Annotated in this window: 116 protein-coding genes and 3 pseudogenes (2 of these 119 cut by a window edge); 72 read left to right on the top strand and 47 right to left on the bottom strand. The window is 71.3% G+C overall.

The annotated features are described in order from the left end of the window. Both ABD978_RS09485 and ABD978_RS09490 read right to left on the bottom strand, forming a co-directional pair. Positions 1–785: the 5' portion of an aldo/keto reductase gene (locus ABD978_RS09485; protein WP_345351689.1), read on the bottom strand. The gene continues 235 nt to the left of window position 1, outside the view; the window shows 785 of its 1,020 coding nt (coding positions 1–785); the start codon lies at positions 783–785; its stop codon lies beyond the left edge, outside the window. A gap of 86 nt (positions 786–871) precedes the next feature. Further along, positions 872–1,561, bottom strand: a complete 690-nt coding sequence (locus ABD978_RS09490; protein ID WP_345351692.1) for a TetR/AcrR family transcriptional regulator — start codon at positions 1,559–1,561, stop codon at positions 872–874. A 70-nt stretch (positions 1,562–1,631) separates the two neighbouring features. Here ABD978_RS09490 and ABD978_RS09495 point away from each other — a divergent pair, with 70 nt between their 5' ends. The 3 genes from ABD978_RS09495 (at position 1,632) to ABD978_RS09505 (ending at position 3,939) form a co-directional block, all read left to right on the top strand. Beyond that, entirely contained in the window at positions 1,632–2,078 is a 447-nt protein-coding gene (locus tag ABD978_RS09495) for a VOC family protein (RefSeq protein ID WP_345351695.1), read from the top strand. Continuing rightward, entirely contained in the window at positions 2,075–3,097 is a 1,023-nt protein-coding gene (locus tag ABD978_RS09500; protein ID WP_345351698.1) for an aldo/keto reductase, read from the top strand. Before ABD978_RS09495 ends, ABD978_RS09500 begins: the two co-directional genes overlap by 4 nt. Before the next feature lie 173 nt (positions 3,098–3,270). Further along, positions 3,271–3,939, top strand: a complete 669-nt coding sequence (locus ABD978_RS09505; RefSeq protein WP_345351702.1) for a transglycosylase SLT domain-containing protein — start codon at positions 3,271–3,273, stop codon at positions 3,937–3,939. Between the two features lie 38 nt (positions 3,940–3,977). Here ABD978_RS09505 and ABD978_RS09510 read toward each other — a convergent pair whose 3' ends face one another. The 3 genes from ABD978_RS09510 to ABD978_RS09520 all read right to left on the bottom strand — a co-directional run bounded on the left by ABD978_RS09510 (position 3,978) and on the right by ABD978_RS09520 (position 7,643). Then, the gene (locus ABD978_RS09510) at positions 3,978–4,574 is read right to left on the bottom strand and encodes a hypothetical protein (protein WP_345351705.1); all 597 of its coding nucleotides are present in this window, start codon (positions 4,572–4,574) and stop codon (positions 3,978–3,980) included. 31 nt (positions 4,575–4,605) lie between these two features. Continuing rightward, positions 4,606–5,439, bottom strand: a complete 834-nt coding sequence (locus ABD978_RS09515; RefSeq protein WP_345351708.1) for an alpha/beta fold hydrolase — start codon at positions 5,437–5,439, stop codon at positions 4,606–4,608. Between the two features lie 95 nt (positions 5,440–5,534). Next, entirely contained in the window at positions 5,535–7,643 is a 2,109-nt protein-coding gene (locus tag ABD978_RS09520) for a M6 family metalloprotease domain-containing protein (RefSeq protein WP_345351711.1), read from the bottom strand. 206 nt (positions 7,644–7,849) lie between these two features. Here ABD978_RS09520 and ABD978_RS09525 point away from each other — a divergent pair, with 206 nt between their 5' ends. The 3 genes from ABD978_RS09525 (at position 7,850) to ABD978_RS09535 (ending at position 9,808) form a co-directional block, all read left to right on the top strand. Further along, the gene (locus ABD978_RS09525; protein WP_345351714.1) at positions 7,850–8,212 is read left to right on the top strand and encodes a winged helix-turn-helix transcriptional regulator; all 363 of its coding nucleotides are present in this window, start codon (positions 7,850–7,852) and stop codon (positions 8,210–8,212) included. Positions 8,213–8,280: 68 nt separating this feature from the next. Next, positions 8,281–8,934: an NADPH-dependent F420 reductase gene (locus tag ABD978_RS09530; RefSeq protein ID WP_345351717.1), complete on the top strand. Its 654-nt coding sequence runs from the start codon at positions 8,281–8,283 to the stop codon at positions 8,932–8,934. A gap of 205 nt (positions 8,935–9,139) precedes the next feature. Beyond that, positions 9,140–9,808, top strand: a complete 669-nt coding sequence (locus ABD978_RS09535) for a hypothetical protein (protein WP_345351720.1) — start codon at positions 9,140–9,142, stop codon at positions 9,806–9,808. Between the two features lie 11 nt (positions 9,809–9,819). Here ABD978_RS09535 and ABD978_RS09540 read toward each other — a convergent pair whose 3' ends face one another. The 7 genes from ABD978_RS09540 to ABD978_RS09570 form a co-directional block, all read right to left on the bottom strand. Beyond that, complete coding sequence (locus ABD978_RS09540; protein ID WP_345351723.1) at positions 9,820–10,368, bottom strand: MSMEG_6728 family protein; 549 nt, start codon at positions 10,366–10,368, stop codon at positions 9,820–9,822. Between the two features lie 116 nt (positions 10,369–10,484). Continuing rightward, complete coding sequence (locus tag ABD978_RS09545) at positions 10,485–10,793, bottom strand: HAD domain-containing protein (RefSeq protein ID WP_345351726.1); 309 nt, start codon at positions 10,791–10,793, stop codon at positions 10,485–10,487. 46 nt (positions 10,794–10,839) lie between these two features. Next, a complete protein-coding gene (locus ABD978_RS09550) occupies positions 10,840–11,391 on the bottom strand; it encodes a hypothetical protein (protein WP_345351728.1) in 552 nt (183 codons plus the stop codon). Positions 11,392–11,458: 67 nt separating this feature from the next. Beyond that, entirely contained in the window at positions 11,459–12,256 is a 798-nt protein-coding gene (locus tag ABD978_RS09555; RefSeq protein WP_345351731.1) for a GH25 family lysozyme, read from the bottom strand. A 176-nt stretch (positions 12,257–12,432) separates the two neighbouring features. Continuing rightward, positions 12,433–14,073 (bottom strand): alpha/beta fold hydrolase, encoded by a 1,641-nt coding sequence (locus ABD978_RS09560; protein WP_345351734.1) that lies wholly within the window; start codon positions 14,071–14,073, stop codon positions 12,433–12,435. Between the two features lie 499 nt (positions 14,074–14,572). Further along, the gene (locus tag ABD978_RS09565; RefSeq protein WP_345351737.1) at positions 14,573–14,719 is read right to left on the bottom strand and encodes a hypothetical protein; all 147 of its coding nucleotides are present in this window, start codon (positions 14,717–14,719) and stop codon (positions 14,573–14,575) included. Positions 14,720–15,001: 282 nt separating this feature from the next. After that, positions 15,002–15,790 carry an aminotransferase class IV family protein gene (locus ABD978_RS09570; protein WP_345351740.1) on the bottom strand — a complete coding sequence of 263 codons (789 nt, stop codon included), beginning with the start codon at positions 15,788–15,790 and terminating at the stop codon, positions 15,002–15,004. A gap of 65 nt (positions 15,791–15,855) precedes the next feature. On the opposite strand from ABD978_RS09570, the gene ABD978_RS09575 reads away from it, so the two are divergent. Continuing rightward, positions 15,856–16,914, top strand: coding sequence for a quinone-dependent dihydroorotate dehydrogenase (locus ABD978_RS09575; protein ID WP_345351743.1), 1,059 nt, complete (start codon positions 15,856–15,858; stop codon positions 16,912–16,914). 428 nt (positions 16,915–17,342) lie between these two features. Here the strand turns inward: ABD978_RS09575 and ABD978_RS09580 are convergent, their stop codons facing one another. Together ABD978_RS09580 and ABD978_RS09585 are read right to left on the bottom strand one after the other, a co-directional pair. Further along, positions 17,343–19,805 (bottom strand): VIT domain-containing protein, encoded by a 2,463-nt coding sequence (locus ABD978_RS09580; RefSeq protein ID WP_345351746.1) that lies wholly within the window; start codon positions 19,803–19,805, stop codon positions 17,343–17,345. Then, positions 19,802–20,956 (bottom strand): MerR family transcriptional regulator, encoded by a 1,155-nt coding sequence (locus ABD978_RS09585; RefSeq protein WP_345351750.1) that lies wholly within the window; start codon positions 20,954–20,956, stop codon positions 19,802–19,804. The genes ABD978_RS09580 and ABD978_RS09585 overlap by 4 nt, the downstream gene beginning before the upstream one ends. 139 nt (positions 20,957–21,095) lie before the next feature. Between ABD978_RS09585 and ABD978_RS09590 the strand changes: the two genes are divergently transcribed. The 5 genes from ABD978_RS09590 (at position 21,096) to ABD978_RS09610 (ending at position 27,444) form a co-directional block, all read left to right on the top strand. Beyond that, the gene (locus ABD978_RS09590; protein ID WP_345351753.1) at positions 21,096–21,824 is read left to right on the top strand and encodes a nuclease-related domain-containing protein; all 729 of its coding nucleotides are present in this window, start codon (positions 21,096–21,098) and stop codon (positions 21,822–21,824) included. A gap of 79 nt (positions 21,825–21,903) precedes the next feature. Next, complete coding sequence (locus ABD978_RS09595) at positions 21,904–22,965, top strand: saccharopine dehydrogenase NADP-binding domain-containing protein (protein ID WP_345351755.1); 1,062 nt, start codon at positions 21,904–21,906, stop codon at positions 22,963–22,965. Positions 22,966–23,350: 385 nt separating this feature from the next. Beyond that, the gene (locus ABD978_RS09600) at positions 23,351–25,111 is read left to right on the top strand and encodes a sigma-70 family RNA polymerase sigma factor (protein ID WP_345351758.1); all 1,761 of its coding nucleotides are present in this window, start codon (positions 23,351–23,353) and stop codon (positions 25,109–25,111) included. After that, positions 25,111–25,767 carry a hypothetical protein gene (locus ABD978_RS09605; RefSeq protein WP_345351761.1) on the top strand — a complete coding sequence of 219 codons (657 nt, stop codon included), beginning with the start codon at positions 25,111–25,113 and terminating at the stop codon, positions 25,765–25,767. The genes ABD978_RS09600 and ABD978_RS09605 overlap by 1 nt, the downstream gene beginning before the upstream one ends. 360 nt (positions 25,768–26,127) lie before the next feature. Further along, positions 26,128–27,444: an NlpC/P60 family protein gene (locus ABD978_RS09610; protein ID WP_345351764.1), complete on the top strand. Its 1,317-nt coding sequence runs from the start codon at positions 26,128–26,130 to the stop codon at positions 27,442–27,444. Here ABD978_RS09610 and ABD978_RS09615 read toward each other — a convergent pair. Further along, positions 27,438–27,926 (bottom strand): inorganic diphosphatase, encoded by a 489-nt coding sequence (locus ABD978_RS09615; protein ID WP_345353659.1) that lies wholly within the window; start codon positions 27,924–27,926, stop codon positions 27,438–27,440. The two genes, ABD978_RS09610 and ABD978_RS09615, sit on opposite strands and share 7 nt — an antisense overlap. A gap of 106 nt (positions 27,927–28,032) precedes the next feature. On the opposite strand from ABD978_RS09615, the gene dacB reads away from it, so the two are divergent. The 13 genes from dacB (at position 28,033) to ABD978_RS09680 (ending at position 40,389) form a co-directional block, all read left to right on the top strand. Next, complete coding sequence (gene dacB / locus ABD978_RS09620; RefSeq protein ID WP_345351767.1) at positions 28,033–29,412, top strand: D-alanyl-D-alanine carboxypeptidase/D-alanyl-D-alanine endopeptidase; 1,380 nt, start codon at positions 28,033–28,035, stop codon at positions 29,410–29,412. Between the two features lie 305 nt (positions 29,413–29,717). Continuing rightward, positions 29,718–30,824 (top strand): zinc-dependent metalloprotease, encoded by a 1,107-nt coding sequence (locus ABD978_RS09625; RefSeq protein WP_345353661.1) that lies wholly within the window; start codon positions 29,718–29,720, stop codon positions 30,822–30,824. Positions 30,825–30,911: 87 nt separating this feature from the next. After that, complete coding sequence (gene tilS / locus ABD978_RS09630; RefSeq protein ID WP_345351770.1) at positions 30,912–31,928, top strand: tRNA lysidine(34) synthetase TilS; 1,017 nt, start codon at positions 30,912–30,914, stop codon at positions 31,926–31,928. Between the two features lie 59 nt (positions 31,929–31,987). Beyond that, positions 31,988–32,560, top strand: a complete 573-nt coding sequence (hpt, locus tag ABD978_RS09635; protein WP_345351773.1) for a hypoxanthine phosphoribosyltransferase — start codon at positions 31,988–31,990, stop codon at positions 32,558–32,560. A 192-nt stretch (positions 32,561–32,752) separates the two neighbouring features. After that, a complete protein-coding gene (gene ftsH, locus ABD978_RS09640; RefSeq protein ID WP_345351776.1) occupies positions 32,753–34,765 on the top strand; it encodes an ATP-dependent zinc metalloprotease FtsH in 2,013 nt (670 codons plus the stop codon). Next, entirely contained in the window at positions 34,762–35,358 is a 597-nt protein-coding gene (folE, locus tag ABD978_RS09645) for a GTP cyclohydrolase I FolE (protein ID WP_345351779.1), read from the top strand. The genes ftsH and folE overlap by 4 nt, the downstream gene beginning before the upstream one ends. 228 nt (positions 35,359–35,586) lie before the next feature. After that, positions 35,587–37,329, top strand: coding sequence for a phosphatidylglycerol lysyltransferase domain-containing protein (locus ABD978_RS09650; protein ID WP_345351782.1), 1,743 nt, complete (start codon positions 35,587–35,589; stop codon positions 37,327–37,329). A 26-nt stretch (positions 37,330–37,355) separates the two neighbouring features. Continuing rightward, entirely contained in the window at positions 37,356–38,207 is an 852-nt protein-coding gene (folP, locus tag ABD978_RS09655; RefSeq protein ID WP_486303910.1) for a dihydropteroate synthase, read from the top strand. Further along, positions 38,204–38,635, top strand: coding sequence for a nuclear transport factor 2 family protein (locus ABD978_RS09660; protein WP_345351785.1), 432 nt, complete (start codon positions 38,204–38,206; stop codon positions 38,633–38,635). Before folP ends, ABD978_RS09660 begins: the two co-directional genes overlap by 4 nt. Positions 38,636–38,637: 2 nt before the next feature. Then, positions 38,638–39,003 carry a dihydroneopterin aldolase gene (folB, locus tag ABD978_RS09665; RefSeq protein WP_345353664.1) on the top strand — a complete coding sequence of 122 codons (366 nt, stop codon included), beginning with the start codon at positions 38,638–38,640 and terminating at the stop codon, positions 39,001–39,003. Next, positions 39,000–39,521: a 2-amino-4-hydroxy-6-hydroxymethyldihydropteridine diphosphokinase gene (gene folK / locus ABD978_RS09670; RefSeq protein WP_345351788.1), complete on the top strand. Its 522-nt coding sequence runs from the start codon at positions 39,000–39,002 to the stop codon at positions 39,519–39,521. Before folB ends, folK begins: the two co-directional genes overlap by 4 nt. After that, positions 39,518–39,991 (top strand): DUF3180 domain-containing protein, encoded by a 474-nt coding sequence (locus ABD978_RS09675; RefSeq protein WP_345351791.1) that lies wholly within the window; start codon positions 39,518–39,520, stop codon positions 39,989–39,991. The genes folK and ABD978_RS09675 overlap by 4 nt, the downstream gene beginning before the upstream one ends. Positions 39,992–40,047: 56 nt before the next feature. Next, positions 40,048–40,389 carry an MmcQ/YjbR family DNA-binding protein gene (locus ABD978_RS09680; RefSeq protein WP_345351793.1) on the top strand — a complete coding sequence of 114 codons (342 nt, stop codon included), beginning with the start codon at positions 40,048–40,050 and terminating at the stop codon, positions 40,387–40,389. 29 nt (positions 40,390–40,418) lie between these two features. Here ABD978_RS09680 and ABD978_RS09685 read toward each other — a convergent pair whose 3' ends face one another. Then, the gene (locus ABD978_RS09685) at positions 40,419–40,745 is read right to left on the bottom strand and encodes a hypothetical protein (protein ID WP_345351796.1); all 327 of its coding nucleotides are present in this window, start codon (positions 40,743–40,745) and stop codon (positions 40,419–40,421) included. Between the two features lie 29 nt (positions 40,746–40,774). On the opposite strand from ABD978_RS09685, the gene ABD978_RS09690 reads away from it, so the two are divergent. Together ABD978_RS09690 and ABD978_RS09695 are read left to right on the top strand one after the other, a co-directional pair. After that, positions 40,775–41,245, top strand: coding sequence for a MarR family winged helix-turn-helix transcriptional regulator (locus tag ABD978_RS09690; RefSeq protein WP_345351799.1), 471 nt, complete (start codon positions 40,775–40,777; stop codon positions 41,243–41,245). 1 nt (position 41,246) lies between these two features. Continuing rightward, positions 41,247–42,107, top strand: a complete 861-nt coding sequence (locus ABD978_RS09695) for a haloalkane dehalogenase (protein ID WP_345351802.1) — start codon at positions 41,247–41,249, stop codon at positions 42,105–42,107. On the opposite strand, the gene ABD978_RS09700 is transcribed toward ABD978_RS09695, so the two are convergent. Then, positions 42,104–42,916: an ASCH domain-containing protein gene (locus tag ABD978_RS09700; RefSeq protein WP_345351805.1), complete on the bottom strand. Its 813-nt coding sequence runs from the start codon at positions 42,914–42,916 to the stop codon at positions 42,104–42,106. The two genes, ABD978_RS09695 and ABD978_RS09700, sit on opposite strands and share 4 nt — an antisense overlap. A 276-nt stretch (positions 42,917–43,192) precedes the next feature. On the opposite strand from ABD978_RS09700, the gene ABD978_RS09705 reads away from it, so the two are divergent. From ABD978_RS09705 to ABD978_RS09715, 3 genes and pseudogenes are all read left to right on the top strand, one after another. Next, positions 43,193–43,786, top strand: coding sequence for a PadR family transcriptional regulator (locus ABD978_RS09705; RefSeq protein WP_345351808.1), 594 nt, complete (start codon positions 43,193–43,195; stop codon positions 43,784–43,786). Beyond that, complete coding sequence (locus ABD978_RS09710) at positions 43,783–44,763, top strand: hypothetical protein (protein ID WP_345351811.1); 981 nt, start codon at positions 43,783–43,785, stop codon at positions 44,761–44,763. The genes ABD978_RS09705 and ABD978_RS09710 overlap by 4 nt, the downstream gene beginning before the upstream one ends. A 69-nt stretch (positions 44,764–44,832) precedes the next feature. Next, positions 44,833–45,024, top strand: a pseudogene (locus ABD978_RS09715) (response regulator transcription factor); the annotation flags it as partial. A gap of 59 nt (positions 45,025–45,083) precedes the next feature. Here ABD978_RS09715 and ABD978_RS09720 read toward each other — a convergent pair. Next, the gene (locus tag ABD978_RS09720) at positions 45,084–45,500 is read right to left on the bottom strand and encodes a hypothetical protein (protein WP_345351814.1); all 417 of its coding nucleotides are present in this window, start codon (positions 45,498–45,500) and stop codon (positions 45,084–45,086) included. Between the two features lie 25 nt (positions 45,501–45,525). Then, positions 45,526–46,059 carry a DoxX family protein gene (locus tag ABD978_RS09725; RefSeq protein ID WP_345351817.1) on the bottom strand — a complete coding sequence of 178 codons (534 nt, stop codon included), beginning with the start codon at positions 46,057–46,059 and terminating at the stop codon, positions 45,526–45,528. Positions 46,060–46,142: 83 nt separating this feature from the next. Here ABD978_RS09725 and ABD978_RS09730 point away from each other — a divergent pair, with 83 nt between their 5' ends. Beyond that, positions 46,143–46,790, top strand: coding sequence for a MerR family transcriptional regulator (locus ABD978_RS09730; protein ID WP_345351820.1), 648 nt, complete (start codon positions 46,143–46,145; stop codon positions 46,788–46,790). Positions 46,791–46,847: 57 nt separating this feature from the next. Next, complete coding sequence (locus ABD978_RS09735; protein WP_345351823.1) at positions 46,848–47,021, top strand: hypothetical protein; 174 nt, start codon at positions 46,848–46,850, stop codon at positions 47,019–47,021. A gap of 159 nt (positions 47,022–47,180) precedes the next feature. Here ABD978_RS09735 and ABD978_RS09740 read toward each other — a convergent pair whose 3' ends face one another. Beyond that, positions 47,181–47,564, bottom strand: a complete 384-nt coding sequence (locus ABD978_RS09740) for an ATP-binding protein (RefSeq protein ID WP_345351826.1) — start codon at positions 47,562–47,564, stop codon at positions 47,181–47,183. A gap of 16 nt (positions 47,565–47,580) precedes the next feature. Then, positions 47,581–48,915, bottom strand: coding sequence for an alpha/beta fold hydrolase (locus tag ABD978_RS09745; protein ID WP_345351829.1), 1,335 nt, complete (start codon positions 48,913–48,915; stop codon positions 47,581–47,583). A 70-nt stretch (positions 48,916–48,985) separates the two neighbouring features. Between ABD978_RS09745 and ABD978_RS09750 the strand changes: the two genes are divergently transcribed. The 4 genes from ABD978_RS09750 to ABD978_RS09765 all read left to right on the top strand — a co-directional run bounded on the left by ABD978_RS09750 (position 48,986) and on the right by ABD978_RS09765 (position 53,338). Then, a complete protein-coding gene (locus tag ABD978_RS09750; RefSeq protein WP_345351832.1) occupies positions 48,986–49,609 on the top strand; it encodes a TetR-like C-terminal domain-containing protein in 624 nt (207 codons plus the stop codon). 132 nt (positions 49,610–49,741) lie between these two features. Further along, a complete protein-coding gene (locus ABD978_RS09755; RefSeq protein WP_345351835.1) occupies positions 49,742–51,229 on the top strand; it encodes a hypothetical protein in 1,488 nt (495 codons plus the stop codon). Positions 51,230–51,681: 452 nt separating this feature from the next. Beyond that, positions 51,682–52,653: an AraC-like ligand-binding domain-containing protein gene (locus tag ABD978_RS09760; protein ID WP_345353666.1), complete on the top strand. Its 972-nt coding sequence runs from the start codon at positions 51,682–51,684 to the stop codon at positions 52,651–52,653. Positions 52,654–52,804: 151 nt separating this feature from the next. Beyond that, positions 52,805–53,338, top strand: coding sequence for a hypothetical protein (locus tag ABD978_RS09765; RefSeq protein ID WP_345351838.1), 534 nt, complete (start codon positions 52,805–52,807; stop codon positions 53,336–53,338). Between the two features lies 1 nt (position 53,339). Here the strand turns inward: ABD978_RS09765 and ABD978_RS09770 are convergent, their stop codons facing one another. Further along, positions 53,340–54,566 (bottom strand): efflux RND transporter periplasmic adaptor subunit, encoded by a 1,227-nt coding sequence (locus tag ABD978_RS09770; RefSeq protein ID WP_345351841.1) that lies wholly within the window; start codon positions 54,564–54,566, stop codon positions 53,340–53,342. A gap of 131 nt (positions 54,567–54,697) precedes the next feature. Between ABD978_RS09770 and ABD978_RS09775 the strand changes: the two genes are divergently transcribed. The 7 genes from ABD978_RS09775 (at position 54,698) to ABD978_RS09805 (ending at position 59,947) form a co-directional block, all read left to right on the top strand. Then, positions 54,698–55,912 carry an efflux RND transporter periplasmic adaptor subunit gene (locus ABD978_RS09775; protein ID WP_345351844.1) on the top strand — a complete coding sequence of 405 codons (1,215 nt, stop codon included), beginning with the start codon at positions 54,698–54,700 and terminating at the stop codon, positions 55,910–55,912. Next, positions 55,909–56,655 (top strand): ABC transporter ATP-binding protein, encoded by a 747-nt coding sequence (locus ABD978_RS09780; RefSeq protein WP_345351847.1) that lies wholly within the window; start codon positions 55,909–55,911, stop codon positions 56,653–56,655. The genes ABD978_RS09775 and ABD978_RS09780 overlap by 4 nt, the downstream gene beginning before the upstream one ends. Then, positions 56,652–57,914 (top strand): ABC transporter permease, encoded by a 1,263-nt coding sequence (locus ABD978_RS09785; RefSeq protein WP_345351850.1) that lies wholly within the window; start codon positions 56,652–56,654, stop codon positions 57,912–57,914. The genes ABD978_RS09780 and ABD978_RS09785 overlap by 4 nt, the downstream gene beginning before the upstream one ends. 16 nt (positions 57,915–57,930) lie before the next feature. Beyond that, the gene (locus ABD978_RS09790) at positions 57,931–58,500 is read left to right on the top strand and encodes a DUF5666 domain-containing protein (protein WP_345351853.1); all 570 of its coding nucleotides are present in this window, start codon (positions 57,931–57,933) and stop codon (positions 58,498–58,500) included. Between the two features lie 36 nt (positions 58,501–58,536). Next, positions 58,537–58,968, top strand: coding sequence for a hypothetical protein (locus tag ABD978_RS09795; RefSeq protein ID WP_345351856.1), 432 nt, complete (start codon positions 58,537–58,539; stop codon positions 58,966–58,968). 281 nt (positions 58,969–59,249) lie between these two features. Next, a complete protein-coding gene (locus tag ABD978_RS09800; RefSeq protein ID WP_345351859.1) occupies positions 59,250–59,627 on the top strand; it encodes a type II toxin-antitoxin system RelE/ParE family toxin in 378 nt (125 codons plus the stop codon). Between the two features lie 92 nt (positions 59,628–59,719). After that, the gene (locus tag ABD978_RS09805) at positions 59,720–59,947 is read left to right on the top strand and encodes a helix-turn-helix domain-containing protein (protein ID WP_345353668.1); all 228 of its coding nucleotides are present in this window, start codon (positions 59,720–59,722) and stop codon (positions 59,945–59,947) included. An 8-nt stretch (positions 59,948–59,955) separates the two neighbouring features. Here ABD978_RS09805 and ABD978_RS09810 read toward each other — a convergent pair whose 3' ends face one another. Next, positions 59,956–61,110 (bottom strand): NADH-quinone oxidoreductase subunit D, encoded by a 1,155-nt coding sequence (locus tag ABD978_RS09810; protein WP_425550703.1) that lies wholly within the window; start codon positions 61,108–61,110, stop codon positions 59,956–59,958. 94 nt (positions 61,111–61,204) lie between these two features. On the opposite strand from ABD978_RS09810, the gene ABD978_RS09815 reads away from it, so the two are divergent. From ABD978_RS09815 to ABD978_RS09825, 3 genes are read left to right on the top strand one after another with little or no spacing between them, the layout of a single operon-like run. Next, positions 61,205–61,870: a PH domain-containing protein gene (locus tag ABD978_RS09815; RefSeq protein ID WP_345351862.1), complete on the top strand. Its 666-nt coding sequence runs from the start codon at positions 61,205–61,207 to the stop codon at positions 61,868–61,870. After that, positions 61,867–63,303, top strand: a complete 1,437-nt coding sequence (locus ABD978_RS09820; RefSeq protein WP_345351865.1) for a PH domain-containing protein — start codon at positions 61,867–61,869, stop codon at positions 63,301–63,303. The genes ABD978_RS09815 and ABD978_RS09820 overlap by 4 nt, the downstream gene beginning before the upstream one ends. Beyond that, positions 63,300–64,490 (top strand): cytochrome P450, encoded by a 1,191-nt coding sequence (locus ABD978_RS09825; protein ID WP_345351868.1) that lies wholly within the window; start codon positions 63,300–63,302, stop codon positions 64,488–64,490. The genes ABD978_RS09820 and ABD978_RS09825 overlap by 4 nt, the downstream gene beginning before the upstream one ends. Here the strand turns inward: ABD978_RS09825 and ABD978_RS09830 are convergent. After that, positions 64,475–65,482, bottom strand: a complete 1,008-nt coding sequence (locus tag ABD978_RS09830) for an SAM-dependent methyltransferase (RefSeq protein ID WP_345351871.1) — start codon at positions 65,480–65,482, stop codon at positions 64,475–64,477. The two genes, ABD978_RS09825 and ABD978_RS09830, sit on opposite strands and share 16 nt — an antisense overlap. 89 nt (positions 65,483–65,571) lie before the next feature. Here ABD978_RS09830 and ABD978_RS09835 point away from each other — a divergent pair, with 89 nt between their 5' ends. Together ABD978_RS09835 and ABD978_RS09840 are read left to right on the top strand one after the other, a co-directional pair. Then, the gene (locus tag ABD978_RS09835) at positions 65,572–66,783 is read left to right on the top strand and encodes a sensor histidine kinase (protein ID WP_345351874.1); all 1,212 of its coding nucleotides are present in this window, start codon (positions 65,572–65,574) and stop codon (positions 66,781–66,783) included. Then, positions 66,780–67,463 carry a response regulator gene (locus ABD978_RS09840; protein WP_345351877.1) on the top strand — a complete coding sequence of 228 codons (684 nt, stop codon included), beginning with the start codon at positions 66,780–66,782 and terminating at the stop codon, positions 67,461–67,463. Before ABD978_RS09835 ends, ABD978_RS09840 begins: the two co-directional genes overlap by 4 nt. A 222-nt stretch (positions 67,464–67,685) precedes the next feature. On the opposite strand, the gene ABD978_RS09845 is transcribed toward ABD978_RS09840, so the two are convergent. Both ABD978_RS09845 and ABD978_RS09850 read right to left on the bottom strand, forming a co-directional pair. Next, positions 67,686–67,847, bottom strand: coding sequence for a hypothetical protein (locus ABD978_RS09845; RefSeq protein ID WP_345351880.1), 162 nt, complete (start codon positions 67,845–67,847; stop codon positions 67,686–67,688). Between the two features lie 2 nt (positions 67,848–67,849). Beyond that, positions 67,850–68,266: a hypothetical protein gene (locus ABD978_RS09850; RefSeq protein WP_345351883.1), complete on the bottom strand. Its 417-nt coding sequence runs from the start codon at positions 68,264–68,266 to the stop codon at positions 67,850–67,852. Positions 68,267–68,423: 157 nt separating this feature from the next. Between ABD978_RS09850 and ABD978_RS09855 the strand changes: the two genes are divergently transcribed. Both ABD978_RS09855 and ABD978_RS09860 read left to right on the top strand, forming a co-directional pair. Further along, positions 68,424–68,744, top strand: a complete 321-nt coding sequence (locus ABD978_RS09855) for a TFIIB-type zinc ribbon-containing protein (RefSeq protein WP_345351886.1) — start codon at positions 68,424–68,426, stop codon at positions 68,742–68,744. 6 nt (positions 68,745–68,750) lie between these two features. After that, a complete protein-coding gene (locus ABD978_RS09860) occupies positions 68,751–69,368 on the top strand; it encodes an AAA family ATPase (protein WP_345351889.1) in 618 nt (205 codons plus the stop codon). Positions 69,369–69,514: 146 nt separating this feature from the next. Here ABD978_RS09860 and ABD978_RS09865 read toward each other — a convergent pair whose 3' ends face one another. Continuing rightward, positions 69,515–69,799, bottom strand: a complete 285-nt coding sequence (locus ABD978_RS09865) for a hypothetical protein (protein ID WP_345351892.1) — start codon at positions 69,797–69,799, stop codon at positions 69,515–69,517. After that, positions 69,796–70,230, bottom strand: a complete 435-nt coding sequence (locus tag ABD978_RS09870; RefSeq protein ID WP_345351895.1) for an ATP-binding protein — start codon at positions 70,228–70,230, stop codon at positions 69,796–69,798. Before ABD978_RS09870 ends, ABD978_RS09865 begins: the two co-directional genes overlap by 4 nt. Before the next feature lie 245 nt (positions 70,231–70,475). Here ABD978_RS09870 and ABD978_RS09875 point away from each other — a divergent pair, with 245 nt between their 5' ends. The 6 genes from ABD978_RS09875 to panD all read left to right on the top strand — a co-directional run bounded on the left by ABD978_RS09875 (position 70,476) and on the right by panD (position 76,690). Beyond that, entirely contained in the window at positions 70,476–71,222 is a 747-nt protein-coding gene (locus tag ABD978_RS09875; RefSeq protein ID WP_345351898.1) for an ABC transporter ATP-binding protein, read from the top strand. A 2-nt stretch (positions 71,223–71,224) separates the two neighbouring features. Next, on the top strand, positions 71,225–73,726 hold the full coding sequence (locus tag ABD978_RS09880; RefSeq protein WP_345351901.1) for an ABC transporter permease: 2,502 nt from the start codon (positions 71,225–71,227) through the stop codon (positions 73,724–73,726). Positions 73,727–73,891: 165 nt separating this feature from the next. After that, the gene (locus ABD978_RS09885; protein ID WP_345351904.1) at positions 73,892–74,194 is read left to right on the top strand and encodes a chaplin; all 303 of its coding nucleotides are present in this window, start codon (positions 73,892–73,894) and stop codon (positions 74,192–74,194) included. Positions 74,195–74,475: 281 nt separating this feature from the next. Next, positions 74,476–75,393: a Rossmann-like and DUF2520 domain-containing protein gene (locus ABD978_RS09890; RefSeq protein ID WP_345351907.1), complete on the top strand. Its 918-nt coding sequence runs from the start codon at positions 74,476–74,478 to the stop codon at positions 75,391–75,393. Further along, a complete protein-coding gene (gene panC / locus ABD978_RS09895) occupies positions 75,393–76,259 on the top strand; it encodes a pantoate--beta-alanine ligase (RefSeq protein ID WP_345351910.1) in 867 nt (288 codons plus the stop codon). Before ABD978_RS09890 ends, panC begins: the two co-directional genes overlap by 1 nt. A gap of 5 nt (positions 76,260–76,264) precedes the next feature. Beyond that, positions 76,265–76,690, top strand: a complete 426-nt coding sequence (gene panD / locus ABD978_RS09900; RefSeq protein WP_345351913.1) for an aspartate 1-decarboxylase — start codon at positions 76,265–76,267, stop codon at positions 76,688–76,690. 522 nt (positions 76,691–77,212) lie between these two features. On the opposite strand, the gene ABD978_RS09905 is transcribed toward panD, so the two are convergent. After that, positions 77,213–78,244: a nuclear transport factor 2 family protein gene (locus ABD978_RS09905; RefSeq protein WP_345351916.1), complete on the bottom strand. Its 1,032-nt coding sequence runs from the start codon at positions 78,242–78,244 to the stop codon at positions 77,213–77,215. An 88-nt stretch (positions 78,245–78,332) separates the two neighbouring features. Here ABD978_RS09905 and ABD978_RS09910 point away from each other — a divergent pair, with 88 nt between their 5' ends. Beyond that, positions 78,333–78,926, top strand: coding sequence for a TetR/AcrR family transcriptional regulator (locus tag ABD978_RS09910; protein WP_345351919.1), 594 nt, complete (start codon positions 78,333–78,335; stop codon positions 78,924–78,926). Here ABD978_RS09910 and ABD978_RS09915 read toward each other — a convergent pair. The 4 genes from ABD978_RS09915 to ABD978_RS09930 all read right to left on the bottom strand — a co-directional run bounded on the left by ABD978_RS09915 (position 78,905) and on the right by ABD978_RS09930 (position 82,904). Then, positions 78,905–81,073, bottom strand: coding sequence for an MMPL family transporter (locus tag ABD978_RS09915; RefSeq protein WP_345351922.1), 2,169 nt, complete (start codon positions 81,071–81,073; stop codon positions 78,905–78,907). The genes ABD978_RS09910 and ABD978_RS09915 overlap by 22 nt on opposite strands. A gap of 122 nt (positions 81,074–81,195) precedes the next feature. Continuing rightward, a complete protein-coding gene (locus ABD978_RS09920) occupies positions 81,196–81,468 on the bottom strand; it encodes a hypothetical protein (RefSeq protein ID WP_345351925.1) in 273 nt (90 codons plus the stop codon). Next, entirely contained in the window at positions 81,465–81,788 is a 324-nt protein-coding gene (locus ABD978_RS09925) for an ArsR/SmtB family transcription factor (protein ID WP_345351928.1), read from the bottom strand. Before ABD978_RS09925 ends, ABD978_RS09920 begins: the two co-directional genes overlap by 4 nt. Positions 81,789–81,923: 135 nt before the next feature. After that, the gene (locus ABD978_RS09930; protein WP_345353670.1) at positions 81,924–82,904 is read right to left on the bottom strand and encodes an LLM class flavin-dependent oxidoreductase; all 981 of its coding nucleotides are present in this window, start codon (positions 82,902–82,904) and stop codon (positions 81,924–81,926) included. 188 nt (positions 82,905–83,092) lie between these two features. Here ABD978_RS09930 and ABD978_RS09935 point away from each other — a divergent pair. Together ABD978_RS09935 and ABD978_RS09945 are read left to right on the top strand one after the other, a co-directional pair. Continuing rightward, positions 83,093–85,656 (top strand): annotated as a pseudogene (locus ABD978_RS09935) (L-aspartate oxidase). Beyond that, positions 85,656–86,447, top strand: a complete 792-nt coding sequence (locus tag ABD978_RS09945; protein ID WP_345351937.1) for a type III pantothenate kinase — start codon at positions 85,656–85,658, stop codon at positions 86,445–86,447. The pseudogene ABD978_RS09935 and the gene ABD978_RS09945 overlap by 1 nt, the downstream one beginning before the upstream one ends. Before the next feature lie 42 nt (positions 86,448–86,489). Here the strand turns inward: ABD978_RS09945 and ABD978_RS09950 are convergent, their stop codons facing one another. Next, positions 86,490–86,849: a VOC family protein gene (locus ABD978_RS09950; protein ID WP_345351940.1), complete on the bottom strand. Its 360-nt coding sequence runs from the start codon at positions 86,847–86,849 to the stop codon at positions 86,490–86,492. A gap of 63 nt (positions 86,850–86,912) precedes the next feature. Between ABD978_RS09950 and ABD978_RS09955 the strand changes: the two genes are divergently transcribed. The 3 genes from ABD978_RS09955 (at position 86,913) to ABD978_RS09965 (ending at position 89,584) form a co-directional block, all read left to right on the top strand. Further along, positions 86,913–87,344, top strand: a complete 432-nt coding sequence (locus ABD978_RS09955) for a MarR family winged helix-turn-helix transcriptional regulator (protein ID WP_345351943.1) — start codon at positions 86,913–86,915, stop codon at positions 87,342–87,344. 56 nt (positions 87,345–87,400) lie between these two features. Beyond that, positions 87,401–88,888: a bifunctional lysylphosphatidylglycerol synthetase/lysine--tRNA ligase LysX gene (gene lysX, locus ABD978_RS09960; protein ID WP_425550688.1), complete on the top strand. Its 1,488-nt coding sequence runs from the start codon at positions 87,401–87,403 to the stop codon at positions 88,886–88,888. A 240-nt stretch (positions 88,889–89,128) separates the two neighbouring features. After that, on the top strand, positions 89,129–89,584 hold the full coding sequence (locus tag ABD978_RS09965; protein ID WP_345351946.1) for a DoxX family protein: 456 nt from the start codon (positions 89,129–89,131) through the stop codon (positions 89,582–89,584). Between the two features lie 63 nt (positions 89,585–89,647). Here ABD978_RS09965 and ABD978_RS09970 read toward each other — a convergent pair whose 3' ends face one another. The 3 genes from ABD978_RS09970 to ABD978_RS09980 all read right to left on the bottom strand — a co-directional run bounded on the left by ABD978_RS09970 (position 89,648) and on the right by ABD978_RS09980 (position 91,568). Continuing rightward, the gene (locus ABD978_RS09970; protein ID WP_345351949.1) at positions 89,648–89,977 is read right to left on the bottom strand and encodes a hypothetical protein; all 330 of its coding nucleotides are present in this window, start codon (positions 89,975–89,977) and stop codon (positions 89,648–89,650) included. 73 nt (positions 89,978–90,050) lie between these two features. After that, a complete protein-coding gene (locus tag ABD978_RS09975; RefSeq protein ID WP_425550689.1) occupies positions 90,051–90,899 on the bottom strand; it encodes an SAM-dependent methyltransferase in 849 nt (282 codons plus the stop codon). 69 nt (positions 90,900–90,968) lie between these two features. Next, positions 90,969–91,568 carry a DUF1266 domain-containing protein gene (locus ABD978_RS09980; RefSeq protein WP_345351955.1) on the bottom strand — a complete coding sequence of 200 codons (600 nt, stop codon included), beginning with the start codon at positions 91,566–91,568 and terminating at the stop codon, positions 90,969–90,971. Between the two features lie 260 nt (positions 91,569–91,828). Here ABD978_RS09980 and ABD978_RS09985 point away from each other — a divergent pair, with 260 nt between their 5' ends. Continuing rightward, entirely contained in the window at positions 91,829–92,449 is a 621-nt protein-coding gene (locus tag ABD978_RS09985; RefSeq protein ID WP_345351958.1) for a hypothetical protein, read from the top strand. A gap of 30 nt (positions 92,450–92,479) precedes the next feature. Here ABD978_RS09985 and ABD978_RS43815 read toward each other — a convergent pair whose 3' ends face one another. Beyond that, positions 92,480–93,013, bottom strand: a complete 534-nt coding sequence (locus tag ABD978_RS43815) for a GNAT family N-acetyltransferase (protein WP_425550704.1) — start codon at positions 93,011–93,013, stop codon at positions 92,480–92,482. Between the two features lie 249 nt (positions 93,014–93,262). Beyond that, a pseudogene (locus ABD978_RS43820) lies at positions 93,263–93,772 on the bottom strand (Scr1 family TA system antitoxin-like transcriptional regulator); the annotation flags it as partial. A gap of 68 nt (positions 93,773–93,840) precedes the next feature. Between ABD978_RS43820 and ABD978_RS09995 the strand changes: the two are divergent. Further along, complete coding sequence (locus ABD978_RS09995; RefSeq protein WP_345351964.1) at positions 93,841–94,053, top strand: hypothetical protein; 213 nt, start codon at positions 93,841–93,843, stop codon at positions 94,051–94,053. 188 nt (positions 94,054–94,241) lie between these two features. Continuing rightward, positions 94,242–94,676 carry a hypothetical protein gene (locus ABD978_RS10000; protein ID WP_345351967.1) on the top strand — a complete coding sequence of 145 codons (435 nt, stop codon included), beginning with the start codon at positions 94,242–94,244 and terminating at the stop codon, positions 94,674–94,676. Here the strand turns inward: ABD978_RS10000 and ABD978_RS10005 are convergent. The 3 genes from ABD978_RS10005 to ABD978_RS10015 form a co-directional block, all read right to left on the bottom strand. After that, positions 94,652–94,981 carry a hypothetical protein gene (locus tag ABD978_RS10005; RefSeq protein ID WP_345351970.1) on the bottom strand — a complete coding sequence of 110 codons (330 nt, stop codon included), beginning with the start codon at positions 94,979–94,981 and terminating at the stop codon, positions 94,652–94,654. The two genes, ABD978_RS10000 and ABD978_RS10005, sit on opposite strands and share 25 nt — an antisense overlap. Before the next feature lie 213 nt (positions 94,982–95,194). Continuing rightward, positions 95,195–96,793 carry a hypothetical protein gene (locus tag ABD978_RS10010; RefSeq protein ID WP_345351973.1) on the bottom strand — a complete coding sequence of 533 codons (1,599 nt, stop codon included), beginning with the start codon at positions 96,791–96,793 and terminating at the stop codon, positions 95,195–95,197. Positions 96,794–97,084: 291 nt separating this feature from the next. Then, complete coding sequence (locus ABD978_RS10015) at positions 97,085–98,125, bottom strand: CU044_5270 family protein (protein WP_345351976.1); 1,041 nt, start codon at positions 98,123–98,125, stop codon at positions 97,085–97,087. Between the two features lie 92 nt (positions 98,126–98,217). Between ABD978_RS10015 and ABD978_RS10020 the strand changes: the two genes are divergently transcribed. Next, the gene (locus ABD978_RS10020; RefSeq protein WP_345351979.1) at positions 98,218–99,417 is read left to right on the top strand and encodes an RNA-guided endonuclease InsQ/TnpB family protein; all 1,200 of its coding nucleotides are present in this window, start codon (positions 98,218–98,220) and stop codon (positions 99,415–99,417) included. Positions 99,418–99,463: 46 nt separating this feature from the next. Here the strand turns inward: ABD978_RS10020 and ABD978_RS10025 are convergent, their stop codons facing one another. After that, entirely contained in the window at positions 99,464–100,006 is a 543-nt protein-coding gene (locus ABD978_RS10025; protein WP_345351982.1) for an RNA polymerase sigma factor, read from the bottom strand. Positions 100,007–100,339: 333 nt separating this feature from the next. Between ABD978_RS10025 and rsgA the strand changes: the two genes are divergently transcribed. Then, positions 100,340–101,428: a ribosome small subunit-dependent GTPase A gene (gene rsgA, locus ABD978_RS10030; protein WP_345351985.1), complete on the top strand. Its 1,089-nt coding sequence runs from the start codon at positions 100,340–100,342 to the stop codon at positions 101,426–101,428. A gap of 158 nt (positions 101,429–101,586) precedes the next feature. On the opposite strand, the gene ABD978_RS10035 is transcribed toward rsgA, so the two are convergent. Next, complete coding sequence (locus ABD978_RS10035) at positions 101,587–101,781, bottom strand: DUF5999 family protein (RefSeq protein ID WP_345351988.1); 195 nt, start codon at positions 101,779–101,781, stop codon at positions 101,587–101,589. 148 nt (positions 101,782–101,929) lie between these two features. Further along, entirely contained in the window at positions 101,930–102,697 is a 768-nt protein-coding gene (locus tag ABD978_RS10040; protein ID WP_345351991.1) for an IclR family transcriptional regulator, read from the bottom strand. 157 nt (positions 102,698–102,854) lie between these two features. Here ABD978_RS10040 and ABD978_RS10045 point away from each other — a divergent pair, with 157 nt between their 5' ends. After that, positions 102,855–104,075, top strand: a complete 1,221-nt coding sequence (locus ABD978_RS10045) for an ABC transporter ATP-binding protein (protein ID WP_345351994.1) — start codon at positions 102,855–102,857, stop codon at positions 104,073–104,075. 57 nt (positions 104,076–104,132) lie between these two features. Here ABD978_RS10045 and ABD978_RS10050 read toward each other — a convergent pair whose 3' ends face one another. Beyond that, positions 104,133–105,137 carry a LacI family DNA-binding transcriptional regulator gene (locus ABD978_RS10050; RefSeq protein WP_345351997.1) on the bottom strand — a complete coding sequence of 335 codons (1,005 nt, stop codon included), beginning with the start codon at positions 105,135–105,137 and terminating at the stop codon, positions 104,133–104,135. Between the two features lie 456 nt (positions 105,138–105,593). On the opposite strand from ABD978_RS10050, the gene ABD978_RS10055 reads away from it, so the two are divergent. The 4 genes from ABD978_RS10055 to ABD978_RS10070 are packed head-to-tail and all read left to right on the top strand — an operon-like array spanning position 105,594 to position 107,658. Next, on the top strand, positions 105,594–105,824 hold the full coding sequence (locus ABD978_RS10055; protein ID WP_345352000.1) for a transcriptional regulator: 231 nt from the start codon (positions 105,594–105,596) through the stop codon (positions 105,822–105,824). A 33-nt stretch (positions 105,825–105,857) separates the two neighbouring features. Then, the gene (locus ABD978_RS10060; RefSeq protein ID WP_345352003.1) at positions 105,858–106,373 is read left to right on the top strand and encodes an amino-acid N-acetyltransferase; all 516 of its coding nucleotides are present in this window, start codon (positions 105,858–105,860) and stop codon (positions 106,371–106,373) included. Continuing rightward, the gene (locus ABD978_RS10065) at positions 106,370–107,116 is read left to right on the top strand and encodes an RDD family protein (RefSeq protein WP_345352006.1); all 747 of its coding nucleotides are present in this window, start codon (positions 106,370–106,372) and stop codon (positions 107,114–107,116) included. The genes ABD978_RS10060 and ABD978_RS10065 overlap by 4 nt, the downstream gene beginning before the upstream one ends. Then, positions 107,113–107,658 carry an RDD family protein gene (locus tag ABD978_RS10070; protein WP_345352009.1) on the top strand — a complete coding sequence of 182 codons (546 nt, stop codon included), beginning with the start codon at positions 107,113–107,115 and terminating at the stop codon, positions 107,656–107,658. The genes ABD978_RS10065 and ABD978_RS10070 overlap by 4 nt, the downstream gene beginning before the upstream one ends. On the opposite strand, the gene ABD978_RS10075 is transcribed toward ABD978_RS10070, so the two are convergent. Next, a protein-coding gene (locus ABD978_RS10075) for a UvrD-helicase domain-containing protein (protein WP_345352012.1) crosses the window boundary here: on the bottom strand, positions 107,644–110,641 show its 3' portion. It continues 452 nt past the right edge of the window; the window shows 2,998 of its 3,450 coding nt (coding positions 453–3,450); its start codon lies off the right edge, out of view; the stop codon is at positions 107,644–107,646. The genes ABD978_RS10070 and ABD978_RS10075 overlap by 15 nt on opposite strands.

Genomic DNA, 110,641 nt, shown 5'->3' on the forward strand with positions numbered 1-110,641 from the left:
TCGGCGACCTGGCGGACCGTGTCCACGATCCGCCAGGTCCGCTCCTGCGCGTTGCGCGGCGCGTACGCCTCCATTCCGCGTTCCGGGTCCTCGCCCAGCCGGGTCGCTCCGGTCGGAACCTCGTCCCGCCGGTACTTCCCGGTCAGCCAGCCGCCGGCCAGCGGCGACCACGGCAGGATGCCGACGCCCTCGTTCCGGCAGACGTCCACCAGCTCGAACTCGATGTCCCGGCTGATCAGGTTGTACTGCGGCTGCAGGGTCGCGATCGGCGTGAGGCCGCGGACCTCGGCGAGCGTGGCGGCCTTCTGCAGCTGCCAGCCGACGAAGTTGCTGACCCCGACGTAGCGGATCTTGCCGGCGCGTACGGCGTCGTCGTAGAAGCGCAGGGTCTCCTCGATCGGGGTGAGCGGATCCCACGCGTGCGCCTGGTAGAGGTCGATGGCCTCCACGCCGAGCCGGCGCAGGCTCGCGTCCAGCGCCCGCGTCAGGTACGTACGGCTCAGCCCGAGGTCATTGGGTCCGTCGCCCATCGGGAAGCGTCCCTTGGTGGCGAGCACGACCCGGTCCCGGACGCCCGGCCGAGCCGCGAACCACCGCCCGATGATCTCCTCGGAACGGCCCTGCGAGTAGACGTCCGCGGTGTCGATGAAGTTGCCGCCGCGCTCGACGAACCGGTCGAGCAGCGCGTGGGACGTCTTCTCGTCGCTCTCCTTGCCGAAGGTCATGGCGCCCAGGCACAGCGTGGACACGAGGGTTCCGGTGGGGCCGAGGGGCCGGTGTTCCATCCTTACGCCTTTCGATTCGATCATGCCGTTCGCCAGGCCTGCACGACGACGATGAGGTCACAGCAGTAAACCAGCGAGCCGTCCCGTCACGCACCGCTGTGCGGTTCGTCCACCCGGCCTCGTACGGGCTCTTCCGGGCGGGGCATCGTGACGCCGTAGAGGGCCGAGGTCCAGGCGTTCGTGAGGGTGTCGATGAGGACCTGCTCGTCGTCGAAGGGCGGAACGCCGGCCGCGGCCAGGTAGTAGAGGCGCTCGCCCATCCAGGTCAGCGAGGCGGCCACCGCGCGCACGTCCATCGAGCCGAGCCGTTCGCGAGCGTGCGGATCGTTGTGGATCCGCGCGGCGGCGGCCTCGGTGAACGTGTCCATCTGCTCGAGCCAGAGGTCCCGCAGCCCCTCGTCGGATCCCCAGCTCTCCACGATCGCCATGAGCACGCCCGCGTTCTCACGCCAGAGCCGGGCGCCGTCGCTGACGCCCGCCCGGAGCGCGGCGACCGGGTTCTGCTCCTGGGCGATCCAGGGTTGTGCCGCCTGTTGCCCCTGCGCGACCGCGTCGCGCACCAGCTCGCCGAGCACGGCCTGCTTGCTCGGGAAATAGAAGTAGAAGCTGGCCCGGGAGACCCCGGCGGCGGTCAGGACGTCGGCGACGCTGAGATCGTCGAAGCGACGCCCGCGCAGCAGCTCGCGCGTCGCGGACAGGATGCGTTCGCGCAGCTCCGCGGGGGCCGGCTGGGGCCCGGATCGGCGGGCAGAGGGCGCGGTCCGCTTGGCAGGCATGCCGTCCATCCTAACGAACGCGGACGAAGCGTATGGACTTCATGTCCATACACAGTGTATGGTCCGCCGCATGACTCAGATAGCGATCCACCTTGTCGTCACCGACCCGGACCAGGCCGCCACCTGGTACGCCGACGCCCTGGGCGCACGGGAGACGAGCCGGCTCACCCTGCCCGACGGCCGTACGCTGACGGTCGAGCTCCTGCTCGGGGAGACCGTCCTGGCGGTCGCCGGCGAGCTGCCCGACCTGGGGATGCGCGCCCCCGCCGCTCTCGGCGGCACCTCCGCCGCCATGCACGTACGGGTCCCGGACGCCGACGCGGCCTGGGCGCGGGCGATGGAGTCCGGCGCCACGGTCTTCGAGCCCGTGCACGACGCCTTCTGGGGGGACCGTACGGGCCAGTTGCTGGATCCCTTCGGGCACCGCTGGGCGCTGGACCAGCACGTACGGGACATGCCGCAGGAGGAGATCGCCGCCCGCGCCGCGGAGCTGTTCGACGGCTCGGTGACGGCGTGAGGTACCGCACCCTGGGCGGCAGCGGCCTGCGCGTCCCCGAACTGATCCTCGGCGCGATGACCTTCGGCGAGCAGGGCGGGGTCGGCGCGCCGCTGCCGGAATGCCGCCGGATGCTGGACCTGGACGCCGAGGCCGGCGGCAACATGATCGACACCGCGGTCAACTATCGCGGCGGCGCCAGCGAGGAGTTCCTCGGGGAGCTGCTGCGGGGCAGACGGGAGTCATTCGTGCTGGGCACGAAGTACTCCGTGTCCCGGAATCCCGCCGACCCGAACGCCGCCGGCAACCACCGCAAGAACCTGCGCGCGTCGCTGGAGACCAGCCTGCGCCGGCTGCGCACGGACCACGTCGACGTGTACTGGGTGCACATGTGGGACCGTGACACGCCGATCGAGGAGACCATGCGCGCGCTGGACGACGCGGTCCAGGCGGGCAAGGTGCTGTACGTCGGGATCTCCGACGCCCCCGCCTGGGTGGTCGCCCGCGCGAACACGCTGGCGCAGTGGCACGGCTGGAGCCCGTTCATCGGCCTGCAGGTCCCCTACAGCCTGCTGCAGCGCGACGTCGAACGCGAGCTGCTGCCGATGGCCGAGGCCCTCGGGATCGGCGTGACGGCGTGGAGCCCGCTGGGCGGCGGGGTGCTGTCCGGGAAGTACACCCGCCCGGACGGGACCGCGGCCCGCGGCCGGCTGTCGGCGGACTCGCTCTCGGAGCGGGACCACGCCGTCGCGCGGGTCGTACAGGAGGTCGCCGACGGCCTCGGCACCACGCCCTCCCAGGTGGCCATCGCCTGGGTGATGAGCCGCTCCCGCGCCGTTCACCCCATCGTCGGGGCCCGCGACGTCGACCAGCTCCGCGACAACCTCGCCGCCGCCGACCTCGTCCTGCCCCCGGAGGCCGTCACCCGCCTGGAAGAGGCGACCGGCTTCACGCTCGGATTCCCGGGCGACTTCATCGCCCAGAACTCCCCGTGGGTCTTCGGCTCCGCCCTCGTCGCCCCGGACGCCGCGCCCCGGTAGTCACCCGCCGTCGAGAGCGTCACTCCCGCTCAGACCCCGTCGGTCCTGGCGCGTACCGGTCGCGCTCCGCCCGCAGGCACCGGATCCCGCGGCGTCATTCTCCAGACGGATGGCATCGGCCCGGCCGGCGGCGACACTGGACACATCGGGCCACGCGGCAGGGGAGGAACACAGTGCGAGGGCATCGGGGACGATGGCTGGTCGTGCCGGTCGTGCTCGCCGTGGCGGGCTGGGCGTCGGCGTGCGGCGGAGGGGACTCCGGCGACGCGTCTCCGCACCGGTCCGCGACGCCCGGTGCGACCGCGTCGAAGCGGTCCGGCGCGACCGGCCGGCCCGCCGCGACGCCGACCTCGGCGTACGACCCGGTGCGGTTCGCCGCGCAGGTCCGCAAGCACGCGCGCACGGCGAAGATCTCCCCGCAGCTGCTGATGGCGATCCTGTACAACGAGTCGGACAAGCCGCACGACCCGGCGTTCGAGCGGGCCTGGCAGAAGATCAAGCCGGACGCCGCGTTCGGCATCGCCGACATGCACAGGGCCGCGTTCGACGAGGTCAAGCGCGGTCGCTCCTTCGCCGATCGCCGATGGGACGAGCTGCCGGACGATCCGGACCTCGCCATCACCGCGGCGGCCTGGTACCTCCATGACCTGGCCGTCCGCCTGCCCGCCCGGCGGTCGGGCCACTACACCCGGAACGAACTGCTCGCCCTCGGATACAACGCGGGCCCCGGCAACATGCTGGCGTTCGCCCGAGGTGCCCGACCCGGATCGGTCGCCCAGTCCTACCTCGACCGGCTGCGCCAGAACTGGCCCGTGGCCGAGCGCGCCCTCCACAGCGCGTAGCGACGGTCTCCGCGACATGCCGGTGCGGCGCCCCGCCGTCAAACGGTGTCCGCGGCGGTCTGTACGAACCGGGCGACTTTCACGAGGTCACGGAAGCGGAGATACGCCGCCTGATCATCGCGCCACCGGTCGGGTTCCAGCCGTCGCCGCCGGAGCTCGGCGGTGCACTCGGCGAGCATCCTCCGGTGTTCGTCCGACAGCGGGCCGCCGGACCGGAGTGAGGCGCTGACGCAGGTGCTCAAGTCCTCGGTGACCCGGTCGGGCGGGGTCAGCAGGGCGGGGAGGCGCTTGCGGCACCAGAATTCGAGCGCGTGCAGCGCCGCGCGTCTGGGCGCGCCGTACCAGTGGTCGGGGAAGTGACTCGGGTTCCGGTCCTCCGGCCGAGGGCTGCGCCGGCCGTGGCGCTTCGCCAGTGACCGCGCGGCCGCGTACGCACGAACGTCCGCCTTCCACGCTTCCCGGCTCTCGGTCAGCGCGTCAAGGGCCCGCAGGAGTGCCATCTCATCGCTGCCGAACGGCCCCGCCGATTCCTCCAGGAAGCTCAGGCTCGCGTGGAACCCGATCGGCCGATAGAGCTGAACGCAGGATCGAAGCGCGGATACCCGCCGGCCGTGCGGCTGGGAGGTATCACGCACCTTCCGCGCGTAGACCCCGAAGCTCATCGGGTCAGGCGGCGAGGAAACGCTCGACCGACGCGGCGAACCGCTCGGGAGCGGTGACCCAGGGGAAATGCGCGCCGGGCACTGAGGTGCTCCGCCCCTCGGGGAAGAGCGCGGCGTACGTGGCGGCCTGGTCAGGGGTGGGGGACGGGTCGTTCTCTCCGGAGATCACCAGGACGGGCGCCGGGAGCCGCTTGACGGCCGTACGGGTGGCGTCCGGGTCGAACGCCCCCTCACCGTGGAAGCCCTCGGCCGCCGCGCGTACGGGTGGGAATGATCGGGCGTGTGCCTCGGCCGTCCGGTCCCAGGGACTGTAGAGAAACGGCCGGGCGGCGAGATAGGTCTCCTCGCGCTCATCGCCGGACTCCCACGCTTCCAGCGCGGCGAACGCCTTCTCGTACCACGGCTCGGCCGACCGGCGGCGGATCCCGGCCAGCCATTCCTCGTCGGTCGGCTCCAGACCGACCGCGCGGGGGCTCGGCGTCACCAGGACGAGCCGACGGACGCGGTGCGGATGACGCGCGGCGTAGAGGACGGCGACATCGGCGGCCGCCGAATGGGCGAGCAGGTCGATCGCCGCCAGGCCCAGATGCTCCCGCAGGGCCTCGACGTCGGCGACGAGCCGGTCGGCCCGGTAGCCGCTCGGATCGGCGGGCGCGGCCGAGCCGCCGGTTCCCCGGTTGTCGAGCAGGATCAACCGGCGGGATGTGGTCAGGCCGCCCAGATCGCCGAGGTAGCCCGACGGCCGCCCCGGGCCGCCCGGCAGGCAGATGAGGGGATCACCCTGGCCTGCGAGGTGATACGCCAGAACGGTCCCGTCATGGGAGGAGAAGGTCGGCACGGGCCAAGGCGACCACAGGGACGGCGTGGCAGGCAAGCCGGGTGGCCGCCGGAGGAGGGGCCTTCCTCCTCCGGCGGATCCGCCGGGTGTTCCGGTCAGCCGACGACCGTGCAGGTCGTGGTGGCCTTCTTCGTCGGGTCGCTCTCCGAGGTGGCGGTCAGCCTGACCTGGCCGGCGTGGGCCGCGCCCGCACCGCGCTTCGCGTACACCCGCACCGCCGTACGCTCACCCGCCTTGGCCGTGGCGAGGGCGTTCGGCAGCCAGGCCGTCCAGCCCCGGCCCGCCGTGGTCGCGGACAGGCGGTAGACGTCGGAGTCGCCGTACGGGGCGGTCCCGGCCGTGCCGGTGTTGCGCAGCGGCAGCGTGCACCGGGCCCATCCCCGCTGCGGAGCCGCGACGCCGACGCCCGGCGAGAGGCTCACGCCCCGCCGCTGGGTCCCCGAACCGTCCAGCGACCGGACCGCGACCGTGTACGACAGGATGCCGGTCTTGTCGCGCTTGATGTCGAGCACGTAGAAGTGCAGGCGGTTCCCCTGGTCGACGTACTCGAACTCGCTGCCCGAGTCGGTGCCGGCGTGGAACAGCGCGTCGGAGAGCTGCCGGTAGTCGCCGATCGTCATCTTCTGCGGGGTGCCGTTCGGCAGCACGAAGTCGACCTTGTCGATGTCCTCCGGGTGGGCGTCGATCGTCCAGATGAACGGGGCGGCGTCGCGGTTCTTGGTCTTGGCGAGCAGGACCCCGCTGTCCGGGGTGAACGAGTCGAAGCCCATGCGGTCGACGACCTCGAGGGTGTAGTTGTCGTAACCGCCGCCGTCGCACAGCGGATCGGTCGAGACGTTGCAGGCGGGATCGTGGTCGCCGCCGGTCATCGCCAGGTTGATCCCGGTCAGCCCCCCGGAGCCGGGTTGGACCTCGCGGGCCCGCACCGTGGCCACGACGACACCCGACCCGGTCAGTCCCTCCCGGGAGAGGCTCAGGACGTTGGACGGGTCGACGATGCCGAGCTTCATCTTGTTGCGCAGCATGTGCTGGGCGCCCATCGAACTGCCCGCGGTGCCGGGGATCAGCCAGCGGCTGTGCGGGCCGCCGGGACCGTTGAACGTACCCCGGCTGAGCATCTCCCAGGGGCCGGAGTAGTCGCGGCGGGCCGGAACGGAGTACGGGTTGTTGTAGTTGTCGCCGATGCCGAGGATGTGGCTGAACTCGTGGGCGTAGGTGCCCATCCCGGAGCTCTCCGCCTGGATGGAGCTTCCGGCGGCGGCGTTCGGCCAGATGTTCGCGGAGGCCTGCCAGGACGTCCAGTCGACGTAGCGGGTCTTGTTCCAGTTCGGCAGCGCCGGGTCCGGCGGCCCCCAGTCGTCGGTGACGTCCTGGGGCGTGTTGAACTTCATCTGCCCGAACTCCTGCCAGGTGGACGACTCGTCCTGCCCGGCGCTGAGGAAGAACACGAAGTCGTACTGCGACGCGACCTGCTCACCGACGTCGGCGATCCACGCGGCGCGGGCGTCCTTGCGGAAGTCGCGGTCGCACGTGTCGCCCGCCGGGCAGCCCTGGTCGCCCTGGAAGTCGGACTCGATCCCGTACTCGTGACTCTTGGCGGGCATCCGGTACGGGCCGAACCCCTTCAGATCGATGCCGTACCGGCCGCCGGAGTCCTCCATCCAGTACTCGTGGATGGTGTGCCCGCGGTTGAGCTGCCCCGGCTTGTTGAGGAAGTCCTGGTAGAACTGCGGCACCTGGTCGCGCGGCACGTCGCTCACCGAGGTCGGGTTGCCGTAGATCGTGGAGTTCTTCGGCTGGGAGATGACGAAGGACTGGTTCGGGTAGTCGACGAGGACGAGCGCGCCCTTGAAGTTCTTGATGGAGCCCGTGCGCGTGGGGTCGTTCCAGTGGGTGTCCGGGACGGCCTTGTAGTCGTCCCAGGTCATCGTGTCCGGCAGTTCGTAGTTCTGCGGGTCGATCGGGCGCGGGGCGTTCTGGGCGTACGCGCGCTGTGGCTGCGCCTGCTGCCACGGCTGGGTCCGCGGCCAGTGTCGCATCTGCCAGGGGTTCGGGGTCGGCTTCGGCGGTTTCGCGACCACGGCCGTCGCAGCCGTGCCGGACAGCAGCAGCACCGCCGTGGAGAGCACCGCGCACGCCGCCGTCCAGGCACCGAACACTCTGCGCGGCCGCCTCACGTCGGCGAACCTTGCGGGATCACGCATGACATGTCCTCTTTCGCGGGAAGGGTCCACGTCACCGGTCCGCTCCGGTGGGAGAGGGGGGTCGGGGGCTGGTCGGCGGAGCGGATCGGACGATCGATGATCTCCCGCGATCTTGGTTCGCGCCAGAGACGACGGACGCGGCGGAATGGCGAGATCCGGCCAGGCACACCAGCCGAGGATCCGGCGGATCGGCGTACCATCCGGTCGTGGTCCACTACGACGTCTTCCTCGCCGACTGCCCGGCCCGGACGACTCTGGAACTGGTCTCCGACACCTGGTCGGTGGTCGTCGTGATCGCGCTCGGCCGTGGTCCCGCCCGCTACTCCGAACTCCGCGAGAAGGTCGGCGGCATCAGCAAGAAGATGCTGACGCAGACGCTGCGCCGGCTCGGTGACAACGGACTGGTCGAGCGGCGCGCCCTCGCGACCGCGCCGCCCGGGGCGGAGTACCGCCTCACCGACCTCGGCCGCAGCCTCCTCGAACCGCTGTGCGCGCTGTCCCGCTGGGCCGAGGACAACACCGGGACGCTCCTCGACGCCCGCGCCGCCGGGGCCGTCCGCTCGGCATAGGGAACCGTTCGGTTCCCCACGGCTTCCTACGGTCTCAGGCAGTACTTCGACGTGACAGGAGGACTGCCATGAGAATCGGTGTGCTCGGAGCCGGAAGGATGACCGAGGCGCTCGTGCCCGGCTGGATACGCGCCGGACACGACGTCCTGATCGGCGGCCGTACCCCGGCCAAGGCCGAGGACCTCGCCCAGCGGGTCGGCGCCAAGGCGGGCACCCTGCGGGAGGCGGCCGAGTTCGGTGACGTGCTGCTGCTCGCCGTGCTCCTCGCCGGACTGGAGGAGACGCTGGTGGCGGCGGGCGGCCCCGAGGGGGCGCTGGCCGGTAAGACCATCATCGACTGCGGGAACGCCGTCGACCTCTCGGACTTCTCGCGGATCGCCTTCGAAGGCGGTATGTCGATGGCCGAGGAGGTGGCCCGTCTGGCGCCCGGCGCGCACGTCGTCAAGGCGTTCAACCAGGCGCACGGCGATGTCTGGAAGATGCGGCCGCCGGCCTTCGACGGCCGTCCGTTCGCCGTGCCGATCGCCGGCGACGAGGAGGGCAAGGCCGCGGCGCGCACCCTGATCACCGACCTCGGCGCGGAGTCCCTGGACGCCGGTGACCTGACGCAGGCCCGCCACCTGGAGGCCATGGCGATCATCGTGATCCGCCTGCTCTTCTCGGGCTACGACCCCCTGTCGGTGTTCGCCTTCACCGGCGGCACCGGAGCGACCACCACCTGAGGCGCGGCCCGGCGCGCACCGGCGACGTCCGGTCCGCGCGCCGGTCCGTACGTCCGGTGGCGTACGGGCCGTCGCGCGGGCTGCGCCCGGGACCGTACGGGACGAGGCCGCTCCTGAGGGACGACGCGCCGCGTACCCGCTCGGGAATCTTGGGGGCACTCGGAGAGCGCCGCCCGATCGGCGGCTCGGCAAGGGAGATGCCCTCATGGAGCTCGAACCTGCGGCAGGGCGAGGATGGCGGCCGGCGGGCGTCGGATTCGTCGTGGCGTTCGTGGCCGGTCTGGTGGCGAGCAGTGCGCTGGCCAAGACGTCCCTGTACCTGCCGGACGCGTCCGCCGCGCAGTTGCGGGAGTACTACACCGGCAGCGCCGCCGCCGTCGTGACCGCCGCGGCGCTGCAGGCGGTCGCGGCGGTGTGCCTCGCCTGGTTCGGCGTCGGCCTGGCCCGGACCCTCGATCCCGGGGGACCGGAGGCCGGGCGCGTCCGGTGGGCGGGCGGGGCCGCGGCGGCGGCCTTCGGCGCCTCGGTGGCGTTGTCGCTGCTGCTCGTGGCGATCGCCGACGACGCCGGGGACGGCACGCTGAAGGCGCTCGGCCGGCTCACGTTGGCGTGTGGCGGCGCGTTGCACCTGACCGCGCTGGGGGCCCTGGTCTGGCTCGTCTCCCGGACCGGCCTCCCCGTGGGCTTCCGGCCCCGGTGGGCGCTGCGGTTCGGCCTCGTGCTGGCTCCCCTGCTCGCGGTGTCGCTGGTCTCGATCGTCGTGACGCCCGTCACCCGGCTCGAGCCGCTGTGGCGACTGCTGTCGGCGATCTGGATGATCGCCGTGGCCACCGCCGGACGGAGGCGGGCGGTGGCCACGGCCCCGCAGAGCTGAGCCACCGCTTGCTACGGGTCGCCGGAACGCTCCGCCGTGCCCAGGCGGTCGGCGACAGGCCAGACGTACGGCAGGTCGTCGGGGACGCCGGGGAAGAACCGGGCGTAGTGGTCGGGGTCCTTGCGGAGCAGCGCGGACTGGTGGCTGCGGTGGAAGTCCGGATCGCCCAGCCAGGGCGGCAGGGCGCCGGCCGCGGCCAGCCCGGCCTGGTCGCGGGCGGCGGGGATGAATCTCGCCGTGCGCAGTTCGGTGCGCAGGCCGGCGGCGCAGGTGTCCCGGCGGCCCGCGCTGCACCACTCGCGGCAGATCACCAGGCCGTAGCACGTCAGCGCCTCCTCGTACCCGGTCCACATCCGGACCGCCGGGTGGTGCCGCCAGCCGTAGCCGGGCACGGTCAGCCCGCGCAGCACCTGCAGCGCCTCGACCCGCTGCTTCCCGAGGCGGCGCTGATCGAGGACACGCGCCGTCGCGGCGAAGTCCGCGTAGGGAAGGAAGGTCTGCATCGCGTCCCCCGGATCCGCCGGCAGCGGGGCACCGGCTCGTCCCCGTCCCCTACCCACGCGAGCGCGGCCCGCTCCTCGGCGTACGGAACGCTCGGCGAACGACGCGTCGGCCGGGCGACTCGGGCGCCATGTCCTCGATCTCAACGCCGTTGGCCGAGCGTTCGGTGGCCCGTTCAGCGGTTCGCCCGAGGCCAGGCCAGGAGCCGGTCGACGTGCCGCCGGGTGAGCAACGGGCCCACGTGCACGTTCGCCTCATGCTCCCACGTGGTCGCCCAGACCAGGTCGTACCGGTCCGCGAGCTCCCTGAGCCAGTCCCCGTGCGCCGGGGAGAGGCGGACGGTCAGCCCGCCGATCCGATGTGCCGTGAAGCCCTCGGTGTCCGTGGCCGCCGGGTTGAGCACCCCGTCGATGTCCACGTACAGCAGCGGCCTGGTCGCCGGTCGGCTGCCAGGCCGCGGCACCCCGCCGATGCCCCAAGCCACCGGATCATGATCCCTGACGGGCCGGTCCCGAAGCCAGGACGCCTTCTCAGCGCGCGGACCGCTCCGCCGGGGGAGCGGACGACGGCGGCACTCTGCGGGGGACACCGTGCCAGTAGGCGGCCTGGTCGCTGGTCTGCTTCACCACCGCGTCGGGACGCGGAGCGTCCGGCCAGAACTGGAGGAGATACCGGTCAGGACCCAGGTCATCGCCGTCCGGCGTGTCCAGCTCGGCGCCCGCGTCCATTCCGGTCGCGGAGTAACGGACCCGGTAGGAGACCTGATCGAGCTCCAGCGGATAGGAGTTCGCGCCCCATTCCGCAAGGACGACGTCCGGGCCGACAGGTGTGAACGAGACCTCGACGATGTCCTCCCAGGCGTACTCCGTGGGAGGCGCGCTCTTGTGCAGCTCGACCGTGAAGGCGACGTCCCCGGTGTGCAGGCCGGTGACGAGGAACAGGGAGCCCGGTACCGCGCCGCCGCACAACCCGTTGGACTGGCCGGCGAAGGTGGCGTACATGTCGCCGCCGAAGCCGCCACCGCTCTCGACATAGATTTGGCGGTAGGCCACGAACACCTCGCCGTCGAACAACGTGCGCATCGCCGTCTCCCTCACTGCGGACTTCGAGGCAGTCTGCCGACGGGCGCCGACAGAACGCGTCGCCCGGTCAGCTCGCGAGCAGCTTTCGGTAGACGGTGGCCGACTTGACGTAGTCCTCGTCGCCGTAGACGCCCTTGTCGGTCCACTGCCAGATCGTGTACGAGCTCCACGCCGACGGGACCGGGACCTTGCTCGCGGTGGCCTTGTGGTCGTTCACCCAGAGCCGGTCCGTGGCGGAGAACGCCTTGGAGTTCCCGGTGCAGTCGATCCACCAGTCCTTGAACGTGTTGATGACCGCCCGCCGGCCCGTACGAGCGTGGTACTCCTTCAGGAACGCGCCGATCCAGGCGACCATCTTCGCGTGGCTCAGGCCGTAGCACTTGTTCTTGCCGTACGGGTTGTCCTCGATGTCGAGCACGCCGGGCAGGGTGTGGCCGTCGGCCTTGCCGCCGCCCCCGTGCGCGAGGAAGTAGTCGGCCTGGCGCTTCGCGCTCGAGGTGTTCGGCGTCGCGTAGTGGTAGGCGCCGTGGTCCAGCCCGGCCTTGCGGGCGCCGGCGTACTGCGCCTTGAAGGTGGAGCTGACGTACCGCACGCCCTCGGTCGCCTTGACGTACGCGAACCTGTTCCCCCGCGCCTTGACCGACACCCAGTTGACCTTGGACTGGTAGGCGCTGACGTCGACGCCGGGGATGAGGCCCTTGGGCCGGGACGCCGAGCGTACGCTGCCGTCCTGCGGCTGGACGACGGCGGAGTCCTGGCGCGCGCCGGCCGACCGCGGAGCGTTCGACGAGCATCCGGTCAGCGCGCCGCAGGCGAGGCTCGCGGCCACGGCGAGGCCGAGGGGGACGAGGGGGGTCTTCCGCATGGGACGGTGGCTCCTCAGGACATGATCTTGGCCGGTGGGACGTTACCGCCCGGTTCAGGGCGGATCGACGCTTTTGCCGGAACTTGACCCGGCCGCACGTCGGGCAGCGGCCGCGTCTCGGGCGAGAGCGCGAAAAAGGGGCCCTCGGGTCGAGGGCCCCTTCTCCGTGGAGGGTGTTACTTGACGACCTCGCTGTGGGCGGTCGCCGCGGTCTTCGCGGTGGACGCCGGCGGGGTCGGGTCACCGAGCTGCGAGACGTGCACGGTGTCCTGCTTGGGCAGCGTTCCGTTCAGGAAGTAGGCGTCGAAGTAGGAGTCGACGCCACCCGGGCGCAGGTCGCCGCGGTGCACGATGCAGTGCGTACGGTCGCCGTCCTGGACGACGAGGTGCGAGCCCTTGAGGACCTTGTGCAGCTCCAGCGCGCCGGCGTACGGCGTGGCCGCGTCGTCGGTGGCCTGGAACATCAGGATGTTCTTCGGCAGGTCCTTGGTCTGGCCGACCTTGACCGGCGTGCCGGCCTTGGCGCCCCAGTACAGGCAGGGGGCGTTGAACCAGACGTTGCCCCAGGTCTCGAACGGCGCGGTCTTGTTGACCTTGACGGCGTCGTTGTGCCACTTGCTCCAGTTCAGCGGCCACTGGGTGTCGGTGCACTGGACGGCGTTGTAGACCGCGAACTCGTTGTCGTCGCTGCCGCCGGTCGTCTGGACGCCGTAGGTGCCGACGAACGTCTCGACTTCGCCCGTCTTGTAGGCGGACAGCGCGGCCGCGTACGTGTGCCAGACGGCCTGGCTGCGCCGGTACGCCGCGGTCTGGATGCCGTCGACGAGCTCGTCCGGGCCGACCGCGGAACCCTGGGCGGTCGCGGCCTTCTTGGCCAGCGTGTTCTCGAGCCCGTAGAAGTAGTCGTGCACCTTCTGCTGGGTGTTGCCCAGGTGGTACACGTTGTCGTACTTGGCGATCCAGCCGAAGTAGTACTCGATGTTCTTGTCGAACGCGCGGTCCTGGTCGAGCTGGGCGTCGTACCAGACGTGCTTGGGGTTGACGTTCCCGTCGAGGACCATCCGGCCGACGCGCTTCGGGAAGACCGTCGCGTACACCTGGCCGAGGTAGGTGCCGTACGAGGCGCCGTAGTAGTCCAGCTTCTGGTTGCCCAGCGCCTTGCGGATCGTGTCCATGTCACGAACCGAGTCGATGGTCTTGATGTGGTCGAGCAGGTCCAGCTGGGAGCCCTTGCCCCACTTCTGGGCGCACGCCTGGGCGTAGGCCTTGGTCTTGCTCAGCCAGGCCGCGTCGGTCGCCTTGCCGCCCGTGCCGTAGTTCGGCCGCGGCGCGTTGCTGTAGTTCTCGTCGCAGGTCAGCTTGGGCGTGCTGTACCCGATGCCGCGCGGGTCGAAGCCGATGACGTTGTACGCCTGCTGCATCGCGGCCGAGTTCTGCGCGTACACGCGCGGGCCGAACAGGGCGCCTTCACCGCCCGGACCGCCCGGGTTGACCAGGATGTCGCCCTTGGCGGGGCCCGAGCCCTGGTGCGGGGTACGGGTCACCTCAATGGTGATCTTCTGGCCGTTCGGGTGGGCGTAGTCCAGCGGAACCTGGAGCTCGGCGCACTGGATGATCGTGGACACCTTGACCGGGCCGAGGGCGTCGTACGCCTTGGCTCCGTTCACGATGTCCGCCTGGCAGGCGTGCCAGCTCAGGCTCGCCGGGCGGAAGGTATCGGACGCGTCCGTGGCCGCGGACGCGCTTGTGGCGCCTATCAGGCCGAGCCCGGTCATACCGAGACCGGCCGTCGCGGCGACGACGGCAAGCTTCTTCACGAGACCCCTTTCGGGCCGGGCATGAGGGAGGGGAGCCCGGCCGATGGTGAACCAGGGCAGATTGTCGTTACGGACAATCAGGTACATAAGGTCTAAAGTTAGAAATTTGCCAAAACGTAACACATGACAGCAGATGCTCACGCCAACGCCGAGGCGGGCCGGCTCGTGCGGCGGAGGCGGTGCGTGTGCGGGCCGTCACTCGTCGACGGCCCGGTCGACGGCCGCCGCTGATGATCCTTGAAGGCGGCTCCGGCCACCCGGAACCGTACGACGCGCGATCACGGTTGAAACTCATCCGGAGCGGGGCGTCAGGGCGCCGAATCCGGCGACGGGAAATGCGGCTCAATGGCGAGGAGATGAGGGGGGAACCGCGCTGAGCGGTTCGGTTGTGACGGTCATCGGGGGCGGGGTTCGTGGACCGGTCTTCCTCCTCGGCGTCGAGGAGGAAGACCAAAGAATTCGGTGTTCCGGGCGGCGGAATGGCGCCCGGACCCTGGCGTCACCAGGTGATCAACGGGAGCCGCTCGGTGGCCATGAACAGCCATGTCACCACGATCACCAGAGTGACCAGACGGAACGTGTGGCCCCACGTGCGCAGCGCGAGCCGCACCGTCCTCCCTACTTCCTGGGCGGTGGTTGCTTTCATCGGGTCCCCCCTGAAAAGTAGAAAAGACGCCCATCCGGGCGTCCCATGACCAGCCTTAAAATGGTGCTTTAAGGTGATCGTGGCGGTTATTGCCTTACTGCCTCCCGGCGACAGATCTGGTCTCTGTACTGTCGGCGATCTTGCCGTGGCGTGTCAAGTTTCCTGGGGTAAAGACTCGTCGTTCCTTGAAACGACCGCAGAAACCGCATTAACCGAAATCAGCCCTGATATCCGGTGAATCGCCGCATTGTGCCGTGAGACGCCTCGGGAAGGGCAGCGACGTCAGATCACGTCCCAGGGAACGGACTCATACGCCTCGAAGAGGGTCTTGACCAGCTCCGGATCGATCGAGAGCGGCACGTCATCGACCCGGCCGACCGGTGCCACGCCACCGGAATTGCTGACGAACACCGTGTCGAACGACGGCAGGTCGGCCACCCGGACGGTGCGCCGCCGCGAGGGGAGGCCACGAGCCGCCAGCGCCGGTTCGAGCAGTTGCATCGTGATCCCCGGCAGCAGGGGAGCGTCGGGCCAGACGACCGAGTCGCCGTCGAAGAACCCGATGTTGGCGATCGACGTCTCCGAGATGACGCCGCCGGGCCCGGTCAGCAGCGCGTCGTCGAAGCCTGCGCGCCCGGCCGCCGACCCGTGATAGATCTGCCCGAACGCCCCGACGTGCTTGATGTGCGCGACCGGCCGCTCATAGCGCACCGTCTGAAGGCTCTGCGGCGCGGCGGGCATGTCGTGCGGCGGGCGGACGATCACCAGGATCGAGACGTCCTCCGCCTCGTCGGGACGGAAGACGACGAGCCGAATGGTGGCGTCCGGAAAGTCGTCGCCGAGCGCGTGCCGGATGTGATCGCGGACCCGGTCGCCGTCCAGGCCCGTGCCGAACAACTCCCGGTTCGCCGCGTCCAGCCGCGCGAGGTGCAGCCCCAGGCCGCGGGTGCGCCGGCCGCGGACCTGCATGACGGTCAGGTGCCCGTAGTTCACCAGCGCGAGGTGCCGAAGCCGGTCCGCGGTCGCCGGACCGCCGTCCACCTCGACACGGAGGGAAGCGGCAGGTGCCATGATCACAACATAGCGAGCCGGGCCGCCCGGCGCGGCACCGGCGGACGCTGAGAGAATCGCATCCGATGTATCGACTCGTGTTCTCGCTGATCCTGCGCCGCCTTTCCGCGGAGACCGTCCACCGGATGAGTTTCGCGGCGCTGCGCCTCCTCGGAGCGGTCCCCGGGGCGCTGCCGCTGCTGCGCCGCGCCCTCGGCCCCCGCGACCCGGCGCTGCGCGTCCGCGCCCTCGGCCTGGAGTTCCCCGGGCCGCTCGGGCTCGCCGCCGGTTTCGACAAGGACGCCGAGGCGTACGAGGCGCTCGGCGCGTTCGGCTTCGGATTCGTCGAGATCGGAACGGTCACCGCGCGCCCGCAGCCCGGCAACCCCAAGCCCCGGTTGTTCCGCCTCGTACGGGACCGGGCGATCGTCAACCGGATGGGTTTCAACAACCACGGCGCACGGGCCGCGGCCACCCGCCTCCGGGGGCCACGGAACGTCATCGTCGGGGTGAACATCGGCAAGACCAAGGTCGTGCCGGAGGACGAGGCCGTCGCGGACTACGTCGCGAGCACAGAGGCGCTGGCCGCACTCGCCGACTACCTCGTCGTCAACGTCAGCTCGCCCAACACCCCCGGCCTGCGCAACCTTCAGGCCGTCGAGCACCTTCGGCCGCTGCTCACCGCCGTACGGGAGGCCGCCGACCGGGTGTCGGACCGGCGCGTGCCGCTGCTCGTGAAGATCGCCCCGGACCTCGCCGACGCCGACGTCGACGCGGTCGCCGACCTGGCACTCGAACTCGGCCTCGACGGCATCATCGCCACGAACACGACGATCTCCCGCGACGGACTGGCCACCGACCCAGCCGAGGTCGAGGCGGCGGGCGGCGGCGGCCTGTCCGGGGCACCGCTGAAACGGCGGTCCCTGGAGGTGCTGCGCCGGCTGCGCGACCGGGCCGGCGACCATCTCGTGCTGATCTCCGTCGGCGGCGTCGAGACCGCCGACGACGCCTGGGAGCGCCTCCGCGCCGGGGCGACGCTCGTCCAGGCGTACACCGGTCTCATCTACGGCGGCCCACTCTGGCCGCGCACGCTCAACCGCGGCCTCGCCCGCCGCCTCCGCACCACCACCGCAGCCGACCGCTGACAACAACCCGGCCAACCGCCCCCACCCACAGCACTCACCGAACCAGCACGAATACCGATCGGCGACCTCCCCAACAGTTCCGCCCACCCACCAACCCACGGCGACCGTCGACACAGGGCTGCTGCGAGCGGCTTCCGCCCCGTTTTTCCGCTGCTATGGCAGCGGAAATCCGGGGCGCTGACGCCAAACCGATCGTCTTCCGGCTCACCGGCCTTCCCGGCGGCTTGGCCGGCCTCGAGTCCATGGTGTCGGCGGTCCAGGGCAGCGCGACGCTGGCCATGATCCGGCGGCCCCCCGGGGCCGCCGGATTTGTGCCTGGACGTCGTAGCTCTGGTCGCGGAGCTCGTCCCGTTGCTGTGGGCGGCCGTTATCGCCGAGGATTTTCGCTGCCATAGCGACGGAAATCCTCGGCGATAACGGCGTCCCGGTCAGCGCGGGCGGCGGTGCCAGAACGGTTTGCGCTCGCTCGGCTCCGCGTAGGCGGCGAGTTCGCTGAGCGTGCGGTCCCACAGTTCGTCCAGCGCATGGCCTCGGGGACCGGCCGGGTCGTCGCAGGTACGGAGCGCGGCGGCGAGTTCGGTGAACTCGCCCGGAACCAGCACCTCGAGGCGGCTGCCCAGGTCGGCGAGGACCTGGCGGCGTTCGACCTCCGAGGCGGGCCGGGCCGCGCGCAGCCGCCGCAGCTCCTCCGCGACCTGGCTGCGGGTGTCCACGGCCCGAGCCGGCTCGTGCCTCGGCATGCGTGCCCGGGCGTGGACGAAGCCCCGCGCCGGACCGCCCGGAGCCCCGCCGGCCGGTGGAGCGGCCGGTGCGGGGGGAGCCACGTACCCCGGGGCGGGCTGGGGGCCGTAGGAACCCGGGGCGTCGGGCCGGGCTCCGTATCCGCTCGGGGCGGGTGCGCCGGTGGGTGCCGGGGCTCCGTAGGAGCCAGGAACGGGCGCGGCGCCGGGCGCCGGTGCGGCGGGAGCCGCCTGGCCCGGGGCGGGCGGGGGCCCGTAGGAACCCGGAGCTGCGGGCGGGGCTCCGTATCCGCCTGGGGCGGGTGCCGGGGCGCCGAGCGTGTTCGCGGCCAGGGTCGTGTCCCAGCCGGCGGGTGACTCCACCGGCTGGATCACCTTGTGCGCCGGCGCGCCGTCGGTCACGACGCGGGTGTCGACGGCCACGAACGCGGTGAACCGGCACAGCACGCCGTATCGCAGGGACGTGTCGATGATCCGCTCGACGTCCGGGTGCGCGGCGGCGACGCCTGAGGAGTAACGGTCCTCCAGCTCCCGGAGGTGGGCACGGGCCCAGATGGCGGTGGCCGCCGGGTTCTCGGTCGCCACCGGCTCGAGGCGCTGCTCCCAGGGGGAACCGTCGGCCGCGACGCCGCGCAGGGTCACGGGACCGGGCGCGGTGCACCGGCCCCGGACGACCAGGGGCACACCGGGGAACAGGTCGCCCGGCCGCGCCGGCGCCTGCGAGCCGGGGACGGCCGAGGGCATCTCCAGGGACACGCCGGTCACGGCGGGCGTGGCGATGCGGCGGTGGACGTGGTCCATCACCTCGTCGAGTCGGTCCTCCGACTCGACGAGTTCGCACCGGCCGGCGCCTGCGGCGGCGAGGCGGCCCAGGAATCCGGCGTTCACCGCCTGGTCGATGCCGATCGTGTGGACACGGATCCCGTCCAGCGACAGTCGCCCGAGGATCTGGTCCTCGTTCCCCACCTGGCCATCGGTGACCAGGACGATGATCCGGTCGCGGTCGCCGTCGTCGGACAGGAGCGCGACCGCCTCCTCCAGCGGGCGCAGCATCTCCGTGCCGCCGCGCGCCTCGAGCCGGGCCAGGTGCTCGACGGCGCGGTACCGGGCGCGGTCGGCCGCGGCGGACAGTCCGCCAGGGAGGGCGCGCTCGATCTCGTGGTCGAACGACAGCACGGCGAACCGGTCACCGCCCTCCGCGCCGCCGCGCAGCGTGTCGACGATGCGCGCCGCGGCGCGGCGCGCGGCCACCATCTTCCAGCCCATCATGCTCCCCGACCGGTCGAGCAGGATGACGACGTCCCGGGGGCGGGGCACGGCCGGGCCGGCGGGCGGCAGCACGGTGACGGTGAAGGTCTCGCCGGACACCGCGCACGAGGCCCCGGCGTCATACCGCAGCCGCAGGACGAAGTCCCGGTCGAGCCGCTCGCCCGGCTCCAGCCGCAGGGTCCGGCCGTCGGTGGTCACGGTATGCAGGCTCGACCGTACGCCGTCGAGGGACAGGCCGGCCGGGTCGACGTCCACGGACAGGCTGAGTCGTACCGGGTTCGGAAAGCCGGGCAGCAGTACGGGCGGGCTGATGCGCGAGGCGTCGGGCACGGCGTCGGTGTCGGATTGCGTTCCCGCGCCGACCGGCGGGCCGTCCAGCGGGGTGCCCGGAACGTAGCGGGGCGCGACCACAAGGGGGAACCGCAGCGTCGCCTCGCCGTCCTCGTACGGCAGCGGCTGGCTCAGGGTGAGGCGCACGGTCACGCGCTCGCCGGGCGGGATGTTGCCGACGCTCATCGTGAACACGTCCGGGCGCTCCTCTTCGGCCAGCGCCGCACGCTGCCCGGCCGCGAGTGCCGTCGCGTAGTCCTCGCGTGCCTGCCCGCGCTCCTTCAGCACCCCCTCGACGATGCGGTCGGCGGCCTCCATTCGCATGCCGGTGACGGCGGCGCGGTCCGGCAACGGGAAGACGTACGTCGCCTCGAGCGGCACGTCGAAGGGGTTCTGGAAGCCCTGCGTCATCGTGACGCGGGCGGACAGCCCGGTGACCGCCGCCCGTATGTCGACGGACTCGAGAGGCAGATTGCCGCGCTCGGTGCGCAGGGCGCCCAGCCCGGCGTCCAGCACCGGCTCCACCTCGCCGGACAACGTTTCGATCTTCATCGGAGACCTCTCTCGGTCAGCAGGTCGAGCAGGGGAGCGGCGGCGGCCGCGATGGCGGCGGCGTCCTCCGGGGACGGTGAGGAGTCGAGGAGCAGGGTCACGCCGGGGGCCAGCCGGACCCCGCGGACGAGCACGCCGGGCGCCGACTCCGGGCCCGGCGGGCCGGCTGGGGACACCGGCTCTCGGATCGGTGGGCCGGCTGGGGACATCGGCTCCGGAGTCGGCGGGCCGACTGGGGGCGCCTGCTCTCGGATCGGTGGGCCGGCCGGGGACACCGACTCCGAAGCCGGTGGACCGGCCGGCGACGTCGGCGCTGGGACGGCCGGGCTGGATGGGGGCGTCGGCTCTGGGGCCGGCGGGCCGGATGGGTGAGCCGGTGCTGGGGCAGGCGGACCGGCTGGGGAGGCCGGGCGCTCGGCCCAGAACCGCCGGGCGCCCGGCGCCGGCGGCCGTACGTCGGACTTCCGGATCGACGGCTCTCCGGCGTGCTCCAGCGGCTGCGCGCCGGGATTCGGGGCCGGTGCGCCGGATCCGGGGATCGGCGTGCGGGGCGCCGAGGTCGAGGCGGCTGCGCGGGAATCTGGAGCCGGTGTGCCGGGGGCCGGGGCCGATGCGTCCGGACCCGAGTTCGGTGCGCCGGGAGCCGGGGTGGGTGTGCCGGAAGCCGAAGTAGGCGTGCCCGGACCGGGGGCGGGTGTGCCGGGAGTCGGGGTGGGTGTGTCCGGAGCCGAGGGTGGCGTGCCGGGTGGCGACACCGGTGGCTGGGGACCTGGGGTCTGGGGGGTGTCGTCGGGGTGCGGGGTGGGCTCGCCTGGGGGTGTCGGGTCGCCGGCGGTGGGGTCGAGGCGGGCGATCTGGCGCAGGGTCGCGTCGGTGGCGCCGGTGAGCTCGGCCTGGATGTCGGCGAGGGAGCGGCCCTCCGCCTGGCGGCGCTTGATCGCCACGAGTTGGAGCAGGTGTCGCGGACCGTACACGGCGACGCGGCCGCGCCGGCTCAGTGGTGGGTCGACCAGGCCGATCGTGACGTACCACCGGATGGTGCGCTCGTTGGGCAGGTCGCGGACCCGTCCGCTCGGCCGTGGCGAACGCCCGTCGGCCAGGGCGGCGGCGGCCTTGGTCGTCAGCTCCGGGAGCGTCCATGGTCCGTCCATGCCTCTCACGATGACACTGTAACTATTGCAGTGTCAACGTCCGATGGGTCGGCACTTCGTCAAGCGGCTTGCACAGGCCGTTCAAGTGCCTTGAACGGTCGACGTCCGCGCAGCACCCTGTCCGATGAGGAGGAGTGCCGTGTCCGGACGAGTTGCGTCCATGGCTGGCGCGTCGGCGCAGGCCAGGTACCGCGCCCTGCGCGCGGAACGGCGCCAGGAACGCGCCCTCGCGCGGGTCGTGATCTCCGGGGTCGCCGGGTCGATGACCGCCGGGCTGTTCGGCTGGCCCCCGGGGCTGGCGGTCGGCCTGGGCCTGCTGCTCGCACAACTCCTCTACTTCCGCATCCGGCCGGGCGTGCTCACCGACTGGCGGCGGGGAGCGGCCGCCGAGCGCCGGATGGGCCGCCGGCTGTCCCGGCTCGATCCGGCGTACTTCCACGTACTCCACGACCGGGCGCTCCCCGACGGATTCCGGGAGAACCTCGATCATCTGGTCGTCGGCCACACCGGTGTGTACGCGATCTCTTCGCGGCGGTGGCCGCCGCTCACCCGGCTACGGGTGGACGGGCGGCTGTGGGCCGGGCCGCGGCCGCTGACGCGCCTGCACGCCCGGACGCGCCGGGCCGCCTCGGCGGTCGCGGCCCGCCTGGCCGCCGAGACCGGTCACGAGGTCGAGATCTCACCGGTGATCGCCGTGCACGGGGGACGGCTGCCGCGCGGCGGGATCGTGTACGACGGGGTGCTGCTGCACCGGGCCGACCGGGTGAACCGCCTCATCGAGCGGCAACCCGTGCTGTTCACCACGGCGGAGGTGGCGGCGATCGCCGCCGCGGCGGAACGCATCCTTCCCCCGATGATCGACATATAACGAAAAACCAGCACGCTTGGTGACGGATTAGTACGCTCAGCGCGACAGGCGGATATCTTTTCGCAGCCGGGGAGGTCGCATGGCGGGGCGCATCGTGATCTTCGGCGCTTCCGGCTACACCGGCACGCTGACCGCCCGAGCGCTCATCGACCAAGGAGTACGCCCGGTCCTCGCCGGGCGGAACACCAAGGCCCTCGCCGCGCTCGCCGCCGAACTGGGCGGCCTGGAGACGGCGTACGCGGACGCCGCCTATCCGTGGACGGTCCGTTCCCTCGTCGAACGCGAGGACGTGCTCGTCACCACGGTCGGCCCGTTCTCCCGGCACGGCCACGCGGCCCTCGCCGCGGCGGTCGACGCGGGAGCGCACTACCTCGACACGGCGGGGGAACCGCGGTTCGTACGGGAGGCCTTCGAGGAGTACGGCGTCAAGGCGAGTTCCGCCCTGCTGCCCGCCTTCGGCTACCACCACGTTCCCGGCAACCTCGCGGGCGCCCTCGCCCTCGACCGGGTCGGCGAGGACGCCGTACGGGTCGACGTCGGCTACTTCCTCGGTGGCGGATCGCTCGCGCGCGGGCTTTCCGCCGGCACCTTCGACTCGGCGCCGGGCCTGCTGGCCACGCGGATGTTCACCTACCAGGACGGCGTCGTGGACGAGCCGCGGTCGCGGGTGCGGGACTTCGAGATGGCGGGCCGGTCGCGGGCCGCCATGTCCATGGGGGCGTCCGAGCACTTCACGCTGCCGGCGTCCTATCCCGGGCTGCGCGAGGTGAACGTCCATCTCGGCTGGTTCGGCGCGGCCACGCGGATCGCCGCCCGGCTGCCGCGCGGCCGGGCCGCGTCCGCCGTGATCGGGTTCTGCGGAGGCGGGCTGGCCCGCATCGCGCGCCGCCGGGCCGGCAAGGGCACGCTGACGTCGCGGATCGTGGCCGCCGCCTATGACGCGCAGGGCACACTCCTCACGGAGATACACCTCTCGGGCGGCGATCCGTACGATTTCACGGCCGGAATCGTCGCCTGGGGCGCCCGCCAGGCCGCCAGCGGAATGACGGAAACAGGGGCTTTGGGGCCGGTCGCGGCTTTCGGTCTGTCCGAGCTGGAAGCCGGCTGCGCCATGGCCGGAATATCGCGCGTCACCGGCTGAACCCGTCGCGCGGGAAGTCGCGCATCGCCGGCTCGGGACGTCGCGTGTCACCCGCCGAACCCCTGCGCCGGATACTGCGTGTCATCGGATGAGCCTCGGCGCTGGATGTCGCGTATCACCGGCTGAAGCCCGGTGTCGGAAGTCGCGCGGCACCGGCTGAACCCCGTGGCCGCACCGGTGCCGGCGAGCTCCGTACGGGCCGATCGCGCCGCCGAACCACGGCGAGACGCCTTTCGCCGCACCTTTCCGACGAATCGCTGAAATCCGTCTTTTCCGTCTATTTGTTAGACGCTTGGAGATCATTTATCTGGCGTGGCCAAATTATCTACGCAAGGGTTCCGGGAAACAGTTGAATGCGAGGCGGAAAAGGCTTTACCTTCGCGCCATGGAAGACCGCCTCATGGTCGGTGGCCTGCGGTCGGGCGATCCCGGCGCGATCGGCGCGGTGTACGACGCCTACGCCGATCGTCTCTACGACTACTGCTGGTTCCAGCTGCGCAACCGCGAGGCGGCGAAGCTGACGCTCCGTGACACGCTGCTCGCCGCCGAGGCCCACATCGGCGAGCTGCGGGTCCCCGAGCGGTTCGGGCCATGGCTGTACGCCCTCGCGCGAATCGAGTGCCGCCGCCGGCGGCCGCTCGGGGTGCCGCACCCCGACCTGCCCATCGCCCGCCACGACCAGGACGACGTGGACCTGCGCGTGATCGCCTGGCAGGCGGTCACCGGGCTGCCGGCGCTCAGCCAGGAGCTCCTCGACCTGCACCACCGCCACTCCCTCGAGACGTCCGACCTCGCCGGTGTCGTCGGCCTGCCGGTCCGGGAGGTCACGGACCTGCTCCACCAGGCGGGCGAGCTGCTCGAGGCGGCCGTGATCGCGGAGATCCTCGCCCACGAGGACACGCTCGAGTGCGACGGCCGGGCGGCCATCCTGCGCCACCGCCGTGGCGAGCTCGGCGACGACGTACGCGCGGCTCTCGTGGGTCACGGGATCGAGTGCGACATCTGCGCGGCGCACCTGCCGCGCACGATCTCCACCGCCAAGGTCTGCGCGCTGCTGCCGCACGCCGTCCCGTCCGACTCGCTGCGCCGGCAGGTCACGGGCTGCTTCACCGACCCGCGGCTGGCCGGCTATCGGCTGTTCGCCGCCGCCCGCCTGCGTGCCTTCGGCGCCCGGGGCTTCCCCAGGCAGCAGGGGCCGGGCCGTGCCGACCCGGCCGCCCGCGGGGCACGCTGGCCGCGTGGAGTGATCGCGGCGGCCGGCGCGGTCGTCACGGCGGTCGGTGTCGCGACCGTGTGCCAGTTGATCGGCCGGGACACCCGTCACCTGCCTGTCGTCGCCGGTGGCGGCGCCTCCAGGCCACGTACCCGCGTGCCCAGCCCCGGTCTGATCGGGCCACCCGCGGTCGGGCGGCCGGTGGCCGCGACGTTCGCGCTCGGTCCGCATGACGGGGCGGTGGCGCCGACCGCGCGGCCGGCGCCCCTCGTGCCCGCCGCCGACAACGGATGGGTCTATGCCGTGCCCGGCCGGCTGAGGCTCGGCTCCGGCGGCACGGGCACGGTCGTGCTCCAGGCGGTCGACGGGGCGGTGCAGTGGCATGCCGCGACGACGGGCGCGGTGACCGTCGAACCCTCCGACGGCTCACTCGGTCCGGGAGCGACCGGGAAGACCGTCGTACGGGCACCCGGCGACGGCCCGGGCGAGGCGGTGATCACCTTCTCGCCCGGTGGGATGCGGGTGGTCGTGGACTGGAGCGCGCCGGCCCCGCCGACCCCGCCGTCCGCCCCGCCTCCCGGTTCACCGCAGCCGACTCCGACTCCGTCGCCGTCCTCGCCCTCGCCCTCGCCGACCCAGCCGCAGCCCCCGTCGTCCCCGCCGCCGACCCCGGCCCCGCCACCGTCGGCGACCCCGGCTCCGCCGCCGTCGACGGAGCCGCCGTCCGGCCGCCCGTCGGACTCACCACCGGCCACCACGCGCTCCTCGCAGTCCGGCCCACCGGAGCGGCGTCCCGCTCCCCAGCGACAGACCGACGAGCGACAGGGCGACGAACGTCAGACCGGCGAACGACGCACCGAGCAGTCGGAGATCGGCGAACGGCGCTCCGACCCGGCCCGGAACCCGGCACCGTCCGCCGCGGAGAACACCTAGTGTCGGCCTACACCCTGCGCCCCGGCGACCTGCGCGGTGATCTGGTCGCCCCGCTCGCCGTGCCGCCCCGGCTGGTCGACGTGGTGGAGCGGATCCAGCGGGCGCCGTGGCCGCAGTGGCTGCAGCCCGGCGTCCGAATGCGCCGTGAGGTGGCCGAGCTGTGCCGGCTGCAGTCGGCGCGCGGCCTGACGGTGCTCGCCTGGCTCGCCGAAGGCGACGCCCCGGGCGAGATCGACTGGCTGCTGGACACCCATCGGCTCACGGGCCGGCGCCAGGAACGGATGTACGACGCGGCCGAGCGGCTCGCCGACCCGGTGCGCGAACTGGTCGTCGCCAACTGGACGTGGGTGCTGGCCACCACCCACGGCGGCCGGGTGACCGCCCCGTTCTTCGCCAGCCGCGCCTACCCCGACGACGGCTACGCCGCCGCGCACGCGACCGTGACGCTGCTGCAGCTCTGGGAACGCGTCCCCGAGGTGCGCCAGGCGCTCGCCCTGGCGTGGGCCGCGACCCGTACTCCGGCCGACTGGTGCAAGGCGGCCGAGCTGCGCGCCGGCCACGGCGGCGAGGTCCCGATCTTCACGTATCCCCGGGGGCCGCTGCCGCCCAAGTCGGCCGTACGGCCGTGGATCGGCCGCCTCTTGCGGTGCACCTGACCGGCGGAGGCGTCCGACTGTGCGACTCCTGCGGTGCACTTGGCCGGCGGGGCCCGATTGCGGCGGTTCCTGAGGTGCGCCTGGCCGGCAGGGGCCGACTGTGGCGCGTCCTGAGGTGCCCTGACCCGAGGGGGTCCGACCGGGCGGTTCCTGAGGTGCGCCCGGCCGACAGGGAGGTCGACTGTGGCGGCTCCTGAGACGTGCCTGATCGGCTGGTCGTGCCGGGTGGCCGGTGCGCCGCACGGGTCCCGCTGCGGGCCCTCATGAGCGAATCCGGACTGTGACCGGTGTTTCTGTTGTGACTCCTGGGGCTAACTGAGTGACAGATCGCTCACGCGGAACGGGATCCGAGGGGGCACTTTGTCAGCTGTTGTCCGGCGTCGGCTCGGCGCCGTGGTGTTCGCGACGTGCGCGGTGGCCGGTCCGTCGGCCGGCCCGGCCGGCGCCGACGTCCTTCTCCACGACGCGTCAGGCGTCAGGTTCGCGCCGGATGAGGGCCCCGGGCCCAGCGCCCGTGATCTCGCGCGGGGCAGGGAGCGAGTACGCGCCGAGACCGCCCGGGTCGGGCGCATCAGCACCGAGCTCGCCCAGGCCGACGCGCTGCTCGACGACCTCGGGGGCCAGGCGGAGAGCGCCGTCGAGCAGTACAACGGCGAGCGCGTCAAGCTCGACCAGGCCAAGGCCGCGTACGAGGCGGCGGCGCGGCGATCCGCGCAGGCGCGGCGGCGGCTCGCCCAGGTACGGGACGACGCGGCGAGGCTGGCGGTCGACGCCTATCGCGGCCAGGGCGGCCTGCTGTCCAGGGCCGCCGCTCTGGGTGGGCCCGGCGGACCGGCCGGGTTCCTCGGGCGGGCGACGACGACGCAGGTGCTGACCGAGCGGCAGCACGCCGTGCTCCAGCGGGAGACCGCGGTCAAGACCGTCGCGGACGTCTTCGAACGTCAGGCGCGCGATGCCCTCGCGGCCCGGCAGGAGGCGACGCGGAGCGCCGAGGACGCCTGGCACGTGGCCGTCGCGGCGGTGGCGCGGCAGCAGGAGGCCGTCCAGCTCATCCAGCAGCGGAAGGCCGCCCTCGTCGCCGAGCTGGAGGCGGCCCGGACGAACGTCGCGGCGCTCGAAGAGGCCCGTACCGCGGCCCTCGATCAGGCTCGCGTCGCCACTCCGGGGACCGAGCGGACCGTATCGTCGCACCAGGTCGTCCCCGCCGGAACCCGGCTCGGCTCCGGCGATCGGGCGCTCGTCCGCGCGCTCACCAGAGGCACCGACCTCGGCTCCGTCGCGGCGTCCGCCGCGCTCAAGTGGCTCGGCACGCCGTACTCCTGGGGCGGGGGCAACGAGACCGGGCCGACCCGGGGCATCGCGCAGGGCGCGGGCACCGTGGGGTTCGACTGCTCGGGCCTGGTGACGTACGCCTGGGCGAAGGCCGGGGTCCGGCTGGTCCACTACGCGACCACGCAGTACAACGCCGGACCGCACCCGTCACGCGGCGAGCTGCGCCCGGGGGACCTGGTCTTCTTCGCGCACAGCCCCGCAGACCCGAGCACGATCCACCACGTCGGGATCTACATCGGGAACGGGCAGATGGTCGAGGCGCCGTTCACCGGCGCGCGGGTGCGGATCTCTCCGGCGTTCCGTCCGGATTACGCCGGAGCCACCCGCCCGATCGCCGCTCAGTGACCGTGCTGTGCCGCCCGTTTGATCGACAATTCGATCTCGGCCTCGGCCTCGGCGCGGCCGGTCCAGCTCGCGCCCTCGACGGACTTGCCGGGCTCCAGGTCCTTGTACACCTCGAAGAAGTGCTGGATCTCCAGCCGGTCGAACTCGGGGACGTGGTGGATGTCGCGCAGGTGCTCCGAGCGCGGATCCGTGGCGGGCACGCACAGCACCTTGTCGTCACCGCCCGCCTCGTCCGTCATCCGGAACATCCCGACGGCGCGGCAGCGGATCAGGCAGCCGGGGAACGTCGGCTCCTGCAGCAGGACCAGGGCGTCGAGCGGGTCGCCGTCCTCGCCCAGGGTGTTCTCGACGAAGCCGTAGTCGGCGGGGTACTGGGTCGAGGTGAACAGCATCCGGTCCAGCCGGATCCGGCCGGTCTCGTGGTCCATCTCGTACTTGTTGCGCTGGCCTTTCGGAATCTCGATAGTGACGTCGAATTCCACAATGTCCTCCGCTCCCCGGGGCGGGCCGAGGTTGTTCTGGTTGGATGTTGGCTCATACAAGGATCTCGCACCGTAGCGAGTGCACGACGATGGGGGAGGGGCGCACGTGCCGAGGCCCGAGCGCGTTGTGGCCATGCTCACACTGGCGCTCTTGAACGTCTTCCTCGTCACCGCCGCGCTGGCAGTGGTCAAGCTCACACCTGACCGTTCCCTCGCCCTGCGGCCTCCAACCGTCGCGCAGCGCGCGCTGGTGACGGCGGCGGCGCCGGCGCTGGGCTCGCTGGCCGCGACGGCCCCGGTACCGAGCTCGGGCAGCCTGACCTCGCGCCTGGACGGCCTGATGCGGCATGCCGGGATGGGGGCCAACCTGACCGGCACCGTGATCGACGCGAGCAGCGGCCGGGCGCTGTACGCCAGCAACGCCGACCGGCCGGCCGTCCCCGCCTCGACGACCAAGCTGGTCACCTCGACGGCGGTGCTCGCCGCCGCGGGGCCCGATCACCGGCTGACCACCAAGGTGGTCAAGGGTGGTGGCGGCGTCATCCTCGTCGGCGGCGGCGACTCGCTTCTGACCCGGTCACCGGCCAAGAACGCCTACCCGCGTCCGGCCTCGCTGACCGACCTGGCCAAGCAGACGGCGGCCGCGCTGAAGGCGGCCGGCACCCGGAGTGTGCGCGTCGACTACGACGTGTCCCTGTTCCCGGGGAAGCAGATGGGGCCGAGCTGGAAGCCCAACTACGTCTCCGAGGGCGACGTCTCCCCGGTGTGGGCGCTGGAGGTGGACGAGGGCCGGGTCGCGCCGTCCTCGCACGTGCGCGTGCAGAACCCGCCCCGGATCGCCGCCGACGCGTTCGCCAAGCTGCTGCGCAAACAGGGGGTCTCCGCGACCATCGGCTCCCAGACCACCGCGCCGCAGGGCGCCCAGCAGCTCGGCGCCGTGCAGTCCCCGCCGGTCTCGGCGCTGGTGGAGGAGTTGCTGACCAACAGCGACAACGACATGGCCGAGGCGATGGCCCGCCAGGTGGCCCTCGCCCGCCACCGGCCGGCGTCCTTCGCGGGAGGAGCGGCGGCCGTTCATGAGGTGCTGGCCGGCCTCGGCCTCGCGAACGGCGTCGCGACCGTCGACGGCAGCGGCCTGTCGCCCGACAACCGGATCACGCCGAACGCCCTGGCCCGGATCCTCGTGGCCGCCTCCTCGGGTGCCCACCCGGAGCTGGCCTCGGTGATGTCCGGGATGCCGATCGGTGGCTTCTCCGGCACCCTCGCGGGCCGCTACCGCACCGGCGGCTCCGCCGCCGGGATGGGCCTCGTCCGCGGCAAGACCGGCACGCTGAACGGCGTGAACACCCTCGCCGGCGTGGTGTACGACGCCGACGGCCGGCTGCTGGCGTTCGCCTTCATGGCCAACAACGTCGCGAACCCCAGCGCCGCGCTGGCCGCGCTGGACGGCCTGGCCGGCAGCCTCGCCACCTGCGGCTGCCACTGACCGGCCGGCCGCGGTCTTCGGCGGTCGATTCGGCTGCGAGGGCGTGACCTGCGGCTGCCGCCGGCCGGCCGCGGTCTTCGGCGGTCGACTCGGCTGCGAGGGCGTGACCTGCGGCTGCCGCCGGCCGGCCGCGGTCTTCGGCGGTCGATTCGGCTGCGAGGGCGTGACCTGCGGCTGCCGCCGGCCGGCCGCCGGGAGTCGATCCGGCCCCTTCGCGCGTTGGGCGAATATGGGCATGCCCCCGCGAAGAGCGGGGACGTACGGTAGAGGTGCCCGGCCGGAGAGGTTACGTGATGCCAGCATCCATGATCGACTGGAACGTCGCCGTACAGACGGGGACCCGTCTCGTCCGCTCAGGACCCCAGGTGAGCCCCGCCGAGGCCCACCAGGTCGTCGCCGAGCTCAGGGACCTGTCGCGGATCGCGCAGGGCCACGTCCGTGAGTTCACCGGGATGGACGGCGGACTCGACCCGTCCCCGGCCAAGGTGGTCGACCGCCCAGGATGGATCAAGGCGAACGTCGACGGCTTCCGGGTCGTCCTCGAGCCCCTGATGGAGCAGCTCCAGGAGCGCCGTGGCGGCGGGATGCTCGATGGGCTCGGCGGCGGCGCCGGCGGCGCGGTCATCCAGGCCGTGGGCTCGCGGGTCACCGGCGCCCAGGTCGGCGCCATCCTCGCGTACATGGCCAGCCGCGTGCTCGGCCAGTACGAGCTGTTCCTGCCGCCGGACCCGGCCGGCCGCGCGCCGACGGGGCGCCTGACGCTCGTCGCGCCCAACATCGTGAGTGCCGAGCAGGAGCTGGACGTCAACACCCACGACTTCCGGCTGTGGGTCTGCCTGCACGAGGAGACGCACCGGGCGCAGTTCGCGTCCGTGTCGTGGCTGCGCGCCTACGTCCAGGACCAGATGACGGCCTTCCTGCTCGCCGCCGACCTCGATCCCGGCGCGCTGCTCAACCGGCTGCGCGACGTGGGCGAGGCCGTCGCCGACGCGGTGCGCGGCGGCGAGGGCAACCTCATCGACGCGATCCAGACGCCGGAGCAGCGGGAGATCCTCGACCGCCTCACCGCCGTCATGACGCTGGCCGAGGGGCACGGCGACTATGTGATGGACGCCGTCGGTCCCGAGGTCGTGCCGAGCGTGGCGGAGATCCGCGCCAAGTTCCAGCACCGCCGCGAGGGCGGTTCCGGAGTGGACCGGGTCATGCGCCGCCTGCTCGGCCTCGACCTGAAGATGAAGCAGTACGCCGAGGGCTCCCGGTTCGTCAGGGCCGTCATCGAGCAGGTCGGGATGGAGCAGTTCAACCGCGTCTGGACCTCGCCGAACACCCTGCCGACGCACGCGGAGATCTCCGACCCCGCCCTGTGGGTCAACCGGGTGGTCGGCAAGCCGGAGCTGCCGTCCGCCGAGTGACCCCGCCTGTCCCGGGGACGGGCCCCGCCGGCCGCCCTTTCGCGGGGACCGTCTCCTCGGGCGGCCGCCGCGCTGGAGAATGGGGGCGTGGGACCTGATCCGGCGGTCGCGGCGGTACGCCTGGCGGTCCGCGGCGCCCTCCGCGAGATCGACGCGGGCGATCTGGTGCTCGTCGCGTGCAGCGGTGGTGCCGACTCGCTCGCGCTGGCCGGGGCGCTGGCCTTCGAGGCGACCAGATCCGGCCATCGGGCCGGTGGCGTCACCGTCGACCACGGCCTGCAGGACGGCTCGGCCGAGCGCGCGGCCGAGGTCGTAGGGACGATGACACGGCTCGATCTCGAGCCGGCCGAGGCCGTGCGTGTGACCGTCGGGACGTCCGGCGGCCCCGAGGCCGCCGCCCGCGACGCCCGGTACGCCGCGCTCGCCGACGCCGCCGCGCGCCATCGCGCCACCGCCGTCCTTCTCGGGCACACGCTGGACGACCAGGCCGAGACCGTGCTGCTCGGCCTCGCGCGCGGGTCGGGCGCCCGGTCCCTGGCCGGGATGCCGAGGGCGGCGGGCCGCTACCGCCGGCCGCTGCTCGGCCTCGACCGCGACCTGGTCCGCCGCGCCTGCCTGGCCATGGGCCTGGACCCGTGGGACGACCCGCACAATGGCGACCCGGCCTTCGCCCGGGCGCGGATCCGCCAGGACGTCCTGCCGCTGCTCGAGGAGGAGCTGGGGCCGGGTGTGGCGGGCGCGCTGGCCCGTACGGCGAGGATGCTCCGCGACGACGCCGACGCCCTCGACGCCTGGGCCGACCGCGCGCTCCAGGAGGCGGAGATCGGCGGTGACGCCGGGACCGGCGGTGGTGCCGGGGTGTCCGGTCTTTCCGTCGAGGTGCTGGCCGGGCTGCCGCGGGCGGTGCGGACGCGGGTGCTGCGCCGGGCGGCGATCGCCGCGGGCAGCCCGCCGGGCACTCTGGCGGCCGTCCACGTCGACGCGGTGGACGCCCTCGTCACGGCCTGGCGGGGCCAGTCCCACGTGGACCTACCCGGCCGCGTTCAGGCTCGACGCCGGTATGAAAAGCTGCTCTTCGGACCGTCCGAATCCTCAGAAATCTAGGCAACCTGCAGTTTTCGGACAGGCGTGAAGCGGACGGCATGATCGCGAAAGGCTCTGCGGTGGACGAAACGGACATGCGGGCAGATCTGGAGAAGGTGCTCATCCCCGAGGAGGAGCTCCAGGACAAGATCCGGGAGCTCGCCGCCCAGATCGACGCCGACTATGCGGGCCGGGAGATCCTGCTCGTCGGAGTGCTCAAAGGCGCGGTCATGGTCATGGCGGACCTGGCCCGCGCCCTCCACGCGCCGATCTCGATGGACTGGATGGCCGTCTCCTCGTACGGCTCCGGGACCCAGTCCTCCGGCGTCGTACGGATCCTCAAGGACCTCGACGCGGACATCATGGGCCGCCACGTCCTGATCGTCGAGGACATCATCGACTCGGGGCTCACCCTGCACTGGCTGATGAGCAACCTGGAGTCGCGCGGCCCGGCGTCGCTGGAGGTCTGCACGCTGCTGCGCAAGCCGGACGCCGCCAAGATCGAGGTCGACGTGAAGTACGTCGGGTTCGACATCCCGAACGAGTTCGTGATCGGCTACGGACTCGACTACGACGAGCGCTACCGCAACCTTCCGTTCGTGGGAACACTTGCCCCACACGTCTACGGTGGAAGTGGGGAACAAGAGGGTTAGTTCAGTACGTTGCTACTTGCGAAGTAGGACACCGGTCGTCGTGCTGCGGTCTTCCGTGAGACCGGTGTACCTTCGGTATCCCGGCTGCAATGCGGGGAGCCACACTCGGGAAGGCCGCCTCGTCGCATTACGCGGCGGGGTCTTGGAGACGCTGGTCAGGAGGGACGGGCCCCATCGTGGGGCACCGCATAAATGGATCTGAAGCGCTACTTTCGTGGGCCGTTGCTGTGGATTCTGGCCTTCGGGGCGCTGGTGCTCCTCGTCATGTACGGGATCAATCCCGGCGGCTCGTACGAGAAGGCCGATACCTCGAAGGTCGTCCAGGCCATCCAGAACAACCAGGTCAAGTCCGCCCAGATCATCGACAAGGATCAGCGGATCGAGGTCAAGCTCAACAACGGCAAGCAGCTCCAGGCCAACTGGGTCAGCGGCCAGGGTAACGAGCTGGCCAAGCTGCTGCAGCAGAAGGCCGACCAGGGCCAGCTGAAGAGCTACAACACCTCGGTGCCGAAGCAGAACGTCTTCTTGAGCCTGCTGTTCAGCTTCCTGCCGATCGTCGTCGTCGTGCTGATCTTCCTGTTCATCATGAACCAGATGCAGGGCGGCGGCTCGAGGGTGATGAACTTCGGCAAGTCGCGGGCCAAGCTGGTCACCAAGGACACGCCGAAGACGACCTTCGCGGACGTCGCCGGGGCTGACGAGGCGATCGAGGAGCTGCAGGAGATCAAGGAGTTCCTGCAGAACCCCGCCAAGTTCCAGGCGATCGGGGCGAAGATCCCCAAGGGCGTGCTGCTGTACGGCTCGCCGGGTACCGGTAAGACGCTGCTGGCCCGCGCCGTGGCGGGTGAGGCCGGTGTGCCGTTCTACTCGATCTCCGGTTCGGACTTCGTGGAGATGTTCGTCGGTGTCGGCGCCTCGCGCGTCCGTGACCTGTTCGAGCAGGCCAAGGCGAACGCCCCCTCGATCATCTTCGTCGACGAGATCGACGCGGTCGGCCGGCACCGTGGTGCCGGGCTCGGCGGCGGTCACGACGAGCGCGAGCAGACGCTGAACCAGCTGCTCGTCGAGATGGACGGCTTCGACGTCAAGGGCGGCGTGATCTTGATCGCCGCGACCAACCGGCCGGACATCCTCGACCCGGCGCTGCTGCGCCCGGGCCGCTTCGACCGGCAGATCGTCATCGACCGGCCGGACCTGGAGGGCCGTAAGGGCATCCTGCGGGTGCACGGCCGCGGCAAGCCGTTCGCGCCGGACGTCGACCTGGACACCATCGCCCGCCGTACTCCGGGCTTCACCGGCGCCGACCTCGCCAACGTGATCAACGAGGCGGCCCTGCTGACGGCACGCATGGACCGCAAGCAGATCGACATGAACACCCTCGAAGAGGCGATCGACCGGGTCATGGCCGGGCCGGAGCGCAAGAGCCGGGTCATGTCCGACCGGGAGAAGAAGACGATCGCCTACCACGAGGGCGGTCACGCGCTCGTGGCGCACGCGCTGCCGAACGCCGACCCCGTGCACAAGATCACGATCTTGTCCCGTGGGCAGGCGCTGGGCTACACGATGACGCTGCCGATGGAGGACAAGTTCCTCGCGAGCCGGTCGGAGATGCTCGACCAGCTGGCGATGCTGCTCGGCGGCCGTACCGCCGAGGAGCTGGTCTTCCACGAGCCGACCACCGGCGCGGCCAACGACATCGAGAAGGCCACCTCGATCGCCCGCAAGATGGTCACCGAGTACGGCATGTCCGAGCGCCTCGGCGCCCGCAAGTTCGGCGAGGGCAACGGCGAGCCGTTCCTGGGCCGGGAGATGTCGCACAACCGTGACTACTCCGAGGAGATCGCCTCGGCGATCGACGACGAGGTCCGGCGGCTGATCGAGTCGGCGCACGACATCGCCTGGGAGATCCTGGTCGAGTACCGCGACGTGCTCGACAACCTGGTGCTGCACCTCATGGAGAAGGAGACCCTCTCCAAGCAGCAGGTGCTGGAGATCTTCGAGTCCGTGCAGAAGCGCCCGGCCGCCCCGTCGTACAGCGGCTACGGCAAGCGGCTCCCGTCGGACCGCCCGCCGGTGCTGACGCCGAAGGAGCTGGCGCTGCTCGGCCCGAAGGACGTCCAGGACCTCACTCAGGGCAACGGCAGTGGCTCGTCCCGCCCGGCGCTGGGCGAGCACAAGGACAGCGACACCGAAGGCAAGGCGTGAGCGAGGAGCCCGTTCTTCACGGGCCGCCGGTCGACCAGGCGCGGATCGAGAAGGCGGTACGTGAGATCCTGATCGCGGTCGGGGAGGACCCCGATCGCGACGGGCTGCTCGACACCCCGGCGCGGGTCGCCCGGGCGTACGCCGAGCAGTTCGCGGGGCTGCGGCAGGAGCCCGAGGACGTCCTGACCACGGTCTTCGACGCCGACCACGACGAGATGGTGCTCGTCAAGGACATCGAGGTGTACAGCACCTGCGAGCACCACCTCGTGCCGTTCCACGGGGTCGCGCACGTCGGCTACACGCCGAACGCCCGCGGGCAGATCACCGGGCTGTCCAAGCTGGCCCGGCTTGTCGACATGTACGCGCGGCGGCCGCAGGTGCAGGAGCGCATGACGTCGCAGATCGCCGACGCGCTGATGAACACCCTGAAGCCGCGCGGGGTGATCGTCGTGATCGAGGCCGAGCACCTGTGCATGACCATGCGCGGGGTGCGCAAGCCCGGCGCGCGGACGGTGACGTCGGCGGTGCGGGGCGACTTCCGCGAGTCGCCGAGCACCCGCGCGGAGGCGATGAGCCTCATCCTCGGCCGCTGACACCTGGGCGGCCGACACGTGTGCCGCCGGCCTCGGTCCGGCGGCACCTGCCCTCAAGGTGACGACCTCCTGACCGAGCGGGCAAGTGGCGAACTCCACGCCTTGACCAATCGTCGAACGAGTAGTTCAGCGTTGCGGGAGACTGCTGCGGCCGGATTCCGAGGAATCGATGGCGGTGTTGATGGCGAACCGGGCGAACCCGGGTGACGACGACGCTGTGGGGCCGTGATGGGGGAGACGAAGCAGAACGCGCCGACCCGCCCGGAGCCGGGCGGGCGTGCGCCGGAGCGCCGCCGGCAGCGGCGCTGGGTGCCGGCCGTCGCCGGCTGGCTGTCCTTCCTGATCGGCCTGCACGACGTCGTCGGGGCGCTGCTGCCGGAGTGGCACCGCCGGATGGTGCGGCTCGACGAGTACGTCCCCGGCTCGGTGAACAACGCGGCCCGTACGGCGACGCTCGTCGCCGGGCTGCTCCTGCTCCTGCTGTCCCACGGCCTGCGCCGCCGCAAGCGCCGCGCGTGGCGCGCGGTGGTCGGCCTGCTCGCCTTCACGATCGTCTCCCACGTCGTCAAGGACTTCGCGCTGTCGGCCATCGTCGCGGCGGCGCTGCTGGGGGCGCTGATCTACTTCCGCCAGGAGTTCTACGCGACCGGTGACCCGCGGACCCGGTGGCGGGCGCTGTGGGTCGGGTCGTTCCTGGCCGCGGCCAGCGTCGGGGTCGGCCTGCTGTTCATCGCGGTGAACCGGCACGGGCTCGTCCGCGACTACTCCTTCTCCGAGCGGCTCTGGCACGTGGTCACCGGCCTGTTCGGTGCCTCCGGCCCGGTGACCTTCGTCTCCGACCGCCGAAACGACCTGTTCAGCCTGATCCTGGGCACGCTCGGCCTGTTCACCGCGGGGACGACGGCCTTCTTGTTCCTCCGCCCGGCCGAGCCCGCCCCCTCGATGTCCGCCGAGGACGAGGAGCGGATCCGGGACCTGCTCGCCCGGCAGGGCACCCGTGACTCGCTCGGCTACTTCTCGCTGCGCCGGGACAAGAGCGTGATCTGGTCGCCGACCGGCAAGGCGTGCGTCACGTACCGGGTGGTGTCCGGCGTGATGCTGGCCGGCGGCGACCCGATCGGCGACCCGGAGGCGTGGCCCGGCGCGATCGAGGCGTTCCTGGAGGAGGCGGCCCGGCACGCCTGGGCGCCCGCCGTGATGGGCTGCAGCGAGCTCGCCGCGGAGGTCTGGTGCCGCGACACGGGCCTGTCGGCGCTCGAACTCGGCGACGAGGCGATCGTGGACGCCGCCGAGTTCTCCCTGGAGGGCCGGACGATGCGCAACGTCCGGCAGATGGTGAACCGGGTGGCCCGCCAGGGCTACACCGCCGAGGTGCGCCGTGAGAAGGACTACGCCCCCGAAGAGCTGACGGCGCTGTGGGACCAGGCGGACGCCTGGCGCGGCACCGACACCGAGCGGGGGTTCTCGATGGCGCTGGGCCGCGTGGGCGAGCCCGGCGACGAGGAGTGCGTGGTCGCCACCGCGAAGCAGGACGGCGAGCTGCACGCCATTCTGCACTTCGTACCCTGGGGCGCCGACGGGCTGTCCCTCGACCTCATGCGGCGCGACCGGGCCGCCCAGCCCGGCCTCAACGACTTCCTGATCGTCGAGGCGCTCAAGGCCGCCCCGGACCTCGGCGTCAAGCGGATCTCGCTGAACTTCGCGGTGTTCCGCGCGGCGCTGGCCCGCGGCGAGCGGATCGGCGCCGGTCCCGTCCTCAAGGCGTGGCGCGGCCTGCTGATCTTCCTGTCCCGCTGGTTCCAGATCGAGTCGCTGTACAAGTTCAACGCCAAGTTCCAGCCGGAGTGGCAGCCGAGGTTCTTCGTCTACCCGAGCCTCAACGACGCGCCCCGCATCGCGCTGGCGGCGCTGGAGGCCGAGGCGTTCATCGTCTGGCCGCGCCTGCGCATCCCCGGTCTGAAACGACCATGATCACCGGGACCCTCTAGTCTGGCGATATGACCATGAGCGTCGCCGGCCTGCCCGATCCCGGGCGCTGCCTCGTCATGGGCGTCGTCAACGTCACGCCCGATTCGTTCTCCGACGGCGGCGCCTGGTTCGACCATGACGCCGCGATCCGCCGAGGCCTGGATCTCGTCGCCGAAGGCGCCGACATCGTCGACGTCGGCGGCGAGTCGACCCGGCCCGGCGCCCAGCGGGTGTCCCTGCGCGAGGAGCTGCGCCGGGTCATCCCGGTGATCGAGGCGCTGTCCGCCGAGGGGGTGCCGGTCAGCGTCGACACGATGCGGGCGGAGGTCGCCGAGGCGGCCGTCGCGGCCGGGGCCCGGCTGGTCAACGACGTGAGCGGCGGGCTGGCCGACCCCGCCATGCCGCGCGCGGTCGCGAAGGCGGCCGTCCCGTACGTCGTCATGCACTGGCGCGGGCACAGCCACGACATGGACAAGCGTGCCGTCTACGCCGACGTCGTACGCGAGGTGCGCGACGAGCTGCGTGCCCGCATCGACGCGGTCGTCGACGAGGGCGTCGACCCGTCCCTCCTGGTCGTCGACCCCGGTCTCGGCTTCGCCAAGCGGCCGGAGGACAACCACAACTGGACGCTCCTCGCCCATCTGGACGCCCTGCTGGCCCTGGGCCACCCCATCCTGGTGGCCGCCTCGCGCAAACGGTTCCTGGGCCGGCTGCTCGCCGCCCCCGACGGAACGCCCCGCCCGTTCGACGAGTCCGACGACGCCACGGTCGCGATCACCGCGCTCGCCGCCGCCGCCGGAGCATGGTGCGTCCGCGTGCACGAGGTCCGGCCCAGCGCGGACGCCGTACGCGTCGCCGCCGCCTGGGGAGCCGCCCGGTGACCGAGCTGGACGTACGGGCGATCGAGGGCGTGCACGCCGAGTTCTACGCCGCGTTCGAGTCCGCGGACCTCGACCGGATGGGCGCGGTCTGGGCGGACGGCGCGTACGCCGACGACGTGGTCTGCGTCCATCCGGGCTGGCCGGTGATCCGGGGCCGCGGCGCGGTCCTGCGCTCCTGGGCGTTGATCATGGCCAACACCCCGTACATCCAGTTCGTGCTGACCGACACCCAGATCAAGATCTCCGGCGATCAGGCCGTCGTCAGTTGCGCGGAGAACATCATCACCGCCGCCGAGGAGACCGACATCGGGTTGACCTCCGGGGGAAGCGTGGTGACCACCAACGTGTTCGTACGTACGGAGGCCGGGTGGCGGCTGTGGCTTCACCACGGCTCGCCCGTCCTGGGCAGGGAGGAAGAGACCGAGTGACAGTGAATGGCGACCGGATCGTGCTGCGCGGCCTGCGCGCGTGGGGCCGGCACGGCGTCCTGCCCGCCGAACGCGAACTCGGACAGGAGTTCGTCATCGATGTCACGTTGGGTCTTGACATCCGCCCGGCCGCGGCCGGAGATGATCTATTGCGTACCGTCGACTATGGGGCACTGGCCGACCGGCTCGTGTCCGTGGTCGAAGGCGAACCCGTCAACCTGATCGAGACGCTGGCCGAGCGACTGGCGGCCCGCTGTCTCGACGTGGCACAGGTCGAGAGCGTGGAGATCACCGTGCACAAACCCAACGCCCCTGTGCCCCATCCCTTCACCGACGTGGCCGTGACCATCCACCGGAGCCGCTCATGACGACTTCTGAGCAGAAAAGCCGGACCGTGCTGTCGCTGGGCAGCAACCTCGGCGACCGCCTCGACAATTTGCAGGAGGGCATCGACGCGCTGTTCGACGCACCCGGCCTCGACTTCATCGCGATCTCCCCGGTCTACGAGACCAAACCGGTCGGTGGCCCGGAGCAGGACGACTTCCTCAACGTGGTGATCGTCGCGGACAGCAGCGTGGCGCCGCAGTCGCTGCTCGAACGCGTCCTGAACATCGAGGAGTCGATGGACCGCGTCCGGGACGTCCACTGGGGGCCCCGCACGCTCGACATCGACATCGTCACCGTGAACGACGTGACCTCGGACGCCCCGGAGCTGGTCCTGCCGCACCCGCGCGCCCACGAGCGGGCGTTCGTGCTGGTGCCCTGGGCGGACGTCGACCCGGACGCCTTGCTGCCGGGCCGGGGCCGCGTCGCGGACCTGCTGCCGGCGGTCGCCGGGCAGGAGCTTCGGCGCCGCGACGACCTCTCCCTGCAGCCGCCCGCGTGAAGCCGACCCGGATCGCGGTTCTGGCCGCCGTACTGATCGGCGTCGCCGTCGTGGTGTGGGCGGTGGTGCGCCTGTTCTACACCTCGCTGCCGGTCCTGCCCTGGACGATGGTGCCGTCGCTGCTGCTGCTCACCCTTGGCGAGCTGTACACGGCGTTCTTCACGCGCGCCCGGATCCAGCGCCGGCCCGGCACGAAGCCGATCGAGCCGCTGGTCGCCGCCCGGCTGGCGGCCCTGGCCAAGGCGAGCTCGCACGCCGCCGCCGTGCTGGCCGGCGGCTTCGCCGGGATGGCCGTCTACCTGATCTCGTCACTGGACAAGCCGACGCCCCGGCGTGACTTCTTCGTCAGCGGCGGCACCGCCCTGGCCGGTATCGCGCTGATCGGCGCGGCGCTCTTCCTGGAGTACTCCTGCCGCGTGCCGAAGGGCCCGGAGGACGAGAACGACCATCGGCACGCCTCGCGCATCTGAGTGTCGGTGGCGGCTGCCATGCTTCGTGCGGCGGCTGACCGAGACGGGAGGGGCGTATGGCATCCGCAGAACAGGTGCGTGAGATCGCGCTGGCGCTGCCCGAGGCCGAGGAGCGCGAGACGTGGGGCAGGCCGACCTTCCGGGTCCGCGACCGGATCTTCGCGATGCTGTCGGACGACGGCGCGTTCGCGAGCGTGAAGGCCACGAAGGACGAGCAGACGGCACTGCTCGCCGAGGAGCCGGAGATCTTCTCCTTCCCGGCGTACGTCGGGCGGCACGGCTGGATCGGCGTCGACGTGCCGCGGGTCGACGCCGACCATCTCCGTGAGCTGCTCACCGAAGCCTGGCGCCTCACCGCCCCCAAGCGCCTCGTGCGGGCCCAGGACACGGACCGCTAGCCGAGGCCGGGCCCGAAGGCCGTGGCCCGTTAGGCGAGGTCCGGGTCGAAGGCAGCGGCGGCGATCTTGGCGACGTACAGCGACTCCGAGCCGTCCTTGTTACCGGTCGGGTTGAGCGAGTAGACGAGCACGCGGCTCCGGTCGCGGGTGGCGAAGACCCCGGTGGTGTAGCCCGGCCGGGCGCCGGTCTTCCCCCAGACCGTGACGCCGTTCGGCAGCACGGTCCGGGTCAGGCCGACGCTGAAGCACGCCCGTCCGGGCGGCCGGGTCGAGGGGCGGCAGCGTGCCGGCCGACGCGGTCGGCCCGAGGCCGCCGGCGCTCCGTCGTGCGACCGATGGCGGAGAACAGTAGCCATGTACATAGTATCCATGTATATTGTTTCTCATGAGCGGGACACCGATGGTGCCGACGCCGGGCTACCTCGTCTGGCGGTTGGCGAACAAGTGGCGGGTCGCGGTCGACCGCACGCTGGCGCCGCTGAACCTGACGCACGCGCAGTACGTGCTGCTGGCCTCGCTGTACGGCATCGAGAGTGCCGGGCGGCGGCCCAGCCAGCGTGAGCTGGCCGACCACACCGGCCTGGAGGCGCTGTACGTCTCGAAGCTCGCCCGGACGCTGGAGGCCGACGGCCTCATCGAGCGCACCCGCGACCTCGCCGACACCCGTGCCGTACGTCTCGCCCTCACCGACCAGGGGCGCGAGGTCGTACGGCCGGCCCTGGGCCTGGTCCAGGAGCTGCTCGACCGGCTCCTGACCCCGCTCGGCGGCCAGGACGATCCGCGCGCCGCGGCGTTCGTCCGCGACCTGACCGCCCTCCTGGACGCCCCCCTCGACCTGCCGCGAAAGGACTCCTGACATGCCAGAGATCCGGGTACTCGACTCGACCATGCACTACGAGGACACGGGAGGTGACGGGACGGTCTTCGTCTTCCTGCACGGCAATCCGGGCTCGTCCCACCTGTGGCGCGACGTGATGCGCGCCGTGGGGCCGGGCCGCCTGCTCGCCCCCGACCTGATCGGGATGGGCCGCTCCGGCAAGCCCGACATCCCCTACGCCTTCGCCGACCACGCCCGGTACCTCGACGCCTGGTTCGACGCCCTCGGCCTGGACCGCGTCGTCCTGGTCGGCCACGACTGGGGCGGCGCGCTCGCCTTCGACCGGGCGGCCCGGCATCCCGACCGCGTCCTCGGCCTGGCCTTCTGCGAGACCATCGTCAAGCCGATGGCCTGGGAGGACCTGTCACCGCAGGCCCGCAAGCGCTCCGAGACCATCCGCACCCCCGGGGCCGGCGAGGAGCTGGTCCTCGAGCAGAACCTCTTCGTCCGCCAGGCCTTCACCGGCGGCGTCCTCACCCCGGTCTCCGATGAGGACCTGGCCACCTACCTCGCCCCGTACCCGACCCCGGAGAGCCGCCGCCCGATCCTCGCCTGGGCCCGCCAGATGCCGCTCGGCGGTGAGCCGGCCGAGCTGGTCGCCCGCATCGAGGCGTACGACGAGTGGCTGGCGACCAGCCCGGACGTCCCGAAGCTGCTCATGACCTTCGAGGGCTCGCCGACGCTGCTCATCGGCGACGAGATGGCGGCCTGGTGCGCGGCGAACATCGCCGCCCTGGAGACGGTCGCCTGCGGCAAGTCCGGCCACCACGCCCCGGAGGATCGCCCGGAGGAGATCGCCGCCGCCGTCTCCGACTGGGCGGACCGCCACGGCCTGCGCTAGGAGGCCGGCCGGAAGTGGACGATCACGATCTCGTCGGTCGGCTGGATCTCCGGGTAGTGGTACCGGAGCCGGGCCTGTAGCTCGGGGAGCTCGCGGAAACCGTCCGCGACGGCGTCGGCGTCGGTCAGCTCGGCGACCCGTTTCCCGACGACCTCGGTGATCAGGCCCGGCAGCGTGACCTCCTCGTCCAGTTCGAACACCAGGTTCACCGGCCCGATCGTCCCCGGGTCTCGGAACCGGATCGTGGTGACCTTCGTGCCCGCCCGTACGGCGTCGAGGTAGTCACGGTGGAAGTGCAGGGACGGAACGGCCGAGGGTCCCCGCCCGGCGGCCTCCGCGGGAGAGGCGGGCTCCCGCCCGGCGGCCTCTGCGTCTGAGGCGGGCTCCTGCTCGATGGCCTCCGCGTGGCCCGCCCAGACATAGGCCCAGGGCAGCAGGTCGCCGATGGCGACACTGCGGACGCCCTCGGCCGTGTCGATCAGGACGCGGATGCGCGGGTGGTGGTCGAGCAGGATCTGCCGGTCCTTGCCGCACGGCGCGAGCACGCCGCGCCCCTGCCCGCCGACCGCCACGATCGTGGTGAGCTCACGGGCGCCGGCGGCGCGGGCGTGCCCCAGCGCCACGAGCTCCGCGCAGGGCCCGCCGGTGAAGTGGTACACGTTGATGCCGCCGAACGCCCGTCCCCGCGCGTCCCGCACGGCCGCCCCGACGGTGTGCACCTCGCCGTCACCGTTCTCCTCGACGATCCGCCGGGCGAACTCGATCAGCCGCAGATCTTCTTCTGTAGGGAGCAGGGTGGGGATCTCCATCCGGCAGAAGCTATCGCACCGACGTTGCCGTCACCGTTGCCCGTTTGCCGCCGGTACGTACCTCGGTTCGGGCGAGACGCCGGGTTCGCCGGGGCAATGGCGACGGCGAAGTCCGTCAGCCGGTGCAGAAGACGGCGGAGGCGATGCCAAAGATCTGCTCGGGACTCGGATCTGCGGCCGTCGTCCGCGCGGAAGGAGAAGGGAGGCGGACCGCCGTCCCGGCTGCGGAGAACCACAGGAAGGCATATAGTCGGTTTCTGATATCAGGAGGCGACTATGGCGCGGAGTGTCGACAACCCGTTGGGACTGGCGGTGATGGGGCTGCTGATGGAGCGGCCCATGCATCCGTACGAGATGGCGTCCGTGCTCCGCGATCGCGGCAAGGACGCCAGCGTCCGGATCAATCGCGGATCGCTGTACGACGTGGTGGCCGCAATGGAACGCGAGAGCTGGATCACGCCGCGCGAGCGCGTTCAGGAGGGGAACCGGCCGGCTCGGACGGTGTACGAGCTGACCGAGACGGGCCGTGCCGTCTTCGTCGAGCGGGTCGACGAGCAGATCCGCAACCCGCGGCGAGAGTTCCCCGTCTTCCTCACCGCCGTCGCCTACCTCGGGGCTCTCGGCCCGGACGGGGCCCGCGCGGCATTGCGGGAGCGGGCCGACCGGCTCCGTACCACGATCGCGGACGACGAACGGGCCCTGGCCGACGCGCTGCGGTCGGAGCAGGTGCCACGCCTGTACGTGATCGAGGTCGAATACGCGCTGCACATGGCGCGCAGCGAGCTGGCCTGGGTCGAGGCCACCGCCGAAGAGATCGCCGACGGGGCCCTGCCCTGGCCCGGGCGCCGCGACCACGAAGGAGAACGATGACGAACGCGTCCGACCCTCTGCTGTTCGGGATCTATCCCGGGGGCGCCACGGGTGACGACAGCGGCGGCCTGGCCACCGGCCCGGCGGACGACCCCGAGCGGATCCGGGCGGCTCTCGACCGGCTGCGGCCCGATGGCGGGACGTTCCTGGTGCGGGGGTACGTCTCGTTCGTCGACGCCGACGACCGGCGCGAGGTGACGCAGGCCCCCGAACGGGTCGAGCAGTACGCGGGAGACGGGCGTGTCCTGGATCTGGTCGCCCAATACCAGTCCCACAGCGGAGACGTCGCCGGATATGTCGATTTCGTTCGCGACCTGGTCCTCCGTCACGGCCACCGGACCGCGACCCTGCAGATCACCGAGGAGCCGAACGTCCCCGGGAACCCCACCCTCGACGGCCACTACCCGCGCGTGCGAGAGGCCGTGATCGAAGGGGTGCTCGCCGCCGCCGACGAGGCCGGCCGGCAGGGCTTCGACCATCTCCGGGTGGGTTTCAACACCACGCCGCTGTTCGGGCCCGGCGCCGACTTCATCGCCTCGCTCACCGACCTGGGCGGCAAGGAGTTCATCGACGCCCTCGGCTACGTCGGCCTCGACTTCTTCCCCGACGTCTTCCAGCCCATCGCCCCGGACCGGCTGCACGACGCCATCACCGGCCTGGTCGGGATGCACCGGGCCGAGCGCCTCACGCCCGCCGGCATCGCCCCGGAGGTTCCGATCCACATCACCGAGAACGGCTGGCCCACCGGCCCGGACCGCGCCCCCGAGAGGCAGGCGGAGGTTCTGGAGACGACGGTCCGGGCGATCGCCGAGCGCCGGACCACGCACAACGTCCGCGCCTACACGCACTTCGCCCTGCGCGACGCCGACAGCGCGGCTCCGGGGTTGTTCCATCGCTTCGGCCTGCTGACGGACGACTACCGGCCCAAGCCGGCCTTCGCCGTGTACCAGGAGGTCATCGGGCGGTTCGGCGGGTAGACCCTGCGGTTTTCCGCACCATGGCCGGGCGGCCGCCCGCATTACGCCACGTCCGTACGGTCCCTAGCGTCGTCCCGCGAGCGGGACGTGCTCTCCCACATGGCGCAGGGCCACACGAACGCGTCGATCGCCGCGCGGCTGTACGTCTCCCAGAGCGCGGTCGAGAAGCACGTCAACGCCATCTTCGACAAGCTCCGCCTGTCCAGCGACGGGGGCTACAGCCGCCGGGTCCTCGCGGTATTGCGCTATCTCGGCTCCTGAAGACAAGATCACTGGCGATCACCGCGCCCAATGAGCGGCGACCGCCAGTGATCACCGCGTCAAGCGGTCAGCAGGCCGAGGCCGAGGCTGAGGACGCCCGCCGCGAGGGACAGCGCGCCGATCCACAGCATCCAGACGAATCGGTTGGGCGCGGTGGCGCCTCGACCGGCGGAGGCGGCGAAGAACCCGCCGGACATCAGGATGGCGGCCACCGGTACGCCCAGCCGGGCGGTCCACAGCAGCACACCGGTCAGGCCGGTGGCGTCCGCGTAGAGCAGGCCGATCAGGCTGAGCAGTACGAGGACGCCGGCGTGGCCGTGTCCGGCGCGCGCGAAGGCGCGCTGGAAGTCGGTCATCGGCACGCCGCCGCGCGCGATCCGGGTCATGAACCAGCCGCCGAACTCGATGGTGACGATCGTGAGGAGCACGGCCCCGGCGATCATCCGGGACTCGGTGCTGAGGGCCAGAGTCTGCATGGCGAAGTCCTTGCTGGTGAGGGGGTTATCGGGACACGGAGGCGGGCCTCGCGGGACCGACGCGGAGCCGGCGCGTGAGACGCCGGGCCGCCGCGCCGTCGGACGCCCGGACCACCCAGACGGCGACCGCGACGTAGAGCGCCTGTTCGGGGATCCGCTGCCACAGCGGAGTCGCCTCGCCGCCGTGGAAGGGCACGTGAGCGACGGACGCGTAGATGTTGGCCGGGAGCAGCAGGACGAACAGCGCGGCCAGCCCGATCCCGGCCGCCCACCGCGTGGCGGCGACCACCAGGCCGGCCGCGCCGAGCAGTTCCAGAACGCCCGTCAGGTACACCATCGCGTCGGCGAACGGGACGAACGGCGGCACCATCCGGACCATGTCGCCGTGGTTCGGCATCACGGTCACGCTCGCCGGGACGAAGTGCGCGCTCGCCGTGACGACGAGCATGACCGCCAGCGCGTGCGCCGCGCTGACGGACCAGCTCGCGAACCGTCGCACACCGAGCGCACCAAGGAGACGAAAGCCCAGCAGGGAACCGCCGAGGACTAGGTAGACCACGACCCCTCCGATCAGAGTGGATAGTCACGCTATCCGCTTTATGGGTAGTGATACTATCCATGAAGTCGGAGAGGATGGCAAGGATGCGTATCGGGGAGTTGAGTCGGCGATCGGGCGTCTCGGTGCCGACGATCAAGTTCTACCTGCGGGAGGGCCTGCTGCCGCCCGGCGAGCTGACCAGCCCCAACCAGGCGGACTACGCCGATGGGCACCTGCGCAGGCTTCGGCTGGTCCGGGCCCTCATCGATCTGGCCGGTCTTCCGGTGGCGCGCGTCAAGGAGGTGCTGGAGTCGCTCGACGCCGGCGATGAGGCCCTGCACCACCGAATCGGGGCCGTGCACCGCGCCCTCGCCCCGCCGCGCCAACCGGCCGAGAGCGACGACACCCGCGCCGAGGCCCAGGTCCGTGAGTTGATCGAGAAGAGGGGCTGGGCGATCGAGCCGGACGCGCCCGCCATCGCGACGCTGGCCGAGACCATCGCCGTCCTGCACACGCTCGGCCAGGGCGACCTGGCCGCCGACCTCGACTCCTACGCCGATGCCGTCGAACGACTCGCCGAGCGCGAGGTCGCGGCGGTCGCCTCCCGCCCGGACACCGATCGCATCGCCGAGAGCGTCGTCATCGGGACCATCCTGGGGGAGAGGCTCATCACGGCGCTCCGTCTCCTGGCTCAGGAACACGTCTCGGCCCGGCTTCTAGGCCCCGCGTCGGGTGACCCGCGAGCGGAATAAACAGCTTGATACGGGGGATCTCCTGGCGGCACGAGCGCAGCCGAAGGAGTGAGTGCGATGGGACTGTTCACCCGCTCGAAGCCGAGGGTCCGGATGCATCGTAAGCCGACGTGGCGAGAGCGCCGTGCCGCCGAGCGGACCGCCCAGGCCGAGGCGAGACTGCGGGAGACCGAAAAGAAGATCCACGAGATCGCAGGCGAGGTTCGGGCCGACCTCCACCGATCCGCCTGACCCGGCGGGAGGCTCGTCAGGTGCCTTCGTTCGAGGTGGGGCTCGCGGAACGCTCGGCGGGGTTTCGCCGACCTGGTCCGGCCAACGGGCGTGCGTGCGACTGAAGGCAAGCTTGATCCCTGGCGTGCACTGTCCCCTATAGGCAGTGCGCGCCAGGGATCAAGCGGTCAAGGCGCTCAGCTCCGCCGGCGTCAGCTCGACGCCGGGGGCCGGGATCAGGACGTGCATGGTCTTGCCGTCGGTTTCGTACGTCGTCCAGCGCACTGCCGAGAGGGCGTCCACGATCCCTAATCCCCAGCCGTTGTTCGGCACCGCGCACGGATCGATCGGTCGCGGATCCGGGTCGGTGATGGACCTGCGCATCCATCGAGCGGTCGCCAGGACGCCGATCCGTACTGGCCGGTCCGGGTATGTCCACGCCGCGATCAGGCCGTCCTCGACCAACTTCCGCGCGGCGCGCAGGGCGTTCGTCCAGGTCTTGCCGTTCGGCGTCGGGGCCAGTATCGGCCTCGAAGGCGGCTGAGAGCCCTGCGCGCGAGACATTTTCCTGCTGCGGGGATCATTTGTGAGCCTGGAGGAATGCGGGTATGTCGGCGCGGGTCGGGTAGTTGGGCAAGGGGGCCGGTTCGTTCGCAAGGAATGCGGTGATGACGGCGGCGGCTCGTTCGTTGTTGTCGTCCAGGCCGTTCCACATGTGGTGTCCGACGCCGGGCATGTACTGGGTGCGCTGGATGGCGGGGTCATCGGCGAGGACGGTGGTCTCCCATTCGCGGATTTGCGCGGAGCACTCGGCGATCATGAGCATCGCGGGGGTGTGAGAGCGGCCCAGTTGTGGAGCGATGGAGGGCGAGTCCTTGATCGTCTGATCGACGTGGAGGCTCGCGGCGGCGCTGAAAGAGAAGTTCTCCGCCGTGTCCTCGGTGGGGATGCGGTGCGCGTCCCGTGCGCAGTAGCCGGACGCGGTGTCGCTGCCGAGATCGGCGGCCTTGAAGGCGTTGTCGCCTTCGGCCTGCCCGATCAGGCCGGTGCTGGGGCTGAGGAGCCCGAGTCGCATGAGGCCGAACGCGACGGCGTATCGGGGGACCCGCGTCGATCGTGGTCCGGTCATGGCCGGTGCGAGACCACGCCCGGAAGGCCGCCCCCGCTGCCCGGTGATCCGCGCGGTGGGTCCGTCCATGGGGCCGGGCTCTGCGATGATCGCCCGGTGCACGTGGGCGGCGACGTGCGGGTCGGCGAGCGCCCGGGTGAGCACCACCGCACCTGAGGAGAACCCGAGGACGTCGGCCGGGCCCTTGCCCAGACGGTCGACGAAGGCGCCGAGATCGCGGACCGACCGGGAAATGGTGTACTGCCCCATGGGGAGCAGATGGCTTCGTCCGCCGCCGGCCTGTTCGTAGGTATAGACGTCGTAACCCTGGTGTGCCAGGAGTTGCAGGAACCGGTGGTCGAGCACCGAGATGCCGCGGACGGGTCCGCCGTTGAGGTACACGAGGGGCCGTGGATGCCGGGTGCCGTCCTGGGCGGGCGGATAGTGGTACACCGCGACCCGGCTTCCGGTGGCCAGGCTCCAATACCGCGTCGCCACGAACGGTAGGGCGGTCGGATAACGCCGTTCTCTGGGCGCGGTCGGGACGCAGACCGATGCCGTCAGTGCCGCGACGACGACCACCGGCAGGAGCCGCACCAGACGGGTCGGCCAGGTACGCCGGCGGCTCCGCCACAGCACGACGGCCGCGCCGATGCCGAGCGTCGTCAGCCAGGCGGCGAGTCCCGAGCCCGCCCCGTCCGTCAGGACGATCAGTGCGAGGAACAGGACGACCAGCGCGATGACCGCAACCAGGCTCAGGCCGAGACGACCGGCGAAGCGGACAGGACGGATGAACGGTTTCGGCATCGGCGGTCCTCGCAATAGTTTCCAAACACTGTTTCAAAACAACGTTAGCAGCTTCGCTAAGCTGGTCGTCGTGGGTAGGCCGAGAACGAACGACGACACCGTCAAGGAGCGGCTCGTCGAGTCCGCGACCGAGATGTTCGCCACCCGCCCGCGGGAGTCGATCACCGTGCGCGCCCTTGCCGCCGCCGCCGGGACATCCACCGCGGCCCTGTACTCGCTGTTCGGCGACAAGGACGGGCTGATCGGCGAGGTGCGCGACAGGGCGGTCGCCGGGCTGTTCAAGGACCTGTCGGCGGTGCCCGCCTCCGACGACTCCCTCGCCGACCTTTATGCGCTTGCCGTCGCCTACCGGGGATGGGGGCGCGAGCACCGCCACCTTTACACCGTGTTGTTCGGTGGCGTGCAGTCCTTCGATCCGTCGGGCGCGGTCGGTGCCGCCGACCCGGTACGACCGCTCATCGACGCGATAGGTCGCGCCGTGTCGGCGTCCGTGCTGGCCGGCGACGCGACATCCATCGCCATCTCCATCTGGGTCACCCTGCACGGACTCGTGACTCTCGAACTGGGCGGGGCGCTCGACGCCGCCACGGCCGAGACGGTATTTCGATCGACGATCCTCGCGACACTGCGGGGCTGGACGACCCCGCCGGTGTTCGGCACCCTTCGGCGCGCCGAAGCCGCGCCGTCGTGTTGACGCACCGGCCTACCCGCTGACGCCGATCGCGGCGTGACGGCAGACCTGGCCTCGTTCGGCCAATCGCTGTGTGCGTGATGCCCGGAATGTAAGGTTTGTGATCTTCATTCTGCGGTGTGGCGGAGGGTGGCCATGGGGTTGGGGAGACGCACGCTCATCATCGGGGTGGCCGGTGCTCTTGTCCTCGGCTCGCTGCCCGCGACCGCCTCGGCGACGACCTGGCGGTACCTCACGATCAAGGGGCTGAGCCGCGCCGGGAAGGTGCCCTGGATCACCGCGCAGATCTACGATCCGGCGGCCAAGAAGTCCTGGCCGGTGATGGGCCGCGACAACGCCGTGGCGAAGCTGCCGGACAAGCGGACGTACGAGATCTACGCGACGCTCGCGCGGAACGAGCCGGGGGAGTCGCCCGAGAACACCGTGGTCCTGGCCACGTACAAGCTGTCCAAGGGCCATGATCACGTCACGCTCAGCGCCAAGGGTGGGAAGGCGATCGACCTGTCGGTCGGCGACCCGTCCGTGCAGGGCCGGATCCGGGTGCACGTACGGCACGGGGCGATGGACTTCACCACCGACGACGTTCCCGGACGGCTGTACGCGGTGCCGGTCAAGCGCTCCGGGGTGACGTTCAGCCAGGGCAGCACCTGGACCGGGTCCGGCACACTGTACCGACTCGGAACCTCCTACTCCGCAGGCATCCCCGCCGGCGTCACCCAGCACGTCACCAAGGCCGACCTCGCGGAGGTCAAGGTCACCTACCGGTCCTTCAGTGACGGGATGAAGGTGAACCCGCGCTGCCGGGGCACCGCCTGGGGCGGCGACGACGAGCTGTGGTTCGACGCGCCCACGACCCTCACCGAGTACGTCCAGCCGGGGGCGGCCTGCAAGCGGGAGCTGTGGTACGAGTCGTCGTCCCACCCGCTGTTCGGCAACGTCACCCTGGCCACCCGGACGTACGCCAAGGGCACGGCGCCCGTTGAGACCTGGAACGCCGCGGTGTTCGGGCCCGCCGCACCCGGTGGTTACCGGACGGGCGACCAGTTGCACTACACGCCGGTCAACCTGCTGTCCGACGCTCCCGGCAACTGGGGATTCGACCAGTTCACCATCGCGAACGTGAAGCTCCAGGCCGGCACCAAGGCGCTCGGACTTGACGCGTACGAACCGGACGTCACCCTCGGGAAGTCGGCGACGACCTACCACCTCGACGTGACGGCCACCCGCGACGCTGCCGAGGCGACGCTGTCCGACCGCGTCCAGGTGAGCTGGGTGTTCACATCGGCGCGGACGTCGAAGAAGACGGTGCTGCCGCTCAGCACCGTACGGTTCGCGCCGCGTGGCCTCGACGACCGGAACGCCGCCGCGCCCGGCTCCACCACCGAGATCCCGGTCCGCGTCGTGACCAACCCCGGCGCGACCGCGCACGCGGTCACGACGCTGACGGTCGAGGCGTCCACGGACGGGTCCAAGACCTGGCAGACCCTCCCGGTCGTGAACGGGACGGTGTCCGTGACCAATCCGGCCGAGCCGGGCTATGTCGACCTGCGGGCGACGGCCGTCGACAGCGCGGGGAACCAGGTGACGGAGACCGTCTCGCGCGCCTACCGGGTGGCGGGCTGAGCGCCACGGGCGGTCGCGCCTGCGCGCGGTTCGTTCACCAGTGGTTCGGGCAGGCGTCGCGAGGACGGGTCGACACGACCGAGACGGCCGCTCGATCACCCGCCATGGCGGCACGACGCGGCCCGGCGAACCGCGGGATGTCCGTCCCAACCCGTCCCATCCCCTGAAGGGCCCTGGATCGAGGCCCTGAGGCGACCTGCTCCATCGCCGTCGCCCGGTTCGACGAGCGTCCCAGGCTCATCCCACTTCATGCTCTGACCTGCAACGCGGAGATATCACTCCTTACTGTCGGGGACGGCGGACACGGATGTCGCTCATCCCCTCCGATCGCAGTAAAGGAGAAATCTCGTCGTGCGCGATAGAGACGCCGATTCTCTCCTGCCCGACGCCGGAGCACCCCGGGGCACTGCGCCGTTCCGGTGGGCGGCGGCCGTACGGAGGCGGGTGTGACCATGCCCGCCGAGAGCGCCGCGGTTCGTCTTCAGCGGCCCGAGGACCTGCAGGCGGTGGCATCGTCGATCCTGGTGCCCCTGCGCGTCACCGCCCCGGTCGACGCGGCCTTTCCGGGGAGGTTCCGGGCGACCGTGGACTCCGCCCACGTCGGCCCGGTGATCCTCGCGCACATTCGTGGCGCGGCGCACCAGGTGACGCGCGAGGCCGACCACATCAGCTCCACCGACGGTGAACTGCTCAAGGTGACCCTGCACCGAAGCGGACCGGCGGACGTCTTCCAGGACGACCGCACGCGTCGCGCGAGGGCCGGCGACCTCGTGGTCTTCGACACCGCCAGGCCGTATCGGCTCACGGTCACGGATGCCTGCGACGTCATCGTGATCGCGGTGCCGCGCACCATGCTCGGCGCCAACGCCGACGTCATCAGCCGGCGAGCGGCCATGCCGGTGCCCTGCGAGGCCGGGACGCGCGCGGTCATCGCCGCCTTCTTCTCGGACCTCGCCGAGCGTATCGACGACCTGCCCGGCGGGTCCAACCTCCACCTGGCCGACGCGCTGGCCTCCCTGCTCGTCGCCACCTTCACCGACACCAGCCCGCAACGTGTCGAGGTGACCGCCGACCTCACCGACCGGATCACCGCCTACACCATCGCGAATCTGGGCGATCCCGCCCTGTCGGTGGAGTCCGTCGCCCGCCGCCACGGCATCTCTCCCCGCTACCTGCATCGGCTCTTCCAGCGGCGGGGCATCACCTTCGCCGCCTGGGTCCGGCAGGAACGGCTCATCCGGATCCGCCGAGACCTCCAGGACCCCGCTCTAGCGACCCGTACCGCCGCCGCCATCGCCGCTCGGTGGGGCATTCCTGATTCCGGCCACCTCAGCCGGGCCCTCAAGAAGGAGTTCGGCCTCTCCGCGGCCGGGATCCGCCGCACGTCACCACCGAGTGGCAACGGCCGTGGCGCGGATCTGTGATCACGTCCGGCCTTTGCGCCGCGACATTCGGGCTGTGTACGCGAAATGGCGAATCGGCGAGCACGGATTGGCGAACGAAACGGCGATTCGGTTTCAACGCGACCCTATGCTTCGGTTGTCCGCGATCAATTGACTCGAATGGATGGGCGAGATGGCCGACGACCGGACGTCGCTTCCCGATCTAAGGAGCGTTCCCGAGCCGGTGTCCCGGCTGGCCGCCGGCCGGATGCTCGGTGACTACCTGGGCAGGCGCGGTTGGGGGGATCCCCGGAAGAAGATCGGCCTGAGCCTCCTCGCCATCCTGACGGCGGTAGTGGGCGAGATCCTCGTCGTCCAGATTCTGGGCTTCTTCTTCTTGCACCTCGTCATGCTGATGCTCTTCATCGGAGGGATCTCGAACGCGATCGCCGCGCTGGCCCGAGGACGCCAGGAGAATTACCTTTTCGCCCGTGGCCTGGTGCACAGCAAGAACGATGAGCTGCGCACGGTCGAGTGGCCGCAGGTGGCCCGCCTCGGCAGCAAGGCCGTCGGCGGTCACGGGCTGACCGGCGGACGCCACGCCCTGCTCCATCTGCAGGACGGCGGGTCCATCAAGATTCCGCTGACCCAGCAGGCGGCGACCAAGGATCCGTTCATCCAGAACCTGGTGCACCTGCTCAAGGAGCACGGCCGGCCCATCGAGTGACCTAGCCGGACGTCACGACGCGTTCGCCCTTCGACAGGCCCGAGGTGATCTCGACGTACGTGTCACCGCGGACGCCGACCTTGATGGTACGGGTAACGGTGCGGTCGCCCTGCCGCACCCGGACGGTGGAGGTGCCGTTCGCCGCGGTCCGTACGGCCGATGAGGGCACGTGGAGCACGTCCGCCGCGGACGCCGTGGTGACCGACACGGTTCCGGACTGGCCGATCAGCACCTTGGACGGCACGTCGTCGAAGGCGATCATCACGCCGTACTTGACGAGCTGGTCGCTGGTCGTCGCGTTGGTGTCGACGTGCGTGACCGACCCGGCGTAGGTCTTCGTGCTGTCCGTGCTGAGGGTGATCTTGGCTTCCTGACCGACGTGGATGTGCGCCACGTCGTTCTGGGAGAACGTCGCCTGCAACTGCAGTTCGTTCAGGTCCCCGATGGTGATGAACGTGCTCGACGCCGAGGCCGTGTCACCGGCGTGGCCGTTCACGGCGAGGACGGTGCCGTCGATCGGTGCCTTGATGACCGTTCCGGCCAGCGCCCGCTCCGCCTGGGTGAGGGTGTTCTTGGCCTGGATGACCCGCGCCTCGAGCTGCGCCGCCGAGGTCGTGCCGCCCTGGGGCGTACCACCGCCGGAGGAGTTTCCGGAGGCCGGCGCCCTCGACGTTCGCGTGTTCTGCGGGGTGCTCGGCCGGGTCGACGGGCGTTTCGTCGAACTCGGTGTGCTCGTCTTCGCCGAGGGCGTCGGGGTCGGCGAGACCGTCGGCCGGTAGGCGGCCAGGGCGATGGTCGCGCGATCCGCGGTCGTCGCCGCGGCCGCGTCCGCGCTCGTCGTGCCGCTCCCGGAGGACTCGGCGGCCTCGGCGGCGGCCAGCGCGGCGCGGGCCGCCGCGACGTCCTCCAGAGCCACGGTCTGGTCGACGCGGGCCAGGCGGGCACCCGCGTGCACCTTCGCGCCGACCTTGACGTACACCCTCTTCACCGTGCCGGACGTGCTGAACGCCAGGTCGCGGCTGTCGGCGCTCGTGACGTTCCCCGCCGCGCCCGCCGTGGCGGTCACCTCGCCCTCGGCCACCGTCGCGTACGTCGGTGCCGCCCCACTCCCACCGCCGGTGCCGACGGCGACGGCCGTCACCGCGCCGATCACGGCGACGCCGATTACGCCGGTCGCCACCTGGGTACGTTTCAGCCGGAAATTCGGCGCGGACACCCGAAAGCTCATGGCGCGCCATGATGACGAGCCCGGATGAGACCAATCTGGGCCTTAAATGAGAGTTTCCTGGGGAAGGTCTCTCATCGTATTTTCATTTTTAAATTAGGGTGATCCAACCTTCCTCCGCCAGCTTGTGCCAGGTGAAACGTCTACTCGGACGCAGATCCCTCGTGATCAACGGCGCGCTGGGCGTGCTGTTGGTCACCGGCATCGGCGTCGGATATCTCTCGCTGACCGGCGGAGACGATTCGGCCGGCGCGTCCGCCCTCAGCCGTACGTCCCGGGTCACGCGCGGCACCGTCGTCTCGTCGGTGTCGGCCTCGGGATCGGTGGCGAGCGCCAGGAGCCGTTCGCTGTCGTTCACGACCTCCGGCACGGTCGCCAAGATCTATGTCCAGGCGGGTGACAAGGTCTCCAAGGGCGAACTGCTGGCCCGGCTCGACACGACCTCCGCCCAGGAGAACCTCACCTCGGCCAAGGCGAACCTCACCGCGGCCGCGGACGGCGACACCTCCACCGCCTCCGGCTACTCCTCGTACGTCTCGGCGAAGAACGCCTACAACCAGGCCGTCCGCGCGCTGGCGGGGACCGAGCTGCGGGCGCCCTTCGCCGGCACGGTCGTCGCTCTCAATGGCACGGTCGGCGGCTCGTCCTCCGGCTCGGGATCCTCTTCAAGCTCCGGTTCACAGGGCTCCTCGTCCGGGTCCTCCGGCCAGGCCGGGAACGGCGGCGGCTCCGGCGGCTCGTCCGGGTCGTCGAGCACGAGTAGCTCGTCCTCGTCGGGGAGCGGGTTCATCGAGCTGGCGGACCCGAAGAAGCTCATGGTCACCGGGGAGTTCACCGAGGCCGACGCGATCAAGCTGAAGACCGGCCAGAAGGCCACCGTCTCCTTCGACGCGCTCAGCGGCACGACCGCCACCGGCAAGGTCACCCAGATCGACATGTCGCCGACGACCAGCAACAACGTCGTGCAGTACGGCGCGACCATCACCCTGACCTCGATTCCGAGCTCGGTGCGGATCGGCCAGACCGCGACCGTGCAGGTGACCACGGCCACGGCGCAGAACGTCCTGTACGTCCCGGCGGCCGCCGTCCGTACGGCCGGCGGGCAGAGCACGGTCACCGTCCTGCAGAACGGCAAGCAGACCGTCAAAACCGTGACGACCGGCGTCAAGGGCAACCAGGGCACCGAGATCAAGTCCGGGCTGAACGAGGGCGACCAGGTGGTGATCACCACGACGACCAGCACGAGCGGCTCCAGCGGCTTCGGCCGGGCCGGCGGCGGGCTCGGCGGCGGCATCGGCGGCGGCGGTGGCGCGCCCGGCGGCGGCGCTCCCGGGGGAGGCCGGCCGTGACGCCCGAACCCGCGGTCCTCGACGTCCGCGCGCTGACCAAGGTGTACGGCCAGGGCGACACCGCCGTGCACGCCCTGCGCGGCGTGTCCCTCCGCGTGGAGCGCGGCGACTACGTCGCCATCATGGGGGCGTCCGGGTCCGGCAAGTCGACGCTCATGAACATCCTCGGCTGTCTCGACGTGCCGAGTGGCGGCCGGTACCTGCTGGACGGGACCGACGTCGGCGTGCTCGACGAACGCCGGCTGTCCATCCTGCGCAACCGCAAGATCGGCTTCATCTTCCAGTCGTTCAACCTGATCCCGCGGATGTCCGCGCTCGCCAACGTCGAACTGCCGCTGGCGTACGGCGGCGTGAAGCCGGCGGAGCGCCGGACACGGGCCCGGGCCGCGCTCCGGCAGGTCGGACTCGGCGACCGCATGGACCACGAGCCGAACGAGCTGTCCGGCGGTCAGCAGCAGCGCGTCGCCGTCGCCCGAGCCCTCGTCACGGCGCCGGCGCTGCTGCTCGCCGACGAGCCCACCGGCAACCTGGACACCCGCTCCACCGCCGACGTGCTGGGCATCCTCGATCAGCTCAGCCTGTCCGGGCGCACCATCGTGCTGATCACCCACGAGGACGAGGTCGCCGCCCGCGCCAAGCGGGTGATCCGGCTGGTCGACGGCGAGATCATCGAGGACCGCCGGCAGGCCCCGGTGGTCGGCCCGCCGCCCGCCGCCGTCTCCCTCCCGGAGGCCGCGCGGTGAGCCCCTGGGAGATCCTGCGGTTCGCCCTGCGCGGCCTGACCGCCAACAAGATGCGCAGCGCGCTGACCATGCTCGGCATCCTGATCGGCGTCGGCGCCGTGATCATGCTGGTCGCGGTCGGCAACGGTTCGTCCGAGCAGATCAAGAACAACATCTCCCGGCTCGGCGCCAACTCCCTCACCGTCTCGAAGTCGACCTCCGGCGGCGGGGGAGGCGGTTTCGGCGGCTTCGGTGGAATGCGGAACCGCCAGCAGTCCAACGGCCCCCGGACCCAGGCGCACGACCTCACCGTCGACGACGCCAAGGCGCTCGTCGACCCGGTGAACGCCCCCTCGGTCAAGAGCGCGTCGCCGGTGGTGACGTCCTCGTCCGTGACGACGACGTACGAGGGGACGAGCCACTCGATCAGCCAGTTCGTCGGGACCTACCCGTCCTACTTCAGCGCCGCGAACAAGGAGGTCGCGCGCGGCGCGGCGTTCACCGACGACGACGTGACGAGCGGCCGGAAGGTCCTGGTGATCGGCCAGACGGTCGCCGAGGACCTGTTCGGCATCGTCGACCCGCTGAACAAGCAGGTCAACGTGGGCGGCACGCCGTTCACGGTCGTCGGGGTACTCAAGGAGTCCGGCTCGTCCGGCATGCAGGACGCCGACGACGTCGCGATCGGCCCGCTCAGCACGGTGCAGCAGAACATCACCGGGTTCGGCGGGCTCGGCTCCATCGTCGTGGAGGCCAAGAGCTCCAAGGTCACCGACCAGGCCCAGAGCGAGATCACCGACATCCTGAACCAGCGGCACGACATCTCCGGGTCCAACAGCGCCGACTTCCAGATCATGAACCAGGCCACCCTGCAGTCGGCGGTCAGCGCCTCCAGCAAGACCTTCACCGTGCTGCTCGGCGCGGTGGCGGCCATCAGCCTGCTGGTCGGCGGCATCGGCATCACCAACATCATGCTCGTCACCGTCACCGAACGGACCCGGGAGATCGGCATCCGCAAGGCCATCGGAGCGCCGAAGGGGGCGATCCTCGGCCAGTTCATCGCGGAGGCGACCGTGCTCAGCCTCGTCGGCGGCGTGCTCGGCGTGCTGGTCGGAGTCGTCGGCAGTCTCTTCAAGGTCGTCGGCGTCAAGCCGGTGATCGTGCCCTCTTCGATCGCGCTGGCGCTGGGCGTGTCCGTCGCGATCGGGCTGTTCTTCGGCAGCTACCCGGCCAACCGCGCGGCCAAGCTGCGCCCGATCGAGGCCCTGCGCCATGAGTGACCCGGAGGAGAACGACGTGACCGGCCACAGAACGTGGACGCCTTACGAGGAGCCCGATGCCTCGGTGACCCGGGACGACGTGCTGTCCGCCTCGCCGTTCGACGGCGACCTGGAGAGCGAACTCGCCAAGGCCCCCAAGGCCCGCAGGAGACTCGGCCTGACCGCCTACCTGGGCGCCGGCGCGCTGCTGGCCGCCGGCTTCGGGGCGGGCGCCCAGGTCGACCGGCACTACGGCGACCACACGAGCACCACGGCCCAGGGCTCGCGCGCGGCGACGGGCGGCCAGATGCCGGGCGGCGGCCGCGGAACCTTCGGCGGCGGAATGCCCGGCGGGGCCGCGCCCGGCAACGGCGCGAGCCCGGGGACGACCGGCACCGTCCAGAAGGTCACCGGCAAGACGATCTACGTCAAGACCCAGAACGGCGTCGTGCAGGTCAAGGTCACGGACAAGACCAAGGTCCGCGTGCTGCGGAGCGGCTCGGCCTCCGCCCTGAAGACCGGCACCACCGTCACCGTCCAGGGCTCCCAGGCCGCGGACGGCACCCTCACCGCGACGTCCGTCCAGGGCACCTCGTCCGGCGGCTGACGCTCCGCGGAATCCCTCTCTCGAAGGAGAAGAACCATGCTTACCAGGCAACTGACCGTCCGGCTGCTCGGCGGCACGGCCGTCGCCGGGACCATGCTCCTCAGCGCCGCCTGCGGGGGCGGCGGCGACAAGACCTCGGGGCAGAGCGGCGGGCAGCAGGCCGGCCAGGGCGGCCCGAACTCCAGTGCCATGACCGCCTACCGGCAGTGCATGGAGAAACAGGGCGTGACGATGCCCAGCCGGGGCCCCGGCGGCGGGCCGGGCGGGGGCGCCCCCGGCGGCAGACCGTCCGGCAACCCGTCCGGCAGGCCCACCGCCCGCCCGTCGGGCCGCCCGAGCGGCATGCCGACGATGTCCGCCGCCCAGCAGAAGGCCCTCAAGGCCTGCGCCTCCCTCCGCCCCAGTGCCGCCCCCGGCGGCCCCGGCGGCGCCCCGGGCGGCCAGAACGGCGCAGCCCCGGCCGGCTGACCGACCGACGACCACCCGGGCGACGGACCGGGTAACGACCGGCCGGGCGGCCACCATGGGCACGGCCGCCCGGCCTCGCTTTCTTCCGCCCCGGCGACCCGCGAACAGGACCCGAGCCCGGACGGCTCGGCCCTGCGCTGCCCCCGGCGGCGGCCAGAACTGCACAGCCCAGCTCGCCAGCCGGAATCTCACCTTAAGTATTCGCCCGTGTGCTATAAGTAACCATCGAAGTGGGTGGGCGGTTGCCTTGCATGTTTAGTTATAGCTAAAGTCGGGAATGGATGCCGCTGGTGGGCTGGGAGATCTACCTCACTGATGAAGTGCTCGAGTGGCTCGACGACCTAGAGGTCATCGACCCTCGCTCGTACGAATTAGTGCTAGCGGGGATCAATCAACTCGAACTCCACGGGCCGTCCCTGGGGCGTCCCCTGGTGGACCGGATCGAAGGATCGAAGCTCCATAACCTTAAGGAGTTGAGGCCCGGTTCGACGGCTTCCAGTGAGCTGCGCTTGTTGTTCATCTTCGATCCCTGGAGATCGGCGGTTCTGCTGGTCGCCGGCGACAAAGCAGGCAAGTGGTCACGGTGGTATGCGGAGAACATCCCGGTGGCCGAACAGCTCTATGAGCGCTACCTCGGCGATCGCATGAGGGAAGGGTGAGCCTGGTGGACGGCGTCAAGCGGTGGAGGGACACGAGGCACGGTCAGACCGCCGCCGGTTCAGAGCGGATCGCTGCGCTGGGGGAAGAGATGATGGCCGAGGTCCGGGGCCATCAGCTCGCGGAGGCGCGCAAACGTCGGGGTATGACTCAGGCGCAGGTCGCCGAGATCATGGGGGTCTCGCCCGGCCGGGTCAGCCAGATCGAGAACGGGCGGGTCACCGATGTCGGGACCGAGGTGTTGACCCGCTACGTCGAGGCGCTCGGCGGGAAGCTGAAGATCGTCGCCAACTTCGGTGACGAGTGGCTCGTCGTCGCTTAGCCGGGGGATTACTTGTCGATGTCGCCGACGACGAAGAACATCGAGCCCAGGATGGCGATCATGTCGGCGACGAGGTGGCCGGGGAGCATCTCGCGGAGCACCTGGATGTTGTTGAAGGACGCCGACCGGAGCTTCAGCCGCCACGGGGTCTTCTCGCCGTGGGAGACGAGGTAGTAGCCGTTGATGCCGAGAGGGTTCTCCGTCCAGGCGTACGTGTGGCCCTCCGGCACCTTCAGCACCTTCGGCAGCCGTACGTTGATCGGGCCCGGCGGCAGCTCCTTGAGCCGGGCCACGCAGGCGTCGGCCAGGTCGAGTGAGGCGTGCACCTGGTCGAGGAGGCACTCGAACCGTGCCAGGCAGTCGCCCTCGGTCCGGGTCACCACACGGAGCACGTCCTGCAGCTCGCCGTAGGCGAGGTAGGGCTCGTCGCGCCGCAGATCGAAGTCGACGCCGGAGGCGCGGGCGATCGGCCCCGACACGCCGTACTGCTCGATCTGCTCGCGGGTCAGCACGCCGACCCCGCGGGTGCGGGCCCGGAAGATCTCGTTGCCCCGGATGAGCTTGTCGATGTCGCCGACACCGTGGCGCACGGCGGCGACGGCGTCGGTGACGCGCCCGAGCCAGCCGGCGGGCAGCTCCTCCTTCAGGCCGCCGACCCGGTTGAACATGTAGTGCAAACGGCCCCCGGAGATCTCCTCCATGACGCGCTGCACCTGCTCGCGCTCGCGGAAGGAATAGAAGATCGGGGTGATCGCGCCGACCTCCAAGGGGTACGAGCCGAGGAACATCAGGTGGTTGAGCACGCGGTTCAGCTCGGCCAGGAGGGTGCGCGCCCACACCGCGCGGACCGGCACCTCCATGCCCAGCATCCGCTCGACGGCCAGGACGACGCCCAGCTCGCTGGCGAACGCCGACAGCCAGTCGTGCCGGTTGGCCAGGACGATGATCTGCCGGTAGTCGCGGACCTCGAAGAGCTTCTCCGCGCCCCGGTGCATGTACCCGATGATCGGCTCGGCGGCGGTGATCCGCTCGCCGTCCAGGGTGATCCGCAGGCGCAGCACGCCGTGCGTCGAAGGATGCTGCGGCCCGATGTTGAGCGTCATGTCCTCGGTGGCGAGGTCCTTGGTCCCCGCGCCCACGCCCACGATCCGCTCGGTGCTCACTGCCGCGCTCGCCTTCTCCACTCGCTCCGATCATCCATCCTGCCATGCGAGGTCTCGCGGAAGGCGGCCCGGTTGGGGTTGACTTACTCCCGACATGAATGCTGGCGATCAGTATCCGAATCCGCGTGCGGCGCAGGACATGCCGCCGGGCAGTCCGAACATCCTGCCGCCCGGCGCGGCGCCCGGCCCGCGGCAGGGCCCGCCGCTGCCTCCGCCGCCCGCCCCGAGTGGGCCGTCGATGCCCTCGGCCGTGCCCATCGGCGCGCGGGCGGAGCAGGCGTTCGACCCGCCGAGCGGCATGACGTGGGTGCGGGTCTCGCCCAAGCTGACCTGGCACCGGCGCATCGCCGTGCTGCTGTGGGCGCTGCCGGTCACGATCGTCGGCGCGTTCGTGCTGTCCCGGACGCGCGGCCTCGCCGGTGGCCTGATCTGGCTCGCTCTGGTCCTGGCCGCCTGCGCGGTGAGCTGGGTCGTCGCCGAGCTGAGCTACCGGTCCTGGGGATTCGCCGAGCGCGCCGACGACCTGCTGGTGACGCACGGCTTCTTCGTCCGGCACCTCGTCGTCGTGCCGTACGGGCGCATGCAGTATGTCGACGTCACCGCCGGGCTGCTCGAACAGTGGCTGGGGGTGGCGACCGTACGGCTGCACACCGCGGCGGCGGCCACCGACGCGCGCATCCCCGGGCTGCCCGCCCGCGACGCCGCGATCCTGCGGGACCGGCTCGCGCAGAAGGGCGAATCGAGGTCGATCGGGCTGTGAACGGTCCCTACGGGCCGGGGCGGCCGCCGTACGGGCCGCCGCCGCGCCCGCACTTCACTCCGCCGATGTACGCGCCAGGGTACGGGCCGCCGCCGTACGGCCCGCCGCCCAAGCCGCCCGTGCACTTCTCCCACGGCGTGCACCGGCTGCACATGGCCACGGCGGTGATCAACGCGGTCGGGGTCGTCGTCATCGCGTTCGTGCTCGGCGGCTACTCGCTGCTGCTCACCCAGACCGCGGACGGCGTCGCCGTGGTCCTCAGCCCGGCGGTCATCGCCCGCTTCCTCCTCGTCATGCTGCCGGTGAGCGTCGTGGCCGCGGCCATCGGGTTCTGGACCTGGTGGTCGCTGAAGTTCTGGATCGCCGGGGACGACCTGGTCGTCGAGACCGGCATCCTGCGCCGCCGCAACCGCCGGATCCCGCTGGCGCACATGCAGGCCGTGGACGTCGTACGGCCGCTGGTGTCCCGCGTGTTCGGGCTCGCCGAGGTGCGGGTGGAGCTGGCCGGCGGCGATCAGGCCGAGACGAAGTTCCGCTATCTCGGGCGGCCGCTGGCCGAGCAGTTGCGGGCCGAGCTGCTGGCCCGGGCCGCCGGGCTGCCGGGCCACACGCCCGAGGCGCCCGAACGCCCCTACTGGCGGGTGGGCTTCGGGGCGCTGTTGGGCTCGCAGCTGATGAAGCTGCCGGTCATCGGGGCGCTGATGCTGTTCGTGGCGCTGCTGGCGTTCGGGGTCGCCTTCGGGGAGCTCGGCGTGCTGGCGGCCGCCCTGCCGGTGCTGCTGGGCCTGGCCCGGGGCGTGATCGCGCCGCTGGTCATGCACACCAACTTCACGGCGGCCCTGTCGCCGGACGGCCTGCGACTGCGGTACGGCCTGATGGAGACCCGGATGCAGACGGTGCCGCCGGGCCGCGTACAGGCCGTCCGGGTCGTCGAGCCGCTGCTGTGGCGCGGGACCGGCTGGGCCCGCATCGACGTCACCGTCGCCGGCTACGTCGGGGAGCGGCAGGCGCTGTCGTCGGTGCTGCTGCCGGTCGCGCCCCGGCACGTCGCGCTGCAGATGGTCGGCCTGGTCTTCCCGGGCACGAACGCCGAGGCGGTTCCGCTGCTGCCGACGCCCCGGTCCTGGCTCGCGCCGTTCCGCAAGGGGGAGGCCGGCACCGACGACTCGCTGTTCGTCACCCGCCGGGGCCGGGTGTGCCGGCGCCTCGACGTGATCGCCCACGCGCGGGCGCAGAGCGTCCGCCTCACCGCCGGCCCGCTGCAGCGTTTGCTGGGGCTGGGTACCGTTCACATCGACGCGCCACCTGGACCGGTCCAGGTCGCCGCGGAGGATCGCGAGCTGGGGGAGGCCCGCGCGATCGTCGAGTCGGCGGCCGGGCGGGCGCACCGGGCGCGCGCGACCGACATCCGCACCGAACGTTGGGCACGATGAACGATTACGCCCCCGGGTCGCCGGCCTTCGTCGCCGACCCCTACCCCGCGCTCGCCCGCCTGCGCCGCGAGTCCCCGGTCTTCTTCCACGAGCCGACGAACCAGTGGGTCATCTCCCGGTACGCCGACGTCAACGCGCTGCTGCGGGACCGGCGGCTCGGCCGGACGTACCACCACGTCGCCACCGACGAGGAGTTCGGCCGCGAGCCGCAGCCGGAGTTCCTGAAGCCGTTCTGGGACCTGAACGACGCGGGCATGCTCGACATGGAGCCGCCGGACCACACCCGCCTGCGGCGGCTGGTGTCGAAGGCGTTCACGCCGCGGATGGTCGAGGACCTGCGGCCCCGGATCCGGACACTGGCCGAGGGACTCGTCGGGGGCCTGGTCGAGCGGGGCGGCGGGGACGTGATCGCCGAGGTCGCCGAGCCGCTGCCGGTCACCGTGATCGCCGAGATGCTCGGCGTCCCCGAGGCCGATCGGCACCTGCTGCGGCCCTGGTCGGCGGACATGTGCGGGATGTACCAGCTCAACCCGTCCAAGGAGATCCAGGACGCGGCGGTGCGCTCCTCGATCGAGTTCTCCGACTACCTGCGCGACCTGTCCCGTGCCCGCCGTACGGACCCGCGCGACGACCTCATCAGCGCGCTGTGCCAGGTCGAGGGGCTCACCGAGGGCGAGCTGATCGGCACCTGCGCCCTCCTGCTCAACGCCGGGCACGAGGCGACCGTGAACGCCACCGGCAACTCCTGGTGGGCGCTGTTCCGTAACCCCGGAGAGCTGGAGCGGCTGCGCGCCGACCACGAGCTGATCCCCACGGCGGTGGAGGAGCTGCTGCGCTACGACACGCCGCTGCCGCTGTTCGAGCGCTGGGTGCTGGAGGACATCGAGGTCGACGGCGTGCCGATCCCGCGCGGCGCCGAGGTCGCCCTGCAGTTCGCCTCGGCCTGCCGGGACCCCGAGGTCTTCGCGGACCCGGACGTGCTCGACCTGTCCCGTACGCCCAATCCGCACCTGGCGTTCAGCGCCGGGATCCACTTCTGCCTGGGCGCGCCGCTGGCGCGGGTGGAGCTGGCCGAGTCGTTCCGCGCGTTCCTGCGGCTCGCGCCCGGGCTGACCGTCAAGGCGGACCCCGAGTGGAAGCCGGGCTACGTCCTGCGCGGGCTGCGGTCGCTTCAGGTGGCGGTCTGACCCTTGCCCAGGACGGCGGGCACGTCGACCCCGACGGTCTGCACCAGCCAGCCGAAGCTGCCCAGCCCGGACGGGTCGATCAGCTCGGCGTCCTCGCCGGCGGCGCGCAGCGCCTGGAGGTAGCCGCGCGGGTCCGAGCGGGCCAGGTCGAGCGCCGGACGCTCGCCGCGTAGCCCGAGCGCCCGCAGCGCGGCACGCTGGGTGGTCAGCAGGGTGGCGGTCGCCCCGGCCCGCCGGCCGGCCTCGGCGCAGGCGTCCAGGGCGACGTGCGCGGTGATGTCGCAGGACCCGTCGGGCACCGGGGAGACGCAGCGGCCGTCGCGGTAGCCGGTCAGCGTGCCGTACGGCGGGCGGTGATCCCGCTCGTGCGCGTAGTCGACGGCCAGCGCCAGACCGCCGCGCAGCCGTTCGAGGACCGACGCCCAGGCCGCGCAGCGGTGCCAGCCGATCTCGGCGCGGTCGCCGGGCTCGCGCAGCGGCCACCAGCGTTCGAGCCATTCGGTGTCCTCCGGGGCGGGCGCGGGGCCCGGGATCTCCGCCCCGGTGCGCGGGTCGACGACGATCAGGCGGGGCCCCTCGTCGGTCAGCTCGACGACGTCGATCGGCACGTTGTCCAGCCACTCGTTGGCGATGACCAGCCCGGTGATCTCGTCGGGCGGCGCGGCACGCCACTCGATCGACCCGCTCAGCCCCTCCGGCCGCGGGGCGACCTCGACGGCGATCGGCCGCAGCCGCCCGGCCAGGCTCGTCACGGGCAGGATTTCGGCCAGCAGCTCCCCGCAGCCGGCGCCCACGTCGACGAGGTCGAACCGGTCGGGGTGGCCCAGGGCCGTGTCGACCTCGACGATCAGCCGGGCCAGGGCCAGGGCGAACCGGTGCGAGGCGTGCACCGAGGTACGAAAGTGCGCGGCGGGCCGCTCGCCCCGCGTGTAGAAGCCCTCGGGCCCGTACAGCGCCTGCTGCATCGCCGCCCGCCACCCGACCTGACCCACCTCTTGACCGTACCGCGTGCGCCTCGCGGTGGACGCGGGTCCGACTCAGGGCGGACGCGCGCCGGGGCGGCCGAACGTACGCTGAAGCGGTGTTCGCCCGTGTCTTCGCCTGGCTTCGGCGTCATCCCCGGCTCGTCGACTCCGTGTGGACGCTGCCGATCCTCGGCATCTCGCTGACCGTCATCCACACGTACACGAACCCGCCGTTCGACGATCGGCAGGCCATCCCGACGTACGCGTACCTGGCCATCGTCGCCGGGATGTGCGTCCCGATGATCTGGCGTCGCCGGTGGCCGCGCGTGGTCTTCGCGGTCGTGTCGATGGTCGCGTTCGTGCACTGGGCCTTCAACGTCCAGGCCGGGCCGGCGGACATCAACGTGTTCATCATGCTGTACACGGTGGCGGCCCAGTGTGCGTTCCGCTGGTCGCTCGCGGCGGTCGCGGTGGCCGAGTTCGGCGCGGCGCTCGCCGTGTGGCGCTGGTGGGTGGAGCCGAACGCCCCCAACAAGTGGAGCGCCTTGCTCCCGTTCACCGTCTTCACCGGGGCGATGTGGATCTGGGGGCTCTACATGAGCACCCGGCGGAAGTACACCGCCGAGCTGGAGGAGCGGGCCAAGCGGCTCGAGCGTGAGCGGGACGCGCACGCCCAGGTCGCGGCGGCGGGCGAGCGGGCGCGGATCGCCCGGGAGATGCACGACGTCATCGCGCACAGCGTGAGCGTGATGGTGGTCCAGGCCGACGGCGCGTCGTACATGGTGGACATCGACCCGGCCCGGGCCAAGCGGGCGATGGAGACGATCGGCGCGACCGGGCGGCAGGCGCTCACCGAGATGCGGCGAATGCTCGGCGTGCTCCGCGAGGGCGGCGACGCCGGCCCGTACGCGCCGCAGCCCGGCGTCGAGCAGCTCGCCGAGCTCGTCGACCAGATCCGCTCGGCGGGGCTGCCGGTCGGCCTCACGGTCGAAGGGGTGCCGTCGGAGCTGCCCACCGCGCTGCAGCTCACGGTGTACCGCATCGTCCAGGAGGCGCTGACGAACACCCGCAAGCACGCCGGACCCGCGGCCACGGCGGAGGTGAACCTCCACTACGGTGATGACGCGGTGGAGATCCGCATCCGCGACGACGGCCGGGGCGCGGCCGCCTCCGGCGACGGACAGGGCCACGGGCTGGTCGGCATGAGCGAGCGCGTCGCCCTGTACGGCGGGTCGGTGCGCACCGGGCCACGGCCCGGCGGCGGATGGGAGGTCTTCGCCCGCCTCCCGGCGACCGAGGCCCGACGAGCGGAGACGAGTGCGGCATGACGGACGAGGAACGACCGATCCGGGTCCTGCTCGTCGACGACCAGGAGCTCGTACGCGCGGGCTTCCGCATGGTCCTCGACGCGCAGCCGGGCCTGGAGGTCGCCGGTGAGGCCGGCGACGGTGAGCAGGCTTTGCGGGTGGTCCGGCAGACCCCGGCCGACGTGGTCCTCATGGACGTGCGGATGCCGCGCATGGACGGCATCGAGGCCACCCGGCGGATCTGCGCGCTGCCGGACGCCCCGAAGGTCATCATCCTGACCACCTTCGACCTGGACGAGTACGCCTTCGCGGCGCTGAAGGCCGGGGCGGCCGGGTTCCTGCTGAAGGACGCCGGGCCGACGCAGCTGATCGAGGCCATCCACGCGGTCTGCTCCGGCGACGCGGTCGTCGCGCCCAGCACCACGCGGCGGCTGATCGACAAGTTCGTGCCGCACCTGCCGGCCGAGGAGCCGGTGCCGGACGCCAGGCTGGACACCCTGACGGCCCGCGAGCGCGAGGTCCTCAACCTCGTGGCCAAGGGCCTGTCCAACGGGGAGATCGCGAGCCGCCTGTACGTCTCCGAGGCGACCGTCAAGACGCACGTCGGGCGCGTCCTCATGAAGCTGGAGCTGCGCGACCGGGTCCAGGCGGTCGTCTTCGCCTACGAGACCGGCCTCGTCCGCAGCGGCGCGACCGACTGACACCCCGGTCGGTACTGCGCCTGCCGGGAGATGGGGAGCGACCGAGCCGGCGTTTCCAGGTCACGCCCTCGTCGCCGCTGAACGGATCGTTCGACCAGGCGGCACCGGTGACGTCGGGGCCGGCGGCGGCCGTGTGAACCGGCCTCTGCCCCCCTCGCGGAGACCAGAGGCCGATCTGTCGTGCGGTCAGTGCTCGGGGCCGAAGATCCGGTCCTTGAGCGCTTAGTGCTCCGCCCTCTGCTCCGGCGTGTGCTTATCGGGGAGCAGGTCCAGACCTGCGAGTTGGGCGGCCGCGGTCGCCTGTTCCGGGGTCAACGGCCTGGACGCGTGGCTCTCTGCCGCGGGCTTGGTCTTCTCACGCCGCAGCTTGTCGGATGCCGACATCGTTACCTTCCTCTTCTTTGTAGGGCTTTGGTCGCCCAGTACCGTCCCGGCAGGGACAGCCAAGGCAACCCCTGATCCGTGTACCTGCCGTCGGAGGCGGCGCCGCCAGGTACGCCAGCGAGCCGGTGCCGCTCAGGCGCGGCTTCCCCGCGAGTTCGTGGGGGCGCCAGTTCCGGTCGCCACTCCGCCAGCGTGTCGCCGGCCCAGCCGTTACGGACACCGACCAGCACGAGCAGTGCGACACCGACGGCCGTCATGACCCCCGCGACCTTGATGAGATCGGAGAATCGGTGGTCCCAGCCGGCGAACAGGGGAAACGCCAGGGCCACGACCACCAGGTAGCCGGTCAGGAGGCGACCCCCGCTACGCCAACGCCGTAGCACCGTGGCCAGAGCGGCCTTCTCGGCCTCGGACCTCACGGCGACTTCCACGGGGCGTCGCGCCCGGTGGTGAGCATGCGCATCAGACGGCCGGTGCGTGGTAGGGGTTCCGCGCCATCGCGATCTTCGCCGACGGGCCTGACCGGCCAACGGGTGATCAGGATGCCCGCATCCTCCAGCCGGTTACGCTGAGGCGGTGATCTGTCCAAAGTGTCATGGCCCGATGCAGACGTACAACCGGCAGGGCATCCACATCGAGCAGTGCTCTCGGTGTGGCGGCATCTTCCTCGACCGTGGTGAGCTTGAGCAGATCGTGCACGCGGAACAGCGGCACTACGCCGCCCCGCCGCCGCCCTACCCCGGCGGCTACACGGACTCCCCGCCGCCGTACCAGGGCTACCGTGACTCCCCGCCGCCGTACCGGGGCCACGCCCCGCACCACGGGTACACGGACTCGCCCCCGCCGTACGGGCACCATGGCCGCAGGAAGAGCTTCCTCGAGGACCTCTTCGACTGACGCTCCGTGAACCCGCTGATCTGCGCGCGCTGTGGGGCGCGCGCGGATTCACCCCAGGTCATCGCCGAGCCTCCGGCCGTCGTCTGCGCCGTGTGCGGCCACCGGCAGCCGTTCGTCCGGCTTCCCCTGTGGTCGCTCACCGGCCCCAGCGGCTGCGGCAAGTCGACCGTGGCCCGGCTCCTCGTCGAGCGGCTGAGCGAGCGTTTCGTCGTACTTGAGCAGGACGTGCTGTGGCAGACAGGCCTGCACGATCCCGTACGGTTCCGGTCGGCGTGGCTGGCGATGGCCGCGATGATCCAGCAGAACGGCCGGCCGGTGCTGCTGTGCGGCACCGTCGTGCCGCCGGAGTTCGAGCCGCTGCCCGAGCGGGCGCTGTTCCAGGAGATCAGATACCTCGCGCTGACCTGCGACCCGGACGTCCTCGCCGCCCGGCTCCGGGCGCGTCCCGCGTGGCGGGAGTGGTCCGAGCCGCGGATCGCCGAAATGCTGGAGTACAACGCCTGGGTCCGCGCCGAGGCCGCCTCGATGAACCCCCCGATGCGACTCCTGGACACGACGACGGCCCCCGTCGAGGCCACCACCGACCAGGTCTGCGCCTGGGTCCTCGGCGGCGACAGAGTCTGAACCAGTCCGGCCCGCCCGGCCGACCAGGTCAGGGGAGCTGCGTTTCGAGCTGAGCATGCTGACGTACGTCCCACGGCGCCTAACTCAAGATGCCTGGCGATCACTGCGCTCTAGAAGCAGTGAACGCCAGCGCAACGCAAGCACGCTTACGGGATCGGCATCGCCAGCTCGGCTGCGCGGCATTGGAACACTAACCGCCGGGGGTTTCGGTCGTAGATGATCGTTGGTTCGGGGCCGAATCTGGCGATGGCGGCGTATTCGCGGCGGTACCAGCACCACATCACCAGCCATTGGGAGCACAGGTCCTGGATCTCGGCGCGCTGGGCGGGAGACGGGTCCGGTGGCTCGGGTCGGCGCGGCGGAGGCGGCCAGGCGGACCGGTCGGGCTTGGTGATCAGGATTCCGAGGGTGGCGAGGAGTCGCCGGATCATGACGTCTCCCGGATCTCGGCGAGTTCGGCGGCCGTCAGGATGACGCAGGGCGCGGTGATGAGGGCGTGCACGGTCTTGCCGTGGTCGCCGTAGGTGACCCACCGGGCGGCGGCGTGCTGGTCGACGATGGTCAACCCGCGTCCGCGTTCGGCGAGCAGGCCGCCGTGCTGCTGGGCGGGCAGGGGTTCGGTGCCGGGGTCGCTGACGGCCAGATGCGCGTACCGGCCGGTGACGGTCAGTTCGACGCCGATCGGCCGGATGTCGTCCGGCCAGGTGGGGTGCATGGCCTCGGCGGCGCGTACGGCATTGGTCGTCAGCTCCGACGCCAGCAGCGCGATCTCGTAGGAGTCGTACGGGTGTCCGGCCACGGCGTCGGCGGCGAAACGCCGGGCGTCGCGCACGGCGTCGCGCCGGACGTGCAGCGAAAGCAACAACCTCTCGCTGAGCGCTTGGCGCTCCGCCTTCTGCCCGCACCCACCTGGCGAATCGCCCCCGCCTTATACCTCCTGAGCCGGATCTGCGGTCCCCGGTCATCCTGATCTGTACGACTGAAGTCTGATTGGGCGCGTCCGTGTCACCGAGAAGACTGACGGAACGCTGTCCGCAAGTCCGATGGCGGCTGAGCGGCCGAAATCTACCTTCGATCACGAGGTTCGGTAACGATCGAGGAGTAGTCGTGACAAGCACCGCCGTAGGCGCGCCGCCCGCCGTCCTGGCCGAGAACGTGGTCAAGGACTACGGCTCGGGCGAGGCCGCAGTCCGGGCCCTGCACGGGGTGAGCGTGGGGTTCGCCCGCGGCGCCTTCACCGCCATCATGGGGCCGTCGGGTTCCGGCAAGTCCACGCTCATGCACTGCCTGGCGGGCCTGGACACGGTGAACGAGGGCGCGATCCGCATCGGCGACGTGGAGATCACCCGCCTGTCGGACAAGCAGCTCACCCACCTGCGCCGCGACCGGGTCGGCTTCATCTTCCAGGCCTTCAACCTGTTGCCGACGCTCACCGCGGAGCAGAACATCCTCCTTCCGCTGGAGCTGTCGGGCCGCAAGCTGGACCGCCGGTGGTTCGACCAGGTCGTCGACACGGTGGGGCTGCGGCCGCGCCTGTCGCACCGGCCGAGCGAGCTGTCCGGTGGCCAGCAGCAGCGGGTCGCCTGTGCCCGCGCGCTCGTCAGCCGGCCGGAGGTCATCTTCGCGGACGAGCCGACGGGCAACCTCGATTCCAGGTCCGGCGCCGAGGTCCTGTCGTTCCTGCGCGCCTCGGTGCGGGAGATGGGCCAGACGATCGTCATGGTCACGCACGACCCGGTGGCGGCCTCGTACGCCGACCGGGTGGTGTTCCTGCGCGACGGGCGGATCATGACCGAGCTGTACGGCCCGACCCCGGACGGCGTCCTGGACGCGCTGAAGAGCCTGGAGTCCTGACGATGCTGAAGACGACACTGGCCGGGCTCCGCGCCCACCTGCTGCGCCTCATGCTCACCGCCCTGGCCATCACGCTCGGCGTGGGCTTCGTCGCCGGCACGTTCGTGCTGACCGACACGATGAAGGCCGGGTTCGACCGGCAGTTCACCGCCTCCGCCGAGAAGGTCTCGGTCGCCGTCCTCACCCATGACGACGTGAAGATCCCGGAGTCGACGCTGCGCGCGGTCCGCGCCGTGCCGGGCGTCCAGGACGCCCAGGGCCTGATCCGCGGTGACGCCGCGCTGATCGGCAAGGACGGCCGGGCGTACGGCCAGATGCCCACGGTGGGGATGTCGATCACCACCGGGCCGCTGGCCCGCTACACGATCAGCAAGGGCCGTGCCCCGGCCGGACCGGGCGAGGCCGTCCTGGAGAAGGGGGTCGCCGGGCACACGGGGTACCGGGTCGGCGACACGATCCGGGTGCTCGACAGGAAGGGCGTCGCGCGCTCCTTCACCGTCACCGGGCTGGTCGACGTGGGCGTCGACCAGGAGATCGGCTTCCGCGGCGCCGTCGGCTTCACCCCGCGGGTCGCCGCGCAGCTCACCGGGGAACGCGGTTATGTGGAGGTCGACGTCAAAGGCGCCTCCGGCGTCTCGAACGACCGGCTGCGCACCGCCGTCGCCGCGGCGGCCGGGTCGTCGTACACGACCGTGACCAGCCACGGCCTCGCCAAGCGGCTCGCCGCCTCGTCGGGCCTGAACGTCGACAACATCGCCACCTTCTTCCTGGCGTTCGCGATCGTGGCGCTGTTCGTGGCCGCGCTCGTCATCTACAACACGTTCAACATCCTGATCACCCAGCGGACGCGGGAGATGGCGCTGCTCCGCTGCGTCGGGGCGACCCGCGGCCAGGTCTTCCGCGGAGTCCTGGTCGAGTCGGCGGTGGTCGGCCTGCTGGCCTCGGTGCTCGGAGCGATCGTTGGGATCGCGCTCGGCTACGGCGCAGCCCTCGTCTTCGACTCCGGGACCGGCATACCGGGCGGCTCGTTGGTCGTCTCGGCCACACCGTTCCTCGTAGGCATCCCAGCGGGCCTCGCCGTGACCGTGCTGTCGGCCTTGATGCCGGCCCGTGCGGCGACGCGGGTGCCGCCGGTCGCGGCGCTGCGGACGCAGTCGGAGGGGCGGGCGCGGGGCCGCGCCGGGATCGTCCGGATCATCGTCGGGGCGCTCCTCGGCGCGGCAGGAGTGGGCGTGGGCGTCCTCGCGCTGACCGCCAAGCCCGGAGAGGGGCCGTTCCTCATGGTGGTGGGTGCGGGCGCGCTCGTCTTCCTCGGCGTGGTCGCGCTCAGCCCGCTGATCGTCCGGGCGCTGAGCGGGGTCGTCGGCGGGCTGCCGGCGCGGATCTTCGGCGTGCCCGGCCGGCTGGCCCTGGCCAACTCGCGGCGCAATCCCAAGCGCGCCGCGGTCACCACGGTCGCGCTGACGGTCGGCGTCACGCTCATGACGATGTTCTCGGTGGCACTGGCGTCCGTACGGTCCACGGCGGACGGCGACCTCCGCGACCACTACCCGGTCGACTACCAGCTGAGCGCACAGTCCGGCCAGGACGATCGGCCGATCCCCGGCGCGGCGGTGGCACGCCTGCGCGGCAAGCCGGAGTTCTCGGCCGTCATCGAGGTACGGACGGCGCCCGCCACGGTCGACGGGCGGAAGGACGATGTCGGGTCCGTCACCCAGCGGTACCTCGGCCGGGACATCAAGCCGAAGCTCGCGGCGGGCTCCCTCACCGACCTGCGGCCGGGCGCGGTCGTGCTGCGCCAGGACGCGCGCGGCGGGTCCGACGCGCGGGTCGGCGGGACGGTGTCCCTGCGAACCGCCCACGGCACCACGACACTGCGCGTGGCCGCGATCATCTCGGGGGAGTCGATCCTCCCGCGGATCTTGCTCGACGAGTCGGACTTCACACGGTCGTTCGGGGCGAAGGACCCGCATGAGGTCTACCTGATCGCCAAGAAGGGGGTCTCGACGGACGCCTCCCGGGCGGCCGTCAACGACGCGCTGAAGGACTACCCGGCGGTCCGGGTGAGCTCCGCGGCCGACATCAAGGACCAGTTGTCGAAGGCCCTGGACCAGGTCTTCCTGCTGGTCGCCGCCCTGCTCGGGCTCGCGATCATCATTTCGCTGATCGGCATCGCGAACACGCTCACCCTGTCGGTGGTGGAGCGGACCAGGGAGTCGGCGCTGTTGCGGGCGCTCGGCCTGACCCGGCGCGGGCTGCGCCGGATGCTCTCCCTGGAGGCCCTGACCATCTCGCTGATCGGCGCGTTCGTCGGCGTGGTGCTGGGGACGGCGCTCGGCTGGGCCGCGATCTCGGCCGCCGTCGACGGCGCGGTGCTCGGGTTGCCGATCGGCCGGATCGTCCTGTTCATCCTTCTGGCGGCCGTCGCCGGAGTGGCCGCGGCGATCATGCCCGGCAGGCGGGCCGCGCGGACCTCGATCGTCGAGTCACTGGCGGCCGAGTAGGCGGGGGCGTTATCGACAGACGGCGACAAAGCAGTCACCTAATGTAACGATGCGATTACGCCAAGGTAGATCCGCTTACTGTTACCTGGGAGTAGCTGGATAACTACCGTACGTACCGGCCACCCCTCGGGGCGGCTGCGAACCGAAGTACGGGAGGAAACTCAGGTGCTCAAGAAACTCACCGCGGCCGGGGTGGCGGCGGCCGCCGTCACCGGCGCGCTGCTGCTGGCCGCCCCGGCCAACGCGGGCGAGATCGGCACGAGCGGCGAGGGCGGCATCGTGTCCGGCAACCAGGTCCTGGTGCCGATCACGGCCCCGATCAACGTCTGCGGCAACAGCGTCGCCGTCATCGGCGGTGCGCTCGCCGGCTGCAAGGGCGGCGCCTCGGTCGGTGGCGGGCACGGTTACCGTCCGCCCTGCCACCACCACCGTCCGCCCTGCTACCACCGCCCGTGGTCCTCGTCCTGACCCGGTCGCACAGGTAACGGCGTTCGCCGGCCCGCCCGCAGTGCCACCGGGCGGGCCGGTGTGCTGTCCGGCCACACGGAGTGGGCCGGCGGCGGGGACGGACGGGCGGAGGCGCTGCCCGGCCCGATATAGGCTGGGCCCGCACCGTCCGGTACCCGCAAAGGACTGGAACGACCTATGACCGAGCGAAGCCCGCTCAACGGCGGCCTGCGCGCGCCATCGGCGCCCGCGGCGCCTTCCGCGCTCCCCGCGAATCCCGCCTCTTCGGTGGCGGCGGCCGGATGACCGCCTCGCATGACCGGCCGGGGCGGCTGGCCGTCGGCATCGTCGGCGTCGGCCGCGTCGGCTCGGCCCTCGGCCACGCGCTCACGCTCGCCGGCCACACGGTCGTGGCCGCCGCCGGCGTCTCCGAGGCCTCCCGCGAACGCGCGCGGCAGCGGCTGCCCGGCGTTCCGCTCCGCCCGGTTCAGGACGTCGTCTCCGCCGCCGACCTGGTCCTGCTCACCGTTCCCGACGACGCGCTCGCGCCGCTGGTCACCGGGCTGGTCGCCACCGACGTCAAGGTCGAGGGCAAGCTGCTCGCGCACACGAGCGGCCGGTACGGCGTGCGCGTCCTCGACCCGGCCACGCGCGCCGGGGCGCTGCCGCTCGCCCTGCATCCGGTGATGACCTTCACCGGGCGGCCCGACGACGTCCACCGGCTGGCCGGGATCAGCTTCGGCGTGACCTCGCCCGAGCCGTTGCGGCCCGTCGCCGAGGCCCTCGTCGTGGAGATGGGCGGCGAGCCGGTCTGGATCCCCGAGGATCGGCGCGCGCTCTACCACGCGGCCCTCGCGGGCGGCGCCAACCACCTCGTCACGCTCGTCGCCGAGTCGATGGACCTGCTGACGCGGGCCGGCGTCGAGGCGCCGGGCCGGATGCTCGGACCGCTGCTCGGCGCGGCGCTCGACAACGGGCTGCGGCTCGGCGTCCGGGGCCTGACCGGCCCGGTCGTCCGCGGCGACGCCGGCACGGTCGCCGAGCACGTCACCGAACTCGCCCGCGTCTCACCCGAGGCGCACGACGCGTACATCGCGCTGGCCCGGCTGACCGCCGACCGCGCGCTGGCCGCCGGGCTGCTGCGCGCGGAGGACGCCGAGCGCCTGCTCGACGCCCTGGCGGGCGGCCGTGGAGACGACACCGAGGGGACCGGAGATTGATGCCCGTCATCGCCCGCACGCGTGAGGAACTCGCCGCCGCCCGCGCCCCCGACGGCACCCTGGCGCTGGTCCCGACGATGGGCGCGCTGCACGAGGGCCACCGGTCGCTGCTGCGCCGGGCCCGGGAACTGGCCGACGTCGTCGCGGTGAGCATCTTCGTCAACCCGCTGCAGTTCGGGCCGAACGAGGACCTCGACCGGTACCCCCGGACCCTTCCCGAAGACATCGAGATCTGCGCGGCGGAGGGCGTCGACCTGATCTTCGCGCCGACCGTCGACGTCATGTACCCGCCGACCGCGCTCGGCGCGCGGGTCACCGTCGACTCCGGGCCGATGGGCACGGTCGTCGAAGGGGCCTGCCGCCCCGGCCACTTCGACGGCGTGCTCACCGTCGTCCTCAAGCTGTTCAACCTGGTCCGCCCGGACATCGCCGTCTTCGGCGAGAAGGACGCCCAGCAGCTCGCGATGATCCGCCGGATGGTCGCCGACCTGAACGTCCCCGTCCAGATCGTCGGCGCCCCGACCGTGCGGGAAACGGACGGCCTGGCGCTGTCCAGCCGCAACCGTTACCTGTCCGCGGCCGAGCGCCTCACCGCCGTGTCGCTGTCCATGGCGCTGCGCGCGGGGGCCGAGACGGTGGGCGACGGTCCCGCCAAGGTCGTACGGGCGGCGCGGACCGTGCTCGACGGCGCGATCGCAGCCGACCCGCCGCTCGAGCTCGACTACCTGGTGCTCGTCGACCCGGAGACGTTCCAGGAGGTCGACGACGCCCACACCGGCCCGGCCGTGCTCGCCGTCGCCGGCCGTGTCGGAACCACCCACCTCATCGACAACGTCCCCCTGCTCTTCGGTTCCGCCTCGGAGTGACCCGCATGTTCCGCACCATGTTCAAGTCCAAGATCCACCGCGCCACGGTCACCCAGGCCGACCTGCACTACGTCGGCTCCGTGACGATCGACGAGGACCTCATGGAGGCCGCCGACCTGCTGCCCGGCGAACAGGTCCAGATCGTCGACATCACCAACGGCGCCCGCCTGGAGACGTACGTCATCACCGGGCCGCGCGGCAGCGGAGTCATCGGCATCAACGGCGCCGCCGCCCACCTCGTCCACCCCGGCGACCTGGTCATCCTCATCAGCTACGGGACGATGACCGACGCGGAGGCCCGGACGTTCCAGCCGCGCGTCGTCCACGTCGACCGCGACAACCGGATCGTCGACCTGGGCACCGACCCGGCCGAGCCGGTCCCGGGCACCGCCACCGTCCGCGGCGACGCGGTCGAGGACGTCCCGGCCTGACCCCGGCTCTTCAACGCCGTGCCGGATCCGGCACGGGGTCGGTCGCGAGGGCGTCCCGGTTCAGGGCCGTGTTCGGTGGATCGCGTGCTGGTCGATCTGTGGCTGTGCGGCGCGGTGAGGGGGCGTGCGGCACCGGTCGGGCAGAGCGGTCCGCCCGTCAGGTGGGGCGTCGTTTCTGGTGGTGTCTACTCAGGGGAGACGAATTCTCCGCTGGGTAGACGCCGGTGAAAGAGGCCGGGCGACCTGGGTGTGTGATCTGTGGAGATCGTCCGTTATCTCCTTTGGGTGATCGTGCGGGGCCGTGCCGGATGCTCGGCAAAAGCCTTACCCGTGGTGCAGACATGCGCACTTTGCCCCCGTCTCGGACTGCGGTCGCCGAGCATTCGGTACGCCGCGGGTGGCGGACCGGGGCCGTCCCAGGTGCCGGCTCGGCCGACCGGGGTGACGAACCCGCCGCCATCGGACAGGGATCAGCCTGGTCCCGTGCCGTCAGGGAGCGCCACAAGGTCTACCGGACAGGTCCTAGGCCGGTCGGCGCGCTGCCGGGTCCGGCAGGCGGCCGGGTGCGGCGGCGGCCGCGAGGACGTCCAGGTAGTCGCGCTGTCGGACGATCCGGCCGTCGCGGACGGTGAGCACGACGAGGTTCGCGATCGAGCACGGCAGGCCGCTCGCTGTCGCGGTGCCGACGATGGCGTGCTCGGCGACGATCACCTCGGGGTCGGTCGTCTCGTGCACGACGACGCCGCGGAACTCCTCGATCCGCAGCGCCCCGCCCATCGCCGCCCGCAGGTGGGACCGGATCGCCGCCCGGCCGTGCAGGGAGCGCGGGAGACCGGGTACGGCGAAGGGGAACTCCAGGACCGCGTCGTCCGCGTACAGGTCGGCGTAGTCGTCGGCCGACCCGTCGAGCGCGGCCCGCAAGATGCGCTCGTACACCGCGCGCGTGCCGACCACCGGCCCGTCTGGGGCGACCACCGGCTCGTCCGGGTCACCGTCCGTGCCGGACACGGGTCCGTCCGGGGCGACTACCGGCCCGTTCAGGTCACCGTCCGGGCGGGGCAGCGGTCCGTCCGGTGACCAGGGGGAGAGTGCCGGGTCCGGGGTCGGGGCCGGGAGGTCGCGGGCGCCAGCAAGCAGCGCGTCCAGCGTGCCGAGGGCGTCGGCGATGGCCAGGGTGGGCTGGTACTCGCGCCAGAGCCGGACGCGGCCGTTGTGGACCCGCAGCACGAGGACGAACGGCGCGGCGGCGGAGCGGCCGGTGGTCGTGACGGTGCCGGCCATCTCGTACTCCACGACGATGGTCTCGGGGTCGGTGGTCTCGTGCACCCGGACGTCGCGGAACTCCTCGAACCGTACGGGCAGCGCGGTCCGGCTCGCCGCGGTGTGCGCGTGGAACTCCGTTCCGTCCGTGAAGCGCCGGGGCGCTCCCGGCGGCGCGCAGGGCAGCTCGATCGTCACGTCCCCGGAGCGCAGCGCCTCCGGTGCGCCCCATTCGCCGCGCAGCACCCTGTCGCGGAACCCCTCGAACACCTGCCGTGGACCGGTCGCCGACATGCCAAGCCTCCGTTCGCTCAACGCGCGTTGAGACTCAACGAGCGTAGAGCGAAATCGGATCTTCGGTCAACGCCGGTAGATTCGGGCCGTGCGCGACGCGAACGAGCCGATGACCCGGGCGGAGCGGAGGCGGCGGACGGAGGCGCGGATCCTCGCCGCCGCCCGCGCGCGGTTCGCCGAGGTCGGTTACGACCGCACGACGATCCGCGCGGTCGCGGCGGCGGCCGAGGTGGACCCCGCGCTCGTCATGCAGTATTTCGGCGACAAGAAGGAGCTGTTCCGCCGGGCCGTCGAGGTTCCGCCCGACGAGGAGCTGCCCGGCGACCCCGCCGGGCTCATCGATCTGCTGCTGTCCATCGTCGGCGTCAAGCTCGGCGAGCTCCCGCAGACGTCACTGCCGCTGCTGCGCTCGACCTTCACCCATCCGGAGGCGACCGAGCGGATGCGCGCCGCGATGACCCGACAGGTCGGGCAGGCGAGCGCCGCCATCCCGGGCGAGGACGCCGAGCTGCGGGCCGCGCTGATCCTGGCGATCCTGTTCGGCGTGTCCACCGGACGGAATCTGATCGAGCTCGGCCCGCTCCGCGACGCGACGCCGGAGCAGATCACGCGTCTGCTCCGGCCCTGCTTCGAGGCGCTGACCGGTCACGCCCCACCCGGTCAGGCGCCGCCCGAGACCTGATCCGCCGACGCCCGTAGCCCGCGGATCCGCGGACCGTCAGCGGCGGTGGCCGGACGGCGCCACACTCGCTCGCCGAGCACGGCCATCGCCGCGGGCAGGAGTACGCCGCGCACCAGCGTGGCGTCGATCAGGACGGCGACCGCCAGGCCGACGCCCATCATCTTGTACTCGATGGCCGTCAGGACGGCGAAGACGCTGAACGCGGCGGTCATGATCGCGGCCGCGCTGGTGACCACGCCCGAACTGGTGCCGATCCCGGTGACGACGGCCTCGACGGCCGTGTCGCCCGCCGCCCGGCGCTCGCGGATCCGGCTGAGGATGAAGATGTGGTAGTCCATGCTCAGCCCGAAGAGGATCACGAACATGAACAGCGGCAGCCAGTCGACCACGCCGCCGTACGCGGTGAAGCCGAGCAGCGAGCCGAGATGTCCGTCCTGGAAGATCCAGGTCAGCACGCCGTAGGCGGCGCCGATCGACAGGAGATTGAGCAGGATCGACACCAGCGGGATGGCCACCGAGCGGAACGAGACCGCCAGCAGCACGAAGGACAGGGCCAGTACGAACCCGAACACCAGCGGCGACCGGTCCTTGATCACCTTGGTGAAGTCGTAGGCGAAGGCCGTCTTGCCCGCGACGGCATGGTCCACGCCGTCCAGCCCGTCGAGTGCGGCCGTCTTCCGGCGGAGGTCGCGCAGCGACCGGTCGGCCTTCTCGCCGGTGCCGAAGTCGGCGAGCGGGACCCGGGCCACCAGGATCCGGTCCACGCGAGTGGTCGAGATGGGATGCAGGTCCGCGACGGCCGTGCGCACGGCGGGCTCGTCCAGCGCGCCGGGCCGCTTCTCCCACAGCACGACCCACGCGGGCGAGGGGCTGCCGGGGAACTCCTGTTGCATGCGGATGGCCGCGTCCACCACGGGGACCCGGCGCGGCAGGCTGTCGGTGACCGCCGCGTCCTGAAGCCGCATGCCGAGCGCGGGAAGCGTCATGAGGATCAGGGCGAGCGCGGCCACTCCGCCCCACAGGAGGGGACGGCGGACGACGTGACGCGCCACCGCGGTCCAGAAGCGGGAGCGCCCGGCAGCGGTACGGCGGCGGCCGAGCCAGGGGATGCGGGCCTTGTCGACGCGGTGCCCGAGCAGGGACAGCAGCGCGGGCAGCACCGTCACCGACCCGACCATGGCCGTGCCGACGACCAGGACGGCACCGACGGTGAGGCCCTTGAAGTTGTCCAGCCCGGTGAACAGCAGACCGGCCAGGCACAGCACCACGGTCAGGCCGGAGACGACCACCACGTGCCCGGACGTCCTGGCGCTGATCCTCAGGGCCTCGGCGACCGACCGGCCCGCGGCGCGTTCTTCCCGCTCCCGGCGCAGGTAGAACAGTGAATAGTCGATGCCGACGGCGACGCCGATCAGCAGCACGATGGACGAGGTCGCGCTGTTGACCGGGACCCAGTGCCCGGCCACCCGCAGCAGCCCGAACGTGCCCGCGACCGTGGTGATCGCCAGCAGGAGCGGAATCCCCGCCGCGATCAACGAGCCGAACACCACCAGCAAGATGATCACGGTGAGCGGCAGGGAGAAGAACTCGGCTCGTTTCACGTCGTTCTTGATGCCGTCGTTCACCGCGTCGGACAGGCTCTTGTCTCCGGCCTGCGCCAGCCGGACCTGCGGATGCCGGGCCGTCACGTCCCCGATGCCCTTGACGATCGCGTCGTAGTGTTCACGGAAGGCTTCGTCGGGACCGGCGATCTGGATGTTGACCAGGCCGGACCGCCCGTCCTTGGAGATCAGATCCGCCCCGTCCCGGTCCAGGGGCGAGCGGAGGGTGCCGAGGCCGCGCAGGGTCTGGGTCAGGTCGCGGGTGGCCGACCGCAGCGCGGGGTCATCGGCGAAGCGGGCGGTACCCGTCCTGGACTGGACCAGGACGTTCTCCTGCAGCGGCACGTACGCGGTCTGGGCGCTCAGGACCCGGTCGACGCGACCGGACTCTCCCGGATCGGTGCTGTTGGTCTGCTCCAGGCCGAGCACACCACTGGCCAGCACCGCCACGACCACCAGCGCGAACCAGCCGCAGACCGCCAGGGCCCGGTGTCGGACGGACCAGCCCACGATCCGCTCGGTGATCGGCTTGCGTTCAGGCAGCACGAAATGCTGTCCTTTCCATGAGGAAGTGTTCCTGTGAGAGCCCGCCCTCGGGCGGGATGGTGCTTCTTCGTTCACTGGGCCGTCGAGTTGCCGCTCGGCGGCCCAGCTCGTTCGTTGAGTCGTTACTCCACTGTCTGCAGGATCTTCTCCAGCGAGCTCATGCGCTCCTCCATCGCGGCCAGGCGCTGGCCGGCCTCGGTGAGCTGCCGCTCGATGCCCTGCTGTGTCTCGACGCCGCTCTCGGCGAGCCTGCGGTACTCGTCTTCGCGGGCCAGCGCCGCGCGGGCGCGCACGGTGGCGCCCACCTGGATGATGATCACGGTGATCACCGTCGTGATGAAGGTGAAGATGCCGATCGCGCCGGCCACCTCCGCGAGTCCATGGCCGTCCATCATCTGTCGCCCTTCTCCTCTCCTGGCACGGTCAGCGTGCGCACCGCGGCCTCGATGGCCTGCGGTGTCAGCTCGATCCTGAACGGGTTGACCTCGTAGAACTTCATCGCCTTCCCGTCCTCGGACACCTCGGCCCGGCCCGTCACCAGTCCGGCCGCTTCCAATTTGCGCAGGTGGACTTGCAGGAGGGGCCGGCTGATACCCAGCTCGCGGGCGAGCCTGCTCACGTAGTCGCGCTCGCCCGACAGCGCCGCCAGGACACGCAGGCGATGCGGGTTCGCCAGCGTGGCCAGCACCTTCAGCAGCTCGTCCCCACTCGTCATGACACATCCCGGCACATGCAAAGAAAAGTTAGCACATGCCTATTCGAGTTATCCATGGTTCGGCGCGGCGGGAAAGCGGACAGGGCCGGAGCAGACGCCACGTCTGCTCCGGCCCTGTCTCGAGGCGCCGTCCGGTCAGGTTCCGCCCGACGCCTGATCCGCCGACGCCCGCAGCGCGGAGAGTAGGCCGGCGATCCGCTCGAGCTGGTCCCGCTGGCCGCGCAGGTCCAGCGCCCCCAGGCGGAGCACCAGGTGCCGCGCTCCCGCGGCGACGTACCGGCCGAGGCCCTCGCGGACCTGGTCGGCGGTGCCGGTGACGACGGCCTGGATCTTCTCCAGCTCTGTCAGTGGCATGCCGTACGCCGCCCGCGCGTAGTCCTCCAGCGCTCCGCGGCCGCGCGCCACGCTCTCGTCGACCCGTACGGACACGAACAGGGCGGGCGTGACGTCCTCGGGCGTGCGCCCGGCGTCGGCCGCCGCCTTCCGTACGTCCTCCAGGCCCGTCGCGTAGTCCGCCGGATCGGGCGGGTACGGCAGCCATCCGTCGTACAGCCGTCCGGTGCGGGCCAGTGCGGCCGGGGTGCCGCCGCCGAGCCAGATCGGCGGGCCGCCGGGCCGGAACGGCCGGGTGGCCGGCGGCAGGTCGTCGAACCGGAGGAGGTCGCCGTGGAAGGAGGTGGCGCCGTTCCACAGGTCGCGCCAGAGCGCGACCGTCTCGTCCAGCCGCGTGAAGCGGCGCTCCCACGGCACCTCCGAGAGCGTGTAGAACGGCCGGCCGAACCGGCCCGGGAACCCCGCGCCCACCGCGACGACGAGCCGGCCGCCGGACAGCAGGTCGACCGACGCGATCGCCTGGGCCGCCTGCACCGGACGGCGCAGGAACGGCAGCAGCGCCCCGGTCCCGAGCGTTACGCGGTCGGTCGCCGGGGCCAGCGCGGCGAGCATCGTCAGCGCCTCGATGCGGGGGCTGATCAGCGAGTCGTTGACGAAGAGGGAGGAGAAGCCCGAGCGTTCGGCGTGGCGGCCGAACGCGACCAGGTCGCGCGGGTCGCCGTCCGGGCCCCACTGGGCGCTTCCGGTCGGCAGCAGCACGCCGACGTCCATACCGCCGCTCATCTCGGTCACGGGATCTCCTTGTCGTGGTTCGGGGGCACCACAGATCCTGCGGGCGGCGACGGCGGCGGACAATTCCCTGCCGGGAATGGGGCAGCGACCCCGGCGAAGCGGGATGACCCCGGAGGAATGGAACAGTTCGGGCGACCGGTTATAGTCAATCTGACGAGAACGCCTCCGGAGGAGGGTCCATGGTCCCCCGACGCCTCACCGCTCCCGATCCAGGCTGGACGATCGACACCGACATCATCGTGATCGGCTCCGGCGTCGCCGGACTCGTGACGGCCCTGCGGGCCCGTACGGCCGGACGCGTCCTGCTGGTCACCAAGGCGCTGCTCGACGACGGGTCCACCCGGTGGGCCCAAGGCGGCATCGCGGCGGCCCTGCACCCGGACGACTCCCCGGAGGAGCACCTCCGCGACACTCTCACCGCCGGCGTCGACCTCTGCGACGACGAGGCCGTACGCGTGCTCGTGACCGAGGGCCCCGACGCCGTACGCGAGCTGATCGAGCTCGGCGCCGAGTTCGACCGGAACGAGGACGGGCAGGTCGCGCTGACCCGTGAGGGCGGGCACCTCAAGCGCCGCATCGCGCACGCGGGCGGCGACGCGACCGGCGCCGAGGTCAGCCGGGCGCTGCTGGCGAAGCTCAAGGACTCCGGCATCGAGGTCATCGAGCACGCCCTGGTGCTCGACCTGCTGATGGAGCAGGGGCGGGTCGCCGGGGTGACACTGCACGTCATGGGGGAGGGCCGCCGGGACGGCGTCGGCGCCGTCCGCGCCCGCGCGGTGATCCTCGCGACCGGCGGCCTGGGCCAGGTCTTCCAGGCCACCACGAACCCGGAGGTGTCGACCGGCGACGGTGTCGCGCTCGCGCTGCGCGCCGGGGCGGCCGTGGCGGACCTGGAGTTCGTGCAGTTCCACCCCACTGTCATGTGGCTGGGCCCGGACGCGAAGGGACGGCAGCCGCTGATCTCCGAGGCCGTACGCGGCGAGGGGGCGTACCTCATCAACGAGCGGGGCGACCGGTTCATGGCCGGGCGGCACCCGCTGGCCGACCTCGCCCCACGCGACGTCGTCGCCAAGGCGATCATGACGATGATGCGGGAGACCGGTGCCTCCTGCGCGTACCTCGACGGCCGGAACCTCGGGCCGCGGACCTGGGCGAACCGGTTCCCGACGATCCTCGCGGCCTGTGAGGAGCACGGCATCGACCCGGTGAACGAGCCGATCCCGGTGCTGCCGGCCGCGCACTACGCCAGCGGCGGCGTCCGTACGGACCTGTGGGGCCGCACGTCCGTCCCGGGCCTGTACGCCTGCGGAGAGGTCGCCTGCACCGGCGTGCACGGCGCGAACCGGCTCGCCTCGAACTCCCTCCTCGAGGGCCTGGTCTTCGGCCGGCGGATCGCCGAGGCGCTGTCCGCCGACCTCGCCGGCGAAGCCCCTCGAACCACCGGCGAAGCCCCTCGAGCCGCCGAGGAAGCCCCTCGAGCCGCCGAGGAAGCCCCTCGGGCCGCCGGGGAGCCGGCGCTGCTGGATCCGAGCGTGCGCGCGGAGGTCCAGCAGATCATGACCTCCTACGCCGGCGTTCTGCGGAACGGTCCAGGACTGGACCGCGCGGCACGGGAACTCGCCGCGCTCGCGGACCGTACGACCGACGAGCCGTGCACCGAGGCGTGGGAGGCGACCAACCTGCACGGCGTCGCGTCCCTGATCGTGGCGGCGGCCCGGCGCCGCGAGGAGACCCGGGGCAGCCACTGGCGGGAGGACTTCCCCGACGCCGACCGGACCTGGCGCGGTCACCTGGTCTCGACCCTCGCCGCCGACGGAACCATCACCACGACCTACGAGCCCCGGGAGCTTTCTTGAACACCGAACTCGAGACGAGGCTGCGCGCCGCCGGACTGGATCCACAGGCTGTGGACGGCCTCGTCCGTACGGCGCTGGCCGAGGACGGCGAGACGGACGTCACCAGCGAGCCGATCTTCCCGCCGACCGCCACCGGCCGCGCCGACATGGTGGCCCGGCAGCCCGGCGTGGTCGCCGGCCTCCCCGTCGCCGAGCTCGTCTTCGCCGCGGTCCTCGACCACTCCCCGCAGGTCCGCGACGACCTGAAGGTCGTCATCCGCGTCGAGGACGGGTCCCGGATCGCGCCCGGCGACGTCCTGCTCACCGTCGAGGGCCCGCTGGTGCCGCTGCTGCGCGCGGAGCGCACCGCGCTGAACTTCCTCACCCACCTGTCCGGCGTCGCGAGCCTCACCCGCCGCTGGGCGGACGAGATCGCGCACACGAAGGCCCGCGTCCGGGACACCCGCAAGACGCTGCCGGGGCTGCGCGCGCTGCAGAAGTACGCCGTCCGCCTCGGCGGCGGCGTGAACCACCGCATGTCCCTCGCCGACGCGGCACTGATCAAGGACAACCACGTGGCCGCCGCCGGGTCGGTGACCGCCGCGTTCACCGCCGTGACCAGGCCGGACCTGCACGTCCAGGTCGAGTGCGACACCCTCGACCAGGTACGCGAGGCGCTGGCCGCCGGGGCGCGCTCGATCCTGCTGGACAACATGGGCATCGCCGAGCTGACCGAGGCCGTACGCCTGACCGACGGCCGGGCCGAGCTGGAGGCCAGCGGCGGGCTCACCATTGACGGGGCCCGCGCTGTGGCCGAGACCGGAGTCGACTACCTTGCCGTGGGGGCGCTGACCCATTCGGCCGGCGCGCTCGACATCGGCCTTGACCTCTCGACAGCGGGGACCTGATGCTGCTCACGATCGACGTCGGTAACACCCACACGGTGCTGGGCCTCTTCGAAGGGGAGGAGGTCATCGAGCACTGGCGCATCAACACCGACTCCCGGCGTACCGCGGACGAGATCGCGGTCGTCCTGCAGGGCCTCGTCCAGCAGAGCCCGCTGCTGGCCGACACCGACATCAGCGGCATCGCGCTGTGCTCCACCGTCCCGTCGGTCCTGCACGAGATGCGGGAGATGTGCCGTCGCTACTACGGCGACGTCACCGCCGTCATCGTCGAGCCGGGCGTCAAGACCGGGGTGCCGATCCGGATGGACAACCCCAAGGAGGTCGGCTCCGACCGGATCATCAACAGCCTGGCGGCGGGCCACCTTCACGGCGGCCCGGCGATCGTCGTCGACTTCGGCACCGCGACGACGTTCGACGCCGTCTCCTCCAAGGGCGAGTACGTCGGCGGCGCCATCGCCCCCGGCATCGAGATCTCGGTCGACGCGCTGTCCGCGCGCGGCGCGCAGCTCCACAAGGTCGAGCTCGTACGGCCCCGCAACGTCATCGGCAAGAACACCGTCGAGGCGCTGCAGTCCGGCATCATCTACGGCTTCGCCGGCCAGGTGGACGGCGTCGTACGCCGCATGTCGGAGGAGCTGGCCGACGACCCGGAGGAGGTCACCGTCGTCGCGACCGGCGGCCTCGCCCCGCTCGTCCTGGAGGAGGCCCGCAGCATCGACGTGTACGAGCCGTGGCTGACGCTCATCGGCCTGCGCCTGGTCTACGAGCGCAACGTCGGCGTCTCCGGCTGAGTCGGCGGCCGCACGCCTCCGCCGGCCGGTCGGCCCGACCGGTCAGCCGTGCAGCGTGACGACGTACCCGTCGAGGTCGCGGAAGGCGAACATCCGGCCGAACGGGCTGTCGGAGGGCGGCCGGACGATCGCGACTCCGGCCGCGGCGAGGTCGTCATGCGTCTTGTCGGCGTCGTCGGTCTTCAGCCACAGTGCCACGCCGAGCCCGGCCGGCCCGGCGTCCAGGTCCAGGCCGGGCAGCGGCTCGCGTACCGCGAAGCTGATCGGCTCCGTGGCGAAGACCACCGCGCCCGGCGGTGACGCCGGCGCCCGCCGGAGGCCGAGGTGCTTCTCGTAGAAGGCGGCCGCAGCCGCGACATCGCGCACCTGAAGAGCGACGAAGTCGGGTCCACTCACTGTCATTTTCGACTCCCGGGGGTGTATGTCAGGATTTTGACATGCGGGAGCGTATGTCAGGATGTTGACATGACGCAAGATGAACTCGACGGCAGCGTGGGCTACGTGCTCAAACGGGCGCAGGCCGCACTCCGCGCGGCCATGGACGCCGCCCTGCGCGAGCATGGGCTGACCACCCCGCAGTACGTCTGCCTCGAACGGCTCGACCAGCGGCCGGGTCTGTCCAACGCCGAGCTCGCCCGAAATGCCTTCGTGAGCCGCCAGTCGATGAACGTCGTCCTGCGCGGCCTGGAGGAAGGCGGGCTCGTCGAGCGTCCGGCGCGGGCGCCTCACGGGCGGGCGCTGCCCGTCCGCCTGACCGCCGAGGGCAGAGAGCGGCTTCGTCGCGCCCACGCCGACGTCTTCGAGATCGAGCGGCGCATGGTCGGCGTCCTCGGCCCCGAACGCGTGGATCCGCTACGCGCGGACCTGACCCGCATCGCCGAAGATCTCGGCGGCTGAACGCCCGGCGGCCCGACGGCCGAGGAGGGCCCGCCGGGCCGGTAGCCTTTTTCATCGTGAGCGAGTCGTACGACGATCTTCCGGAGCAGATGCGGATCCGCCGCGAGAAGGTGGACCGGTTGCGCGAGCAGGGCGTGGACCCCTACCCGCTGGGGTTCCCGCGTACCGCGACGATCGCGGAGGTCCGCGCGAAGTACCCCGACCTCGAGCCGGGCGCGGCGACCGGGGACAAGGTCGGCGTGACCGGCCGCGTCATCCTGGCCCGCAACACCGGCAAGCTCTGCTTCGCCACGATCCGCGACGGTAGCGGCGACATCCAGGTCATGCTCTCGCTCGCCAACGTCGGCCCGGAGGCACTGGAGTCCTGGAAGCGCGACATCGACCTCGGCGACCACGTCGGCGTCGAGGGCGAGGTGATCACCTCCCGGCGCGGCGAGCTGTCGATCATGGCCGACCGGTTCGCGCTGACCTCCAAGTCGCTGCGCCCGCTCCCGGAGAAGCACGCCGGCCTCACCGACCCCGAGCAGCGGGTCCGCATGCGCTACGTCGACCTGATCGTCAACGACGAGGCGCGGCGCATGGCCCGCCTGCGCAGCGACACGGTCCGCGCGATCCGCGAGTACCTCACCGGCCGCGAGTTCCTCGAGGTCGAGACGCCGATGCTGCAGCCGATCCACGGCGGCGCGGCCGCACGTCCGTTCGCCACGCACATCAACGCGTACGACATGGACCTCTACCTGCGGATCGCCATCGAGCTGTACCTCAAGCGGCTCGTCGTCGGCGGCATCGAGAAGGTCTTCGAGATCAACCGCAACTTCCGCAACGAGGGCGCGGACTCCACGCACAACCCCGAGTTCACGATGCTCGAGGCGTACGAGGCGTACGGCGACTACGACACGATCGCCACCCTCACCCGTGAGCTGTACCAGGCGGCGGTGGTCGCCGCGCTCGGCACGACGGTCGTCGTGCACAAGGACCAGGAGATCGACCTCGCCGGCGACGAGTGGCCGCAGGTCACCCTGTACGGCGCGGTCTCCGACGCGGTCGGCGAGGAGATCACCACCGAGACGCCGATCGACGACGTCCGGAAGATCTTCGAGCAGCGCGATCTGGAGTTCGACCCCAAGTGGGGGCAGGGCAAGCTGGTCCAGGAACTGTTCGAGGCGCTGGTGGAGCACACCCTCGTCCAGCCGACGTTCGTGCGGGACTACCCCCTCGAGACCTCGCCGCTCGCCCGCACCCACCGCGACGACCCGCTGCTCACCGAGAAGTGGGACCTCATCGGCTTCGGCACCGAGCTGGGCACCGGCTACTCCGAGCTCATCGACCCGATCGAGCAGCGCCGCCGGCTGACCGAGCAGTCCCTGCTGGCCGCCGGCGGTGACGCGGAGGCCATGCAGCTCGACGAGGACTTCCTCCGCGCCCTGGAGTACGCCATGCCGCCCACGGGCGGCGTCGGCATCGGCATCGACCGCATGATCATGGCCTTCACCGGCAAGAACATCCGCGAGACGATCCTGTTCCCGCTGGTCAAGCCGGAGTGACCCGCGCGAGCCCCCGTCGTGCGGGGGCTCGCTCTGCTTTTCGCGTCATTTCACCGATGGATCCGCACGTCGGCGTAGGGCTAACCCTATCCAGGGTGATGACTCGTTGACAGGTGGTGAGTCGGGACCGATTCTGTGCTCATCCATCGGCGGCTCGACCGCCGATCCCGCGGGCCGGTGACCGAATGGCGGGCGGCTTCGTGACCGCGGGCCGCGCTCAGGTCAACCGGGAGGTCACCCATGAGTACGAGTCGGTTCCACGGTCCGATCCTGTCCCTGTACCGGGTCGTGGTCGGGCTGCTGTTCGTGTTCCACGGCGCAGCGTCGATCTTCGGTGTGTTCGGCGGCAACCGCGGCACCGGTCACGCCATCGCGGCCGGCACCTGGCCGGGCTGGTACGCCGCCCTGATCCAACTGGTCTGCGGCGGACTCGTCCTGGTCGGGCTGCTGACCCGCCCCGCCGCGATCCTCGCCTCCGGCTCCATGGCGTACGCCTACTTCACCGTCCACATCAAGAACGGGATCATCCCGCTACAGAACGGTGGCGAGCCGGCCGCGATGTTCAGCTGGGCATTCCTGCTGATCGCCGTCTTCGGCCCCGGCGTGTGGGCCCTGGACTCGATGCTCCGCCGCCCGAACCGGGCGGTCGCCGCCCGGCCCGCCGACTCCCAGCCCGACGTCGCCGCGACGGCGTAAGGACTGATCGACGACGGCCGTGGCCGGTCTCCCATCCGTGCGGACGGGAGACCGGCCGTGGCGTCACCGCCGGGTCAAGGTCACGGGGACGGTGGATCCCCGGCCGGGGCTGATGCTCACCGAGAAGAGATGTGAGCCGCTGTCGTAGCCGACCTGACCGACGCTGCCGCCGGAGGCCGTCACCGACACCGGGGTCGGGGAGTACCCGTGCAGCGTCACCGGGCCGTCTCCCTTGGCGAACGCGACCGTGGCGTGGATCGTGCCGTTGTCGGACAGCGACCGGATCCCCCAGCCGGGAGTGGCGCGGGCGGTGACCGTGACGACCGGGGCCTTGGAGAACCGCGCCGAACTCCTGGGCGCGATCGCCCTCGCCGTCCGGCGCGCCGGCAGCACGACCGCGCCTGCGCCGGCATGACGAGCCGTCCTGCCGAGGCGGTGGTCTTCTCGTGCACGGTGGCCGCGAGACCTACGGCTTGCGGCCGACGCCCGCGTAGAACCAGGTCTGTACGGCCTCCTCCATGGAGACCGGCCGCTCGGGACGCCACAGTGGCGCCCACACCAGACCGGGGTCGGCCAGCGCGAAGTCGCCGAACAGGCCCGTCACCTGCTCCCGGGTGCGAGGCGTTCCGGGAGCGGAGGTCTTCCGGTACACCTCGACGACCTTGGCGACCACGTCGGGCACGCCATCGGCCGAGGCGTGGGTCAGGGCCAGGTGGCTGCCCGGGGCCAGCGCGTCGCGCAGCTCCGCCATGATGCCGTGCGGGTCGTCCTCGTCGGGGATGAAGTGCAGGGTCGCCACGAGGAGCATCCCGACCGGCTTGTCGAAGTCGAGCAACCGTCTCATCCGGACGTGTTCCAGGATCTCCGAGGGCCGCCGCAGGTCGGCGTGGATCATCGTGGTCTGCTCCGCGTCGGCGAGCAGCGCCCGCCCGTGCGCGACGACCTGCTCGTCGTAATCGACGTAGACCACCCGGGCGTCGGGGTTCACCGAGTGGGCGATCTGGTGCACGTTCTGCTGCGTGGGCAGGCCCGTGCCGATGTCGAGGAACTGGTCGATGCCCTGCTCGGCCATGTACCGCACCGCGCGTCCGATGAAGGCGCGGTTCTCCTTGATCAGATTGATCAGGGTGGGATCGGCTACGACGGCCTCCTCCGCGCGTACGCGGTCGGCCTCGTAGTGATCCTTCCCGCCGAGGTAATAGTCGTACATTCGGGCGATATTCGGCACATTTGCATCGAACCCGCCTGGCCGAGGTCCCTCGCCCGTCACCGCTTCTCCCTCTTGCCCCGTTCCGTGGGTCAGTGCGAGGCGCATCGTACTTTACAGGCGCTTTACCGACTTGACCGCCGTTACCGCCGGGCCTCCCCGTGAGCCCGCGCGGTTCTAACCTCGCGGCTGGTCGGGCTCACCGATCGCTCGCCAGGCGACCGTGTTCCAGGGGCTGTCCGGCGCTTCGAGGAGGGCCCGGAGGTGTTCGTCCGAGACCTTCTGCGGTGCCGGAAAGCCCTCGTCCGGAGTGCCGCGCAGCGTGCCCATCCACACCATCCGGCCGAGAAGGTAGTCGTCCGCGTACTCCTTCCATGACCCGTACGTGGCGGCGGTCGGCTGCACGACGTTCCCCAGCAGCCGCCAGGCCTCGGCCTCATCCAGATGCCCGGCGGCGAAGGCGTTCCGGGCGACGTCCACGTAGAGCGCCACGTCCCAGGCCAGCGGCGAGACTCCGAACCGCTCGGCGACCTGAGCCCGATAACCGGTCTGTGCCAGGCCGCTGAGCGCCGTCAGCACATCGCCCTGCGAGGAGACCTCCCAGTTCTCGGCCAGCCACCGCCACGCGCGCTTGTCGTTGATGCGCTTGAACGGATACAACGTCGTCCGTGACGCGTCGGACCCCCGGTTGACCGGCGCGCACAACGACACGATCCAGAGCTGATGCATCGTCAGCGGAACCGGATATTTCTCTTCGACCTTCGGCCCCCGCAACATAACGGCACACATTACGCGAACCGCCGGTGCCACCCGCCGAAACCGACATACGGGATCACCTGCCCGGCGGCTGCCCTGGCGAGGTTTTCAGCGGCGTTCCGCCTCAGCAGAAAATTCTCCTGTGAGTAGACGCCGCGAAGCGGAGGCACCAGTCCGTGACCTTCGAGGTGTTCCGTGCCTGCTGTGCGGCATGCCGGTTCGAGCCGTCCCCATGTCATGAGAAAGTGGGCGATCGGGCACTGTCAGGAAGGAGCCGAGCAGTGGCGATGATCCGGGTGCCGGTGGATGCGCTGTGGGTCCGCCGCATGGCGGAACTGGCGGACGCGCCGTGGTCTGAGGAGGCCCTCATCGCCGCCTTCGAGCGGTTCGGCTGGACCGGCGCCGTGCAACGGTCCGAGCCCGACGGTCCGCCCCGGCTTCCGTGGTGCGACTGGGCCGATCTTCTCCCTGAACAGGGCGGACGGACGACCTACAGCGGTTGGACCATGTACTTCTACGAGCCGTCGGACGCGGACAGCCTCCTGAACGCGGGGATCGCGCTCGTCTGCGGAAGTTTCTGGCCACCATGCGGGGAGGACGACACAGGTGTCCCCGATCCCTTCGCGGCCGCCGGCCGGGACGAATTCCTCAATAACGACGAGTGGGCCGTCTGGGTCACCGACCCCACAGCTCGGCGCGCGGAGTTCGTCGCGGAGTTCGATCGCATCGAAGCGCTTGCACGCGACGTCTGCGGCGAGCCCACCAGAACCCTGCGCGACGAGCGCGGTATCGCCAGTATCTGGGAGCGTGGCGGCGCGGCACTCTCGCTGATGGCCGAGCCGAACGAATGGGACTACGAGGCCTACGACTGGATCACCCTGCGGGTGATCCCCGTCCCCTGATCCCGTGGCAACGTCCCCGCGGCTCCCGCGTCACCAGGCCGCGCCCTCGCGCCAGTCGGAGATGAGTTCACCGGCCAGGTCCAGGGGCGCTCCCAGCGGAAGGACGTGGACGGCGCCGTCCTGGTCCGCGGTGCGTCGGATCCCGGTCGGCGTGAGCACCGAGGTCGGCCCTTGCCACGCCTTCCACCCGCGAGCCTGGTAGAAGCGCACGGCCCGGTCGGAGGCGCCGAGCGCTCCCAGCTCGTACGCGCCGCGCAGCAGCCGTTCCAGGGCGTCCATCACGATCGCGCCGTACCCGTGGCGGCGCCGGTCGGCGCGCACCCCCACACACTCGACATAGCCGGTCCGCAGCGCCCGCCTGTCATGCAGCAGCCGCCGCTGAACCAGCGACGCGTGCCCCACGAGCTCGGAACCCTCCCACGCCAGAACGTGCATCCCGCCCAGCGCGTGATCCCAGTCCTGGTCGCTCAGATCACCCTCGAACACGTCCTCGAGGAAGGCCCGGACCGTCTTGAGGAGGGCGACGTCCAGCTCCCCGGTATGCGCCGTACGTAGCTCGATCATGGCCCCATCCTCACCGCGCCCCACCAACGCCGACAACCACCGCCGTCTGAACGAGCCGTCGGCCGCAGCCGAACGTCCGTGCCGACGAGGCCGGCGCATCTGCCCCCAGGCCGGCGTACCCAACGCTCGGTGAACGCGGCAGGCAGCGCGCGATGTGCGGCATTCGCCCCGGTTCGCACTCGCGTTTTCCGAGCGTTCGGTATGCCACCCCACGCCACCGCGCCCAAGAACACCAAAGATGATCGCGTGAAGAGCTGGTGGCCGGTCGCGGTCGAAGATTCGCTGTCGGGTCATGCGGATTCCGACCGCGCGCTCGAGCTCGCCGGGCGTTAAGGCCTGCCCCGGGATCTGGTTCACCGCTCGGGCGTAAGTCGGCGCCTGGAGGAGACCGGGTATCAGGCGCGTTTCGAACATGCGGATTCCTAGCGCTCGCTGTTCGAGATCTACGAAGTCACTGAAAGAAGAGCTGTCGTCTTGGGCCTTCTTGGAGAGTTCGGTCATGACGCCGGGGAGGTTGAAGAGGGCGTCGGCGTGTTCGCCGAGGCCGGGTGGGGGCTTGCGGCGGCCTTGCTCGACGGAGGCGACCGTCCAGACGGACCAGGGGACGCGCTCGGCGAGTTGTTCGCGTGGCCAGCCCATGCGCTCGCGGTGGCGTCGTAGTTCCGTGCCGAAGTAGGAGACGAAGCCGGAGGAGTTCGCCATGGGTACGGGCTCCTTGTACGCGTCGGGGGAGAGCACAGGAGTACGAGCTGCAGTCATTCCGCAGCGTAATCACTCGGTGACATCATCGTCAGGCGGATGGAAAAGTCCGATCACGGGAGGTCACCGTGCTGATGAAAGTCGAGGGCGTCTACGTCTCCACGTGCGCCCATGTCCCTGAGGACACCCCACTGCGGGTCGTCCACCACGCGGACGAGGAGATCACTTCCGTGCGGTTCGGCGAGGACGAGCTTCTCGTCGTCGAACTCGACGACGGAATGGTCCCCACGCTCGTCGAGGCTCTCCAGGGCGCTCGCCGGGTCGAATCCGAGCCGGCCTGATCGGCGGCCGGGGAATCCGAGGGTGGGGCGTACCCAATGCTCGGTGAAGGCGATATTCAGGTGGCGGCCTGCGGTATTCGTCCCGGTCTCTGACCGCGTTCTTCGAGCCTTCGGTACGCCCCACACCGGCCGAGCCATTCCTTCGAGGGAATCGCGTAGGTGCAGGTCAGCGGCGCACACTGCCGTGCATGAGCAACGAACTCGATGTCAAGGAACTGGCCGACCGCTATATCGCCCAGTGGAACGAGCCCGATCCGGCGGCGCGCAGCGCGATGATCCGCGAACTGTGGGCGCAGGACGGACTCCAGGTTCTCGTCGACCCGCCCCAGGAGATCCGCCAGGCCGCCACCGACCTCGCGTTTCCGGTGCCGCCGTTGGAGGTTCGCGGCCACGCCGCCATGGACGCCCGGGTGACCCGTGCCTACGAGATGTTCGTCGCTCCGGGCGAGCACGTCTTCGAGGCCGCCGCGGAGGCATGCGTCCTGCTGCCCAACGTGGTCGGCGTCCGGTGGTCGATGACGTCGACGCGCAGTGGTGAGGCCGTCGGCGGCGGTCTGGACGTACTGGCCCTGGACGACGACGGCAGGATCCGCGCCGACTACCAGTTCATCGGAGCGAGCTGATGCGCTTCGTCGAGATCATCCGTACCGAGGGCGGCGGGTCGGCCTTCGAGGAGGGCGAGATCGCGCTCGCCGAGCAGCACGTCGCCGAGGGGGTGCCGCCCATGGCGGTCGGCGGCCTGCCGTCCGCGGGTGGGGTGTCGTTCCTGCGTAGTGCCGAGTTCGACAGCGCGCCGCACCCGGCGCCGCGCGAGCAGTGGGTGGTAATGCTGCGCGGGACGATCGAGGTGGAGGTCAGCGGCGGTGACCGGCGCCGCTTCGGCCCGGGCGACATGGTCCTCGCCGCCGACACCGAGGGGCGAGGCCACGTCACCACCGGCGTCCCACCTGGCGCACCCGCCGGCGGGGAGCGCGGCGTACGTAATGCTCGGCGAAGGCGGGATTCGGGCGACGGCTTGAGGCGTTCGTCCCGGTCCGCGACCGCGGTTACCGAGCGGCCGGTGCGCCCGCGCCGGTGGGCGAGGCCGGCGCCCCGTCCACCAGCGGTGAGATCATACGAGATTGGTCGAACTTGCCGTGGATCAGGGGGCGAGGCCGTAGGCGTGGATGACGGTCTGGTCGACGGTGCGCCCGGTCGTGTCCTCGGCGACGGCGCGCAAGGACACGTATCTCCCTGCCGAGCCCGGAGGGTTCTGCAGAGTGGCCTCCCAACCTTGCCCCGTGTTGTACACGGGGACGTCCTTCCAGGTGGTGCCGTCGTCGTAGGAGGCCCGGAGGGTGAGCCGGCGGACCGTGGGCGTCGGTGCGTACTGATCGGTTCGTACGCTGAGAGCGAGGTGCTGGGTGCTTGTGGGGGCGCGGTTGTCGTCGTCGAGACGGGTGCGGTAGAGCACCGACAGCAGGGGCAGGGGCGCCCAGTCGCCGCTCGGGGCCTGGGCGGTGAACGTCCAGACGATGTGCTGGCGGGTGGCCAGGTCCGACCAGGGGGCTTGCCGCTCGGCGTCGGTGGTGACCTTGTAGGCCGCTTGCCCGGGTCCACGCCCGGGCGCGGGCAGGGTGAACTCGCCGTAGCCTGGCTGGTCGCTTGTGGCGATGACCTTGCCGTCGGCGGCCTGGAGCGTCGTCTTCCCGGTGACATGGTCGAATGGGGCGATGCCGGAGTGGGCGTCCCAGGAGCTGAGCATCGGTATCCAGAACTGGACGGTGCCGTCGCTCAGCAGGGTGTTGAAGTCGGCGCCCGGGCCGAGCGGGCCGGTTGTCCGGTCGCGGGTGTAAGCGCCCGCGCGCGGGAACTGTTCCGAGGTCGCGGTGACGCTGGCTTCGATGAGGTCACAGTCAGCGCCGATGTCGGTGTCGGTCTCCCAATCGGCGCCGGGGCTGAAGTATTCGGTGCGGGTGGCGGGTAGTGACCCGACGCCTACGTAGAACCCTGTGGTGAAACCTCCGCCCGGCCAGTGGGCGCCTGCGTGGGTGCCGGCGCATGCGGGCCGGCCCTGGCGGGCGTAGCGAGTGTTCACGGTGGCCAGATCGGCCGTGCGGACCCGGAGGACGGGGTCGGACGGAATGACGTCCTGGTCCGAGGCACTGCCGGCGATATTGTAGATGTAGGGGCTGCCGGTCACGGCGCCGTCTTTGGTCAACCGGCCTTGCAGCAGCAGCCGTAGCCCTGGAGCTGGACCGCTGGGCGTGATGTAGGTGGGCTGCCCGTTCAGGAAGATGCTCGCGGTGGTGCTGGTCTCGCCGCCGATGGTCTGGACGACGCGCGCGTATCCGCCACCGCCGTCACCGCCGGTCAACCGGGCGTCCGGGCGATCGACGTTGAGCGACATGGGGCGGCCCTCGCGGGCGTCCAGGACCACGGTGCGGTCCTGGTCGAGGACGAACCGTGGCAGGTAGACGACGGTGAGAGATTCCCCGCCGCCCGGTTCCGGCGTGGACACTCCGGCCTCGACGACGTACTCGCCGGGCGCGAGTTGGCCGGTGAAGTGCCCGTTGTCCAGTTGGCCGTACCCGTTCGTCGCCCCGTCCAGCGACCGGAAGATCACATACTGGGCGTCGGCGGTCTGCGGCGCTTTCCCGTCGCGGTCCAGCACGTCGACGGTGACGGTATGCGTGTCGTCCGTGGCGATCGCGGGTGCGCCGCGCGCGGGGAGTCGCTTGGCGCCATTGAGGGCGCCCATGACATCACCGGGTCGACTCAGGGTGGGGACGGACCCGCCGGTGACGGTGATCCCACGGTAACCGTGGGGAAAGACCGGCTGATGTGGCGCCGGTTGCGGTGGTCGCGTCGAGCGGGCCGCGGGTGCCGCCTGCGCGGGGCCCGCTGAGACAAGGGCCGCCGCCAGGGCGGTCGCGAGCACGGTCGGTCGTTTCTTCACGAAAATCCTTTTCCTGCCGCTGTGGAGCGGCTACGAGGCTGTTCGACGAAGACTCGGAACGGCCGAGCCGATGGCTTGGCCGATCCGGCGGGGTCAGTGGGCGGGTGGGTGGTCCGCGACGTCCACCGAAAGGAGTGCGGCGGCGTACGTGACGGTGCCCGCCGCAGGCCTGAAGCCGACCTTGGGCAGCCGGTAGGGCGTCGCTCCCGGGTACGGGCTGACGAGCTTTCCGCCGGCGGGCGGGCCGGCGATGCTCCGGGTCCCGAGGTACTGGTAGGTCCGCCGATCGAAGATCATCTGGTGGTGTCCACCGATGCCGTCGGGCACGGAGATGGCGATGCCCGCTCGCCCGACGGCGTCGGTGGCCGTGCGGTCGATCGCCGCGCCGGGCAGGTCGCCGAGGACCTCGAAGATCGCGGCCCGGAGCTTCGGCGGAAGGTACTGCTCCATGATCAGGCCCTGAATTCTCTTCCACCGCAGCTCGGGCCGAGGCGCGCCGGAGTCCATCGTGTCGATGGCCTTCAGCAGCTCGGCCGGATCCGTCGGCAGCGACCGGAGTGCCGCGGTGCTGCCCGGCGCCGGGGCACCTGCCTGGTGGTACGCCCGCAGCGGATCGTCGCAGCTTCGGCCGGGCGGGCAGGGACTCTCCCTCAGGAGACCGGTGCGGTGCCCGTCGACCGACAGCCACAGCTCGCGATTCGTGCGCGGCAGTTTCTCGTGCGTGTAGTGGCCGTTCTTGTCGAAGACGTCGGCCCCTACGGTCACCTCGACCGACTTCACGTGGATGAACTGGTCGTCGCGCGGGTGCAGGTCGGGCTGCTTCCGGGCCGCCGCGGCGACCAGGCTCGTCACCTGCGCGACCTCGGACGCCTGGATGGTCGACGGTCCGGCGGGGCCGGAGCCGCCGCGGGTGAGCACGATGGCGCCGGCGGCGACCGTGGCGGCCACGCCGCAGGCCACGGCCGCTCTGATCACCGGACGGCGGCGGACCCGGGGCTTGTTCCGTGTCACGTCCAGGGCCGTGACATCGGCCAGCAGCTCCCGGGCGGCCGACCGGTCCTCGAACCCGGCCAGGGAATCGTCGCGGACGTGGGCGATCGTACGGACCAGGTCGTCGGTGGGATGAGGCTTCATTCGTCGCGCGGCGTGGAGACCCCGGCCGTCACGCCGGGAAGAAAACGCCGCTCCCTCCTCGGATTGTCGGTGGTGGTGGTTAGGGTGCGGGCATGCGGTTCCGGCTTACGCCCACGCCCGCTCAAGAGCAGGCGCTGCTGGAACACTGCTCGCACGCCCGATATGTGTGGAATCTCGCGGTCGAACAACACCAGCACTGGCGACCGGGGCGGAGAAGCGCGCCGGGCTACACGGAGCAGTCCCGCCAACTGACCGAAGCCAGGAAAGAGTTCTCCTGGCTGGCGGCGGGCTCTCAGACGGTGCAGCAACAGGCGTTGCGGGACTTCGCCCAGGCCATGGCGAACTTCTTCGCCGGGACGCACCGGCGGCCCACCTGGCGTAAAGCAGGTAAGCATGAGGGGTTCCGGATCGTCGGCAAACGCGGCTGCCACTGGGACGTACGCCGCCTGTCCCGCAAGACGGGACAGGTGTGGATCCCGAAGGTGGGCTGGGTCCGGTTCCGTTGGTCCCGCGAGGTCACCGACGAGGCGAAGTCCTTTCGGGTGAGGCGAGATCGGGCGGGGCGCTGGCACGCGGCGTTCGCCGTGATCCCGCCATCGGTCGACGGGCCCGGTACCGGGCAGGTCGTCGGTATCGACCGTGGTGTGGCCGTCTCGGCCGCCCTTTCCACCGGCGAGCGACTGTCGGCGCCCGGCCTGCGCAACACGGAAACGAACCGTCTGCGACGGTTGCAGCGCCGGTTGGCACGCGCGGAGCCGGGGTCGAACCGGCGGGCGCGGGTGAAGATGGCGATCGGCCGGTTGAAGGCGCGTGAGACCGACCGGCGTAAGGACTGGGTGGAGCAGACCTCCACCGCCTTGGCCCGCCGCTACGACGTCATCCGGGTCGAGGATTTGAAGATCCGAAACATGGTGCGGTCCGCGCGCGGCACTCCCAACGCGCCGGGCACGAATGTGCGGGCCAAGGCCGGACTCAACCGCTTGATCCACGCGGCCGGGTGGGGTCTGCTGGTAACCCGCCTGGAGCAGAAGGCGCCGGGCCGGGTGGAGAAGGTCAATCCTGCGTACACGTCTCAGATCTGTCATGCCTGTGGGTATCGGGCTGCGGAGAGCCGTGAGAGCCAAGCGGTTTTTCGTTGTCGCGCCTGTGGGCATGTCGATCATGCGGATGTGAACGCGGCCAAGAACATCAGAGACATCGCCGTCGGGCGGACGGTGACAGCGCGGGGAGCCCTCCAGCCGCTGGGCGGGGCTATGAACCGCGAACCTCAACCTGTTCTCACCTCCGGGTAGGAATTGGGTTGGAATCCCCCGCCGATAGACGGGGAAGGACGTCAAGTCAGGGATCCCCGTTCGCGCTCAGGGCTGCCTGGTTCATGGTCAGGGGCTTCAGCTCGATTCCCGCCGCGTGGAGCGCTCGGGAGAAGCGTTTGCGGGCCCGGTGGAGCCGGACCCGCGCGGCGCCCTTCGAACAGCGGAGGACGGCGGCGAGGCCGGAGTGGTCGAGGCCTTCCCAGGCGACGAGACCGAGCAGCTCCCGGTCGTCGTCGGACAGGTCCCCGAACGCCCGGCGGATGGCCGGCGCGTCGGAAGGATCCGCGACGACCGCGGCGATCTCGTCCTGGAGCGACGTGGTCCGCAGCCGCCGCCGGGACTCCCCACGCCGCTGGTTGGCCAGGACCCGGCGCGCGACGCCGTACAGCCAGAGCCGCGCCTTCTCGCCGGCGGGTACCTCGTCGAACCGCCGCCAGGCGACGGTGAAGGTCTCCGCGACGACGTCGGCCGCGTCCTCCGGGGAGGAACAGCGCCGCAACGCGTATCCCAGGATCGGGCCGTACATCGCGGCGTACATCTCCTCGAATCTGGCCTTGCGGTCATCCATCGAAAGCCCGGTGGCCGGAATGCCGAGGTCGCACTCGTCTCTCCTTCACTCAGGGGGAGGGGAACACCCCCTACGTGTCGAGAACACGTCGAGTGTTACGAGCGGGATTAATTCAGATGCTCGCCGCTCGAGTCGGGTGTTATGGTCGGCCCGACGGCGTACGCGAGCGAGAGCCGATGAAGGGGTGAGGTCGATGACCGTCTCAATGGTCGCTGCCATGCGCAGTACTCGGTCCGTCCTCACGTCCGGGGTCCTCGGCTGACCTTTCCTTCCGCGCGGCTCGCCGTCCTGTGAGCCGCTTTCGCCGGGACCCCCTCTCTCAAGGGGTTCACGTTGTCACACTCTTCTTCCTCCGGGCACGACTCTTCCTCCGGGCACGACCTGGCCGGCTATGGCTGGGACGATGAGCGCGAGCGATCCTTCACCGCGTACCGCGCGAAGGGGCTGGTGCCCGGCCGCGTCATCGGCGTCGACCGGGGGCGGTGCGACGTCGTCACCGAGCACGGCGCCGTACGGGCCGGGACGTCGCTGGTGCGGTCGGCCGATCCGGTGGAGCTGCCGTGCACCGGGGACTGGGCGGCGCTGCGGCCCGGGCGTGATCCGGAGCTGGCGGCTCTGCTGCCGCGGCGCGGCGTGATCGTCCGTTCGGCGGTGTCGCGGTCCTCGCACGGTCAGGCGCTGGCCGCCAATGTCGACGTCGCGGCCGTGGTGGTCTCCGCCGCCGTGGACGTCAAGCCGGGTCGCGTCGAGCGGCTGTTGGCGCTCGCCTGGGAGGGCGGCGCGCTCCCGGTCGTCGTCCTGACGAAGATCGACGAGTCGGCCGACCTGGCGTGGACGGTGGCCGAGGTACGGCGGTCGGCGCCCGGCGTGGAGGTCGTCCCCACCAGTGCCGTCACCGGCGAGGGCATCGACGCGCTCCAGGCCGTGCTCACGGGCACGGTGGTCCTGCTGGGCCCCTCCGGGGCGGGCAAGTCGACGCTCGGCAACGCGCTGCTCGGGGCCGCGGTCCTGGAGACCGGCGCCGTACGGGCGCAGGACAACAAGGGACGGCACACCACGGTCCGCCGCCAGATGGTCCGGCTGCCGAACGGCGCGGTGCTCATCGACACTCCCGGACTGCGCGGCGTCGGGCTGCTCGACGCGGAAGAGGGGCTGCGGCGGACGTTCGCGGACGTCGAGGAACTGGCGCGGGAGTGCCGGTTCGGTGACTGCGGCCATGAGTCGGAGCCCGGCTGCGCGGTGCTGGCCGCGATCGCCGAGGGCGCGCTGGACCGGCGGCGACTGGACGGCTACCGCAGACTTCAGCGGGAGAACGCCTGGGCGGCCTCCCGCGCCGACGCGCGGCTGCGGAAGGAGCGTGCCGATCGCTGGAAGGCGATCACCAAGTCCATGCGCACCACCACGCGCGATCGGCGGCGGTAGCGGTAATGAACGCCAGGGCCGACACGGTGGGCATGCCCGCCCCGGCGTTCACTCAGGGGATCCCGGGGTGTCAGCGGGGGCGTCTGACGCGGGGGTGGCCGCACCGGACCCTGCGGGGTCCGTCGCAGGCCTCTTACTGTGATCCGCAGGATGAAGGTCTAGGCGGCTCGTACGAGGAGCCCTCGGTGGTCGGGGACGCTGCGGCCGTCGGGGAGCAGCTCGCCGGTGTCCTCGAAGACGATGACACCGTTGCAGAGGAGTCCCCAGCCCTGTTCGGCGTGGTAGGCGACGAGGCGTGCAGCGTCGTGGTCGGGGGCATCCGCCGGTGGGCACGGCGGACGGTGCTGACACATCGCGGGTTCATCCCCTCTCACTGGTGGTACTAGTCGTTCTCATTCACCAGCATGCATCGTGTCCGGCGCTACCGAATTGGGGAAAATACCCGGTTGACTACCTGAACCGCGTAGGTAGGTGTACGTAGGTCCGGGGCGGTGGACGCGGTCAGGGATGGATCAGGTGGTACGCGGCGTACTCGATGCGTTCGCGGGCCTGCAGCAGCAGCGCCGAGATCTCGCGTTCGCGGACGTCGTCGAGGCGGATCGCGGGGATCGACACGCTGATCGCGTCGCGCGCGGGCCGCTGGAGTCGCAGGGCGACGCCGAAGCAGCAGACGCCCGGGGTGTTCTCCTCGCGGTCGACGGCGTGGCCGCGTTGGCGGATCCGGCGGAGCTCGACGCGGAGATCGTCGCGGTCGGTGATCGTGCGCTCGGTCTGACGCTCGAGGTCCGCGGGGAAGACCGGATCGGGGTGGTCGGCCAGCAGCGCCTTGCCGAGTGAGGTGCTGTGCGTCGGCACGCGCCGGCCGACCCGGATGACGGGCCGCAGGTTGTGCCGGGACGGCCGGGAGGAGAGGTACACGACGTCGTGGTCGTCGAGGCGGCCGAAGTGCACGGTCTCGCCGGTGACCTCCGCGAGCCAGTCGAGCGTCTCGTGGGCCATGCCGACGACGGGGTCGCCGTCGATGTAGGACGCGCCGACGAGCAGGGCCCGCATGCCGATGCGGTAGAGCGTCCCCGTGGGGTCGGTCTCGACCCAGCCGAGCTGGACGAGGGTCCGCAGCAGGGCGTACAGGCTGCTCTTGGGATAGCCGAGCTCCTGCTGGATCTGGGTCAGGCTGTACATGCCGCCCTGACGGGCGAAGAAGTCGAGCAGCGCGACGGTCCGCGTCGCGGACTTGACGCCCGGCGCGGTCCTTTCGGATGCGTCCATACGGCCTCTCCCGAGCACCTGGCCTGCGCTTACGCGCGGCCCGGCGACCACGCCGGAGCCAGGGGACAGCTTAGTCCTGTTCAGGTCTTGTTCATATATGCGAACACTGGCTATGGTTGTGGACACTTTTACCGGTCGATGCTCGGAGGATTCCCCTATGGCGAAGATCGTCCTTAGCCATGTGGTCAAGGCCTACACGAACGAAGTGAAGGCGGTGGACGACCTCAACCTGGAGATCCAGGACGGGGAGTTCATGGTGCTCGTCGGCCCGTCCGGCTGCGGTAAGTCGACCGCCCTGCGGATGATCGCCGGCCTGGAGGACATCAGCGACGGCGAGATCTCGATCGGTGACCGGGTGGTCAACAACCTGGCCCCCAAGGACCGCGACATCGCGATGGTCTTCCAGAACTACGCGCTCTACCCGCACATGACGGTCGAGCAGAACCTCGCGTTCGGCCTGCAGCTGCGCGGTACGCCGAAGCCGGAGATCAAGAAGCGGGTCAACGAGGCCGCCAAGATGCTCGGCCTCGACCAGTTCCTCAAGCGCAAGCCGGCCGCCCTGTCCGGTGGTCAGCGGCAGCGTGTCGCGATGGGCCGGGCGATCGTCCGCGAGCCGCAGGCGTTCCTGATGGACGAGCCGCTGTCGAACCTGGACGCCAAGCTCCGCGTGTCCATGCGCGCCTCCCTCAACCAGCTGCACGACCGGCTCGGCGTCACCACGGTGTACGTCACGCACGACCAGATCGAGGCCATGACCCTCGGCGACCGCGTCTGCGTGCTGCGCGAGGGCAAGCTGCAGCAGGTCGACACCCCGCAGAACCTCTTCGACAACCCGGTCAACCTGTTCGTCGCCGGGTTCATCGGCTCCCCGGCCATGAACTTCGTCACCGCCGAGCTCGTCCGCGACGACGGCCCGGCCGTGGCCTTCGCCGGGTACAAGCTGCCCGTGCCGGAGTCGGTCCTGGCGGGCCGCCCCGGCCTGGACGACTACTTCGGCCGGGAGGTCATCCTCGGCGTCCGGCCGTCCGACTTCGAGGACGCCGGTAACAGCCCCAACGAGTGGCCGACGATCCGGGTGCACGCGGACGTCACCGAGGAGCTCGGCAGCGAGATCAACGTGATCTTCACGATCGACGCGCCGCCGGTCGAGCACAAGGACACCGCCGACCTCGCCCACGACGCCGACGAGGACGACGCGGCCATCCCGCTCGCCGAGAACAAGGCGCTGTGGACCGCCCGCGTCAACCCCCGCTCGCGCGTGCGGCCCGGCCAGGACCTCGACCTGTCGATCGACACCAGCCGCCTGCACTTCTTCGACGCCGGCACCGGCCTGGCCATCGGCCACATGGAGGCCGCCACCGCCGCCGCCACGGCCTGACGACCGTTCGTCCCGGGACCTCCTTCCCCTCGGGGGACGGAGGTCCTCGGCGTGCGCTCAGGCGGACTCACGGACGACGAGCTCGGGGGACAGGACGACCTGCCGGTGGTCGTGGTGCTCCGGGTCGCCGGTCTCCGCGAGCGCCAGCTCGGTCGCGGTACGGCCGAGGTCGACGCGCGGCTGGCGCACGGTCGTCAGCGGCACGACGGCCGTGGCGGCCAGGTCGATGTCGTCGTAGCCGACCACGCTGATCTCCGTGGGCACCTTCACACCGGCCCGTACGAGTTCGTTGACCAGTCCGATCGCGAGCAGGTCGTTGCCGCAGAAGACACCGGTCGGCAGGGGGTCGAGGCCGAGCAGCCGCACCGCCGCCGCCTGGCCGGCCGCGGCGGTCATCTCCGCCTGCTCGAACGTCGTCACGTCGTGCCGGCTCAGCCCGGCGTCCAGCGCCGCCCGTGCGGCGCCGTGGTGACGCTCCCGGACCGGTCTGGCGGACAGCGGGCCGGTCACGATCGCGAGCCGGCGGTGCCGCCGGGTCAGCAGGTGGCGGGCGGCCAGTGCGCCGCCCGCGCGGTGATCCGCCGCCACGGAGCAGGCCCGGACGCCGATCCGGTCGAGCAGCACGACGGCGAGGCCGCGGCCGTGGAGTTCGGCGACGCGTTCCTCACCGAGGTCGAGCGGGCTGATCAGCACCCCCGAGACGTTCTGCTCCTCCAGGAAGTCGAGACAGCGCTGCTCCTTCTCGCGGGAGCCGTCGCTCGTACACCACAGCGCGTCGAACCCGTCGGCGTTCATCGCCGCCTCGGCGGCCCGGCCGACCTCCGTGAAATGCGGGTTGGTCATGCTCGGGAGAACCACCCCGAGGACGTGACCGCGGCCCTGCCGGAGCTGTCGCGCGGTCTCGTTCCGGACGAAGCCGAGCTCGCCGATGGACGCCTGGACGCGTTCACGGGTCGCTTCGGCCACGAGATTTGGCCGATTTAGGACATTCGAAACTGTGCCCACCGAGACTCCCGCATGGATCGCCACATCTCGGATGCTGATGCGCGTCAACGCTTCCACCTTCCCGGTGAGTGCGATTTTCGCAGGTCGACGAGGGTGAACAACTGTGGCCGATGTGTTATGTAGCGGAACGAATACATGGCTGTACGCGGCGTAACATGCCAACCCTTGACGGTGTGAAGACGGCCGCTTAGCGTTCCGGAGCGGAGCGCAGCTTGAAACGATTCACGATCTTGCCGGATCGCTGCGCGAAAGGATGGGGGCGAGGGCGCACACATGACCTCATCCGGACACGCCGAAGTTGGTCCCGGCAGCATCGCCGGGACGTTTCCTCGCTCACCCGAGGCGACGTTCCCGCTCAACTCTCCAACGTATGAATCGTTACCTGGAGTTCCCGCGTCGCGCATCCCCATGCGAACGGGCGGCCAACTCCGGTCAAGTGCGCTCCGGCCTACCCGTGCCCATGCGGCGATCGCCGCATCCCCGCAGCCATCACCCGGGACGAGGGAGGACGGAGTGGAACAGGCCACACTCACCCGCCGTGGCACCGACGATCCGCGTCTGAGCGAGGATGAGCTCCGCTTGCTCGCGCAGATCGCCACAGGCGTCACAGCAGATGTGGCGGCGCGGAAACTCGAACTCAGCGCGCGCACCTTGCGGAGGAGGCTGCGATCGATCTGTGACCGACTCGACGTGAACACCCCCATCGAGGCCGTCGTCTGGGCGGCACGGCGGCAGCTGATCTGACCAGTGGGCCCTACCGACTAGGGTCCCCTGATTGTGGATATAGCGACCCGCCGTGCCCGCGTCACCGACGTCCGGGCGATCCGGCGGCTCATCGACCTGTATTCCGGGCCGGGCCGCCTGCTGGAGAAGACGACCGTCACCCTCTTCGAGGACGTCCAGGAGTTCTGGGTCGCGGAGGACCGGTCGAGCGGCGAGGTCGTGGGCTGTGGCGCGCTGCACGTCATGTGGGAGGATCTGGCCGAGGTTCGTTCGGTGGCCGTAGATCCGTCCCGGCGTGGGCATGGCGTGGGGCACCGGATCGTCGCGCGGCTGCTCGACACCGCGCGCGAGCTCGGGGTGCGCCGCGTGTTCTGCCTGACCTTCGAGGTGGAGTTCTTCGCCCGGCACGGGTTCGAGCCGCTCAAGGGCACGCCGGTCTCGCCGGAGGTGTACGAGGAGCTGCTGCGCAGCTACGACGACGGCGTGGCCGAGTTCCTCGACCTCGAGCGGGTCAAGCCGAACACCCTGGGCAACACGCGGATGCTGCTGCACCTGGAAGGTGGTCAATGAGCGAGCCTTACCCGTCGCACGGCCGGTCGGCGGGGTACCCGGAGCATCGCGGGGCGTACGGCGACGACAGGTCCTACGGGGACCGTGGCAGCTACGAGGACCACGGCGCCTACGGAGGCCAGGGCGCCTACGGGGACGACGGCACGTACGGGAGCCAGGGCGCGTACGGCGGCCAGGGCGCCTACGGGGACAGCGGCGCCTACGGGAACCAGGGCGCGTACGGGGACGACGGCGTGCACGGGGACTCGGAGCCGCCCGCGGAGCTGCTCCTCGCGCCGATCGCGCGGCGGGCCGCCGCCCGCCTGCTCGACGCGGGCCTGCTCGGGGTGGTCGGGTTCGCGCTCATCCTCCCCTTCATGATCGCGGCGGTGGGGCTGAACGAGCCGGGCAGCCACGTGAAGAACGGCGGCGGCATCTGGTCCGGCACGGCGGTCTTCGGCTGGATCCTCGTCCTGGGGATCCTGCCGTTCGGGTACGAGGCGGTGCAGCTCGCGTTCTGGGGGCAGACGCTCGGCAAGCGGGTGCTGCGGCTGCGGGTGCTCACCGAGACCGGCGAGCCCCTGACCCCGGGCCGCGCCGCGGCCCGCGCGGCGGTCAACAACGTCGTCTATCTCTTCGGCTGCGGAGTGGGCACGGTGATGGCGTACCTCTGGGCGATCTGGGACCAGCCCCTGCATCAGGCGCTGCACGACCGGCTGGCGGCCACCGTGGTGGTCGACGACCGAGAGTTCGCGGAAGAGTGACCGAGGACGGCGCCGGCGCGGTCGCGGAGCCGTCCCAGCGGCTGGTCGCCCGGATCATCGACATCCTCATCGTGGGCGTGCCCATCGGCCTGGGCGCGACCGAGCTGTTCCCCCGGGAGACCGCGCAGCGCGTCGTCGCGCCCATCGCCTTCGCGGTGGTCTTCTTCCTGTACGAGGTGGTGCAGCTGGCGGTCTGGGGCCGCACGGTCGGCAAGCGCCTCACGGGACTGCGGGTCGTCTCGGTGACGGGGCAGCGGCCGACCGTCGTGCAGGCACTCATCCGGGCGGCGATCTACGCGCTACCGCCCGCCGCGCGTCCCGTGCCGATCCTGAACGTCCTCGCCGGGATCTTCTGGCTCGTCGAGAACGGCCTGGTGTTCGAGGGGTCGTACCGCCAGGCCCTGCACGACCGCCTGGCCGGCACGCTCGTGATCGACGTCCGGCCGCCCCCGCCGGGTGCGGCGGAACCCGCGCCGGGCCCCGTGGAAGAGGAGCCCGGCGAGCCCGATCTCATCGACGAGCCGGAGTCAGAGCAGTCGTAGCTGCCGATCCTTCGGGCGGCGGCGGGCCGCCTCGGGGCGGGTCACCAGCTCGGCCGGGATCGCGCGCAGGAACGGCGAGGGCTCCCGGCGGCGCGTGGACGACAGGTACAGGTGCGTCTGCGCCCGCGTCATGCCGACGAAGAACAACCGGCGCTCCTCCGCCTCGTCGCTGTCCGGCAGCCGCAGCGGCAGCAGCCCGTCCTCACAGCCGATGACGAACACGGCCGGGAACTCCAGTCCCTTGGCCGCGTGCAGGGTCAGCAGCGCGATCCGGTCCGCGCGCGGATCGTACGCGTCGACCTCGGCGCCCAGCGCCAGCTCGCTCAGGAACGCCTCCAGGTCGTCGCCGTGGCGGTCGGCGAGCGGCGTCATCAGTTCGGCCGCCGACCGCAGCACCGCCTCGTCGTGCACCTCGGCGAGCACGCCGGTCGCGGCCCGGAGCCGGTCGCGCAGCGGCCCGCCGTGGTGGCGGAGCTCGTGCGCGAGGTCCCGTACGCCGGGTCGGCCCAGCAGCCGGTCGTGCGAGCGCTTCTGGTACGGCATGCCCGCCCGCGTCAGCGCCTCCATCACCGCCTCGGACTGGGCGTCGGTCCGGTACAGCACGGCGATGTCGGAGAAGTCCAGGTGGTCGACGTGGTGACCGTCGGAGCGCCCGGAGTCCATCGAGTGGAAGGACGAACCACCGAGCAACCGGTCGATCGTGCCGACGACGTGGTCGGCCTCGGCCTGCGCGTCGGCGGTCTCGTGCACCTGGATGAGCCGGTCGCCGGAGCGCTGGGGGAGGAGCTTCCGGTCGGGCACGAGGCTGGTGGCGGCGATCGCGCGTACGGCCCCGTCGACGATCGCCGGCGCCGACCGGTAGTTGCGGGTGAGCTGGACCGTCGTCGCACCGGCGAAGTCCTCCTGGAAGCGCAGGAAGAAGCCGACGTCCGCGCCGCGGAAGGAGTAGATGGCCTGGTCCGGGTCGCCGATCGCGGTCAACCCGCCGTCCACCGGGTCCGCTCCGCCGTCCACCCGGTCCGCTCCACCGTCCGCCGGGGCGGAGCCGAGGGCCGCCGGGTTGGTTCCGCCGTCCGCCGGGGAGCCGAGGGCCGCCGGGTTCGTTCCGCGGTCGGCCGGGGCCGATTCGCCGTCGGCTCGACCCGGCCCGCCGCCGGGCCGGGTCAGCAGGCGCAGCAGGGCGTACTGCGTCTCGTCGACGTCCTGGTACTCGTCGACGCTGATCCACGGCCAGCGGTCGCGGTAGGTCTCGGCGAGTTCGGCGTCCTCGCCCAGGAGGCGCACGGGCAGGCGGAGGAGGTCGGTGAAGTCGGCGAGGCCGCGTTCGCGCAGCCGCTTCTCGAACGAGCTGCGGGACTCGGACTCCTCCCGCCCGGTCCCGCTCTCCGGCCGGTCGAACCCGGCGAGCAGCCGCCGCGCCTCTTTGTCCGAGCCGGTCATCTCACGCGCCACGTCGAGCCGATCGGTCTCGTCGGCGATCCGGAATCCGTCGGGAAGCCCGGCGCGGACGTGCTGCTCGCGCAGGATCAGCGCGCCCAGACCGTGGAAGGTCGTCACGGTGAGCCGGCGGGCGCGGCCGGGCAGGAGCGCGTCGAGGCGCTCGCGCATCTCCTCGGCCGCCCGGCGGGTGAAGGTGATCGCCAGGCACCGCTCGGGCGGGACGCCGCGCTCGCCGACGAGGTGGGCGATGCGGTGCGTGAGCGTACGGGTCTTGCCGGTGCCGGGCCCGGCGATGATCAGCAGGGGCCCGCCGGGATGCGCGGCCGCCGCCCGCTGGTCGGGGTCCAGCCCGTCCAGCACCGACCCGTCCGGCTCCTGGGAAGCTGTAGGGCCGCCCGGCGCCGACCGGTCCGGCTCCCGAGGGACCACGGCGTCGTCCGGGGGCGACTCCTCGACGGCCTCGACGGCCTCGACGGCCTCCAGGATGTCCTGCTGGCCCTCGATCGGTATTTCGTCGGGGATGACCTTCTCGACCTCTTCAGCGGCTTCTGAGGGCTGTGGGGCGGCGCTCTCGAGCGGGGACGGGCGGTCGTCGGCGCCCGGCACGTGGAACAGGCCGGGTTCGCGGACCGCGGGCGCCGGGTTCCGTACGGCCGTGGCGGGGGCGGTGGACGGCTCGGGCAGGTCGAACAGGCCCGAGTCGTCGGATGCGCCCAGGAGGCCGACGGCGCGCTTCCCCTCCCGGCGCAGCTCGCCCGTCTCGAAGAGCCGGATCACGCCGTACTCGCCGTCGTAGCCCGCATCGCGGATCACCTCGCCCCGGCGCAGCCGGGCGATCGCCTCGGCCAGCAGCTCGCCGCCCGCCCGGCGTACGTCGTCGAGCGGCACCTCGTCGAGGATCGCCAGCTCCGGGCCGAGCGTCGCCACCAGCTCGGCGATGTGGCCGAGCACGGACTTGGACCGCGGCCCGACTCCGCGGATCTCGCTGACGATCTCCGGCAGCGGGACGAGGTTGCGGAAGTCCGCCGCTCCCTCGGGCCGCCGTCCCTCGGGGTGGTCGGCGAGTTCGTCGACGCGGTACAGCACGCCGACGGTGAGCGGGCGGCCGCAGGAGGGGCAGCGTCCGTCCTGCGCCTTGGTCTCCTCCGGCTCCAGGCGCACGCCGCACTTGCGGTGCCCGTCGAGGTGGTACTTGCCCTCCTCGGGGAAGAACTCGACGCTGCCGGCGTACCCCTCGCCGGTCTCCAGCGCGGCGCGCAGGGCGTAGTAGTCCAGGTCCGTCGAGAAGGCCGACGCCTCCCGGGCCAGCGCGGGCGGGGAGTGCGCGTCCGAATTGCTGACGAGGCGGTACCGGTCCAGGGAGCCGACGCGCCAGTTCATCAGGGGATCGGAGGACAGGCCGGTCTCGACCGCGAAGATGTGGTCCGCGAGGTCGTCGTAGCAGTCGGCGACGGCGTCGAACCCGGACTTCGACCCCAGGGCGGAGAACCACGGCGTCCACACGTGCGCCGGGATGAGGTACGACCCCGGGTCGCTCTGCAGC

The organism is Actinoallomurus liliacearum, from assembly GCF_039542035.1.
GTDB classification, from domain to species: Bacteria; Actinomycetota; Actinomycetes; order Streptosporangiales; family Streptosporangiaceae; genus Actinoallomurus; species Actinoallomurus liliacearum.

What these genes read in the sequence shown, in the direction of transcription:
- ABD978_RS43815 (WP_425550704.1), bottom strand. Translation starts at nt 93,013, where the DNA reads ATGATCGAGCTACGTACGGCGCATACCGGGGAGCTGGACGTCGCCCTC.
- ABD978_RS09685 (WP_345351796.1), bottom strand. Translation starts at nt 40,745, where the DNA reads ATGGCTACTGTTCTCCGCCATCGGTCGCACGACGGAGCGCCGGCGGCC.
- ABD978_RS09795 (WP_345351856.1), top strand. Translation starts at nt 58,537, where the DNA reads ATGCTTACCAGGCAACTGACCGTCCGGCTGCTCGGCGGCACGGCCGTC.
- ABD978_RS09705 (WP_345351808.1), top strand. Translation starts at nt 43,193, where the DNA reads ATGGCGCGGAGTGTCGACAACCCGTTGGGACTGGCGGTGATGGGGCTG.
- ABD978_RS09815 (WP_345351862.1), top strand. Translation starts at nt 61,205, where the DNA reads ATGAATGCTGGCGATCAGTATCCGAATCCGCGTGCGGCGCAGGACATG.
- ABD978_RS09865 (WP_345351892.1), bottom strand. Translation starts at nt 69,799, where the DNA reads ATGATCCGGCGACTCCTCGCCACCCTCGGAATCCTGATCACCAAGCCC.
- ABD978_RS09580 (WP_345351746.1), bottom strand. Translation starts at nt 19,805, where the DNA reads ATGAAGATCGAAACGTTGTCCGGCGAGGTGGAGCCGGTGCTGGACGCC.
- ABD978_RS10025 (WP_345351982.1), bottom strand. Translation starts at nt 100,006, where the DNA reads ATGGATGACCGCAAGGCCAGATTCGAGGAGATGTACGCCGCGATGTAC.
- ABD978_RS09585 (WP_345351750.1), bottom strand. Translation starts at nt 20,956, where the DNA reads ATGGACGGACCATGGACGCTCCCGGAGCTGACGACCAAGGCCGCCGCC.
- ABD978_RS10045 (WP_345351994.1), top strand. Translation starts at nt 102,855, where the DNA reads ATGGCGAAGATCGTCCTTAGCCATGTGGTCAAGGCCTACACGAACGAA.
- ABD978_RS09765 (WP_345351838.1), top strand. Translation starts at nt 52,805, where the DNA reads ATGGCCGACGACCGGACGTCGCTTCCCGATCTAAGGAGCGTTCCCGAG.
- ABD978_RS09760 (WP_345353666.1), top strand. Translation starts at nt 51,682, where the DNA reads ATGCCCGCCGAGAGCGCCGCGGTTCGTCTTCAGCGGCCCGAGGACCTG.
- ABD978_RS10065 (WP_345352006.1), top strand. Translation starts at nt 106,370, where the DNA reads ATGAGCGAGCCTTACCCGTCGCACGGCCGGTCGGCGGGGTACCCGGAG.
- ABD978_RS09770 (WP_345351841.1), bottom strand. Translation starts at nt 54,566, where the DNA reads ATGAGCTTTCGGGTGTCCGCGCCGAATTTCCGGCTGAAACGTACCCAG.
- ABD978_RS09920 (WP_345351925.1), bottom strand. Translation starts at nt 81,468, where the DNA reads ATGATGGACGGCCATGGACTCGCGGAGGTGGCCGGCGCGATCGGCATC.
- folP (WP_486303910.1), top strand. Translation starts at nt 37,356, where the DNA reads ATGACCATGAGCGTCGCCGGCCTGCCCGATCCCGGGCGCTGCCTCGTC.
- ABD978_RS09535 (WP_345351720.1), top strand. Translation starts at nt 9,140, where the DNA reads ATGGAGCTCGAACCTGCGGCAGGGCGAGGATGGCGGCCGGCGGGCGTC.
- ABD978_RS09930 (WP_345353670.1), bottom strand. Translation starts at nt 82,904, where the DNA reads ATGAGCGGCGGTATGGACGTCGGCGTGCTGCTGCCGACCGGAAGCGCC.
- ABD978_RS09690 (WP_345351799.1), top strand. Translation starts at nt 40,775, where the DNA reads ATGAGCGGGACACCGATGGTGCCGACGCCGGGCTACCTCGTCTGGCGG.
- ABD978_RS09965 (WP_345351946.1), top strand. Translation starts at nt 89,129, where the DNA reads ATGAGTACGAGTCGGTTCCACGGTCCGATCCTGTCCCTGTACCGGGTC.
- ABD978_RS09720 (WP_345351814.1), bottom strand. Translation starts at nt 45,500, where the DNA reads ATGCAGACTCTGGCCCTCAGCACCGAGTCCCGGATGATCGCCGGGGCC.
- ABD978_RS10040 (WP_345351991.1), bottom strand. Translation starts at nt 102,697, where the DNA reads ATGGACGCATCCGAAAGGACCGCGCCGGGCGTCAAGTCCGCGACGCGG.
- ABD978_RS09730 (WP_345351820.1), top strand. Translation starts at nt 46,143, where the DNA reads ATGCGTATCGGGGAGTTGAGTCGGCGATCGGGCGTCTCGGTGCCGACG.
- panD (WP_345351913.1), top strand. Translation starts at nt 76,265, where the DNA reads ATGTTCCGCACCATGTTCAAGTCCAAGATCCACCGCGCCACGGTCACC.
- ABD978_RS10035 (WP_345351988.1), bottom strand. Translation starts at nt 101,781, where the DNA reads ATGTGTCAGCACCGTCCGCCGTGCCCACCGGCGGATGCCCCCGACCAC.
- ABD978_RS10010 (WP_345351973.1), bottom strand. Translation starts at nt 96,793, where the DNA reads ATGGGCGCCCTCAATGGCGCCAAGCGACTCCCCGCGCGCGGCGCACCC.
- ABD978_RS09880 (WP_345351901.1), top strand. Translation starts at nt 71,225, where the DNA reads ATGCTGAAGACGACACTGGCCGGGCTCCGCGCCCACCTGCTGCGCCTC.
- ftsH (WP_345351776.1), top strand. Translation starts at nt 32,753, where the DNA reads ATGGATCTGAAGCGCTACTTTCGTGGGCCGTTGCTGTGGATTCTGGCC.
- ABD978_RS09600 (WP_345351758.1), top strand. Translation starts at nt 23,351, where the DNA reads ATGGAAGACCGCCTCATGGTCGGTGGCCTGCGGTCGGGCGATCCCGGC.
- ABD978_RS09925 (WP_345351928.1), bottom strand. Translation starts at nt 81,788, where the DNA reads ATGACGAGTGGGGACGAGCTGCTGAAGGTGCTGGCCACGCTGGCGAAC.
- ABD978_RS10000 (WP_345351967.1), top strand. Translation starts at nt 94,242, where the DNA reads ATGAGCAACGAACTCGATGTCAAGGAACTGGCCGACCGCTATATCGCC.
- ABD978_RS09755 (WP_345351835.1), top strand. Translation starts at nt 49,742, where the DNA reads ATGGGGTTGGGGAGACGCACGCTCATCATCGGGGTGGCCGGTGCTCTT.
- ABD978_RS09680 (WP_345351793.1), top strand. Translation starts at nt 40,048, where the DNA reads ATGGCATCCGCAGAACAGGTGCGTGAGATCGCGCTGGCGCTGCCCGAG.
- ABD978_RS09955 (WP_345351943.1), top strand. Translation starts at nt 86,913, where the DNA reads ATGACGCAAGATGAACTCGACGGCAGCGTGGGCTACGTGCTCAAACGG.
- ABD978_RS09745 (WP_345351829.1), bottom strand. Translation starts at nt 48,915, where the DNA reads ATGCCGAAACCGTTCATCCGTCCTGTCCGCTTCGCCGGTCGTCTCGGC.
- ABD978_RS09840 (WP_345351877.1), top strand. Translation starts at nt 66,780, where the DNA reads ATGACGGACGAGGAACGACCGATCCGGGTCCTGCTCGTCGACGACCAG.
- ABD978_RS09575 (WP_345351743.1), top strand. Translation starts at nt 15,856, where the DNA reads ATGTATCGACTCGTGTTCTCGCTGATCCTGCGCCGCCTTTCCGCGGAG.
- ABD978_RS09650 (WP_345351782.1), top strand. Translation starts at nt 35,587, where the DNA reads ATGGGGGAGACGAAGCAGAACGCGCCGACCCGCCCGGAGCCGGGCGGG.
- ABD978_RS09800 (WP_345351859.1), top strand. Translation starts at nt 59,250, where the DNA reads ATGCCGCTGGTGGGCTGGGAGATCTACCTCACTGATGAAGTGCTCGAG.
- ABD978_RS09490 (WP_345351692.1), bottom strand. Translation starts at nt 1,561, where the DNA reads ATGCCTGCCAAGCGGACCGCGCCCTCTGCCCGCCGATCCGGGCCCCAG.
- ABD978_RS09700 (WP_345351805.1), bottom strand. Translation starts at nt 42,916, where the DNA reads ATGGAGATCCCCACCCTGCTCCCTACAGAAGAAGATCTGCGGCTGATC.
- ABD978_RS09975 (WP_425550689.1), bottom strand. Translation starts at nt 90,899, where the DNA reads ATGCGCCTCGCACTGACCCACGGAACGGGGCAAGAGGGAGAAGCGGTG.
- ABD978_RS10020 (WP_345351979.1), top strand. Translation starts at nt 98,218, where the DNA reads ATGCGGTTCCGGCTTACGCCCACGCCCGCTCAAGAGCAGGCGCTGCTG.
- ABD978_RS09710 (WP_345351811.1), top strand. Translation starts at nt 43,783, where the DNA reads ATGACGAACGCGTCCGACCCTCTGCTGTTCGGGATCTATCCCGGGGGC.
- ABD978_RS09950 (WP_345351940.1), bottom strand. Translation starts at nt 86,849, where the DNA reads ATGACAGTGAGTGGACCCGACTTCGTCGCTCTTCAGGTGCGCGATGTC.
- ABD978_RS09695 (WP_345351802.1), top strand. Translation starts at nt 41,247, where the DNA reads ATGCCAGAGATCCGGGTACTCGACTCGACCATGCACTACGAGGACACG.
- ABD978_RS09625 (WP_345353661.1), top strand. Translation starts at nt 29,718, where the DNA reads ATGATCGACTGGAACGTCGCCGTACAGACGGGGACCCGTCTCGTCCGC.
- ABD978_RS09595 (WP_345351755.1), top strand. Translation starts at nt 21,904, where the DNA reads ATGGCGGGGCGCATCGTGATCTTCGGCGCTTCCGGCTACACCGGCACG.
- ABD978_RS09980 (WP_345351955.1), bottom strand. Translation starts at nt 91,568, where the DNA reads ATGTTGCGGGGGCCGAAGGTCGAAGAGAAATATCCGGTTCCGCTGACG.
- ABD978_RS09825 (WP_345351868.1), top strand. Translation starts at nt 63,300, where the DNA reads ATGAACGATTACGCCCCCGGGTCGCCGGCCTTCGTCGCCGACCCCTAC.
- ABD978_RS09735 (WP_345351823.1), top strand. Translation starts at nt 46,848, where the DNA reads ATGGGACTGTTCACCCGCTCGAAGCCGAGGGTCCGGATGCATCGTAAG.
- ABD978_RS09570 (WP_345351740.1), bottom strand. Translation starts at nt 15,790, where the DNA reads ATGGCACCTGCCGCTTCCCTCCGTGTCGAGGTGGACGGCGGTCCGGCG.
- ABD978_RS09565 (WP_345351737.1), bottom strand. Translation starts at nt 14,719, where the DNA reads ATGAAAGCAACCACCGCCCAGGAAGTAGGGAGGACGGTGCGGCTCGCG.
- ABD978_RS09550 (WP_345351728.1), bottom strand. Translation starts at nt 11,391, where the DNA reads ATGCGCACGTTGTTCGACGGCGAGGTGTTCGTGGCCTACCGCCAAATC.
- ABD978_RS09805 (WP_345353668.1), top strand. Translation starts at nt 59,720, where the DNA reads ATGGCCGAGGTCCGGGGCCATCAGCTCGCGGAGGCGCGCAAACGTCGG.
- ABD978_RS10015 (WP_345351976.1), bottom strand. Translation starts at nt 98,125, where the DNA reads ATGAAGCCTCATCCCACCGACGACCTGGTCCGTACGATCGCCCACGTC.
- panC (WP_345351910.1), top strand. Translation starts at nt 75,393, where the DNA reads ATGCCCGTCATCGCCCGCACGCGTGAGGAACTCGCCGCCGCCCGCGCC.
- folK (WP_345351788.1), top strand. Translation starts at nt 39,000, where the DNA reads ATGACGACTTCTGAGCAGAAAAGCCGGACCGTGCTGTCGCTGGGCAGC.
- ABD978_RS09530 (WP_345351717.1), top strand. Translation starts at nt 8,281, where the DNA reads ATGAGAATCGGTGTGCTCGGAGCCGGAAGGATGACCGAGGCGCTCGTG.
- ABD978_RS09555 (WP_345351731.1), bottom strand. Translation starts at nt 12,256, where the DNA reads ATGCGGAAGACCCCCCTCGTCCCCCTCGGCCTCGCCGTGGCCGCGAGC.
- ABD978_RS09890 (WP_345351907.1), top strand. Translation starts at nt 74,476, where the DNA reads ATGACCGCCTCGCATGACCGGCCGGGGCGGCTGGCCGTCGGCATCGTC.
- ABD978_RS09740 (WP_345351826.1), bottom strand. Translation starts at nt 47,564, where the DNA reads ATGTCTCGCGCGCAGGGCTCTCAGCCGCCTTCGAGGCCGATACTGGCC.
- ABD978_RS09905 (WP_345351916.1), bottom strand. Translation starts at nt 78,244, where the DNA reads ATGTCGGCGACCGGTCCACGGCAGGTGTTCGAGGGGTTCCGCGACAGG.
- ABD978_RS09945 (WP_345351937.1), top strand. Translation starts at nt 85,656, where the DNA reads ATGCTGCTCACGATCGACGTCGGTAACACCCACACGGTGCTGGGCCTC.
- ABD978_RS09495 (WP_345351695.1), top strand. Translation starts at nt 1,632, where the DNA reads ATGACTCAGATAGCGATCCACCTTGTCGTCACCGACCCGGACCAGGCC.
- ABD978_RS09845 (WP_345351880.1), bottom strand. Translation starts at nt 67,847, where the DNA reads ATGTCGGCATCCGACAAGCTGCGGCGTGAGAAGACCAAGCCCGCGGCA.
- ABD978_RS09520 (WP_345351711.1), bottom strand. Translation starts at nt 7,643, where the DNA reads ATGCGTGATCCCGCAAGGTTCGCCGACGTGAGGCGGCCGCGCAGAGTG.